Source organism: Pseudomonas sp. EA_35y_Pfl2_R5, assembly GCF_963970805.1.
Classification (GTDB): Bacteria; Pseudomonadota; Gammaproteobacteria; order Pseudomonadales; family Pseudomonadaceae; genus Aquipseudomonas.
On the sequence record NZ_CAXAOW010000009.1, the window covers coordinates 1 to 109,384 of the forward strand.

General features: G+C 61.3%; 117 protein-coding genes and 2 riboswitches (1 of these 119 cut by a window edge). Of the genes, 71 read left to right on the top strand and 46 right to left on the bottom strand.

The genetic code is table 11. The features are described from left to right. The 30 genes from AACX99_RS15215 to bfr all read left to right on the top strand — a co-directional run. The coding region (locus AACX99_RS15215; RefSeq protein WP_339413086.1) for an EF-Tu C-terminal domain-related protein at positions 1-558 on the top strand (558 nt) is incomplete at its 5' end. A gap of 141 nt (positions 559-699) precedes the next feature. Next, positions 700-1,011 carry a 30S ribosomal protein S10 gene (rpsJ, locus tag AACX99_RS15220; RefSeq protein WP_010486970.1) on the top strand — a complete coding sequence of 104 codons (312 nt, stop codon included), beginning with the start codon at positions 700-702 and terminating at the stop codon, positions 1,009-1,011. Positions 1,012-1,095: 84 nt separating this feature from the next. Beyond that, positions 1,096-1,731 carry a 50S ribosomal protein L3 gene (gene rplC / locus AACX99_RS15225; protein WP_090255807.1) on the top strand — a complete coding sequence of 212 codons (636 nt, stop codon included), beginning with the start codon at positions 1,096-1,098 and terminating at the stop codon, positions 1,729-1,731. 12 nt (positions 1,732-1,743) lie between these two features. Then, positions 1,744-2,346 carry a 50S ribosomal protein L4 gene (rplD, locus tag AACX99_RS15230; protein ID WP_090255805.1) on the top strand — a complete coding sequence of 201 codons (603 nt, stop codon included), beginning with the start codon at positions 1,744-1,746 and terminating at the stop codon, positions 2,344-2,346. After that, positions 2,343-2,642 carry a 50S ribosomal protein L23 gene (gene rplW / locus AACX99_RS15235; protein ID WP_160089364.1) on the top strand — a complete coding sequence of 100 codons (300 nt, stop codon included), beginning with the start codon at positions 2,343-2,345 and terminating at the stop codon, positions 2,640-2,642. Before rplD ends, rplW begins: the two co-directional genes overlap by 4 nt. Before the next feature lie 14 nt (positions 2,643-2,656). Beyond that, positions 2,657-3,481 (top strand): 50S ribosomal protein L2, encoded by an 825-nt coding sequence (gene rplB / locus AACX99_RS15240; RefSeq protein ID WP_339413094.1) that lies wholly within the window; start codon positions 2,657-2,659, stop codon positions 3,479-3,481. A gap of 16 nt (positions 3,482-3,497) precedes the next feature. Further along, a complete protein-coding gene (gene rpsS / locus AACX99_RS15245; protein ID WP_010486981.1) occupies positions 3,498-3,773 on the top strand; it encodes a 30S ribosomal protein S19 in 276 nt (91 codons plus the stop codon). An 11-nt stretch (positions 3,774-3,784) separates the two neighbouring features. Continuing rightward, the gene (gene rplV / locus AACX99_RS15250; protein ID WP_003210077.1) at positions 3,785-4,117 is read left to right on the top strand and encodes a 50S ribosomal protein L22; all 333 of its coding nucleotides are present in this window, start codon (positions 3,785-3,787) and stop codon (positions 4,115-4,117) included. Between the two features lie 13 nt (positions 4,118-4,130). Beyond that, positions 4,131-4,817, top strand: coding sequence for a 30S ribosomal protein S3 (gene rpsC, locus AACX99_RS15255; protein WP_069519907.1), 687 nt, complete (start codon positions 4,131-4,133; stop codon positions 4,815-4,817). 12 nt (positions 4,818-4,829) lie between these two features. Further along, entirely contained in the window at positions 4,830-5,243 is a 414-nt protein-coding gene (rplP, locus tag AACX99_RS15260; RefSeq protein ID WP_090255798.1) for a 50S ribosomal protein L16, read from the top strand. Continuing rightward, the gene (gene rpmC / locus AACX99_RS15265) at positions 5,243-5,434 is read left to right on the top strand and encodes a 50S ribosomal protein L29 (protein ID WP_002555481.1); all 192 of its coding nucleotides are present in this window, start codon (positions 5,243-5,245) and stop codon (positions 5,432-5,434) included. The genes rplP and rpmC overlap by 1 nt, the downstream gene beginning before the upstream one ends. Before the next feature lie 2 nt (positions 5,435-5,436). Beyond that, positions 5,437-5,703 (top strand): 30S ribosomal protein S17, encoded by a 267-nt coding sequence (gene rpsQ, locus AACX99_RS15270; protein WP_090243097.1) that lies wholly within the window; start codon positions 5,437-5,439, stop codon positions 5,701-5,703. Between the two features lie 23 nt (positions 5,704-5,726). Next, positions 5,727-6,095, top strand: coding sequence for a 50S ribosomal protein L14 (gene rplN / locus AACX99_RS15275; RefSeq protein ID WP_003281831.1), 369 nt, complete (start codon positions 5,727-5,729; stop codon positions 6,093-6,095). Between the two features lie 11 nt (positions 6,096-6,106). Further along, the gene (rplX, locus tag AACX99_RS15280; protein WP_009397501.1) at positions 6,107-6,421 is read left to right on the top strand and encodes a 50S ribosomal protein L24; all 315 of its coding nucleotides are present in this window, start codon (positions 6,107-6,109) and stop codon (positions 6,419-6,421) included. Between the two features lie 20 nt (positions 6,422-6,441). After that, on the top strand, positions 6,442-6,981 hold the full coding sequence (rplE, locus tag AACX99_RS15285) for a 50S ribosomal protein L5 (protein WP_090255796.1): 540 nt from the start codon (positions 6,442-6,444) through the stop codon (positions 6,979-6,981). Between the two features lie 13 nt (positions 6,982-6,994). Further along, positions 6,995-7,300, top strand: coding sequence for a 30S ribosomal protein S14 (gene rpsN, locus AACX99_RS15290; protein ID WP_090243102.1), 306 nt, complete (start codon positions 6,995-6,997; stop codon positions 7,298-7,300). 182 nt (positions 7,301-7,482) lie between these two features. Further along, positions 7,483-7,875, top strand: coding sequence for a 30S ribosomal protein S8 (gene rpsH / locus AACX99_RS15295; RefSeq protein ID WP_069519903.1), 393 nt, complete (start codon positions 7,483-7,485; stop codon positions 7,873-7,875). 12 nt (positions 7,876-7,887) lie between these two features. Next, entirely contained in the window at positions 7,888-8,421 is a 534-nt protein-coding gene (gene rplF, locus AACX99_RS15300) for a 50S ribosomal protein L6 (RefSeq protein WP_339413101.1), read from the top strand. A 10-nt stretch (positions 8,422-8,431) separates the two neighbouring features. Further along, complete coding sequence (gene rplR, locus AACX99_RS15305; protein ID WP_003293038.1) at positions 8,432-8,782, top strand: 50S ribosomal protein L18; 351 nt, start codon at positions 8,432-8,434, stop codon at positions 8,780-8,782. 3 nt (positions 8,783-8,785) lie between these two features. Beyond that, complete coding sequence (rpsE, locus tag AACX99_RS15310; RefSeq protein WP_090255789.1) at positions 8,786-9,286, top strand: 30S ribosomal protein S5; 501 nt, start codon at positions 8,786-8,788, stop codon at positions 9,284-9,286. A gap of 2 nt (positions 9,287-9,288) precedes the next feature. After that, the gene (rpmD, locus tag AACX99_RS15315) at positions 9,289-9,468 is read left to right on the top strand and encodes a 50S ribosomal protein L30 (protein WP_079204534.1); all 180 of its coding nucleotides are present in this window, start codon (positions 9,289-9,291) and stop codon (positions 9,466-9,468) included. 3 nt (positions 9,469-9,471) lie between these two features. Next, entirely contained in the window at positions 9,472-9,906 is a 435-nt protein-coding gene (rplO, locus tag AACX99_RS15320) for a 50S ribosomal protein L15 (protein WP_339413104.1), read from the top strand. Then, positions 9,907-11,235, top strand: a complete 1,329-nt coding sequence (secY, locus tag AACX99_RS15325) for a preprotein translocase subunit SecY (RefSeq protein WP_275962038.1) — start codon at positions 9,907-9,909, stop codon at positions 11,233-11,235. It abuts the gene before it with no gap. A 26-nt stretch (positions 11,236-11,261) separates the two neighbouring features. Continuing rightward, positions 11,262-11,378 carry a 50S ribosomal protein L36 gene (gene rpmJ / locus AACX99_RS15330; RefSeq protein ID WP_002555468.1) on the top strand — a complete coding sequence of 39 codons (117 nt, stop codon included), beginning with the start codon at positions 11,262-11,264 and terminating at the stop codon, positions 11,376-11,378. 131 nt (positions 11,379-11,509) lie between these two features. Next, a complete protein-coding gene (rpsM, locus tag AACX99_RS15335; protein WP_090255786.1) occupies positions 11,510-11,866 on the top strand; it encodes a 30S ribosomal protein S13 in 357 nt (118 codons plus the stop codon). 30 nt (positions 11,867-11,896) lie between these two features. After that, the gene (gene rpsK, locus AACX99_RS15340) at positions 11,897-12,286 is read left to right on the top strand and encodes a 30S ribosomal protein S11 (protein WP_013789773.1); all 390 of its coding nucleotides are present in this window, start codon (positions 11,897-11,899) and stop codon (positions 12,284-12,286) included. Positions 12,287-12,303: 17 nt separating this feature from the next. Continuing rightward, a complete protein-coding gene (rpsD, locus tag AACX99_RS15345; RefSeq protein ID WP_166363229.1) occupies positions 12,304-12,924 on the top strand; it encodes a 30S ribosomal protein S4 in 621 nt (206 codons plus the stop codon). Between the two features lie 22 nt (positions 12,925-12,946). Next, positions 12,947-13,948: a DNA-directed RNA polymerase subunit alpha gene (locus AACX99_RS15350; RefSeq protein ID WP_090255780.1), complete on the top strand. Its 1,002-nt coding sequence runs from the start codon at positions 12,947-12,949 to the stop codon at positions 13,946-13,948. A gap of 42 nt (positions 13,949-13,990) precedes the next feature. Then, entirely contained in the window at positions 13,991-14,377 is a 387-nt protein-coding gene (rplQ, locus tag AACX99_RS15355; protein ID WP_069519894.1) for a 50S ribosomal protein L17, read from the top strand. A gap of 162 nt (positions 14,378-14,539) precedes the next feature. Further along, positions 14,540-15,004, top strand: a complete 465-nt coding sequence (bfr, locus tag AACX99_RS15360) for a bacterioferritin (protein WP_339413109.1) — start codon at positions 14,540-14,542, stop codon at positions 15,002-15,004. Between the two features lie 56 nt (positions 15,005-15,060). On the opposite strand, the gene uvrA is transcribed toward bfr, so the two are convergent. Further along, a complete protein-coding gene (gene uvrA, locus AACX99_RS15365) occupies positions 15,061-17,895 on the bottom strand; it encodes an excinuclease ABC subunit UvrA (RefSeq protein WP_339413111.1) in 2,835 nt (944 codons plus the stop codon). Between the two features lie 135 nt (positions 17,896-18,030). Here uvrA and AACX99_RS15370 point away from each other — a divergent pair, with 135 nt between their 5' ends. Genes AACX99_RS15370 through AACX99_RS15385 form a run of 4 tightly spaced genes read left to right on the top strand, consistent with a single transcriptional unit; the run spans position 18,031 to position 21,766 of the window. Next, positions 18,031-19,419 carry an MFS transporter gene (locus AACX99_RS15370; protein ID WP_339413113.1) on the top strand — a complete coding sequence of 463 codons (1,389 nt, stop codon included), beginning with the start codon at positions 18,031-18,033 and terminating at the stop codon, positions 19,417-19,419. A 17-nt stretch (positions 19,420-19,436) separates the two neighbouring features. Then, complete coding sequence (locus tag AACX99_RS15375) at positions 19,437-19,931, top strand: single-stranded DNA-binding protein (RefSeq protein ID WP_275962031.1); 495 nt, start codon at positions 19,437-19,439, stop codon at positions 19,929-19,931. 22 nt (positions 19,932-19,953) lie between these two features. Then, complete coding sequence (locus tag AACX99_RS15380) at positions 19,954-20,838, top strand: sugar nucleotide-binding protein (protein ID WP_339413116.1); 885 nt, start codon at positions 19,954-19,956, stop codon at positions 20,836-20,838. After that, the gene (locus AACX99_RS15385) at positions 20,831-21,766 is read left to right on the top strand and encodes an NAD-dependent epimerase/dehydratase family protein (protein WP_339413117.1); all 936 of its coding nucleotides are present in this window, start codon (positions 20,831-20,833) and stop codon (positions 21,764-21,766) included. The genes AACX99_RS15380 and AACX99_RS15385 overlap by 8 nt, the downstream gene beginning before the upstream one ends. Before the next feature lie 58 nt (positions 21,767-21,824). Here the strand turns inward: AACX99_RS15385 and AACX99_RS15390 are convergent, their stop codons facing one another. Then, the gene (locus tag AACX99_RS15390) at positions 21,825-22,511 is read right to left on the bottom strand and encodes an OmpW/AlkL family protein (RefSeq protein ID WP_339413119.1); all 687 of its coding nucleotides are present in this window, start codon (positions 22,509-22,511) and stop codon (positions 21,825-21,827) included. A 248-nt stretch (positions 22,512-22,759) separates the two neighbouring features. Between AACX99_RS15390 and AACX99_RS15395 the strand changes: the two genes are divergently transcribed. Genes AACX99_RS15395 through AACX99_RS15420 form a run of 6 tightly spaced genes read left to right on the top strand, consistent with a single transcriptional unit; the run spans position 22,760 to position 27,617 of the window. Further along, complete coding sequence (locus AACX99_RS15395; protein ID WP_339413120.1) at positions 22,760-23,530, top strand: DUF3450 domain-containing protein; 771 nt, start codon at positions 22,760-22,762, stop codon at positions 23,528-23,530. Beyond that, on the top strand, positions 23,527-24,873 hold the full coding sequence (locus AACX99_RS15400) for a MotA/TolQ/ExbB proton channel family protein (RefSeq protein ID WP_339413121.1): 1,347 nt from the start codon (positions 23,527-23,529) through the stop codon (positions 24,871-24,873). Before AACX99_RS15395 ends, AACX99_RS15400 begins: the two co-directional genes overlap by 4 nt. Beyond that, positions 24,866-25,414, top strand: a complete 549-nt coding sequence (locus AACX99_RS15405; RefSeq protein WP_339413122.1) for a MotA/TolQ/ExbB proton channel family protein — start codon at positions 24,866-24,868, stop codon at positions 25,412-25,414. Before AACX99_RS15400 ends, AACX99_RS15405 begins: the two co-directional genes overlap by 8 nt. A gap of 10 nt (positions 25,415-25,424) precedes the next feature. Then, the gene (locus tag AACX99_RS15410; protein ID WP_090255761.1) at positions 25,425-25,835 is read left to right on the top strand and encodes an ExbD/TolR family protein; all 411 of its coding nucleotides are present in this window, start codon (positions 25,425-25,427) and stop codon (positions 25,833-25,835) included. Then, positions 25,835-26,518: an energy transducer TonB gene (locus AACX99_RS15415; RefSeq protein WP_339413124.1), complete on the top strand. Its 684-nt coding sequence runs from the start codon at positions 25,835-25,837 to the stop codon at positions 26,516-26,518. Before AACX99_RS15410 ends, AACX99_RS15415 begins: the two co-directional genes overlap by 1 nt. A 1-nt stretch (position 26,519) precedes the next feature. Continuing rightward, entirely contained in the window at positions 26,520-27,617 is a 1,098-nt protein-coding gene (locus AACX99_RS15420; protein WP_339413125.1) for a tetratricopeptide repeat protein, read from the top strand. A 213-nt stretch (positions 27,618-27,830) separates the two neighbouring features. On the opposite strand, the gene AACX99_RS15425 is transcribed toward AACX99_RS15420, so the two are convergent. From AACX99_RS15425 to AACX99_RS15440, 4 genes are all read right to left on the bottom strand, one after another. Beyond that, positions 27,831-28,364 carry a DUF3299 domain-containing protein gene (locus AACX99_RS15425; RefSeq protein ID WP_339413126.1) on the bottom strand — a complete coding sequence of 178 codons (534 nt, stop codon included), beginning with the start codon at positions 28,362-28,364 and terminating at the stop codon, positions 27,831-27,833. Positions 28,365-28,374: 10 nt separating this feature from the next. Then, a complete protein-coding gene (locus AACX99_RS15430) occupies positions 28,375-29,640 on the bottom strand; it encodes an ABC transporter permease (RefSeq protein WP_339413127.1) in 1,266 nt (421 codons plus the stop codon). 2 nt (positions 29,641-29,642) lie between these two features. Then, complete coding sequence (locus AACX99_RS15435) at positions 29,643-30,353, bottom strand: ABC transporter ATP-binding protein (RefSeq protein WP_339413128.1); 711 nt, start codon at positions 30,351-30,353, stop codon at positions 29,643-29,645. A gap of 134 nt (positions 30,354-30,487) precedes the next feature. Next, positions 30,488-31,084 (bottom strand): DUF2796 domain-containing protein, encoded by a 597-nt coding sequence (locus AACX99_RS15440; RefSeq protein ID WP_339413129.1) that lies wholly within the window; start codon positions 31,082-31,084, stop codon positions 30,488-30,490. Between the two features lie 126 nt (positions 31,085-31,210). On the opposite strand from AACX99_RS15440, the gene AACX99_RS15445 reads away from it, so the two are divergent. Beyond that, entirely contained in the window at positions 31,211-31,549 is a 339-nt protein-coding gene (locus AACX99_RS15445; RefSeq protein ID WP_339413318.1) for a hypothetical protein, read from the top strand. Positions 31,550-31,588: 39 nt separating this feature from the next. Here the strand turns inward: AACX99_RS15445 and trxA are convergent, their stop codons facing one another. From trxA to AACX99_RS15460, 3 genes are all read right to left on the bottom strand, one after another. After that, positions 31,589-32,461, bottom strand: coding sequence for a thioredoxin (gene trxA / locus AACX99_RS15450; protein WP_339413131.1), 873 nt, complete (start codon positions 32,459-32,461; stop codon positions 31,589-31,591). Positions 32,462-32,532: 71 nt separating this feature from the next. Continuing rightward, positions 32,533-33,189 carry a class I SAM-dependent methyltransferase gene (locus tag AACX99_RS15455; RefSeq protein ID WP_339413132.1) on the bottom strand — a complete coding sequence of 219 codons (657 nt, stop codon included), beginning with the start codon at positions 33,187-33,189 and terminating at the stop codon, positions 32,533-32,535. Continuing rightward, on the bottom strand, positions 33,186-33,629 hold the full coding sequence (locus tag AACX99_RS15460) for a YbaY family lipoprotein (protein WP_339413320.1): 444 nt from the start codon (positions 33,627-33,629) through the stop codon (positions 33,186-33,188). The genes AACX99_RS15455 and AACX99_RS15460 overlap by 4 nt, the downstream gene beginning before the upstream one ends. Before the next feature lie 128 nt (positions 33,630-33,757). On the opposite strand from AACX99_RS15460, the gene nrdR reads away from it, so the two are divergent. From nrdR to AACX99_RS15525, 13 genes are all read left to right on the top strand, one after another. Continuing rightward, positions 33,758-34,222, top strand: a complete 465-nt coding sequence (nrdR, locus tag AACX99_RS15465; RefSeq protein WP_304868110.1) for a transcriptional regulator NrdR — start codon at positions 33,758-33,760, stop codon at positions 34,220-34,222. A gap of 2 nt (positions 34,223-34,224) precedes the next feature. Continuing rightward, on the top strand, positions 34,225-35,340 hold the full coding sequence (gene ribD / locus AACX99_RS15470) for a bifunctional diaminohydroxyphosphoribosylaminopyrimidine deaminase/5-amino-6-(5-phosphoribosylamino)uracil reductase RibD (protein ID WP_339413134.1): 1,116 nt from the start codon (positions 34,225-34,227) through the stop codon (positions 35,338-35,340). A gap of 83 nt (positions 35,341-35,423) precedes the next feature. Further along, a riboswitch (FMN riboswitch) is annotated at positions 35,424-35,582 on the top strand. Positions 35,583-35,750: 168 nt separating this feature from the next. After that, positions 35,751-36,413 (top strand): riboflavin synthase, encoded by a 663-nt coding sequence (locus AACX99_RS15475; RefSeq protein WP_339413136.1) that lies wholly within the window; start codon positions 35,751-35,753, stop codon positions 36,411-36,413. 12 nt (positions 36,414-36,425) lie between these two features. Then, entirely contained in the window at positions 36,426-37,520 is a 1,095-nt protein-coding gene (gene ribBA, locus AACX99_RS15480; RefSeq protein WP_339413138.1) for a bifunctional 3,4-dihydroxy-2-butanone-4-phosphate synthase/GTP cyclohydrolase II, read from the top strand. A 51-nt stretch (positions 37,521-37,571) separates the two neighbouring features. Next, entirely contained in the window at positions 37,572-38,048 is a 477-nt protein-coding gene (ribH, locus tag AACX99_RS15485) for a 6,7-dimethyl-8-ribityllumazine synthase (RefSeq protein ID WP_087515564.1), read from the top strand. Then, positions 38,045-38,536, top strand: coding sequence for a transcription antitermination factor NusB (nusB, locus tag AACX99_RS15490; protein ID WP_339413142.1), 492 nt, complete (start codon positions 38,045-38,047; stop codon positions 38,534-38,536). Before ribH ends, nusB begins: the two co-directional genes overlap by 4 nt. A 233-nt stretch (positions 38,537-38,769) precedes the next feature. Next, positions 38,770-39,738 (top strand): thiamine-phosphate kinase, encoded by a 969-nt coding sequence (gene thiL, locus AACX99_RS15495; RefSeq protein ID WP_339413144.1) that lies wholly within the window; start codon positions 38,770-38,772, stop codon positions 39,736-39,738. After that, positions 39,731-40,261: a phosphatidylglycerophosphatase A family protein gene (locus AACX99_RS15500; RefSeq protein WP_339413145.1), complete on the top strand. Its 531-nt coding sequence runs from the start codon at positions 39,731-39,733 to the stop codon at positions 40,259-40,261. Before thiL ends, AACX99_RS15500 begins: the two co-directional genes overlap by 8 nt. Before the next feature lie 16 nt (positions 40,262-40,277). Continuing rightward, positions 40,278-41,006: a substrate-binding periplasmic protein gene (locus AACX99_RS15505; protein ID WP_339413146.1), complete on the top strand. Its 729-nt coding sequence runs from the start codon at positions 40,278-40,280 to the stop codon at positions 41,004-41,006. A 17-nt stretch (positions 41,007-41,023) separates the two neighbouring features. Further along, complete coding sequence (locus AACX99_RS15510; protein ID WP_339413147.1) at positions 41,024-41,671, top strand: retropepsin-like aspartic protease family protein; 648 nt, start codon at positions 41,024-41,026, stop codon at positions 41,669-41,671. A gap of 122 nt (positions 41,672-41,793) precedes the next feature. Next, positions 41,794-42,414: a GTP cyclohydrolase II gene (gene ribA, locus AACX99_RS15515; protein ID WP_339413149.1), complete on the top strand. Its 621-nt coding sequence runs from the start codon at positions 41,794-41,796 to the stop codon at positions 42,412-42,414. Next, positions 42,411-42,824, top strand: a complete 414-nt coding sequence (locus tag AACX99_RS15520; RefSeq protein ID WP_339413151.1) for an MFS transporter — start codon at positions 42,411-42,413, stop codon at positions 42,822-42,824. The genes ribA and AACX99_RS15520 overlap by 4 nt, the downstream gene beginning before the upstream one ends. Then, entirely contained in the window at positions 42,824-43,621 is a 798-nt protein-coding gene (locus tag AACX99_RS15525) for a cobalamin-binding protein (protein ID WP_339413153.1), read from the top strand. The genes AACX99_RS15520 and AACX99_RS15525 overlap by 1 nt, the downstream gene beginning before the upstream one ends. A gap of 53 nt (positions 43,622-43,674) precedes the next feature. Here the strand turns inward: AACX99_RS15525 and AACX99_RS15530 are convergent, their stop codons facing one another. The 8 genes from AACX99_RS15530 to AACX99_RS15565 form a co-directional block, all read right to left on the bottom strand. Beyond that, the gene (locus AACX99_RS15530) at positions 43,675-45,567 is read right to left on the bottom strand and encodes a TonB-dependent receptor domain-containing protein (protein ID WP_339413155.1); all 1,893 of its coding nucleotides are present in this window, start codon (positions 45,565-45,567) and stop codon (positions 43,675-43,677) included. Positions 45,568-45,667: 100 nt separating this feature from the next. Continuing rightward, positions 45,668-45,880: riboswitch (cobalamin riboswitch) on the bottom strand. A gap of 66 nt (positions 45,881-45,946) precedes the next feature. Continuing rightward, positions 45,947-47,848 (bottom strand): 1-deoxy-D-xylulose-5-phosphate synthase, encoded by a 1,902-nt coding sequence (dxs, locus tag AACX99_RS15535; RefSeq protein ID WP_339413157.1) that lies wholly within the window; start codon positions 47,846-47,848, stop codon positions 45,947-45,949. Between the two features lie 100 nt (positions 47,849-47,948). Continuing rightward, on the bottom strand, positions 47,949-51,236 hold the full coding sequence (locus tag AACX99_RS15540; protein WP_339413158.1) for a carboxyl transferase domain-containing protein: 3,288 nt from the start codon (positions 51,234-51,236) through the stop codon (positions 47,949-47,951). A 113-nt stretch (positions 51,237-51,349) separates the two neighbouring features. Beyond that, entirely contained in the window at positions 51,350-52,237 is an 888-nt protein-coding gene (ispA, locus tag AACX99_RS15545; protein ID WP_339413160.1) for a (2E,6E)-farnesyl diphosphate synthase, read from the bottom strand. Beyond that, positions 52,234-52,479, bottom strand: coding sequence for an exodeoxyribonuclease VII small subunit (locus AACX99_RS15550; RefSeq protein WP_160016186.1), 246 nt, complete (start codon positions 52,477-52,479; stop codon positions 52,234-52,236). Before AACX99_RS15550 ends, ispA begins: the two co-directional genes overlap by 4 nt. A 168-nt stretch (positions 52,480-52,647) precedes the next feature. Continuing rightward, positions 52,648-53,103, bottom strand: coding sequence for a DUF2214 family protein (locus AACX99_RS15555; protein WP_339413161.1), 456 nt, complete (start codon positions 53,101-53,103; stop codon positions 52,648-52,650). Between the two features lie 28 nt (positions 53,104-53,131). Beyond that, positions 53,132-54,160 carry a sensor domain-containing diguanylate cyclase gene (locus AACX99_RS15560; RefSeq protein WP_339413163.1) on the bottom strand — a complete coding sequence of 343 codons (1,029 nt, stop codon included), beginning with the start codon at positions 54,158-54,160 and terminating at the stop codon, positions 53,132-53,134. Next, on the bottom strand, positions 54,147-55,517 hold the full coding sequence (locus AACX99_RS15565; RefSeq protein ID WP_339413321.1) for an MATE family efflux transporter: 1,371 nt from the start codon (positions 55,515-55,517) through the stop codon (positions 54,147-54,149). The genes AACX99_RS15560 and AACX99_RS15565 overlap by 14 nt, the downstream gene beginning before the upstream one ends. Positions 55,518-55,704: 187 nt before the next feature. Between AACX99_RS15565 and AACX99_RS15570 the strand changes: the two genes are divergently transcribed. Beyond that, positions 55,705-60,627: an alpha-2-macroglobulin family protein gene (locus tag AACX99_RS15570; protein WP_339413164.1), complete on the top strand. Its 4,923-nt coding sequence runs from the start codon at positions 55,705-55,707 to the stop codon at positions 60,625-60,627. Between the two features lie 105 nt (positions 60,628-60,732). Here the strand turns inward: AACX99_RS15570 and AACX99_RS15575 are convergent, their stop codons facing one another. Then, on the bottom strand, positions 60,733-61,026 hold the full coding sequence (locus tag AACX99_RS15575; protein WP_339413165.1) for a hypothetical protein: 294 nt from the start codon (positions 61,024-61,026) through the stop codon (positions 60,733-60,735). Between the two features lie 154 nt (positions 61,027-61,180). After that, on the bottom strand, positions 61,181-62,668 hold the full coding sequence (locus tag AACX99_RS15580) for a M4 family metallopeptidase (RefSeq protein ID WP_339413167.1): 1,488 nt from the start codon (positions 62,666-62,668) through the stop codon (positions 61,181-61,183). A 374-nt stretch (positions 62,669-63,042) separates the two neighbouring features. Here AACX99_RS15580 and pbpC point away from each other — a divergent pair, with 374 nt between their 5' ends. The 3 genes from pbpC (at position 63,043) to AACX99_RS15595 (ending at position 68,573) form a co-directional block, all read left to right on the top strand. Then, a complete protein-coding gene (gene pbpC / locus AACX99_RS15585) occupies positions 63,043-65,388 on the top strand; it encodes a peptidoglycan glycosyltransferase PbpC (RefSeq protein ID WP_339413322.1) in 2,346 nt (781 codons plus the stop codon). A 207-nt stretch (positions 65,389-65,595) separates the two neighbouring features. After that, positions 65,596-66,510 carry a substrate-binding domain-containing protein gene (locus AACX99_RS15590; RefSeq protein ID WP_339413169.1) on the top strand — a complete coding sequence of 305 codons (915 nt, stop codon included), beginning with the start codon at positions 65,596-65,598 and terminating at the stop codon, positions 66,508-66,510. A 131-nt stretch (positions 66,511-66,641) separates the two neighbouring features. Beyond that, entirely contained in the window at positions 66,642-68,573 is a 1,932-nt protein-coding gene (locus tag AACX99_RS15595; RefSeq protein ID WP_339413171.1) for a methyl-accepting chemotaxis protein, read from the top strand. A 35-nt stretch (positions 68,574-68,608) separates the two neighbouring features. Here AACX99_RS15595 and AACX99_RS15600 read toward each other — a convergent pair whose 3' ends face one another. Continuing rightward, positions 68,609-69,730 carry a GGDEF domain-containing protein gene (locus AACX99_RS15600; protein WP_339413173.1) on the bottom strand — a complete coding sequence of 374 codons (1,122 nt, stop codon included), beginning with the start codon at positions 69,728-69,730 and terminating at the stop codon, positions 68,609-68,611. Positions 69,731-69,920: 190 nt separating this feature from the next. Here AACX99_RS15600 and AACX99_RS15605 point away from each other — a divergent pair, with 190 nt between their 5' ends. From AACX99_RS15605 to AACX99_RS15615, 3 genes are read left to right on the top strand one after another with little or no spacing between them, the layout of a single operon-like run. Then, positions 69,921-70,826, top strand: a complete 906-nt coding sequence (locus tag AACX99_RS15605) for a tripartite tricarboxylate transporter substrate binding protein (protein ID WP_339413174.1) — start codon at positions 69,921-69,923, stop codon at positions 70,824-70,826. 11 nt (positions 70,827-70,837) lie between these two features. Further along, positions 70,838-71,137 carry a hypothetical protein gene (locus tag AACX99_RS15610; RefSeq protein WP_339413175.1) on the top strand — a complete coding sequence of 100 codons (300 nt, stop codon included), beginning with the start codon at positions 70,838-70,840 and terminating at the stop codon, positions 71,135-71,137. A gap of 51 nt (positions 71,138-71,188) precedes the next feature. Next, complete coding sequence (locus tag AACX99_RS15615) at positions 71,189-73,921, top strand: EAL domain-containing protein (RefSeq protein ID WP_339413176.1); 2,733 nt, start codon at positions 71,189-71,191, stop codon at positions 73,919-73,921. Positions 73,922-73,953: 32 nt separating this feature from the next. On the opposite strand, the gene AACX99_RS15620 is transcribed toward AACX99_RS15615, so the two are convergent. From AACX99_RS15620 to AACX99_RS15640, 5 genes are all read right to left on the bottom strand, one after another. Further along, positions 73,954-74,805, bottom strand: coding sequence for a universal stress protein (locus AACX99_RS15620; RefSeq protein ID WP_339413177.1), 852 nt, complete (start codon positions 74,803-74,805; stop codon positions 73,954-73,956). 166 nt (positions 74,806-74,971) lie between these two features. Beyond that, positions 74,972-76,459 carry a SulP family inorganic anion transporter gene (locus tag AACX99_RS15625; protein ID WP_339413179.1) on the bottom strand — a complete coding sequence of 496 codons (1,488 nt, stop codon included), beginning with the start codon at positions 76,457-76,459 and terminating at the stop codon, positions 74,972-74,974. Positions 76,460-76,629: 170 nt separating this feature from the next. Beyond that, positions 76,630-77,079, bottom strand: coding sequence for a DMT family transporter (locus tag AACX99_RS15630; protein WP_339413180.1), 450 nt, complete (start codon positions 77,077-77,079; stop codon positions 76,630-76,632). A gap of 64 nt (positions 77,080-77,143) precedes the next feature. After that, positions 77,144-77,842: an SDR family oxidoreductase gene (locus AACX99_RS15635; RefSeq protein ID WP_339413182.1), complete on the bottom strand. Its 699-nt coding sequence runs from the start codon at positions 77,840-77,842 to the stop codon at positions 77,144-77,146. After that, positions 77,833-78,705, bottom strand: a complete 873-nt coding sequence (locus AACX99_RS15640) for an MBL fold metallo-hydrolase (RefSeq protein ID WP_339413184.1) — start codon at positions 78,703-78,705, stop codon at positions 77,833-77,835. Before AACX99_RS15640 ends, AACX99_RS15635 begins: the two co-directional genes overlap by 10 nt. Before the next feature lie 99 nt (positions 78,706-78,804). Between AACX99_RS15640 and AACX99_RS15645 the strand changes: the two genes are divergently transcribed. Further along, complete coding sequence (locus AACX99_RS15645; protein WP_339413186.1) at positions 78,805-79,704, top strand: LysR family transcriptional regulator; 900 nt, start codon at positions 78,805-78,807, stop codon at positions 79,702-79,704. Between the two features lie 5 nt (positions 79,705-79,709). Here the strand turns inward: AACX99_RS15645 and AACX99_RS15650 are convergent, their stop codons facing one another. The 6 genes from AACX99_RS15650 to AACX99_RS15675 form a co-directional block, all read right to left on the bottom strand. Continuing rightward, complete coding sequence (locus AACX99_RS15650) at positions 79,710-80,198, bottom strand: GNAT family N-acetyltransferase (protein WP_339413187.1); 489 nt, start codon at positions 80,196-80,198, stop codon at positions 79,710-79,712. 65 nt (positions 80,199-80,263) lie between these two features. After that, positions 80,264-80,827 carry a DUF4136 domain-containing protein gene (locus AACX99_RS15655; RefSeq protein WP_339413189.1) on the bottom strand — a complete coding sequence of 188 codons (564 nt, stop codon included), beginning with the start codon at positions 80,825-80,827 and terminating at the stop codon, positions 80,264-80,266. 24 nt (positions 80,828-80,851) lie between these two features. After that, positions 80,852-81,445, bottom strand: coding sequence for a DUF4136 domain-containing protein (locus tag AACX99_RS15660; RefSeq protein ID WP_339413191.1), 594 nt, complete (start codon positions 81,443-81,445; stop codon positions 80,852-80,854). A gap of 29 nt (positions 81,446-81,474) precedes the next feature. Further along, complete coding sequence (locus AACX99_RS15665) at positions 81,475-82,224, bottom strand: methyltransferase (RefSeq protein ID WP_339413192.1); 750 nt, start codon at positions 82,222-82,224, stop codon at positions 81,475-81,477. Further along, positions 82,217-82,537, bottom strand: coding sequence for a nucleotide pyrophosphohydrolase (locus AACX99_RS15670; protein ID WP_339413194.1), 321 nt, complete (start codon positions 82,535-82,537; stop codon positions 82,217-82,219). Before AACX99_RS15670 ends, AACX99_RS15665 begins: the two co-directional genes overlap by 8 nt. A 105-nt stretch (positions 82,538-82,642) precedes the next feature. Then, positions 82,643-83,497 carry a MaoC/PaaZ C-terminal domain-containing protein gene (locus tag AACX99_RS15675; protein WP_339413197.1) on the bottom strand — a complete coding sequence of 285 codons (855 nt, stop codon included), beginning with the start codon at positions 83,495-83,497 and terminating at the stop codon, positions 82,643-82,645. A gap of 179 nt (positions 83,498-83,676) precedes the next feature. Here AACX99_RS15675 and AACX99_RS15680 point away from each other — a divergent pair, with 179 nt between their 5' ends. Further along, the gene (locus AACX99_RS15680) at positions 83,677-84,669 is read left to right on the top strand and encodes an AraC family transcriptional regulator (RefSeq protein ID WP_339413199.1); all 993 of its coding nucleotides are present in this window, start codon (positions 83,677-83,679) and stop codon (positions 84,667-84,669) included. A 6-nt stretch (positions 84,670-84,675) separates the two neighbouring features. Here the strand turns inward: AACX99_RS15680 and AACX99_RS15685 are convergent, their stop codons facing one another. From AACX99_RS15685 to AACX99_RS15695, 3 genes are all read right to left on the bottom strand, one after another. Beyond that, complete coding sequence (locus tag AACX99_RS15685) at positions 84,676-85,446, bottom strand: sulfite exporter TauE/SafE family protein (RefSeq protein WP_339413201.1); 771 nt, start codon at positions 85,444-85,446, stop codon at positions 84,676-84,678. Between the two features lie 142 nt (positions 85,447-85,588). Continuing rightward, positions 85,589-86,116: an inorganic diphosphatase gene (ppa, locus tag AACX99_RS15690; protein WP_305592579.1), complete on the bottom strand. Its 528-nt coding sequence runs from the start codon at positions 86,114-86,116 to the stop codon at positions 85,589-85,591. Between the two features lie 78 nt (positions 86,117-86,194). Beyond that, positions 86,195-87,034, bottom strand: a complete 840-nt coding sequence (locus AACX99_RS15695) for a M90 family metallopeptidase (protein ID WP_339413204.1) — start codon at positions 87,032-87,034, stop codon at positions 86,195-86,197. Between the two features lie 111 nt (positions 87,035-87,145). Between AACX99_RS15695 and AACX99_RS15700 the strand changes: the two genes are divergently transcribed. Continuing rightward, positions 87,146-88,744: a protein kinase gene (locus AACX99_RS15700; RefSeq protein ID WP_339413205.1), complete on the top strand. Its 1,599-nt coding sequence runs from the start codon at positions 87,146-87,148 to the stop codon at positions 88,742-88,744. A 43-nt stretch (positions 88,745-88,787) separates the two neighbouring features. Here AACX99_RS15700 and AACX99_RS15705 read toward each other — a convergent pair whose 3' ends face one another. The 5 genes from AACX99_RS15705 to exaC form a co-directional block, all read right to left on the bottom strand. After that, a complete protein-coding gene (locus AACX99_RS15705) occupies positions 88,788-89,255 on the bottom strand; it encodes a GNAT family N-acetyltransferase (protein WP_339413207.1) in 468 nt (155 codons plus the stop codon). A 134-nt stretch (positions 89,256-89,389) separates the two neighbouring features. Next, positions 89,390-90,202: an ethanolamine ammonia-lyase subunit EutC gene (eutC, locus tag AACX99_RS15710; RefSeq protein WP_339413209.1), complete on the bottom strand. Its 813-nt coding sequence runs from the start codon at positions 90,200-90,202 to the stop codon at positions 89,390-89,392. A gap of 99 nt (positions 90,203-90,301) precedes the next feature. After that, positions 90,302-91,696, bottom strand: a complete 1,395-nt coding sequence (locus AACX99_RS15715; protein WP_339413210.1) for an ethanolamine ammonia-lyase subunit EutB — start codon at positions 91,694-91,696, stop codon at positions 90,302-90,304. Positions 91,697-91,762: 66 nt separating this feature from the next. Continuing rightward, the gene (eat, locus tag AACX99_RS15720; RefSeq protein ID WP_339413212.1) at positions 91,763-93,211 is read right to left on the bottom strand and encodes an ethanolamine permease; all 1,449 of its coding nucleotides are present in this window, start codon (positions 93,209-93,211) and stop codon (positions 91,763-91,765) included. Between the two features lie 368 nt (positions 93,212-93,579). After that, entirely contained in the window at positions 93,580-95,100 is a 1,521-nt protein-coding gene (gene exaC / locus AACX99_RS15725) for an acetaldehyde dehydrogenase ExaC (RefSeq protein WP_339413214.1), read from the bottom strand. A 504-nt stretch (positions 95,101-95,604) separates the two neighbouring features. Here exaC and AACX99_RS15730 point away from each other — a divergent pair. From AACX99_RS15730 to AACX99_RS15745, 4 genes are all read left to right on the top strand, one after another. After that, positions 95,605-97,509 (top strand): sigma-54-dependent Fis family transcriptional regulator, encoded by a 1,905-nt coding sequence (locus AACX99_RS15730; protein WP_339413216.1) that lies wholly within the window; start codon positions 95,605-95,607, stop codon positions 97,507-97,509. Between the two features lie 129 nt (positions 97,510-97,638). Then, positions 97,639-98,991: a UDP-N-acetylmuramate:L-alanyl-gamma-D-glutamyl-meso-diaminopimelate ligase gene (gene mpl, locus AACX99_RS15735; protein ID WP_339413218.1), complete on the top strand. Its 1,353-nt coding sequence runs from the start codon at positions 97,639-97,641 to the stop codon at positions 98,989-98,991. Then, complete coding sequence (gene ubiX / locus AACX99_RS15740) at positions 98,992-99,624, top strand: flavin prenyltransferase UbiX (RefSeq protein ID WP_339413220.1); 633 nt, start codon at positions 98,992-98,994, stop codon at positions 99,622-99,624. Further along, entirely contained in the window at positions 99,617-99,916 is a 300-nt protein-coding gene (locus AACX99_RS15745) for a YceK/YidQ family lipoprotein (protein WP_339413222.1), read from the top strand. The genes ubiX and AACX99_RS15745 overlap by 8 nt, the downstream gene beginning before the upstream one ends. A 6-nt stretch (positions 99,917-99,922) precedes the next feature. Here AACX99_RS15745 and AACX99_RS15750 read toward each other — a convergent pair whose 3' ends face one another. The 6 genes from AACX99_RS15750 to AACX99_RS15775 form a co-directional block, all read right to left on the bottom strand. Next, positions 99,923-102,529, bottom strand: a complete 2,607-nt coding sequence (locus tag AACX99_RS15750; protein WP_339413225.1) for an EAL domain-containing protein — start codon at positions 102,527-102,529, stop codon at positions 99,923-99,925. 95 nt (positions 102,530-102,624) lie between these two features. Continuing rightward, positions 102,625-103,236, bottom strand: coding sequence for a class I SAM-dependent methyltransferase (locus AACX99_RS15755; protein ID WP_339413227.1), 612 nt, complete (start codon positions 103,234-103,236; stop codon positions 102,625-102,627). A 14-nt stretch (positions 103,237-103,250) separates the two neighbouring features. Beyond that, positions 103,251-103,586, bottom strand: coding sequence for a DUF5629 family protein (locus AACX99_RS15760; protein ID WP_339413230.1), 336 nt, complete (start codon positions 103,584-103,586; stop codon positions 103,251-103,253). 28 nt (positions 103,587-103,614) lie between these two features. Beyond that, a complete protein-coding gene (locus tag AACX99_RS15765) occupies positions 103,615-104,256 on the bottom strand; it encodes an oxidoreductase (protein ID WP_339413232.1) in 642 nt (213 codons plus the stop codon). Between the two features lie 61 nt (positions 104,257-104,317). Next, complete coding sequence (locus tag AACX99_RS15770; RefSeq protein WP_339413234.1) at positions 104,318-106,045, bottom strand: C13 family peptidase; 1,728 nt, start codon at positions 106,043-106,045, stop codon at positions 104,318-104,320. 207 nt (positions 106,046-106,252) lie between these two features. Beyond that, positions 106,253-106,708 carry a MaoC family dehydratase gene (locus tag AACX99_RS15775; RefSeq protein WP_339413235.1) on the bottom strand — a complete coding sequence of 152 codons (456 nt, stop codon included), beginning with the start codon at positions 106,706-106,708 and terminating at the stop codon, positions 106,253-106,255. A 218-nt stretch (positions 106,709-106,926) separates the two neighbouring features. Between AACX99_RS15775 and AACX99_RS15780 the strand changes: the two genes are divergently transcribed. The 3 genes from AACX99_RS15780 to AACX99_RS15790 are packed head-to-tail and all read left to right on the top strand — an operon-like array spanning position 106,927 to position 108,597. Then, positions 106,927-107,286, top strand: coding sequence for a CidA/LrgA family protein (locus AACX99_RS15780; RefSeq protein WP_339413236.1), 360 nt, complete (start codon positions 106,927-106,929; stop codon positions 107,284-107,286). Positions 107,287-107,288: 2 nt separating this feature from the next. After that, entirely contained in the window at positions 107,289-107,999 is a 711-nt protein-coding gene (locus AACX99_RS15785) for an LrgB family protein (protein ID WP_339413323.1), read from the top strand. A gap of 10 nt (positions 108,000-108,009) precedes the next feature. Next, a complete protein-coding gene (locus AACX99_RS15790) occupies positions 108,010-108,597 on the top strand; it encodes an LON peptidase substrate-binding domain-containing protein (RefSeq protein ID WP_339413237.1) in 588 nt (195 codons plus the stop codon). On the opposite strand, the gene AACX99_RS15795 is transcribed toward AACX99_RS15790, so the two are convergent. Beyond that, positions 108,591-109,384: the 3' portion of a bifunctional DedA family/phosphatase PAP2 family protein gene (locus AACX99_RS15795; RefSeq protein ID WP_339413238.1), read on the bottom strand. It continues 523 nt past the right edge of the window; 794 of the gene's 1,317 nt are visible here — the last part of the coding sequence; its start codon lies off the right edge, out of view; the stop codon is at positions 108,591-108,593. The genes AACX99_RS15790 and AACX99_RS15795 overlap by 7 nt on opposite strands.

Consider the following 109,384-nt stretch of genomic DNA (forward strand, 5'->3'; position numbering starts at 1 on the left):
CCGTTCCTGATGCCAATCGAAGACGTATTCTCGATCTCCGGTCGTGGCACCGTGGTAACTGGCCGTATCGAGCGCGGTATCGTCAAGATTCAGGAAGAAATCGAAATCGTTGGTCTGCGTGATACCACCAAGACCACCTGTACCGGTGTTGAAATGTTCCGCAAGCTGCTCGATGAAGGTCGTGCTGGCGAGAACTGCGGCGTTCTGCTGCGCGGCACCAAGCGTGACGACGTTGAGCGTGGCCAGGTTCTGGTCAAGCCAGGTTCGGTTAAGCCGCACACCACCTTTACCGCAGAAGTGTATGTGTTGAGCAAAGAAGAAGGCGGTCGTCACACTCCGTTCTTCAAAGGCTACCGTCCTCAGTTCTACTTCCGTACTACTGACGTAACTGGTAACTGCGAACTGCCGGAAGGCGTTGAGATGGTAATGCCAGGTGACAACATTCAGATGACTGTCACTCTGATCAAGACCATCGCAATGGAAGAAGGTCTGCGTTTCGCCATTCGTGAAGGCGGTCGTACCGTCGGCGCCGGCGTCGTAGCCAAAATCATTGCGTAAGTGATGGTTTAAGAAAAGGCCCCCGCTTGCGGGGGCTTTTTTATTGGGTTGACACCTGCTAGGGGCGTCTATAGAATCACGCCTCCTTTTAACGGGCGTATTGCGTCCGTTGGGAATAGCAGCTTGGAATCTGAGGTCAAAATGCAAAATCAACAAATCCGTATTCGGTTGAAGGCTTTTGACCATCGCCTGATCGATCAATCAACCCAGGAAATCGTGGAAACCGCGAAACGTACTGGTGCTCAGGTGCGTGGTCCTATTCCTCTGCCTACCCGCAAAGAGCGGTTCACCGTACTGACCTCGCCACACGTCAACAAAGACGCGCGTGATCAGTTCGAGATCCGTACTCATAAGCGTGTTCTGGACATCGTCCAGCCAACGGATAAAACCGTTGACGCGCTGATGAAGCTTGATCTTGCGGCTGGTGTGGAAGTGCAGATCAGCCTCGGCTAAGACCGCTTTAGGTTTTAGTCGTGTAACGCTCTGAAATGGGCGGCCATAGCGGGTGAAAGCCCCGTACACTCATGAGGTTACAACATGACTATTGGTGTAGTCGGTCGAAAGGCGGGTATGACCCGTATTTTCACCGAAGAAGGTGTCTCCATTCCGGTTACGGTCATTGAGATCGAGCCGAATCGCGTCACTCAGTTCAAAACTGAAGAGTCCGATGGCTATCGTGCAGTGCAAGTCACTGTCGGCGAGCGTCGTGCTTCACGTGTCAGCAAGGCGCAAGCCGGTCATTTCGCTAAGGCGAACGTCGCGGCAGGTCGCACTGTTATGGAATTCCGTCTTGAAGAAGGCGAGTACCAGGCAGGTGATCTGATCAACGCTGAAATATTCCAAGCTGGTCAACTGGTGGATGTCACCGGTCAGTCCAAAGGTAAAGGCTTTGCCGGTACCATCAAGCGTTGGAACTTCCGCGGCCAAGACAACACTCACGGTAACTCCGTGTCCCACCGTGTTCCGGGTTCTATCGGCCAGTGCCAGACTCCGGGTCGCGTATTCAAGGGCAAAAAAATGTCCGGTCATATGGGCGCTGAGCGCGTGACCGTGCAGTCCCTGGAAGTAGTGCGGGTTGACGCTGAACGCAATCTGTTGCTGGTCAAGGGTGCTGTTCCTGGCGCTACTGGCGGCAACCTGGTTGTACGTCCAGCGGCCAAGGCTCGCGGTTAAGGGGAAGCTGACATGCAATTAAATGTAAATGGCGCTCAAGCAATCGAAGTATCCGAAGCCACTTTTGGCGGCGCATACAACGAGACCCTGGTTCACCAAGCAGTTGTGGCCTACATGGCCGGCGGCCGTCAGGGCAGCAAGCAGCAGAAGACCCGTTCCGACGTATCCGGTGGCGGTAAGCGCCCTTGGCGTCAGAAGGGTACCGGTCGTGCTCGTGCAGGTACCACTCGTGGTCCGATCTGGCGTGGCGGTGGTGTGACCTTCGCGGCTCGTCCGCAGAATCACGATCAAAAGCTGAACAAGAAGATGTATCGCGCTGCATTGCGTTCGATTCTTGCCGAGCTGGTTCGTACTGATCGTTTGATCGTCGTCGAAGACTTCAGCGTTGAAGCTCCGAAGACCAAAGAACTGTTGGGCAAGTTGAATGGCATGGGTCTGACCGATGTGCTGATCGTGTCCGATGCTATTGATGAGAATCTGTACCTGGCTGCTCGCAACCTGCCACACGTTGATGTTCGTGACGTGCAGGGTTCCGATCCAGTTAGTCTGATCGCGTATGAAAAGGTGCTGGTCACCGTTTCTGCCGTGAAGAAATTCGAGGAGCTGCTGGGATGAACCAGGAACGCGTATTTAAAGTGCTGCTTGGCCCGCACATCTCCGAGAAGGCCACGGTTCTCGCTGACAAGAAAAGTCAGTTCGTTTTCAAGGTTGCAACCGATGCAACCAAGCTGGAAATCAAGAAGGCCGTCGAAAGCCTGTTCAGCGTGAATGTTGCTGCTGTTAATACCGTGAATGTTCTCGGTAAGACCAAGCGCAATGCTCGCGGCCTGGGCAAGCGTAACGACTGGAAGAAAGCGATCATCTCGCTTCAGCCAGGCCAAGATCTCGATTTCGCCAGCAGTGCTGAGTAAGGAAGGGGTGCATCATGGCAATCGTTAAATGCAAACCGACTTCCCCTGGCCGCCGTTTTGTGGTCAAGGTGGTCAATCAGGAGCTGCATAAAGGCGCTCCTTACGCTCCGCTGCTTGAGAAGAAGTCGAAGACTGGCGGTCGTAACAACAATGGTCGTATCACCACCCGTCATATCGGTGGTGGCCACAAACAGCATTACCGTCTGGTTGATTTTCGTCGCAACGACAAAGATGGCATTCCAGCCACTGTTGAGCGTATTGAATACGATCCGAACCGTACCGCACACATCGCTCTGCTGATGTATGCAGACGGCGAGCGTCGCTACATCATCGCCCCTAAAGGCGTGAGTGCTGGCGATCAGCTGGTAGCTGGCATCATGGCTCCGATCAAGCCGGGCAACAGTCTGCAACTGCGCAACATTCCAGTTGGTAGCACTGTTCACGGTATCGAAATGAAGCCGGGTAAAGGTGCTCAGATCGCTCGTTCCGCTGGTGCTTCGGCTCAGCTGATTGCGCGTGAAGGCGTCTACGTGACCCTGCGTCTGCGTTCCGGTGAAATGCGTAAAGTTCTGGCTGAATGCCGTGCGACCCTGGGTGAAGTCTCGAACTCCGAGCACAGCCTGCGTTCGCTGGGTAAAGCTGGTGCCAAACGCTGGCGTGGCGTTCGCCCAACCGTTCGTGGTGTTGCCATGAACCCGGTTGACCACCCACACGGTGGTGGTGAAGGTCGTACCTCTGGTGGTCGTCATCCGGTGTCTCCATGGGGCTTCCCGACGAAGGGCGCGAAGACTCGTGGTAACAAACGCACCGACAACATGATCGTCCGTCGTCGCAAGTAAATAGAGGGATACGACAGTGCCACGTTCTCTGAAAAAAGGTCCTTTTATTGATCTTCACCTACTGAAGAAGATCGAAGTGGCGGTGGAAAAGAATGATCGCAAGCCGGTGAAAACCTGGTCGCGTCGTTCGATGATCCTGCCACAAATGGTCGGTCTGACCATCGCTGTACACAACGGTCGTCAACATGTCCCAGTTCTCGTGAACGAAGACATGGTCGGTCACAAACTGGGCGAATTTGCCGGCACTCGTACCTATCGTGGGCACGTGGCTGACAAGAAAGCCAAGCGTTAAGGGGTTAGGAAATGGAAGTAGCCGCTAAGTTGTCGGGCGCTCGCATCTCCGCCCAGAAAGCCCGCTTGGTCGCCGACCAGATCCGCGGGAAGAAGGTGGGCGAAGCGCTCAACCTCCTGGCTTTCAGCAGTAAGAAAGCCGCCGAGATCATTAAGAAAGTGCTGGAGTCGGCTGTAGCCAACGCCGAGCACAACGAAGGCGCAGACGTTGATGACTTGAAGGTCAGCACCGTTTTCGTCAACGAAGGGCGTTCGCTGAAGCGCATCATGCCGCGTGCCAAAGGCCGCGCTGATCGCATCGTCAAGCGGTCTTGCCATATCACTGTCAAGGTTGCGGACAAGTAACGGAGTCGATCAGATGGGTCAGAAAGTACATCCCATTGGCATTCGCCTGGGAATCGTCAAGGAGCACACCTCCGTCTGGTACGCCAGCGGTCGGACTTATGCGGACTATTTGTTCGCTGATCTGAAGGTGCGCGAGTATCTCCAAGACAAACTAAAAAGCGCGTCCGTAAGCCGTATCGACATTGCTCGTCCGGCTCAAACTGCACGTATCACCATCCACACTGCTCGTCCCGGTATCGTTATCGGTAAGAAAGGTGAAGATGTTGAGAAACTGCGTCAGGACCTGACCAAGCAAATGGGTGTGCCTGTGCACATCAATATCGAAGAGATCCGCAAGCCGGAACTCGACGGTATGCTGGTTGCGCAGAGCGTAGCTCAGCAGCTGGAGCGTCGTGTGATGTTCCGTCGCGCTATGAAGCGCGCTGTACAGAACGCCATGCGTATTGGTGCCAAGGGCATCAAAATCCAAGTGAGCGGTCGTCTCGGCGGTGCTGAAATCGCACGTACCGAATGGTATCGCGAAGGTCGTGTGCCGTTGCACACCCTGCGTGCCGATATCGACTATGCCACGTACGAAGCGCACACCACTTATGGTGTGATCGGTGTCAAGGTTTGGATCTTCAAAGGCGAAGTAATTGGTGGCCTTAAAGAAGAGCTAAAACCCCAAGCGCCTGCGCCTCGTAAAAAAGCTGCTAAGTAAGGAGTACGCAAAATGTTGCAACCAAAGCGTACGAAGTTCCGTAAGCAGATGACCGGCCACAACCGTGGTCTGGCTCAGCGCGGCAGCAAAGTTAGCTTCGGCGAATTTGCGCTGAAGTCTGTTGCTCGCGGTCGTCTCACCGCCCGTCAGATTGAGTCCGCTCGTCGTGCTCTGACTCGTCACGTTAAGCGTGGCGGGAAAATCTGGATTCGCGTTTTCCCGGACAAGCCGATCTCCAAGAAGCCTCTTGAAGTGCGGATGGGTAAAGGGAAGGGTAGCGTTGAATATTGGGTAGCCCAGATCCAGCCAGGCAAAGTCCTGTATGAGATCGAAGGCGTTTCCGAAGAGTTGGCGCGTGAGGCTTTTGCCCTGGCTGCTGCAAAGCTGCCGCTCGCCACCACTTTTGTTAAGCGGACGGTGATGTGATGAAGGCGAATGAACTTCGTGAAAAATCAGCACAGCAGCTGAACGAGCAACTGCTCGGCCTGCTGCGCGACCAGTTCAATCTGCGTATGCAGAAAGCAACTGGCCAGTTGGGGCAGTCTCACCTGCTCTCGCAAGTTAAGCGCGACATCGCTCGTGTGAAAACTGTGCTCAACCAGCAGGCAGGTAAGTGATCATGGCTGAAGCCGAAAAAACAGTCCGTACGCTGACCGGCCGTGTCGTCAGCGACAAGATGGACAAGACCATCACCGTATTGATCGAGCGTCGCGTTAAGCACCCGATCTACGGCAAATATGTCAAGCGTTCGACCAAGCTGCACGCTCACGACGAAACCAACCAGAGCAAGATCGGTGACAAAGTTTCCATTCGCGAAACTCGTCCCGTTGCCAAGACCAAGTCTTGGGCGCTGGTTGAGATCCTCGAACGCGCAGTGGAAGTCTAAGGGCTAAGGGTCGGAGAAATTATATGATTCAGACTCAATCCATGCTCGACGTCGCTGACAACAGCGGTGCTCGTCGCGTTATGTGTATCAAGGTGCTGGGCGGTTCGCACCGCCGTTATGCTGGCATCGGCGACATCATCAAAGTTACCGTTAAGGAAGCAATTCCACGCGGTAAAGTGAAGAAGGGCCAAGTGATGACTGCTGTGGTAGTCCGCACTCGTCACGGCGTTCGTCGCCCTGACGGCTCGATCATTCGCTTTGATGGCAACGCTGCTGTTCTGCTGAACAACAAGCAAGAGCCAATCGGCACTCGTATTTTTGGGCCAGTGACTCGTGAACTTCGTACTGAGAAGTTCATGAAGATCGTCTCGCTCGCCCCTGAAGTGCTCTAAGGAGATCCGACATGCAAAAGATTCGTCGTGACGACGAGATCATCGTGATCGCCGGCAAAGACAAAGGTAAGCGTGGCAAGGTGCTCAAGGTTCTCGCTGACGACCGTTTGGTCGTTGGTGGGATCAACTTGGTTAAGCGCCATACCAAGCCGAACCCGATGTCGGGCGTTCAGGGCGGTATCGTCGAGAAAGAAGCGCCATTGCACGCTTCTAACGTGGCCATCTTCAATGGCGAAACCAACAAGGCTGATCGCGTTGGTTTCAAAGTAGAAGACGGTAAAAAAATTCGTGTCTTCAAGTCGACCCAAAAAGCGGTTGATGCTTGAACACTGCTAGGTAGAAGACCATGGCACGACTAAAAGAGATTTACCGGAAAGAAATCGCTCCCAAGCTTAAGGAAGAACTTAAGCTGGCGAACGTGATGGAAGTTCCGCGCATCACCAAGATCACCCTTAACATGGGCCTGGGCGAAGCAATCGGTGATAAGAAAATCATCGAGCACGCTGTTGCCGACCTGGAAAAGATTACCGGTCAGAAAGTCGTTGTGACTCATGCCCGTAAGTCGATTGCAGGCTTCAAGGTTCGTGAGGGCTGGCCGATTGGCGTCAAAGTAACTCTGCGCCGCGAGCGTATGTACGAGTTCCTGGATCGTCTGCTGTCCATCTCCCTGCCGCGCGTGCGTGACTTCCGCGGCCTGAATGCCAAGTCCTTCGATGGTCGTGGCAACTACAGCATGGGCGTGAAAGAGCAGATCATCTTCCCGGAAATCGACTACGACAAGATCGATGCCCTGCGTGGTCTGGACATTACCCTGACCACCACTGCCCGTACGGATGATGAAGGTCGCGCCTTGCTGCGTGCTTTCAAATTCCCGTTCCGCAACTGATTGGAGTTGGATCATGGCCAAAACCAGCATGAAAAACCGCGAGCTGAAGCGTCAGCAAACGGTAGCCAAGTACGCTAAAAAGCGTGCCGAGCTGAAAGCTACCATCGCCGATCTGAACGCCAGTCCGGAAGCGCGTTGGGAAGCACAAGTAGCGCTGCAGAAGCAGCCGCGTGACGCCAGCGCCTCGCGCCTGCGTAATCGCTGCCGCATTACCGGTCGTCCGCACGGCGTTTATCGCAAGTTCGGTCTGTCGCGTATCAAGCTGCGTGAAGCTGCAATGCGTGGTGATGTACCAGGTCTGGTTAAAGCCAGCTGGTAAAAACAAAGCCGGCCTAGCGCCGGCTTTGTCTTATCTGTGAATCAGGCCCCTTTGGGGCTTGATTCATTTTTGATCAGTCTCTAGAATGCTCGGCTCGCCTGAGCCTGGGTTTAATTTTTCTCAGAATTCTCAGCGACTGTAGCCGCAAGGCTAATTCTTTTTGTATCAGGAGCGTCTAGCCCATGAGTATGCAGGACCCGTTAGCGGACATGCTAACTCGTATCCGTAATGCCCAGATGGCTGAAAAGTCCGTCGTAAGCATGCCGTCTTCCACGTTGAAGGTGGCTGTAGCCAAAGTTTTGAAAGACGAAGGTTATATTGCGGGTTATCAGATCAGCGGTGAAGTTAAGCCGCAGCTGTCCATCGAGCTGAAATACTTCGAAGGCCGTCCGGTTATCGAAGAAGTTAAGCGCGTGAGCCGTCCAGGCCTTCGCCAATACAAATCCGTCGATGACCTGCCGAAAGTTCGTGGCGGTCTCGGTGTTTCCATCGTCTCCACCAACAAGGGTGTGATGACGGACCGCGCTGCGCGCGCTGCCGGTGTCGGCGGCGAAGTGCTTTGCACAGTGTTCTAAGGGGGGATAAGCATGTCTCGCGTTGCTAAGAACCCCGTTGTGTTGCCAGCTGGTGTTGAGGTCAAACTCGCCGGTCAGCAACTCTCGGTAAAGGGTGCCAAGGGTACTCTAGAACTGAACGTTCACTCGTCCGTTGAAGTTCTGCAAGAAGCTGGTGAGCTGCGTTTCGCTGCTCGCAATGGCGATCAGCAGACTCGTGCAATGGCCGGTACCACTCGCGCCCTGGTCAACAATATGGTGATCGGTGTTAGCGCTGGCTTCGAGCGTAAGCTGCAGCTGGTTGGTGTTGGTTACAAAGCGCAAGCCAAAGGTCAGGTGCTGAACCTCGCTCTCGGCTTCTCCCATCCGATCGACTATGAGTTGCCGGACGGTGTAGTTGCTGAAACCCCGAACCAGACCGAGATCCTGATCAAGGGTGTCGACAAACAACTGGTTGGTCAGGTCGCTGCGGAGATTCGTGACTTCCGTCGTCCTGAACCTTACAAGGGCAAAGGTGTTCGTTACGCTGACGAAGTCGTCCGCCGTAAAGAAGCCAAGAAGAAGTAGGGCATAGCAAATGACCGACAAAAAAGTTACTCGACTGCGTCGCGCTCGCAAAGCACGCCTGAAAATGCACGAGCTCGAAGCCGTGCGTCTCTGCGTGTATCGCTCTTCGCAGCACATCTATGCCCAGGTCATTTCGGCCGACGGCAGCAAGGTTCTGGCCAGCGCCTCTACCTTGGACAAAGCACTGCGTGACGGCGCCACTGGCAACGTCGACGCGGCCAAGAAAGTTGGTGAGCTGGTTGCCGAGCGTGCGAAAGCCGCTGGTGTAACTCAGGTTGCATTCGACCGTTCTGGCTTCAAGTACCACGGCCGCGTCAAGGCGCTGGCTGATGCTGCTCGTGAAGGCGGGCTGGAGTTTTAAGTTATGGCAAATAACGACCAAAAGCGCGACGAAGGCTATATCGAGAAGCTGGTACAGGTTAACCGCGTTGCCAAGACCGTTAAGGGTGGCCGTATCTTCACTTTCACCGCGTTGACCGTGGTTGGTGATGGTAAGGGTCGCGTCGGTTTCGGCCGTGGCAAGTCCCGTGAAGTGCCTGCTGCCATCCAAAAAGCGATGGAAGCTGCTCGTCGCAACATGATCCAAGTTGATCTGAATGGCACCACTCTGCAGTACGCAATGAAGTCTGCCCATGGCGCCTCCAAGGTGTACATGCAGCCTGCTTCTGAAGGTACCGGCATCATCGCCGGCGGCGCTATGCGTGCCGTTCTGGAAGTGGCTGGCGTACAGAACGTTCTGGCTAAGTGCTACGGCTCGACTAACCCTGTGAACGTGGTGTACGCCACTTTCAAAGGTTTGAAAGCTATGCAGTCGCCAGGTTCTGTTGCGGCTAAGCGTGGCAAGAGCGTCGAGGAGATTCTCTAATCATGGCTAATACCGTAAAAGTCACGCTGATCAAAAGCATGACCGGCCGTATCCCCAACCATAAGCTCTGCGTTAAGGGTCTGGGTCTGCGTCGCATCGGTCACACCGTAGAAGTGCTGGATACTCCCGAGAATCGCGGGATGATCAACAAGGCTTACTACATGCTGCGAGTCGAGGGTTAATTCATGTACCTGAACGATTTGAGTCCTGCGCCGGGTTCCCGTCGCGAGAAGCACCGTCCGGGCCGTGGTATCGGTAGCGGTTTGGGTAAGACTGGTGGCCGCGGCCACAAAGGTCAGACCTCCCGCTCCGGTGGCACCATTGCTCCGGGTTTCGAAGGCGGCCAGCAGCCTCTGCACCGCCGTCTGCCTAAGTTCGGTTTCGTTTCTTTGAAGGCTATGGATCGCGCAGAAGTGCGTACTTCCGAGCTGAATAAAATCGAAGGCGGCATTGTTACTCTGCAGTCGCTGAAGGATGCCAATCTGATTAACCAAAGCGTACAGCGTGTGAAAGTCATGCTGTCCGGTGAGGTTACTCAGGCAGTCACCCTTAAAGGTATCGCCGCCACCAAAGGTGCGCGCGCGGCTATCGAAGCAGCTGGCGGTAAGTTCGAGGAATAAATGGCTAAGCAAGGTGCTCTCTCAGCGCTCAGCAATGGCGGGTTATCCGAGCTCTGGGCTCGTCTGCGCTTTCTGTTCATGGCGATCATCGTCTATCGGATAGGTGCACACATCCCGGTTCCTGGTATCAACCCTGATCGGCTGGCGGACCTGTTTCGACAGAATGAGGGGACCATTCTTAGCTTGTTCAACATGTTTTCCGGCGGCGCGCTGGAGCGTATGAGCATTTTTGCACTGGGGATCATGCCGTACATTTCGGCGTCGATCATCATGCAGCTCATGACCGCTGTTAGCCCGCAGCTGGAGCAGTTGAAGAAGGAAGGTGAAGCTGGCCGTCGTAAGATTAGCCAGTACACCCGCTACGGCACCCTCGTCCTGGCATTTGTCCAAGCCATCGGTATGTCCGTTGGTCTGGCCAGTCAGGGCGTAGCGTTTACAGTTGATTTCGGCTTCCACTTCGTTGCAGTCACCACGTTTGTGGCGGGTGCAATGTTCATGATGTGGCTGGGCGAGCAGATCACTGAGCGTGGTGTTGGCAACGGTATTTCGATGCTGATCTTTGCAGGCATCGTAGCCGGTCTGCCGTCGGCGATTGGGCAGTCTTTCGAGTCTGCTCGCCAGGGTGATATCAATATCTTTGCCCTGATCGCCATCGGTTTGCTGGCAGTAGCGATTATCGGTTTCGTGGTGTTCATTGAGCGTGGTCAGCGTCGCATAGCGGTGCACTACGCCAAGCGTCAGCAGGGCCGTAAGGTCTTCGCTGCGCAGACTAGCCACTTGCCGTTGAAGGTGAACATGGCGGGGGTTATCCCGGCTATTTTCGCCAGCAGCCTTCTGTTATTCCCGGCTTCGCTGGGTGCCTGGTTTGGTCAGTCTGAAGGTATGGGCTGGCTGCAGGATATTTCACAGGCTATCGCTCCTGGTCAGCCGTTGAATATTTTGCTGTTTAGTGCAGGGATCGTTTTCTTCTGCTTCTTCTATACAGCGCTGATGTTCAACCCGAAAGACGTAGCGGAGAACCTGAAGAAGTCCGGTGCCTTTATTCCGGGTATCCGTCCCGGTGAGCAATCGGCGCGCTATATCGATGGCGTGTTGACTCGCTTGACCATGTTCGGTGCTCTGTACATGACGGCCGTATGCTTGTTGCCCCAGTTCCTGGTGGTGGCTGCCAACGTACCGTTCTATCTTGGCGGGACCTCGTTGCTGATCGTGGTAGTGGTTGTGATGGACTTTATGTCGCAAGTACAATCGCACCTCGTTTCGCACCAGTACGAATCCCTGATGAAGAAAGCCAACCTGAAGGGCTACGGCAGCGGCATGCTGCGCTGAAGTCCATAAGGTTCGAGGAGTTGGTGATGAAAGTTCGTGCATCGGTGAAAAAGCTGTGCCGCAACTGCAAAATTATCCGTCGCGAAGGTGTTGTTCGCGTCATTTGCAGTGCGGAGCCGCGTCACAAGCAGCGCCAAGGCTGAGTGTGAGTGAAGTGACAAGCCCGGCAGCTAGTGCGCTGCCGGGTTGATTATTTGTTTTTACAGCGTTAATATCTCGCGCCCTATTTCTTGGCTTCCGGGGCGTAGGTAGCTGTCAATTGGAGTTCCACTGAATGGCCCGTATTGCAGGCGTTAACATTCCGGATAACAAGCACACTGTTATCTCGTTGACCTACATCTATGGTGTTGGTCGCACAACTGCACAGAAAGTCTGTGCTGCCGCCGGCGTTAATCCGGCTGCAAAGATCAAAGATCTCTCTGACGAGCAGATCGAGCAGCTGCGTGGCGAAGTAGCCAAGGTGAATACCGAAGGCGACCTGCGTCGTGAAGTGAACATGAAAATCAAGCGCTTGATGGACCTGGGTTGCTACCGCGGCCTGCGTCATCGTCGTGGTCTGCCGGCTCGCGGTCAGCGTACCAAGACCAACGCGCGTACCCGTAAGGGCCCGCGTAAGCCGATCCGCAAGTAATCGCATTCGCGCATCGACAGGAATCTAGTCATGGCAAAACCTGCTGCTCGTACTCGTAAGAAAGTCAAAAAGACGGTGGTTGATGGCATCGCCCACATCCACGCCTCTTTCAACAACACAATCGTGACCATTACTGACCGTCAGGGCAACGCCCTGTCTTGGGCTACCTCTGGTGGTTCGGGTTTCCGCGGCTCGCGTAAAAGCACCCCGTTCGCCGCCCAGGTGGCTGCAGAACGTGCTGGTCAAGCTGCGCTGGAATACGGCCTGAAGAACCTCGACGTTAACGTCAAGGGTCCCGGTCCGGGTCGTGAGTCCGCTGTCCGTGCTTTGAACGGTTGCGGCTATAAGATCGCCAGCATCACCGATGTGACGCCAATCCCGCATAACGGGTGCCGTCCTTCGAAGAAGCGTCGCGTGTAATCAGGAGACAGTGAGAAATGGCTCGTTACATTGGTCCCAAATGCAAACTGTCTCGTCGTGAAGGCACAGATCTTTTCCTGAAAAGCGGTGTTCGCGCCCTGGAATCGAAGTGCAACATCGAAGCAGCCCCAGGTATTCACGGTCAGCGCCGTGGCCGTCAGTCCGACTACGGCACCCAGCTGCGTGAGAAGCAAAAAGTTCGCCGTATCTATGGCGTACTTGAGCGTCAATTCAGCGGTTATTACAAAGAAGCAGCCGGCAAGAAAGGCGCTACTGGTGAGAACCTGCTGCAACTGCTCGAGTGCCGTCTGGATAACGTGGTTTATCGCATGGGCTACGGCGCTACCCGCGCTGAATCCCGTCAGCTGGTATCGCACAAGGCGATCAGCGTAAACGGTAAAACTGTCAACGTACCGTCCTACCAGGTTCGTGCTGGTGACGTGGTTGCAGTCCGCGAGAAGTCGAAGAATCAGCTGCGCATTGTTCAAGCTCTCGAGCTGTGTGCCCAGCGTGGCCGCGTTGAATGGGTAGAAGTAGACACTGAGAAGAAGTCTGGCGTGTTCAAAAGCGTCCCGGCTCGCAGTGACCTCTCCGCTGACATCAACGAAAGCCTGATTGTCGAGCTCTACTCCAAGTAAGGGCTAGAAAATAGGTGCATCCATGCAGATTTCGGTAAATGAGTTCCTGACCCCCCGTCACATTGATGTGCAGGTGGTCAGTTCGACCCGCGCCAAGATCACTCTCGAGCCTCTCGAGCGTGGCTTTGGCCATACCCTGGGCAACGCGCTGCGCCGCATCCTGTTGTCCTCCATGCCTGGCTGTGCAGTAGTCGAGGCCGAGATTGACGGTGTGCTCCATGAGTACAGCGCCATCGAAGGTGTTCAGGAAGACGTCATTGAAATCCTGCTCAACCTGAAAGGTCTGGCTGTCAAGCTGCACGGTCGTGACGAAGTGACACTGACTCTGGCGAAGAAGGGCTCGGGCGTAGTTACCGCTGCCGATATTCAGCTGGATCACGATGTCGAAATCGTCAATGGCGACCACGTAATCGCCAACCTGGCTTCCACTGGCGCGCTGAACATGAAGCTCACCATAGCTCGTGGTCGCGGCTATGAGCCGGCTGACGCGCGTCAGAGCGATGAAGATGAAAGCCGCAGCATTGGTCGCTTGCAGCTGGATGCTTCGTTCAGCCCGGTACGTCGTGTGTCGTACGTGGTGGAAAACGCTCGTGTTGAGCAGCGTACTAACCTAGACAAACTGGTTATCGACCTGGAGACCAACGGTACTCTGGACCCTGAAGAGGCTATCCGCCGCGCTGCAACTATTCTGCAACAGCAGTTGGCTGCGTTCGTCGACCTCAAAGGTGACAGTGAGCCTGTTGTTATCGAGCAGGAAGATGAGATCGATCCGATCCTCCTCCGTCCGGTTGATGACCTGGAACTGACTGTACGTTCGGCTAACTGCCTCAAGGCAGAGAACATTTACTACATCGGCGATCTGATTCAGCGCACCGAAGTAGAACTGTTGAAAACGCCGAACCTGGGCAAGAAATCCCTGACCGAAATCAAGGATGTTCTGGCTTCTCGCGGTCTGTCCCTCGGTATGCGCCTCGACAACTGGCCGCCGGCAAGTCTGAAGAAAGACGATAAGGCGACTGCCTGATCGTCATCATCACCGAACGTGAGTTTGGTAAGGAATTGAACCATGCGTCATCGTAAAAGTGGCCGTCACCTCAGCCGCACCAGCGCACACCGCAAGGCCATGTTCCAGAACATGGCGGTATCGCTGTTCGAGCATGAGCTGATCAAAACTACTCTGCCGAAAGCCAAAGAGCTGCGTCGCGTTGCCGAGCCGCTGATTACTCTGGCAAAAGAAGACAGCGTTGCTAACCGTCGTTTGGCCTTCGATCGTACTCGTTCGAAAGCCATCGTCGGCAAGCTGTTCAACGACCTGGGCAAGCGCTACGCCACCCGTCAGGGCGGTTACCTGCGTATCCTCAAGTGCGGCTTCCGCACTGGCGACAATGCTCCAATGGCTTATGTTGAGCTGGTTGACCGTCCGGTCGCTGGTGCAGCTGTAGACGCTGAGTAAGTCGTAGGTTGTATAAGAAACCGGGCCTTGGCCCGGTTTTTTTATGGCTGGAATAAGCCCTGCAATGACGTTTGTCATACGCCGCTATATGCGGTGTGCTTGACCCGCCGCCTGTGGGCGGCCAGCATTAGCCCATATTTGCCGCGTGCTAGGAAAATATCCATGAAAGGCCATATAGAAGTCATCGATTACCTGAAGGTGCTGCTCAAGGGCGAGCTGGCGGCTCGTGATCAGTACTTTGTGCATTCGCGGCTGTATGAGGATTGGGGTTTCAGCAAGCTGTACGAGCGGATCAACCATGAAATGGAAGAGGAGACTCAGCACGCTGATGCCATCCTCAAGCGCATTCTATTTTTGGAAGGCACGCCGGATATGGTTCCCGACAGCTTCCGTTTTGGCCAGAGCGTGCCGGAGATGCTCAAGCTCGATCTGACGCTGGAATATCAGGTGCGCGCGGCGTTGAGCAAGGGCATCGCCCTGTGCGAGCAGCATCAGGACTACCAGACCCGCGACATCCTGCTGGTGCAGCTAAAGGATACCGAAGAGGATCACGCTTATTGGCTTGAGGTTCAGTTAGGGCTGATCGACCGACTCGGTTTGGAGAACTACCTGCAGGCGCAGATGTAAACGTTCAATCGTGCAAAAAAAGCCCCGCATCTGCGGGGCTTTTTCTTTGGTTGGGCTTAATCCCGGTCTCGCTCCAGCAGCGGCTTGAGGAAATAGCCGGTGTGCGACTGCGGCATTTCGGCGACTTCTTCCGGGGTGCCGACAGAGATGATCTGCCCGCCTTTGGAACCGCCTTCCGGGCCGAGATCCACCAGCCAGTCGGCAGTCTTAATCACGTCCAGGTTGTGCTCGATCACCACCACAGTGTTGCCGTGGTCGCGTAGGCGGTGCAATACATCAAGCAGTTGTTGGATATCGGCGAAGTGCAGGCCGGTGGTCGGCTCATCAAGGATATACAGGGTTTTGCCTGTGTCGCGTTTGCTCAGCTCGCGCGACAGTTTGACTCGCTGAGCCTCGCCGCCGGACAGGGTGGTCGCGCTCTGGCCCAGTTTGATATAGGACAGGCCAACGTCCATCAGCGTCTGCAGCTTGCGCGCCAGCGCCGGCACGGCATCGAAGAATACCCGCGCCTCCTCGATGGTCATGTCGAGCACTTCGGTAATGCTCTTGCCCTTGTATTTGATCTCCAAGGTCTCACGGTTGTAGCGCTTGCTCTTGCATACGTCGCAGGGCACGTAGATGTCCGGCAAAAAGTGCATTTCTACCTTGATCAAACCGTCGCCCTGGCAGGCCTCGCAGCGACCGCCCTTGACGTTGAAGCTGAAGCGCCCTGGGCCGTAACCGCGCGAGCGTGATTCAGGCACGCCGGCGAACAGTTCGCGGATCGGGGTGAACAGCCCGGTGTAGGTTGCCGGGTTGGAGCGCGGTGTGCGGCCAATCGGGCTCTGGTCGATATCGACCACCTTGTCCAGATGCTGCAGGCCGTCGATGCTGTCGTGGGCGGCGGCTTCGAGGGTGGTGGCGCCGTTCAGTGCGGTGGCGCTGAGCGGAAACAGGGTGTTGTTGATCAGCGTCGATTTGCCCGAGCCGGACACTCCGGTGACGCAGGTGAGCAGGCCGATCGGGATTTCCAGGTCAACATTGCGCAGGTTGTTGCCGCGCGCACCCTTGATCTTCAGCGAGAGTTTCTTGTCCCGTGGCGTGCGCTTGGCCGGTACTTTGATCTTCACGCGCCCCGAGAGGTATTTGCCGGTCAGCGAATCCGGGTGGGCCATGACTTCGGCTGCCGTGCCCTGGGCGACGATCTGCCCGCCGTGCACACCTGCACCCGGGCCGATATCGACCACGTAGTCGGCCATGCGGATGGCGTCTTCGTCGTGCTCGACCACGATCACCGTGTTGCCGATATCACGCAGGTGGCGCAGGGTGCCGAGCAGGCGCTCGTTGTCGCGTTGATGCAGGCCGATGCTTGGCTCATCGAGGATATACATCACCCCGACCAGGCCGGCACCGATCTGGCTGGCCAGACGAATACGTTGCGCCTCACCGCCGGACAGGGTGTCGGCGCTGCGGTCGAGTGTCAGGTAGTCGAGGCCGACGTTGACCAGAAACTGCAGGCGCTCGCGGATCTCTTTGAGGATCTTCTCGGCGATTTCGCCGCGTCGCCCGGGCAAAGCCAGGCTGCCGAAATACTCGGTGGCATCGCCAATCGGCATACCGCTGACGGCTGGCAAAGTTTTCTCGCCAACCCAGACGTGGCGCGCTTCGCGGCGCAGGCGGGTGCCGCGGCAATCCTGGCAGGCCTGGGTGCTGAGAAACTTGGCCAGTTCTTCGCGCACGCTGGTGGATTCGGTCTCGCGGTAGCGCCGTTCTAGGTTGGGCACGATGCCTTCGAAGGGGTGTGAGCGCTTGACGATATCGCCGCGGTCATTCAGGTATTTGAAGTCGACGTTCTGCGTGCCGCTGCCGAACAGGATGCATTTCTGGTGTTCGGCGCTGAGCTCGTCGAACGGCACTTCCAGGCTGAAGCCGTAATGCGCGGCGAGGGAGCCGAGCATCTGGAAGTAATAGACGTTGCGTCGGTCCCAGCCACGGATCGCGCCTTCGGCCAGGGTCAGCTCGCCGTTGACCAGGCGCTTGGTGTCGAAGAACTGTTTGACCCCCAGGCCGTCACAGGTCGGGCAGGCGCCAGCTGGGTTGTTGAAGGAGAACAGCTTGGGTTCCAGTTCGCTGATCGAGTGGCCGCACACTGGGCAGGCAAAGCGGGCGGAGAAGATGATTTCTTCGCCTTCCTCACCTTCCATTGGTGCGATCAGGGCCAGGCCGTCGGCCAGTTTCAGCGCGGTTTCGAAGGATTCGGCCAGGCGCTGCTGCAGATCGCCACGGGCTTTGAAGCGATCCACCACGGCATCGATGCTGTGCTTCTTCTGTTTGTCGAGTTTCGGCAGTTCGTCCAGCTCGTAAATCTTGCCGTTGACCCGCACGCGGACGAAGCCCTGGGCGCGCAGCTCGTCGAAGATCGCCAGGTGCTCGCCCTTACGCTCGCGAATCACCGGGGCCAGCAGCATCAGCTTGCTGCCTTCGGGCAAGGCCAGCACCTGGTCGACCATCTGGCTGACGGTCTGCGCTTCCAGCGGTAGATCGTGGTCCGGGCAGCGCGGAATACCGGCGCGGGCGTAGAGCAGGCGCAGGTAGTCATAGATCTCGGTGATGGTGCCGACGGTGGAGCGCGGGTTGTGCGACGTGGATTTCTGCTCGATGGAGATCGCTGGCGACAAGCCTTCGATGGTGTCGACATCGGGCTTTTCCATCATCGACAGAAACTGCCGGGCGTAGGCCGACAGCGACTCGACGTAGCGGCGCTGGCCCTCGGCGTAGAGGGTATCGAAGGCCAGTGACGACTTGCCGGAACCGGACAGGCCGGTGATCACGATCAACTTGTCGCGTGGCAGGGTCAGGTCGATGTTTTTCAGGTTATGGGTGCGCGCACCCCGAATCAGAATCTTGTCCACAAACAACAGCCTCGCATGGCGGGCGGAAAACCACCGAGTATAGGGCCTTGGACAGCGGCGCGGCAAAGCGTCACTGCTGTGCCGCATGGTTTGAGTGCTGCTAGAATCGCCGCCTATTTTCACAGAGCGTTTTCCATGCACGATCCACACAACGAGCGCATGAGCGGCAATGAAACCCGCGCGGCCGGTGGTCTGGCGCTGGTGTTTGCGTTCCGTATGCTCGGCATGTTTATGGTGCTGCCGGTGCTGGCGACCTATGGCATGGAGTTACAGGGCAGCACGCCGGCGCTGATCGGTCTGGCGATAGGCGCTTACGGTTTGACTCAGGCATTTCTGCAAATTCCATTTGGCATGCTCAGTGATCGCATCGGCCGACGGCCGGTGATCTATGTCGGTCTGTTGATTTTTGCCGCCGGTAGCCTGCTGGCGGCCAATGCCGACTCGATCTATGGGGTGATTACCGGGCGTATTCTGCAAGGCGCCGGGGCGATCTCGGCGGCAGTGATGGCGCTGCTGTCTGATCTGACTCGTGAGCAGCATCGGACCAAGGCCATGGCCATGGTAGGCATGAGCATCGGCCTGTCGTTTGCCGTGGCGATGGTGGTCGGCCCGCTGCTGACCCGCGCCTTTGGTCTATCCGGTCTGTTTCTCGCCACCGCGGCCATGGCGCTGCTCGGTATCGTTATCGTCGCTGGTCTGGTGCCCAGTTCTGCTGGGCCGTTGCAGCATCGCGAGTCTGGGGTAAGCAAGCAGGCGTTGCTACCGACGCTCAAGCACGCGGATCTGCTGCGTTTGGATTTCGGCATTCTGGTGCTGCACGCGATTCTGATGGCCAGCTTTATCGCCTTGCCGCTGGCGCTGGTGGAGCAGGGCGGCCTGGCCAAGGAAGAGCACTGGTGGGTCTATCTCACCGCGCTTCTGGTGGGCTTCTTCGGCATGGTGCCGTTCATTATTTACGGCGAGAAAAAACGCCGGATGAAGCATGTGCTGCTCGGCGCGGTGACGGTGCTGCTACTGTGTGAGCTGTTCTTCTGGTGGTTTGGCACTAGCCTGCGCGCGCTGGTGCTCGGTACGGTGGTGTTCTTTACCGCGTTCAACCTGCTTGAAGCGTCCTTGCCGTCGCTGATCAGCAAGGTTGCGCCGGCGGGCGGCAAAGGCACTGCGATGGGGGTGTATTCCACCAGCCAGTTCCTCGGCGCGGCCATCGGCGGCATTCTGGGGGGCTGGCTTTATCAGCACTACAGCCTGTCGGGCGTGTTTGCAGGCTGCGCAGTGCTGGCTCTTTTTTGGCTGGCCTTTGCTGTTACTATGCGCGAACCGCCGTATGTCACCAGCCTGCGCCTGCCGCTATCAGCTGCGGCTTTGCAAGAGGTTGGGTTGGCCGAGCGTTTACAGGCTGTGCCCGGAGTGGCGGATGCCGTAGTGGTGCGCGATGAAGCGGCCATCTATATCAAAGTGGATACCCAACAATTGGACCGCACGTCCCTTGAGCGCCTCATAGAGCCGGCGCCGGTGGCGTGCTGAAAGCCTAGGAGAACGTTATGGCCCGTGGGGTTAACAAAGTCATTCTGGTCGGTACCTGCGGACAGGACCCGGAAACCCGCTACCTGCCGAGCGGCAACGCGGTCACCAACCTGAGCCTGGCGACCAGCGAGCAGTGGACCGACAAGCAGACCGGTCAGAAGGTCGAGAAAACCGAGTGGCACCGTGTGTCGCTGTTCGGCAAGGTTGCCGAGATTGCCGGCGAGTACCTGCGCAAAGGTTCGCAGGTGTATATCGAAGGCAAGCTGCAAACCCGCGAGTGGGAAAAAGACGGCGTCAAGCGCTACACCACCGAAATCATCGTCGACATGCAGGGCACGATGCAGTTGCTGGGCGGTCGTCCGGACAACGCCGGTGGCGGTGACTCCGCGCCACGTCAGCAGCGCCCTGCGCCGCAGCGTGAACCACAACAGTCGGCACCACGTCCGGCTCCGCAGCAGGCGCCTCAGCCAGCCGCGGATTTCGACAGTTTTGATGACGATATCCCGTTCTGATCAGCTGAGTTAGCGCTCGATCATGCGTATGCGGCTGATGCTGCTGGGCGGCGGTAATGCGCTGGGGCAGGCTCTGATCCGTCTCGGCGCCGAGGAAGACATTGGTTTTCTCGCACCAAGGCCGCCGGAATCAGGCTGGGATCCTGCCAGCCTGACCCAGTTGCTCGACGACACCCGTCCCGATGCCCTGGTCAACCTTGCTTACTACTTCGACTGGTTCCAGGCCGAAGTGGTCAGCGAGGCGCATTTTGCTGCTCAGGAGCGCTCCGTCGAACGCCTGGCCGAGCTCTGCCAGCATCACCAAATTCGCTTGTTGCAACCCTCCAGTTATCGGGTCTTTGATGGCTCGCGGGTAACTGCCTACAGCGAGAAAGAAGAGCCAGTGCCGCTGGGTGTGCGGGGGCAGGCGCTCTGGCGCTTCGAGCAGCGTGTGCGCTCGATCTGCCCGCGGCATGTGTTGCTGCGTTTCGGCTGGTTGCTGGACGACAGCGCCAATGGTTTGCTCGGGCGCTTTCTTACCCGCGCCGCGCATGATGAGCCGCTGCTGCTGGCCGATGATCGGCGCGGCAATCCGACTCCGGTCGATGATGCTGCGCGGGTGATTCTCGCCGTACTCAAACAGCTGGATTGTCAGACGCCGCTGTGGGGCACCTACCACTACGGCGGGCATGAGGCGGCCACCTCGCTGGCGCTAGGGCAGGCCGTGCTCAGCGAAGCGCGCAATTTTCGCAGCAACCTGGTCGATGAAGTAAGCCCGCAGGCGCACAGTGCGCGCCCGGATGCCGCTGAAGAGCCGCAGCATGCGGTGCTGTCCTGCAAGAAAATTCTGCACACCTTCGGCATCAAGCCGCGTGCCTGGCGCTCGGGGCTGCCGAGCCTACTGGATCGTTATTACCGCCATGTCTGATTCTCGCCCTGTTCTGGTTACCGGCGGTGCCGGCTTTATCGGCTCGCACCTGGTCGATGCGCTGTTGGCGCAGGGCTATAGCGTGCGCGTGCTGGACAACCTGTCGATGGGCAAGTTGGCCAATTTGCCGCTGGATAATCCGCAGTTGCAGTTTATCCAGGGCGATGTGGCCGACTCGGCCGTGGTGGCGCAGGCGGTTGCCGGTTGCGCGGCTGTGGCGCACCTGGCGGCAGTGGCCTCGGTGCAGGCCTCGGTGGATGATCCAGTGGCTACCCATCAGAGCAACTTCGTCGGCACCCTGAATGTGTGCGAGGCGATGCGTTTGCATGGTGTCAAGCGTGTGCTGTTCGCCTCCAGTGCAGCGGTGTATGGCAATAACGGCGAAGGTCTAGCGATTGACGAGGACACGACCAAGGCGCCGCTGACGCCCTATGCGGCGGACAAGCTGGCCAGTGAGCACTACCTGGATTTCTATCGCCGTCAGCATGGCCTGGAGCCTGCGATCTTCCGTTTCTTCAATATTTTTGGGCCGCGTCAGGACCCGTCCTCGCCGTACTCCGGGGTGATCAGTATCTTCACCCAGCGCGTCCAGCAGGGCTTGCCGATCAGCGTATTCGGCGATGGTGAGCAGACCCGCGATTTCTTCTATATCGAGGATCTGCTCGCGCTACTGACCCAAGCGCTGACTGCGCCGCAGGTCGTAGATGGTGCGGTGAATGTGGGCTGGAACCAGGCTGTCAGCCTGAATCAACTGCTGGCGCAGATTGGTGAGCTGTGTGGTGGTCTGCCTGCGGTCAATTACCAGGCTGCGCGTACCGGCGATATTCGCCATTCGCGGGCGGATAACCAGCGTTTGCAGGCGCATTATCAGCTGCCGGCGGCAACGCCGGTGCGCGAAGGCTTGCGGCGCTTGCTGGCGCAGTCTTGAGTGTTCTCTAGACGACAAGAAAACCGGCCATTTAGGCCGGTTTTTTATTGCTGGGTGCTTAGAACTTGTAACCCAGGCCGACCATATAGACGAATGGGTCTACGTCCACATCGACTTTGACCTTGTCACCCAGGATGTGGGTAGTGCCGGTGGTTTCGATGTCGATATAGCGCACCTGGGCGTTGAGCATGATGTTGTCAGTCAGCATGTAGTCCATGCCGACCTGCGCCGCCAGGCCCCAGGAGTCCTTCATGTCCAGGCCGCTAAAGCCTTTGTCTTCCGCGTCGCTGCTCAGCTTGGTGTCGAAGAACCAAGTGTAGTTGATGCCTGCGCCGACATAAGGTTGGAAGGCCGAGCTGGCGTCCAGCGGGTAATACACCACGCTCAGGGTCGGCGGCAGGTGCTTGAGCTCGCCGAGTTTGCCGTTCAGGCCGGCAAAGCCGCCGGGCATGCCTTTGACGCCGACGTCATGGCTGAACGGGGTGGCGGCCAGCAGCTCGATGCCGATGTTGTTGGTCAGCATATAAGCGAAGTTCAGGCCCAGTTGGGTATCGCTGTCCAGGGTCGCCTGGGTGCCGGCCACATCGGTGCCGAGTGCGCCAACCCAGATGTCGCTGCTGCTTTCCTGCGGGTCAACGGTGATCGCCCCAGCACGCACGATGATGTCGCCAGCCTGGTGTGCATGTGCCAGTGGCGCGGCAATAGCCAGGGCCAACAGTGAGGCGGTAAACAGTGAAGTACGCATGATGTGCTCCCATAAAGCATCGGTTCGTAATGGCTGAGTGCGATGTTAGGGCGCTTGCGCGAAGGGTCTGTTGATCCAGCTCAATAAAAGTAGCTAGCTAAGTATTGGGTCGGTTCGTGCGGTATAATGTTATATTGTTTCTTTTTCTTTCGGGCGACTGCGAACATCAAGGCCACAGGTTGCTTGTAAGATGTAATGCAGTTGATAATAGTTCTCTTTATGCGCCCAATCAGTTCAAGGAATGCCCCATGATCCCTCTGCCGAAGCGCCTGCTGGCAGCCGCTCTGGTTCTGGCCAGTGCGCCGCTCGCAGCGACCCCACTGGATGCCGCGCTGGATGAAAGTCAGCAACTGGCCGCCGATGCCAAGGCCTCCCAGGCGCGCGTCGAACAGCTCGATGACGCCAGCCGGGAAATGCTCACCGAGTACCGTAACGCCTTGCAGCAGGCCGAAGCTTTGCAAGGTTATAACGCTCAGTTACGCGAACTGGTGGCGGCGCAGCGCAAAGAGCTGACCGGCTATCAGCAGCAGCTCGATGGCATCGAGCGCACCCAGGAGGCGGTAACGCCACTGATGCGCCGCATGGTCGAGGTGCTGGGTGAATTTATCGCCGCCGATTTGCCGTTCCTGCCGGATGAGCGCGGTGATCGTCTGGCCCAGCTGCAGGACTTGCTGCCGCGTGCGGATGTCAGCCTGGCCGAGAAGTACCGACGCATTCTTGAGGCCTATCAGGTGGAGAGCGACTACGGCCGCACCCTGGAAGCCTGGCGCGGTGAGCTGCCGAGTGACGGCACTTCTCGCAGTGTTGAATTTCTTCGCCTGGGCCGGGTGATGCTGTATTTCCAGACCCTTGATGGTCACGAAAGCGGCTGGTGGAACCCGCAAACGCGCAGCTGGCAGATCCTCGACGGCAGCGCCCGTCGTCCGTTGCGCCAGGCGATTGCGATTGCCCGCCAGGAACAGGCCCCGGCCGTGCTTGACCTGCCCGTGAAGACCCTGGCGCTGGAGGCCAAGCCATGAATCGTCGTGTTCTCGCCTTTACCCTGGCCCTGCTGCCCGCCCTGGCTGGCGCGGCCGAACCGCTGAGCCCGGATCAACTGCTGCAACGTATTCGCAGTGAGCGTGAGGCTGAAGTCAGCGCCATGCAAAGCCGCGAGCAGGCCTTTATTGCCGAACGTGGCGAGCGTGCCCAACTGCTGGCCACTGCGCGCAGCGCCCTTGCCACGCAAAAGGCCGAAGCTGAACGACTGAAGGCTGAGTTTGACCGCCAGGAAGCCGAGTTGGCCGAGCAGGAAAAACTCCTTAGCCAACGTGCCGGTCACCTAGGCGAATTGTTTGGCGTGGTCCGCCAGAGCGCCGGCGATGTCGCCGGTCAGTGGCAGGACAGCCTGCTCAACGCCCAATACCCCGAACGCCTGGTGCGCCTCAAGGCGCTGGCCGAAAGCCGCACGCTGCCGTCTGCCGCCGACCTCGATGGTTACTGGATGCTGCTGCTTGAAGACCTGACCGCCAGCGGCCGGGTTGAGCAACTGCAATTGCCGGTAGTGGCTGCCGACGGCACACGTGAGTCGCAGAATGTGCTGCGTGTCGGTGCGTTCTCCGCCTATGGCGCGGATGCCTTCCTGCGTTACGACGCCGATGCAGGCGAGCTGCTGGCGCCGCCGCGTCAGCCTTCCGGGCTGGGCCAGGTCGCAGATTATCTGGACAGCAGCGAGGCCGTCGCCAGTCTGCCGGTTGACCCAAGCCGCGGCACCTTGCTGGCGCAGTTGCAGCGCGAGCCTGGCTTGTGGGATCGCGTACAGCAGGGTGGCCTGGTCGGCTGGGTGATTCTGCTGCTCGGTGCGTTCGGTCTGCTTTTGGCTGTTTGGCGCATGGTCTACCTGACCCGCGTAGGCCGTGGCGTCAGTGCGCAGATGCATGACCTGAGTGCGCCGCGTGCCGACAACCCGCTGGGTCGGATCATTGGTGTGCTGGGGCCGAAACCGCAGCTGGCGGATCTGGAAACCCTAGAGCTGAAACTCGACGAGGCGATCCTGCAGGAAACCCCGCCGCTGGAAAAAGGCCAGGGCCTGCTCAAGCTGCTCAGCGCCGTGGCGCCGCTGCTCGGTCTGCTCGGCACCGTAACCGGGATGATCGTCACCTTCCAGGCGATTACCCAGGGCGGTGGCGGCGATTCGCGACTGATGGCCGACGGTATCTCGCAAGCGCTGGTGACGACGGTGCTGGGCCTGGTGGTGGCGATTCCACTGCTATTCCTGCACACCCTGCTGGCTAGCCGCAGCAAAGGGCTGATTCAGCTGCTCGAGCAGCAAAGCGCCGGGCTGATTGCCTTGCACCTATCCGGGGCGCCGCGCCGTGACTGATTGGCTGGCGCTATGGTTGCGCCTGGTCGACAGCGGCCATGCCTTGCTCGACTTCATGAGCGCCGGTGGCGTGGTGATGTGGGCGTTGGCCGGGCTGTGCGTGGTGTTCTGGACCCTGGTGTTCGAGCGCTTCTGGTATATGCGCCGGGTGTTCCCAGAGTGGGTCACCGAGCGCCGTCAGGCCTGGCAGCAGGTGCTGAGTGACGACACCGGTAACTGGCAGCGCGCGGTGCGCAGCGCCTGGCTGGCCCAGGCGCAGCAACACCTGCTTGGCCCGCTGCGCCTGAGCAAGACCCTGGTGGCGATGTACCCGCTGCTGGGCTTGCTCGGCACGGTCAGTGGCATGGTCGCGGTGTTTGACGTATTGGCCATCAACGGCACCGGTAACCCGCGCGGAATGGCCGCTGGGGTCTGGCAGGCGACTCTGCCGACCATGGCCGGCATGGTATTGGCGATTAGTGGATTGTTCAGCCTGGCGCGCCTCGAACGCGACGCCCGCCGGGCCCTAGAGCGGCTGGCTGACCAGCTGCGTCACGACTGAGACTCAACACATGAGAATGCGCCGTCACCACCAGCAAGACGAAGACACCGGCATCGACCTGACGCCGATGCTCGACGTGGTCTTTATCATGCTGATCTTCTTTATCGTCACCAGCTCCTTTATCAAGGAAGCCGGCGTCGAAGTGCAGCGGCCCCAGGCGGAAACCGCCAGCCCGCAGGACAAAGGCAATATCCTTATCGCTATCACTGCCGATGGGCAGGTGTGGATGGACAAGAAAGTCGTCGACGTGCGCAGCGTGCGTGCCCATGTCGAGCGCATGCGCGTCGACCAGCCGGACGGCGCCGTGGTGGTTCAGGCGGATCAGGACGCGCGTACCGGCCTGGTGGTGCAGGTGATGGATCAGGCGCGCCTGGCCGGTGTGCATGACGTGGCTCTGGCCGCTACGGCGGGAGCGCTTTGATGCGTTTGACACTGTCCTTTGTCGCGGCCTGTGTGATGGCGCTGGCGCTGTTCGGCCTGATGCTTTACATGGTCGCGCCGCCCAGCAGCAAACCGAGTGAGGAACCGCTGACGGTGGCCAATTTCGTCCGTCTCGACGGCGACTCCAGCGACACCGCGACGCGCACCCGCCAGCAGGCACCGCAACCTCCGCAAGCACAAACGCCGCAAACCCCGACACCTCCGACGCCGATGACGGCCACCCCGAGCGCCAACCTGCCGGCCCTGGACCTGCCGGTGCCGAGCCTGAGCACGGGGATTGCCGTGAATAGCGCGCCGACGCCGAGTTTGACTGGTCTGGCTGCGGGCGCTTCGGCGCCAAGCGCACCGGCCCCGAGCGATGCCGGTGGTCAGCCCGGCGGCCCGGAAAGTGAAGTGATGCCGCTCAACGATGTCAGCCCGGACTACCCGCGCTACGCCTTGCAGCGCGGCATCGAGGGCCACGTGAAACTTGCATTCACCATCAACCGCGCAGGTGCCGTAGAAAACCTGCGCGTTATCGAGGCCAGCCCGCAGAACGTATTTGAACGCGAAGCCCGCCGCGCTGCAGTGCGCTGGCGTTTTGCGCCGCGCACCGAGGGCGGTCTGGCGGTCGCCCGCGAAGCGGTGAAAACCCTGTACTTCCGTCTGGAAGGAGGTCGTTGATATGTATCGTCTACTGTTGCTGATCGCGCTGTGTAGCGCTGGTGCCGCGCAGGCGGCTGGGCAGAGTGTTGATCCGGGCGTGTTTCGCGCGCTGGATACGGCGCAGACCGCACAGAAGAAAGGCGACTACGCGGCCGCGCGCCGCGCTCTGGATGCCGCCAGCGGTGCTCCTGGCAGCCTGGAAGAAGTGCTGCTGTGGCGCAGTCGGGGTTATCTGGCCTGGGCCGAAGGGCAGAATGCCCAGGCTATCGAACTGCTGGAAAAGGTACTGAAAAGCGGCAAGCTGGATGCCGAGCTGCAAGCCGCCGAAGAGCTGAACCTGGCCCGCCTGAACCTGGTCGAGCGCCGCTACGCCAGCGTCGTGACCCTGCTCGCGCCAGATCAGGCCAGCGCCAATGAAGAAGTACTGCAGATGCTGGTGCAGGCCTATCAGGGCCTCGGTCAGCCGGCCAAGGCGCTGCCGTTGGCCGAGCGTTATGTGCAGGCCAATCCGCAGGCCGCCGATAGCTGGCTGCAGTTTCTCGTGGCAATAAATGCGGACGCTAAACGCTACCCAGCTGCCGAGCGCTGGCAGCGGCAACTGCTGGCGCGCCAGCCGAATAACACCCAAGGCTGGCGTCAGCTGGCAGCCCTGCAGCAGTTGAGCGGCAATCACGACAAGTCGCTGGCGACCTTGCGCGCGGCGTACCAGAAGGGTCTGCGCTTCAATGAAAGCGAACTGGACAACCTGGTGCTGCTGGCCGGGGCTGCCGATCAACCTTGGCAGGGCGCCAAGCTGCTCGCCGGGATGCTCGATCAGGGCCTCTTGTCGCGCACCACGGCCCGTGAGGAGCGTCTGGGGCTGCTCTGGTGGCAGGCGCGTGAACGCAGCAAGTCGGCGCAGATCTTTCGCGAACTGGCGCAGCGCTCGGGCAGTGCCAAGCACTGGCTGCACCTGGCCCAGCTGGAGCTGGAACAGGCGCGCTGGCAGGCCGGGCTCGACGCCCTGGCCAACGCCGAACGTGCCGGTGCCGAGCGCAGCAAAGTGCGCGCCTGGCGCCAGTGGGCGGAAAGCGAGTTGAGCTACCAGCGGGAAAAACACGTGGCCAGCGCCGGCTAGTCGATGGCTGGTTTGTAGCGCCCAATAAAAAAGCCAGACCTCGGTCTGGCTTTTTTGTCTCCGGGGCTGCCTAGAATCTGTCCACGATCTCGCGAGCTAGAGCCATGCAAGGCAAAAACAGGTGAGGAAGCGGAGTGTACGAGTTGTACATGAGCATTCCGAACCTGTTTTTAACGCAGCAGGGCCGACGCGCAGCAGGTCGTGGATAGGTTCTTAGCTATCTGGCAGCTCATAGGCATAGATCTTTTCCGCCTCCATCTGATAACCGGCTTCGGCAAGCTCGCTGCTGGTCTGTTCGACCTTGAGCGGGCCCTCAATCCAGAACGGCTGATACAGCGCATCCAGCAGCACACCCAGCTCGCTGGTGACGTGGACGATCTGATTCGACGGCGGTGGCGGCACGTGGATGCACGCGCCGAAGTACGGCACTAACAGGAATTCAGTCACCCGGCCTTCATCGGTGACATCCAGCGGCACGATATAGCCCGGCAGTTTTACCGCTTGGCCATCCAGTGCCTGCACCACTGGGGCGGCCGGCGATTGCTGCATGGCCGCTGGGCCTGCTTCATCCTGTGAGCCGGCCAGGGCGTCTGCCAGCTGCGACAGGTCATGGATTGGCGCAGGTTCAGTGACTTGCGGCGGTGCATCAGCGGGGACCATTTCCGACCAAGTCAGCTCGCGCACCTCGGCAGCCGCCAGCGGCAGGGCCAGGGTGAACAGCAGAGTGGCGAGCAGGGAGCGGTGCATGCAGAAAGCCTCATAAGCGGATCGATAAGCCATCGGCCAGGGATTGGCGATACGCACGCCAGGCCGGTACACAGCCCATCAACAGGGCGGCGCTCAGGATAGCGCCGAGCAGCGTCCACTCATAGCGGGTCGGCAGATTCAGTGGCAGGTACAGGCCGTAATTCGCCTGCACATAGCCCTGCGCCCCGGCGATGCCCAGGTACAGCAACAGCAGGCCGAGCAGCACGCCGGCCAAGGCCAGGGCAAAGGCCTCGACGATCAGCAGGCTGGCGATATGCCAAGGCCGGGCGCCGACCGAACGCAGAATCGCCATCTCCCGGCGGCGCTCGTTGAGGCTGGTGAGAATCGCCGTAAGCATACCGATAAGCCCGGTCAGCACGACGAACAGTGAGACCACGAAAAGCGCTTTCTCGGCGGTGCCCATCAGGCTCCACAGCTCCTGCAAGGCCACACCGGGCAGGATCGCCAGCAGCGGCTCGCCGCGAAACTCGTTAATCTCGCGTTGCAAGCTGAAAGTGGCGATCTTGCTTTTCAAACCGAGCAAGACGGCCGTGATCTGCTTGGGCTGTAGGTCCATGGCCCGCGCTTGTTCGGCGCTGACCTTAGCCGCGCCGCGTGCCGGCATGCCGTTTTGCCAGTCAACATGCAGGGCTTCCATGCCGGCAAGCGAGATATGCAGGGTGCGGTCCACCGGGGTGCCGGTACGGGCGAGGATGCCGACTACTTTAAATGGCTTGTCATCATGTTTGACCAGGCTGATGGTGGCCACGCCATGGGCTAGTACCAGTTCCTGGTCGAGCTGGTAATTGAGCGCTTGAGCCACTTCCGCGCCGAGCACCACCTCGAACGGGTCATCGGCAAAGGCGCGCCCGCCGTTGAGTTGCAACGGCTGGCTGCGGGCATAGCGGTAGTGTTCGAAGTACGCCGGGTTGGTGCCCATCACCCGGTAGCCGCGGTGTGAGTCGCCCAACGAGATCGGAATCGCCCATTTGACCTGACGATGCTCGGCAAACTGCTCGAAGCTGTCCCAGCGGATATTGTTGGTCGCGTTGCCGATGCGGAACACCGAATACAGCAGCAGGTTCACGCTGCCGGACCGTGCGCCGACGATCAGGTCGGTGCCGCTGATGGTGTTGGCAAAGCTGGCGCGGGCCTCGGTGCGCACCCGTTCGACCGCGAGCAACAAGCACACAGAGAGTGCGATGGCGAATACGGTGAGCAGAGCGGTAAAGCGGCGGTTGCCCAGGCTGGCCAGGGCGAGACGCAGTAGATACATCGTTAAATCTCCGCGAGGCGAGTAGCTTTGTTCAGCTCGGCGAGCGACAGGCTGCGGTCGAATAAGCGCGCCAGGCTCTGGTCGTGGCTGACAAATAGCAGGCTGGAACCGGCCTCGCGGCATTCGGCGAACAGCAGTTCGAGGAAGGCTTCGCGGGCGTCGGCATCCAGTGCCGAGGTGGGCTCGTCGGCGATTACCAGCTCCGGCTGGCCGATCAGTGCGCGGGCGGCGGCGACGCGTTGTTGCTGGCCGATCGACAAGTCTCCGGCGCGGCGCTCAAGCAGGCTGGCCTCATTCAGTCCCAGGTGGGCGAGTAGGGCGGCGGCGGCGTTATCCACGCTGCCATGGCGCTGTACCGCGCGGCTGGCGCGCAGTTTGGAGAAGTGGCAGGGCAGTTCGACGTTTTCGCGAACCGAGAGAAACGGCAGTAGGTTGAACTGCTGGAAGATATAGCCGGTGTGATCGACGCGGAAGCGGTCGCGGGCGCCGGCGGATAGTGTGCTCAGGTCTTGGTCGAGCAGCTGGATGCTGCCACGGTTGGGCTTCTGTACGCCGCCAAGCAGGCCGAGCAGGGTGGTCTTGCCGCTGCCGCTGGGGCCTTTGAGAAATAGGCTTTCGCCGCGCTGCAGGGTGAAACTATCGATATCCAGCAGCTCGGGTTGGCCGGGCCAGGCAAAGCCGAGGTTGGACAGGTGGATCAGGGCTGGACTCATGGGAGAACTCGTTTGGCGCGTAGGATGGATCGGGGCGCGTAGCTGACGCTCTTTTCATCCCCCACAAAATTGCAATGGTGGATGGGTGAAGCGTCGGCTGCGCGCCCCGATCCACCCTACGTTAAATCGGTAAATCAGAAACTCAGGGTCGGCTGCGCGGGCGTCAGCTCCAGGCCCTGCTGGCCGTTCGGGGCGATCAGTTGTACCTGAATTTTCTCGGTGGCGGGGAAGCGCTTGAACAGTTCGCCCAGATCAAGCTGTTTCAAGTCTTCAGGCTTCTGACAGTCGAGGCTGTAGTGCGCATGGACATCGCTGTGCCCGCTGTCTTTGGCGTGCTCGTGGTGTTCTTCATGTTCATGCTCTTCGTGCTTATGCTCAGCGAATAGCGGGCTTTCCAGCTCCTGCTTGCTGATCTGGCAATCGCCCGCGCTCAGGCCGAACAGCGCCTGCGGTTGTTCCAGCTGGCTGCGTGCAGCAGCAACCTTGGCCTTGTCGGCGGCGCTCTTGGCGGCATGTTCGAAGCCCACTATGTTCATCGCCGGGCTGTCCAGTTGCAGCTCCAGCATCTTGCCGTCGAGCACCACATTGAGCTGCGCCGCGCCATGCTCGTGGGCATCCAGGCTGCCGTGCTCGGCGTGATCATGCTCGTGGTCGTGTTCATGGCTGTGTTCAGCAGCAATGGCAGCAAAGGGCAATAGGGCGAAAGGTAGGGCAAGTAGCAGGCGGCGCATGGCGGTCTCCGGTCGGAAATAATTACTTGTTACGTTATAACAACTTTATGGTGTGTATGACCAGTCTTCCTTGGCGACATGCTGCGGACGTGGGAGCATGACGGCTGATTAGTTGAGGGCAGAATGATGGTGCGAATTCGTGGGCAGATCGGCGCCTGGCCGGTGGACCTGACGGTTGAGCTGGATGCGCAGGATTGGGCGCAGCTAGCCCAGCACATTCCCCTTGAGGGGGTACCGGCGCCGGTCGCAGCTGCCGCGCCTGTGGCTAACGATGCCTTGTGGCAAACCACCCTCGAGCTGTTGCGCCAGGCCGGGCAGATCGAAGGGCCGCAATTGCTCGGGCAACTGGCCGGGCTGGCGGGCGGGGAGGCGGCGGGCAAGCGCCTGCTGGTACGCCTGCGCCATTGCGCGCAGGTACGCATGGAAACCGGCGTCGATGCGCCGATCTATCACTGGATTGGCTAAACCGCGTCGATGGGGATTACCCATCGACGGTTGTGGCAATCAGTAAATCGCTTGGTACAGCTTGCGCCGGTAGGCGGTGACCAGCGGGTGGTCATTGCCGAGCAGGTCGAAGACTTGCAGCAGGGTCTTGTGCGGCAGGCCATCGGCGTAGCTGCGGTTGCGGATAAACAACTTGAGCAGGGCGTCGAGCGCCGGCTCGTAGTGCTGGCGCGCCAGTTGCTGGATAGCCAGCTGGTAGCTCGCTTCATCGTCTTCGGCGTTCTGCGCCAGGCGGGTCTTCAGGCTGGCAACATCTGGCAGTTCGGCTGCCTGGCGTAGAAAGGTTAGCTGCGCGCGGGCACCCGCCAGGGCCTGTTTATGTTCATCGCCTTTTACCGCGCCCAGCACTGCTTCGGCTTCGCCCAGCTCGCCACGTTCGGCCAGGCAGCGCGCATAGAGAATCAGCGCGGCAGCGTGTTCATTGTTTTCTGTCAGCAGCACCTTGAGCACGGCTTCAGCATCGGCAAAGCGGCCTTCACTGAATAGTGCCTGCGCCGCTTCCATTGGGTCGGCGGCTGCCGGTGCCGGCTCGGCCACATGCGGCTTGAGCATTTCGCGAATCGCCGACTCGGGCTGGGCACCGGCAAAACCGTCGACTGGCTGGCCATTCTTGAACAGCACCACGGTGGGCAGGCTGCGAATGCCGAAGCGAGCGACGATGTCCTGCTCGATATCGCAATTGACCTTGGCTAGCAGCAGCTCGCCGTTGTATTCCTCGGTGATCTTCGCCAGCAGCGGCATCAGCGCCTTGCACGGTGCGCACCACTCGGCCCAGAAATCCACCAGCACCGGCTTCTGGAAAGAATTCTCGATCACCAGCTGTTCGAAGCTGGCGCTGCCTGCGATATCAAAGATGTAAGGGGAGTCGCTCATGGTCGGTCTCGGCGGTGCGAAAAATGGGATGGACTATAAATGCGGCCTTGGTCTGGCGGATACAAGGGCGGCTAACTGCGTTCGGCGTGGTACAGGCTGACATGGCGAAACTCCGCCGGCTCAGCCAGATCCGGCCAGGTACAGGCTTCCAGTACACCTAGACGCTGATACAGCGGATGCTGAAAGTCGCGCACCCGCGAATCTGCCACCAGCGCTTCACGTCCGCGGCTGAGGAATTGGTCAAGCAGTGGCAGATTGGCGCGGTCGTAGAGCACGTCGGCGACGATGATCAGGTCGAAGCGATCCGTCTCGGCGAAAAAGTCTGTGGAATAACTCAGCTCTATATCGTTTAACTCGGCGTTGGCCTGGCAGGAGGCTATCGCCAATGGATCAAGATCGCAGGCCACCACTTCTAGCGCGCCGGCTTTGGCTGCAGCAATCGCTGCGACGCCGGAGCCCGCACCGAAGTCCAGCACGCGCTTGCCGCGCACCCACTCGGGGTGCTCGGCCAGCCAGCGCGCCAGCACCAGGCCGCTGGCCCAGCAGAAGCTCCAATAGGGAGGATCTTCAAGGATCAGGCGGGTTTCTTCCGGGCTGAAGCAGCGGTCCATGTTGGCTGGGTCGATCAGCCATAGCTTGATCGCGGTGCCGGGCAGGGTCTGCGCGCTGAGCTGGGCGTCACCCAGCAGCTCGCTGAGCGCGGCCTGCAGCTCAGCCGGAGCTGTCATGGCGCCGGCACCAGACGCAGCTCGCCGAGAGCCTGGGTTTCGCCACGGGCAATCGGTTGCTCGGGCAGGCGCAGAATCAGCCGGCCGGCTTGGTTGGCACGGCCATGCAGTTCGATGCGCAAATGCTTGTTGAAGGTTTCCGGGTTGAATGGCAGGCGAAACGCCAGCGGGTTGCCGGTGCCGCGCAGCTGGATATTGCCCAGCAGCGCCTGCGGCCGGCCGCGCTCGTCGACCGCCAGCAGGGCCAGCTCGACATCCGCCTCATTGGGCACATTCAACAGGCTGCCGCTCAGCTCACGCTGATAGGCCGGCAGTGGCGCTGCTTCGGCTGGGGCTTGAATCGATGCGGGCGGAATGGGTTTGGCGAGCGGCGGGCTGTCGCTGGCGCAGGCGGTCAGCAGAGCGATCAGGCTCAGTAAAATCAGCGGTTGTAACGGCATAGTGGCTTTCATCGTGGGTATCAGCTCCGCTGGTTTGCATGGGCGCCTGTATACCGCAAAGCCCTCGGCTTGTCTTGCCTGCGGGATGCGCTACCATGGCTACCTTCGTTCTAAAGCCGACCTTATTTATGCACTGTCCCTTCTGCGCTGCCAATGACACCAAAGTGATCGACTCGCGCCTGGTTGCTGAGGGTGAGCAGGTGCGTCGTCGGCGTGAATGCCTGGCCTGTGAAGAACGTTTCACCACCTTCGAGACCGCCGAGCTGGTGATGCCGCGCCTGATCAAACAGGACGGCAGCCGTCAGCCCTTCGATGAGGACAAGCTGCGCGCGGGGATGCAGCGTGCGCTGGAAAAACGCCCGGTGAGCATCGAGCGCCTGGAAGCGGCCATCGCCCATATCAAACACAAGCTGCGCGCCACTGGCGAGCGCGAGATCAAATCGCTGGTGCTCGGTGAGCTGGTGATGGGCGAGCTGCAGAAGCTCGATGAGGTGGCCTATATCCGCTTTGCCTCGGTATACAAGCGCTTTCAAGACCTCAACGAGTTCCGCGAGGAAATCGACCGCCTGTCCCGCGAACCTGTCAAAGGTTGACGATGAATTCCGATCACGCCTTTATGGCTCGCGCGTTGGAGCTGGCCCGTAAAGGCCTGTACTCGACTCACCCCAATCCGCGCGTTGGCTGCGTGATCGTTCGTGATGGGCGCATCATCGGCGAAGGCTGGCATGCCCGCGCAGGCGAGCCCCACGCTGAAGTACACGCGCTGCGCCAGGCCGGCGATAAGGCACGTGGTGCGACGGCCTACGTCACTTTGGAGCCCTGCAGCCACCATGGGCGCACGCCGCCCTGTGCCGATGCGTTAATCAATGCCGGTGTCAGCCGTGTGGTCGCCGCCATGCAGGACCCTAATCCGCAGGTCGCTGGTGATGGCCTGCTGCGTTTGATGCGCGCCGGTATTGCGGTGCAGAGCGGGGTTCTGGAGGCTGAAGCGCGCGCGCTGAATGCCGGCTTTATCAAGCGTATGGAGAAGGGCCTGCCGTTTGTGCGGGTCAAGCTGGCGATGAGCCTGGATGGGCGTACTGCCATGGCCAGCGGCGAAAGCCAGTGGATTACCGGCCCGGCCGCGCGCGCCGCTGTGCAGCGCCTGCGGGCGCGTTCCAGCGTGGTGCTGACTGGTGCTGATACGGTGCTGGCCGATGATGCGCGCCTGACCGTGCGCGCAGACGAACTGGGCCTGGGAGCCGAACTGAGTGCCCTGGCGCAGGCTCGGCCACCGCTGCGGGTGTTGGTGGATGGACGTTTGCGCGTGCCGCTCAATGTACCGTTCTTCCAGGCCGGTGCTGCCATGGTGGCGACCTGTGCGGCAGCTTCAGCGCGGGATCGCTATCTGGACGATGGGCACGAACTATTGGCCGTGCCCGGCAGTAACGGGCATGTTGACCTGCGCCGGCTGCTGGTCGAGCTGGGCAGCCGTGGCGCCAATGAGGTGTTGGTTGAAGCCGGGCCGCGTCTGGCCGGGGCGTTCGCCCGTCTGGGCCTGGTAGATGAGTATCAGCTGTTCGTCGCGCCCAAGCTGCTTGGTTCCAGCGCACGGCCGCTGCTTGATCTGCCGTTGGCACGAATGGCCGATGCGCCCGCGCTGAAAATCGTCGAGATGCGCGCAGTTGGTGATGATTGGCGGATTATCGCGGTGCCACAGCCGGCTGTTTGATCGGTCGCTATTCATGTGGTCGCTTGGCCATGCAGAGCGCAGGCAATTTGTGGTAAAACGCGTCTCGGCTGCGCAAGTAGCCGTAACGTTCTCAGGGCGGGGTGTAATTCCCCACCGGCGGTAATGGCTGCAAAGCCTAGCCCGCGAGCGCTTGTCAGGTGGTGTAAACCTCCAAGCAAGGTCAGCAGACCCGGTGTGATTCCGGGGCCGACGGTTAAAGTCCGGATAAAGAGAGAGCGGGATTGCCTATCAGGGCGCGCGTAGGCGTGCCTCGCTAAATCCCTATCGATCAAGTACGCCCTGTTTTTTATAAAACAGGAGTTGGTCTAGATGTCTGATTTTTATTCCGTGCCCCAGGTTTGTGGCGTTGTTCGCCATTGCTTTGCCGTGGGCGTTAAGAAGGGGGTGGCATGTTTACCGGCATAATTGAAGCCATTGGCAGCATCCGCGCACTGACGCCTAAGGGCGGTGACGTACGGGTGTATGTGGAGACTGGCAAGCTCGATCTCGCTGACGTCAAGCTGGGTGACAGCATTGCGGTCAACGGTGTGTGCCTGACGGCCGTTGAGCTGCCGGGCGATGGTTTCTGGGCCGATGTCAGCCGTGAAACCCTGGCGCATACCGCCTTCATCAGTTTGAAGGCCGGTAACAAGGTCAATCTGGAGAAGGCACTGACGCCTAGCAGTCGCCTTGGTGGTCACTTGGTCAGCGGCCATGTCGATGGCGTCGGTGAAGTCGTCGCCCGCGCCGATAACGCCCGCGCCGTGCAGTTCACCATTCGCGCGCCGCGCGAACTGGCCAAGTACATCGCCCACAAGGGCTCGATCACCGTCGATGGCACCAGCCTGACTGTCAATGCGGTCAACGGCGCCGAATTCGAGCTGACCATCGTGCCGCATACCCTGGCCGAGACCATCATGGTCGACTATCGCCCTGGCAGTCGGGTCAACCTCGAAGTCGACCTGTTGGCCCGTTACCTGGAGCGTCTGCTGCTCGGTGACAAGGCCGCCGAGCCGCAAGCCTCGGGCATGACCGCAAGTTTTCTCGCCGAACACGGCTACCTGAACAAATAAGGAATCGCCAGCATGGCTCTTAACAGTATCGAAGAACTGGTCGAAGACATCCGCGCCGGCAAGATGGTCATCCTGATGGATGACGAGGACCGCGAGAACGAAGGTGATCTGATCATCGCTTCCGAGTGTGTAACCGCCGAGCACATCAACTTCATGGCGCGCTTCGCCCGTGGCCTGATCTGCATGCCGATGACCCGCGAGCGCTGCGAAGTCCTCAAACTGCCGTTGATGGCTCCGCGTAACGGTTCCGGTTTCGGCACCAAGTTCACCGTTTCGATCGAGGCGGCAGAAGGGGTGACCACCGGTATCTCGGCCGCCGACCGCGCGCGTACCGTGCAGGCCGCTGCGGCCAAGCACGCGAAGGCCGATGATATCGTCAGCCCCGGGCATATCTTTCCGTTGATGGCTCAGCCTGGCGGCGTTTTGGCACGGGCCGGCCACACCGAAGCGGCCTGCGACCTGGCACGCATGGGCGGTTTCGAGCCGAGTGGAGTGATCTGCGAAATCATGAACGACGACGGCACTATGTCGCGTCGCCCTGAACTGGAAGTCTTCGCCGCCGAGCACGGCATCAAGATCGGCACCATTGCTGACCTGATCCACTACCGTCTGATTCACGAACGTACCGTTGAGCGCGTCAGCGAGCAGGTACTCGACAGCGAGCTGGGCCAGTTCAATCTGGTGACCTATCGTGACTCGGTGGAGAGCGACGTGCACATGGCCCTGACCCTGGGCGAAATCTGCGCGGAAGAGCCAACGCTGGTACGGGTGCACAACATGGACCCGCTGCGCGACCTGTTTATGGTCAACCAACCGGGCCGCTGGAGTTTGCGCGCAGCCATGGCCGAAGTGGCCAAGGATGGTAGTGGCGTGGTGCTGTTGTTGGGCAACCCGCTGACCGGCCCGGACCTGCTGGCGCACCTGGAGCGCCAGCTGGGCGGTGAGGCGAAAGTCGCCAATCCGACCACCTACAGCACCGTCGGTGCCGGTTCGCAGATTCTGCGCGACCTCGGCGTGCGCAAGATGCGCCTGATGAGTTCGCCGATGAAGTTCAATGCAATATCCGGTTTCGATCTGGAAGTTGTAGAATACCTGCCCTCCAAATAATCCCAAGGGTCGCCACTGGCGGCCCGGCTCTTTAAATAGACGAGACGCGTTATGACCCTGAAGACCATCGAAGGTACTTTTATCGCCCCTAAGGGCCGCTTTGCACTGGTCGTCGGCCGCTTTAACAGCTTCGTTGTCGAAAGCCTGGTAAGCGGCGCCGTTGACGCTCTGGTTCGCCACGGCGTGAGCGAAAGCGACATCACCATCATCCGCGCGCCGGGTGCCTTCGAAATCCCTCTGGTCGCGCAGAAAGTCGCCCAGCGTGGTGATTTCGACGCCATCATTGCCCTCGGTGCGGTAATCCGTGGCGGCACTCCGCACTTCGAGTACGTTGCTGGCGAATGCACCAAAGGCCTGGCCCAGGTGTCCATGGAGTTCGGTGTACCGGTTGCCTTTGGCGTACTGACTGTCGATTCCATCGAGCAAGCCATTGAGCGTTCCGGCACCAAGGCCGGCAACAAGGGCGCGGAAGCTGCATTGTCCGCCCTGGAAATGGTCAGCCTGCTGGCGCAGTTGGAGGCCAAGTGAGCCAGAACGACGGTACCGGGCAGCAGCCACAAGCGCCGAAAAAAGGCCCCAGCAGCAAGACCCTCGCGCGCCGTCAGGCACGCACCCTGGCCATGCAGGCCTTGTACTCCTGGCACATGGCTGGGCAGTCGCTGAACGAGATCGAAGCGCAATTCCGCGTCGATAACGATTTTACTGCGGTGGATGGTGCTTACTTTCACGAGATTTTGCACGGCGTGCCGCGGCAGAAAACCGAGATCGATGGCGCGTTCGAGTCGCTGCTCGACCGCCCGCTGGATGAGATCGACCCGGTTGAATTGTCGATCCTGCGTCTATCGACCTTCGAGCTGAAAAACCGCATCGATATTCCTTATCGGGTGGTGATCAACGAAGGCATCGAACTGGCCAAGGTGTTTGGCGCTACCGACGGGCACAAGTTCGTCAACGGCGTGCTGGACAAGCTGGCACCGCGTTTACGCGCGGATGAAGTTCGCGCTAACAAGCGTTAAGGTTTTTTGGATGCTTGATTTACGATCTTGCGAGCTAGAGTCCTGCAAGGCGCTACGTAGTAACAGCCTCCGGCTGGTCAAAGCAGGCGAGGAGGCGGAGTGTGCTGTAGCACATGAGCATTCCGAGTCTGCTTTGACTCGCTTCGCTCGCCCTTCGGGCCAGCCTTCGGCTGTTACTCCCGTTGGTCGTTGCAACGCAGTAGGACCGACGCGCAGCAGATCGTTGCCATCTCATGGGTGAGTTCGAACTGATCCGTCAGTTCTTCGCCGCTGCGTCCTGTGCGCAGGCTGGCGAAGGCGTGGCATTGGGTATTGGTGACGACTGCGCCCTGTTGCAATTGCCGGCTGGCGAACAGCTGGCGATTTCTACCGACACCCTGGTCGCTGGGGTGCATTTTCCTGAATCGCCCGATCCGTTTCTGCTGGCGCAACGTGCGCTCGGCGTTTCGGTCAGTGATTTGGCCGCCATGGGCGCGGCGCCTCTCGGTTTTACCCTCGCCTTGACCCTGCCCAGTGCCGAGCCGGATTGGCTGCAGGCATTTGCCTCGGGTCTGGATAAGATGGCGCAGCACTGTGCGATTCGCTTGATCGGCGGCGACACCACCCGTGGCCCCTTGAGTCTCACCTTGACCGTGTTCGGCCGCGTGCCGATTGGCATGGCGCTGACTCGTAAGGGCGCGCAAATCGGTGATCTGCTCTGCGTCGGTGGTGAGTTGGGCGATGCTGCTGGTGCCTTGCCGCTGGTGCTCGGGCAGCGCCAAGCCGAGCCCGCAGTGGCCGAAGCGCTGCTTGCGCGTTACTGGTCGCCTATGCCGCAGCTTGAATTGGGCCTGGCGCTGCGTGGCAAGGCCACGGCCGCGCTGGATATCTCCGATGGCTTACTGGCCGACTGCGGGCATATTGCTGCGGCATCCGGCGTAGAGTTGCGGATTGAGCAGGCGCAGGTGCCGATATCCTCGGCTTTGCTGGCGTTTGTCGGCGAGTCGGCGGCGCGTCAATGCGCATTAAGTGGTGGCGATGATTACCGCCTGGCCTTTACCCTGCCTGCTCAGTATCTGGCTGATTTGCAGCTGGCGGGCTGGCCCATACGGGTTATTGGCCGTGTCGCGGCGGGTCAAGGCGTTACTCTGTTGGACTCGCAAGGCCAGCCCGTACAACTGCCACGCAGCGGCTATCAACATTTTGGAAGCGCCAGTGACTGATCATCCCAAGCAAGTCCCCGCCGAGTTCGTACCGCCTTCTGTTTGGCGCAACCCTTGGCATTTCTTGGCCTTTGGCTTCGGCTCTGGCACGTTGCCGAAAGCTCCGGGTACCTGGGGCTCGCTGGTGGCGCTGCCGTTTATTCCGTTGTTTCAGATGTTGCCGGACTGGGGCTACTGGCTGATGCTCGGCATCACCATGCTGTTTGGCTTCTGGCTGTGTGGCAAGGTGGCCGATGATCTACGGGTGCATGACCATGAAGGCATCGTCTGGGACGAAATGGTCGGCATGTGGATTACCCTCTGGCTGGTGCCGGACGGCTGGGGCTGGCTGCTGCTAGGCTTTCTATTGTTCCGCCTGTTCGACATCCTCAAGCCTTGGCCGATTCGCTGGATCGATCGGCACGTGCACGGCGGTGTCGGCATCATGCTCGATGACGTGCTTGCCGGCGTATTTGCTTGGATGGCCCTGCAGCTGATTGTCTGGGGCTGGGCCAATGGGCTGGCTGCGGCGCTGGGTTGGTAATCAAAAAGGATCGCTAATGGGCCGCTGCTGTCGGTGGTTGCTGTGGTTGGTGATAAGCATTGGCAGCGGGCCGCTGTGCGCCGCTGAGTCTACGCTGATCCGTATTGCCAGCGAAACCTGGGAAGGGCATACCCATGCCGATGGCACTGGCATGGCGTGGGAGATTTTCCGCACGGTATTCGAGCCTGCCGGTGTGCAGCTGGACATCCAGAGTGTGCCTTACACCCGCTCCATCGGCCTGGTGCAGCGCGGCGCTGCAGATGCCTGGGCCGGCTCTTACCTGAATGAAGTCGAGCAGGGTGTGTTCTATCCACGCTGGAACTACGACGCCGACCAGATTGCCGCGCTGGGCCTGCGGGATAAGCCCATCCCTACCCAAGAGTCGCTTGGCGAGTACCGCCTAGTCTGGATGCGTGGTTATGAGTACCAACGTTATCTGCCAAATTTGCACCAGTACCGCGAAGTGTTACGCCGTAACGGTATCCTCGGTATGCTTGATCTGGGCCATGCGGATCTCTATCTCGATGCCCTGACCGAGGTGGAGGACGTGCTGAGCACCTCCAGCCAGCCTGATCGCTACCGTGTTACCCAACTGACCAAGCTGCCGGTCTATCTTGGCTTTGCCGATACACCGCGTGGCCGAACCCTGGCAGAACTGTTCGATAAACGCATGGATAAGCTGGTAGCCGGCGGTAGTCTACGGCCGATCTTCGAGCGTTGGCAGCAACCTTATCCGTTTGACTAACCTGTACGAGACGCCCCATGTACGCCTTGAAAGTTCTGTTATTGAGCCTGCCATTGCTGCTTAGCAGTGGTGTGATGGCGGCCAACCAAGTGCGGGTTGTCGGTCTGTTTCCTGGCGCGGCGGTGTTGAATGTTGACGGTCAGCGTAAGCTGGTCAAAGTCGGTCAGGTTGGCCCTGGCGGTGTGGTCGTCGTCAGTGCTGACAGCCGTGGTGCAGTGTTGCGTGTTGACGGAGTGGAGCGCAGTTACAGCCTCAGCCGCGAGTACAGCAACGGCTTTGCCGAAGCGCAGAAGAAGCAACTCAGCATAGCCAAAGGCATTGGCGGCCATTACTGGGTAGCAGGCTCGGTCAATGGTCAGTCCATCCAGTTTTTGGTGGATACCGGTGCGACTTCGGTGGCCCTGAATGACGAACATGCGCGCCGCCTGGGTATTGATTACCGGGTGATTGGCTCGCCCTTGCAAGTCAGCACTGCCAGCGGTACTGCGCGCGGTTGGCGCGTGACGCTGGACCGGGTCAAGATCGGTGAACTGGAAGTGCTGGGTGTCGAGGCCGTAGTGCTGGAAGGCAGTTCGCCACGTGAAGCCTTGCTTGGCATGAGCTTTCTTAGCCGCGTTGGCTGGAAGGTCGAGCAGGATATGCTGGTGCTGGAGTCCAAGTACTAGGGGCCCTGGCAACCTCGCGTTGGCTCGATCCTTATCATCAGTAATTCAGGCTAAGCGGCTACCGGGGCCTGCTGTTACAATGCCGGCTGATTTCCCCTGCCCATTTTCTTTAGGAGCATCCGGTGTCCGTTGTATTTGTCGCCGCCTCCCAGCTGCCTACGCCCTTCGGCGTATTCACCATGCATGGCTTCCTTGAAGAGGCCACTGGCAAGGAACATGTAGCCCTGACCTTTGGTGATGTGGCCGATGACGCGCCTGTGCTGGGCCGTTTGCATTCCGAATGCCTGACCGGCGATGCGCTGTTCAGCTTGCGTTGTGATTGCGGTTTTCAGCTTGAAGCGGCGCTACGTGCGATTGCCAATGAAGGCCGTGGCGTCCTGCTCTATCTGCGTCAGGAAGGCCGTGGCATTGGTCTGCTGAACAAGATCCGCGCCTACGAGCTGCAGGATGGCGGTGCCGATACCGTGGAAGCCAATGAACGCCTGGGCTTCGGGGCTGATCAGCGTGACTACGCGATCTGCCTGCCGATGCTCGATCACCTGGGTATCCGCCAGCTCAAACTGATGACCAACAACCCGCGCAAGGTCAAGGCGTTGGGCGATATGGGTATTAATGTGGCGACCCGCGTGCCGCTGCAGATCGACCACAACCCGCACAACAAAAAATACCTGGCGACCAAGGCCGGCAAGCTCGGGCATATGCTCGGCAGCCTGCACCAGGGCGAGGTTGAGGAAAGCCTGTGACGCGCGGCGAAGTGCGCCAGCGGCTGGCGCTGGAGTGGTGGCGGCAACTGGCCGTGACCCTCGCACCGCTATTTTTGCTCAACCTGCTGTATGGCTCGGGCCAACCAGGCCTGCTGACCATGCCACTGTTTATCGGCGGGTTGGCCTCAATGTTTGTCAGCCTGCCGCTGTTCAGTGGCTACAAACGCGCGTTGATCGCCACAGAAAAAGCCTTGGGTACCGCCGATGAGCATGACGCCTGGATTGAGCTGGCGCGGGTACGCCGTCTGGGCTTTCTCGGTGCGGCCCTGCCGGCCTGGATTGCCGCCATTGCAGTGTTCGCGGGCTTGGAAGCGATTCCGCTGATCCTGCTGGCGATTTCCAGCATCGTAATGCTCTACCTCTACCGCATTCCTCGCCAACTCGGCTGATGCGTCCTCTCATTCTCGGTGTGCTGTTGTCGCTGGCTTTGCCGGCGGCGGCGGTTGAGCGAGTGGTCACGCTGGCCCCGTCGCTGACCGAAATCATGCTGGAGCTGAGGGCGGGCGATCTGCTGGTCGGCGTGCTGGATGGTGGTGAGCGCCCTGCAGCGCTGGCGCAGCTACCTTCGGTTGGAAAGTATGGTCAGCTGGAGCTGGAAAGCCTGCTCGAACTGCAGCCCGATCTGGTGCTGCTCTGGCCCGACAGCATCAGCAGCGCGCAACGCCAGCAGCTGCAACGTATGGGGATTCCCCTGCTGATCGTCGAGCCGCGCAAGCTGGCTGACCTAGCAGAAAACTTCGTCGACATCGGCACGCGTATCGGCCGCGCCGAGCAGGGTCAGCAACTGCAGCAGCAATTCAATCGCGGCCTGGCTGCGTTGCGTCAGCGCTTTCAGCGTGTACAGCCGTTGCGTCTGTTCTATCAGGTCTGGGATACGCCGTTGTACACCATCGGCGGGCAGCAGATTATCAGCGACGCCCTGCGTGTCTGCGGCGCCGAGAATATCTTTGCCGAGCTCACCTTGCCTGCGCCGCAGGTCAGTGTGGAAGCGGTGCTGCAAGCGAACCCTGAGGTGATTCTGGCCGGCGTGCAAGGGCAGCTGGACGCCTGGCGTATCTGGCCGGGCGTGGCGGCGGTTCAGCGTAAGCAGCTATGGCTAGTGCCGGATGCCGGACTGGAACGGCCGAGCTTTCAGATGCTGGCAGCCACCGAGCGGCTGTGTCAGGCCCTGAGCCGCGCACACTAAAAAGCCCCGCGTTCTGCGGGGCTCAGTCGATTGCCTGGTTGACGGTTAGCGCCTCAGAGCTGAGGCGCCCAGGTCACGGCAAACAGCGCGGTGCGGCCTTCGTTGTTGTAGCCGAAGCGGCCGTTGCTGGTGCTGTAAGTCGCCTCGGCATAATCCTTATCGAAGAGGTTGTTCAGTTTCAGGTCGAAGGCCACTTCCTGGCTGGCTTGCCATTTGCCGCGCAGGTTGAGCAGGCCGTATCCACTGAGCTCACGGGTGTTATCGGCATCGTCATAGCGACCGCTGACCGCGCGCCAGCTGGCACCCAGCGCAAACTCGCCGAACGTACGGTCCAAATCGAGGCTCAGCGTGCGCTTGGCGCGGCGGGTGAGCGTATGGCCAGTGTCGCGATCACGTGGATCGATCAAGGCGAGTGCCAGGTTGCCCTGCCAACCGAACAGCTCCTGCTTTAGCGCTGCTTCGAAGCCGTTTATACGGGCGGTCTGTACGTTCTGTGGAATGAAGTTCTGGTCGAGAACAATCGCGTCCTGCAGGTCGATGCGGTATAGCGACAGCTCCAGTGCGCCGGTTTTGCTGTAACGGCTACGCCATTGCGCTTCGTAGCTTCTGGAGGTTTCCGGCTTTAGGTCGGGGTTGGCACTGGCGGAGCAAAAACCGCCGAAGCAGAAGTCTGGGTAGTACAGGTCGTTGAAGGTCGGTGCGCGGAAGCCTTCGCTATAGGACAGGATCAGGTCGTTGTTGTGATTGAACGGCACGGTTAGCGCGGCATTCCAGGTGTTCTCACTGCCGAATTGCTGGTTCTTGTCGTGGCGCAGACCTAGTTCGGTGGAGAAATAGTCGGCGTTGTAGCGGTGTTGGATAAAGGCCGCCTGGTTCCAGCGCGAGTCCTCAGTGAAGTCCTCGCTTCCATTTACACGATCCTCATACCAATCGGCGCCCAGCAGCACTTGGTGGCGCTCGTTGAGGGCCAGTGTGTTCACCCAGTTGACTGAGTCGCGGTAGGTATTAAAGCTGTAGAACGAGAATGCGCTGGCGTTTGGCTGATCGTTGCCGGTGTCGCGCTTGTCCTCGCTGTGGCCGATTTCCAGGCGACTATTCCAGACGTCGCTGATATTGCCATCAATGTAGCTGGAGAGGCTGCTCAGCTGGAAGTCCGTGGTGGGCAGTGAGGTGCTGAAGAGGTCTTCGAACTCGCTCTGGCCGCGCTGGTCGAGGGCGCTGAAGCCGATCTTTAAGTCGTCATTGAAACGGTGTGAGAGATTCAGACTCAGTGATTTATTGCGGTAGGCATCGTCATCGCCGTTGGCGCCGAAATTATCGCGGGTGGCGTCGATCCCTTGAGTTTCATCGAGTGCCGCGCCCAGGTTGAAGCGGGTTTGCTCGTCGCCGCCGGATACCCCGAGGCTGCGTTCGAAGGTCTGGTTGCTGCCGGCAGCAACACGCATGTAGGGCTTCAGGCCGTCGCCGCTGCCTTGGCGGGTGAAAATCTGCACGACGCCACCAATGGCATCTGAGCCATAGAGCGCCGAACGCGCGCCGCGCACGACTTCAACGCGTTCGATCTGCTCCGGGCTGAGAAACTCCAGGCTGCTGGTGCCGCTGGACGCGGCGGCAATACGTTGGCCGTCGACCAGAACCAAAGTTTGCGCGGTCGAAGTGCCGCGCACGAACAGGCCGGTTTGGCTGCCTGCTCCGCCGGTGCGGCTGACGCTGACGCCGGGTACGCGCTCAAGCAGCTCTGCCACGCTGCGCGCTTGCAGGCGTTCGATGTCCTGGCGGGTAAATACTGTAGTGGCAGCGGTTGCCTGCTGGATCGGTTCGGCATGTCGCCCGGAGGTCACAACCAGCGGCGGCAACTCCAGCGAGTCTGCGCTGTTGCTGATTTGGTCAGCATGAACAGTCAACGGCAGCAGCGCCACAGCCAGGGCAAGACGGGACAATTTCACGTAGAGAATCCTCAAAAGGTCGGAAGACTTTTGAGGAGGGCAGGGGCAAGAACGGGCGCGCTGAGGCAGCCTGAACTTGACGGTGATGCCCTCCGCAACACCAGTCACATCCAGCAAGGCCGGTCTCCGGGCTCTCGACGTGCGCCGCCTCGCCTTCCCGGGATAACCCAGTGGCGTTGAAGTGGCGTGCAGAATGGCTCTGCGGTCGATTACCGTTGCGGGGGCAGCGCCGGGATGGTTCGTCAGAACGCACCGGCTTCCCGTTTAACGCCGCTTCACTGTGGAAGGGCGCACCTTGGCGGAAGCAAAACGCCGCGCACATTAATGCGCGAGTGGATGAATTACAAGCAAGCCTGGCTCAGCTCTGGATGAGCGGTGCTCATGCAGAAAGGCTGGCGAGACGCGTGCGGATGGCGGCTTCGATACCTGCGGCATCAAGTCCGCATTCGGCGAGCATTTGCGCCGGTTTGGCGTGTTCGACGTAGTAGTCGGGCAGGCCCAGATGAAGCATTGGCTTGAGGATGCCTGCGTGGGCGAGGAACTCGCTGACTGCACTGCCGGCGCCGCCCATCACGCTGTTCTCTTCGACGGTCACCAGCAGCTCATGGCTGGCTGCCAGCTGGCGTACCAGGGCCTCATCCAGCGGTTTGACAAAGCGCATGTCTACCACCGTGGCGTCGAGTGCGTCGCCAACCTTGAGCGCTTCGCTCAGCTGCACGCCGAATACCAGCAGGGCCACCTTGCTACCCTGGCGGCGAACCATACCCTTGCCGATTTCCAGTGGTTCAAGACCTGGCTCGATGGTGGCATTCGGGCCGCTGCCGCGCGGATAACGCACCGCCGCCGGGCCATTGAACAGGTGGCCGGTGCTGAGCATGCGGCGCAGTTCGTTTTCATCGCTCGGCGTCATCACCAGCATGCCTGGGATGCAGCGCAGATAGGCGAGGTCGAAGCTGCCGGCGTGGGTCGGGCCGTCTTCGCCGACCAGGCCGGCGCGGTCGATGGCGAACAGTACGTCGAGGTGTTGCACGGCCACATCGTGGATCAGTTGGTCGTAGGCGCGTTGCAAAAAGGTCGAGTAGATGGCCACGACCGGCTTGGCACCGTCGCAGGCCATACCGGCGGCCAGGGTCACCGCGTGCTGCTCGGCGATGGCCACGTCGAAATAGCGCTCGGGATAGCGTTCACTGAACGCCACCAGATCGGAACCTTCCTTCATCGCCGGGGTGATGCCGACCAGACGCGGGTCCGTCGCGGCCATATCGCACAGCCACTGGCCAAATACGCTGGAGTATTTCGGCCCCGCGGGCGGCTTCGGCTCGGCACTGGCGGCCGGTTTGATCGGGTCCAGCTTGGTAATCGCGTGATAGCCAATCGGGTCGACTTCGGCTGGAGCAAAGCCCTTGCCCTTCTTGGTCACCACATGCAGAAACTGCGGGCCGTCGAGGTCGCGCATATTGCGCAGGGTGGCGAGCAGGGTCGGCAGATCGTGGCCGTCGATCGGGCCGATATAGTTCCAGCCCAACTCCTCGAAGAGGGTGCCGGGCACGAGCATGCCCTTGGCGTGCTCTTCGGTCTTACGGGCGATCTCCCAGGCACCCGGCAGGCGCGAGAGGATTTTCTTGCTGCCCTCGCGCATGCTGGCGTAGGTGCGGCTGGAGAGGATCTTGGCCAGGTAGTTGGACAGGCCGCCAACGTTCTTGGAGATCGACATGTCGTTGTCGTTGAGGATCACCAGCATATTGGCGCTGACGTCGCTGGCGTGGTTCAGGGCCTCGAAGGCCATGCCGGCGGTCAGTGCGCCGTCGCCGATTACCGCTACGGCTTTGCGCTTGCTGCCTTGGATGCGCGCGGCGATCGCCATGCCCAGGGCTGCGCTGATGCTGGTGCTGGAGTGGCCGACGCCGAAGGTGTCGTACTCGCTCTCACTGCGGCGCGGGAAGGCGGCGATGCCGTCCTTCTGCCGTAGGCTGCCCATCTGCTCGCGGCGGCCGGTAAGAATCTTGTGCGGGTAGGCCTGATGGCCGACATCCCACACCAGCCGATCATCCGGGGTGTCGAAGACGTAATGCAACGCCACGGTTAGCTCGATCACGCCAAGGCCCGCGCCGAAGTGCCCGCCGGTCTGCCCGACCGTATACAGCAAGTACTGGCGTAGCTCATCGGCCAGGACTTCCAGCTCGGCTTCGCCCAGACGGCGTAGCTCGTCCGGCGTGTTGGCGCGGTCTAGAAGGGGCGTCAGCGGGCGTTCACGGGGAATCTCGTGGAAGGTCGTCGGCATCAGGCAGATCGTTATAGGTGCAAAAGATGCGGCAGTTTACCCGAAGCGCCGGAAACTGCCCAAACAAGCTGTCGCAAGATGCCCGCCCTGGGCTGAACGCTTACCAGCTATCGACGCTGCGCTTCTTGCCTTCACGCGGTGCAGGCTTGGGCGTGGCGTTGAGGCCGCGCAGCAGCCAGGCGCGAGTTTCCACGGGGTCGATCACCGCATCGATCTCGAGGAAACTGGCCATATTGATGCCCTTGCCGTTCTGGTAGGCCTTGGCCACCAGCTTGTCGAACAGCTGTTGGCGCGCGGCGGGCTCTTCGATGGCCGCCAGTTCCTTGGCAAAACCTAGGCGCACCGCACCCTCCAGGCCCATAGCACCAAACTCGGCGCTGGGCCAGGCGATGGTAAACAGCGGCGAATGGAAGCTGCCGGCGGCCATGGCCTGGGCACCAAGGCCGTAACCCTTGCGCAACACTACGGTAAAGAACGGCACCGTCAGGCTGGCGGCTGCAACAAACATGCGCGAGACATGGCGCACCGTGGCCTGCTTCTCTGCCTGCGGGCCGACCATAAATCCAGGTGTGTCGCACAGCGACAGCAATGGGATATCGAAGGCGTCGCACAGCTGCATAAAGCGCGCGGCCTTGTCGCCAGCGACCGCGTCGATGGCGCCACCGAGGTGCGCGGGGTTATTCGCCAGCAGGCCGAATGGCTTACCTTCAATGCGGATAAATGCGGTGATTAGTCCCGGCGCAAACTGGCGGCGCAGTTCCAGCACCGAATCGCGGTCGGCCAGGGTGGCGATGACCTGGCGGATGTCGTACACGCGCAGGCGGTTTTGCGGAATCAAGTGGCGCAGTTCGCGTTGATCGGCGCAGTCCCAGTCCTTTAGTGCGCCCTGGAAGTAGCTCAGATACTGCTTGGCCACCCGCACCGCTTCGGCTTCGTCGGCCACGCGCACGTCGATCACCCCGTTGGGGCCTTGCACGCTGACCGGGCCGACTTCCTCTGGCTTGAAGCTGCCCAGGCCGCCGCCTTCGATCATTGCCGGGCCGGCCATGCCGATGGTGGCGTTGTCGGTGGCGATAATCACATCGCAGCACCCTAGTAGGGCGGCGTTACCGGCAAAGCAGCGGCCAGACACCACGCCCACCAGCGGCACCAGCCCGGAGAGCTTGGCCATGGCGACAAAGGTATGGCAGTCCAGCCCGGCCACGCCGACAAAATCGGTATCGCCCGGTCGGCCGCCGCCGCCCTCGGCAAACAGCACCAGGGGCAAGCGCCACTGCGCCGCGAGGCCGAGCATGCGGTCGGTCTTCTTGTGATTCATCACGCCCTGGGTGCCGGCGAACACCGTGTAGTCGTAGGCGATGGCCATGCAGCGCGCCGCCTGGTTGCCGAACGCCTCGGCGTTGACCGTTCCGGTACCGGCCACCAAGCCATCGGCCGGACTCTGCTCGATCAGCTCTTCCAGCGAACGTCGGCGGCGTTGCGCGGCAATCGCCAGGGCGCCGTATTCGTTAAAGCTGCCGTCATCCAGCAAGTCCGCAAGGTTTTCGCGCACCGTGCGTTGGCCAGTTTTGCGCCGTTTTGCCACGGCTAGCGGGCGGCGCTCGTCGCGGGTCACCGCATGGCGCTCAAGCACTTCAGCCAGGTCCGCACGGATATGCTCAAGGTTCAGGCTTTGTTCGCTCTGGCTGGCGGCGGCGTCGACTTCGGCGGGTTCGATAAACAGCAGCGGCTGGCCTTCATTGAGTGCGCTACCGACCTGCGCGGCCAGTTGGCGGACGATGCCGCTGTGGCTGGCGGTGACGACAAACTCCATCTTCATCGCCTCCAGCACGGCAATGTTCTGGCCGACGGCCACCGCATCGCCTTCGGCCACGTCCAGGCTGACCACCACGCCGGTGCTGTGGGCTAGCAGCGGCAGGCAGCCGGGTGGTGCGTCTACTACCGGTTTGGTGGTTTGGTCCGTGGGCTGTATGGCTGCAAAGAAGTGGTGCGGATGAGCCTGGGTTTGCGCGGCCAGCAGCTCGTCTAGGTGGTTTTCGACAAAGCGTGTGGTCAGCTGATAGCTCGCCACCTGCGGCAGGCGCAGCAGGTTTTGCAACAGATGCAGATTGCTCGTTACGCCTTCCAAGCGGAATTCGCACAGCGCGCGATAGGCGCGGCGCAGGGCGCTGGGGTAGCTCGGCGCATGGGCGATCAGCTTGGCCAGCAGTGAGTCATAGCTGGGGCTGACCGGGTAGCCGGCGTAACCGTAGCCATCCACGCGCAGGCCGGGGCCGCTGGGCGGCTGGTAGGCGGTTAGAGTGCCAGCGGCCGGGCGGGTGCTGCCATCGGCACTCATGCTTTCCAGGTTGATGCGCAGCTGTACGGCGCAGCCATTCAGCGGCGGCGGTTGCAATAGGCCGAGCTCAGTCAGGGTCTGGCCGGCGGCCAGCTTGAGCTGGGTGTGCAGCAGATCGACGCCAGTGACCTGCTCGGTCACGGTGTGTTCGACCTGGATGCGCGGGTTGGCCTCCATAAAATAGAAGCGCTCGGGCTGCTCGGCATCCAGCAGAAATTCGAAGGTGCCCAGGCCCTGGTAGCGGGCGGCGCGGGCCAGTTGCAGCGCAGCCTCGATCATTAGTGCGCGGGTGGCAGGGGGCAGGTCCGGGCTGGGGGTGATTTCCACCAGCTTCTGCTGGCGGCGTTGCAGGCTGCAATCACGCTCCCACAGATGGCTCACCGCGCCTGTACTGTCGCCCAGCACCTGAATCTCGATATGCCGAGCACTACGCACCAGTTGCTCGATATACAGCGCGTCATTACCGAACGCGGCGCGGGCTTCGGACTGGCAGCGGGCAAAGGCTTCGTCCAGTTCGGCGGCGCTAAATACCGGGCGCATGCCACGGCCACCGCCACCGGCCAAGGCCTTGAGCATGACCGCGCCATGTTCGGCGAGAAAGCCATGGGCTTCATCCAGGCTGATCGGTCGATTGATCCCCGCCACCAGTGGCACCGCGCAGCGTTCGGCTAATGCCCGTGCCGCGGCCTTATCGCCAAACAGCTTTAGCACCTCGCTGCTGGGGCCGACAAAGCACAGCCCTGCGGCCTGACAGCGGCGGGCGAATTCGGCGTTTTCCGCGAGAAAACCATAGCCGGGATGCACGGCATCGCAGCCCTGAGCCTGGGCGATGGCGATTATCTGATCCATATCCAGATAGGCCGCGACGCCACGTCCCTTGAGGGCTACAGCGGTATCGGCCTGGCGTACATGCAGGGAGGCGGCATCGTCCTCGGCGTAGATGGCAACCGAGCGGATGCCCAGTTCACTGGCGGCGCGGGCGATACGGATGGCGATTTCGCCACGGTTGGCAATCAGCAGGGCGGCGAAGGGCGCGGCGGTAGCGGGCATGGTGGCTCCAGATTTTTATTCTGCAGCCATCTTAGGCGCTCTGCGGCTCAGGTAAACCAAGCCTTAGCGGGTGTGGGTTGGGCTATTGATGTGGGTGATAAGGCGCCGCTGCGTTAGCTGCGCCGTTCGACGATATAGCGCGCCAGGTCACGCAACGGCTCGGCGGCCTGGTCGAATGGGCGCAGGGCATGCAGGGCCTGGTCGCGCAGTTCCAGGGCGTAATCTTTGGCGGCCTCAAGGCCGAGCAGGGCCGGGTAGGTGGGTTTGTCGTGGGCCTGGTCCTTGCCCTGGGTCTTGCCCAGGGTGGCTGTGTCGCTTTCCACGTCGAGGATATCGTCCTGCACCTGGAACGCCAGGCCGATGGCGCGGGCATAGCTGTACAGGGCTTTTAGGGCGTGGTCGTCGGCCTGGCCGCTAGCGAGGGCTCCGAGCTGAACGCTGGCTTCGATCAATGCGCCGGTCTTGTGTCGGTGCATGATTTCCAAGGCGTTTTGATCGAGTGTCTGGCCGACTGAGCCGAGGTCGATGGCCTGGCCGCCAACCATGCCGGCCGGGCCGGCGGCGCGGGCCAGGGTGCTGAGCATGGCCAGGCGTAGCTCGGCGTCATGCGGGTTGTGCGTGGCATCGGCGAGTACTTCGAAGGCCAGGCTCTGCAGGCCGTCGCCAGCGAGAATCGCGCAGGCTTCATCGAAGGCTTTATGGGTGGTCGGCTGGCCACGGCGCAGGTCGTCATCGTCCATCGCCGGCAGGTCGTCGTGGACCAGGGAGTAGGCGTGAATCAGCTCCACCGCGCAGGCGGCGGCATTGGCGCGCTCTGGTTCGCCGCCGAGGGCTTCGCAGGCGGCATAGGCGAGCAGCGGGCGTACGCGCTTGCCGCCATTGAACAGGCTGTAGCGCATGGCGGCGTAAAGACGTTCCAGTTCCGGACGTGGGCTGCTCAGGAGGGTTTCCAGGGCGGTATCGACGCGGCTTTGGCAGCTGCTCTGGTAGGCCGCAATCATGCCTGCTGGTCCGCGTCGAAGGGGGCTTCCTCCAGCTCGCCGTCGCGTTCCATAAGAATTTGCACTTTCTGTTCGGCCTGAGCCAGGGCGGTCTGGCAGTCGCGGGTCAGGCGCACGCCTTGCTCGAAGGCAGTCAACGAGTCTTCCAGCGACAGCTCGCCGTTTTCCAGACGCTCGACCAAGTTCTGCAGATCGGTCAGGGATTGCTCGAAGTCGAGCGCGGCTTTTTTGCGGGCGGCCATGGCGGATATCTCGGGGCAGATCGGGGAATTGGAACCGGCGCGACACTAGCAGAGCCATGCCGCGCGGGCAAATCAGCAGGCGCTTTCTGGGCTTGTGGGAGGGGCTTTAGCCGCGACATCCGTTCGCCGCTAAAGCGCCTCCCACAGGCTTGCTGGTCTGTTCAGGCGTCAGCCGATCACGCCATAGCCGCGCGCCATCAGCACCGCTAGTAATGGGATGACCAGTAGCAGCAACAGTTCCAGGCGAATCACCATGATCACCAGGCGCGCCTTGGCTGGGCTGACCTGCGGCACTTCGCCGGTCTTGAGGCTGTTGCGCCAGTTGAGGAAGACAAAGGTCGGCACCACGGAAATCAGCCCGACCAGGATAAAGAGGCCGACTTTGGCGTGAAACAGGCTGTTGCCTAGGTAGTAGTCGAGGCCCTTGCCGTACCAGAGTACGCGCGCCAGGCCGGTGAACAGCACCACGCCGGCGCAGATGCCGTAGGCGATGTCGGTGATGATCAGGCTGCGTGCGCGGCGCAGGTCCAGCGGCAGTTTGAATTGCACATGCTCGATGCTCAGCAGGGCGAATAGCAGGAAGATCGACAGGTAATGCAGGTAGGCGGCAAGCGCTTGGCCCATGGTGGCGTCCTTTCGCGTGGTTGGATGATCAGTTGGCGAGTTCGACCCGATTACGGCCGTTGCCCTTGGCTTGATAGAGCGCCTGGTCGGCGCGGTTCATGGTGGCTGTGGCTGGTTCCTGCGGGCTGCGCAGGGCTGCGCCGATGCTGATGGTGAGATTGAGTTGCAGCTCGTCGATGGCCACCGGCTCCTTGTTCAGGGCGCTGCGAATGCGCTCGGCAATTTGCAGCAGCTCCTGTTCATCATGCACCTGCAGCAACACCACGAATTCTTCGCCACCGCTGCGCGTCACCACATCCTGCGGGCGCACGGCGGCGCTGATACGCCGTGCGGTTTCCCACAGCACCTGATCGCCAGCGGCATGGCCGTGGCTGTCGTTGACCTTCTTGAAGTAATCCAGATCGCAGAACAGCACGCCAAGCTGCAGGCCCAGATCGTCGGCCTGTTCCTGCTGCCGGGGTAGAAAGTGGTTAAGGCCGGCGCGGTTCCACAGCTGGGTCAGCGGGTCGAGCATGGTCTTGCGCTGCTCACGGCTCAGCGCCGCGCGCAGCTGCGCGGTCTGCTCGCTGACGTGGCGCAGCTTCAGGTAGCCCTCGACCAGGGTCGCCATGTCGATAAACAGGCGCAGTTGCTTATCCGTTAGCTGCCGTGGAGCCGGGTCGATCAGGCACAGGGTGCCCAGCGGCTGGCCCTCCTGGGAGAACAGCGGTTGCCCTGCATAGAAGCGGATCTGCGGGTTGTTGGTGACGACCGGGTTGTCGTGAAAACGCAGATCTTTATGGGTGTCGTCGACGATCAAGGGGCGGGTGCCGAGAATCGCGTGGGCGCAGAAGGAGATGGTCCGTGGGGTTTCGGTGATCTCCAGGCCGATGCGTGACTTGAACCACTGGCGATCATGGTCGATCAGGCTGATCAATACGGTCTTGACCGCAAAGACCTCACGAACCACCCGCACCAGGGTATCCAAATAAGGATCGGCGGGCGTGTCGAGCAGCTCGTTGTCATCAAGAATCTGCTGGCGTAGCACTTCATCGCAGGGTATTTCAGGGCTGAGCATGGTGTGCACCTGGTGATTTGGGGGCGAACCATTGATCGGTACGGGTCAGGTGGTAAGCATAGCCACCCAGGCACAGGCTGCGCAGGCCCATAAAACTCAAGAATGCCAGCCATAAGCCCTGGTTGCCCAACGGTTGTAGGGCCCAGGCCAGCGGCAGGCTGAGCAGCAGTGCCAGCAGCATGGCGTCGCGCATCTCGCGGGCGCGGGTGGCGCCGATAAACAGGCCGTCGAGCAGGTAGCTCCAGACTGCGATCAGTGGCAGCAGGGCCAGGTAGGGCAGATAAGCGAATGCTGCCTCGCGTACCACCGCGATATTGGTTTGCAGGCTGATAAACCAGTGCCCAGCCAGCAGAAAGAACAGCGCAAAGCCCAGGCTGGCGAGCAGTGACCAGCCGCCGGCGACGATTAGCGTACGCTTTAGCGCACTGCGATCTCGCGCGCCCAATGCATGCCCGCACAGCGCTTCCAGCGCATGGGCCAGCCCGTCGAGGGCATGGGCGGCGAGCAGCAGACCATTGAGCAGCAGGGCGTTGGCCGCCACGGTGGCATCGCCCAGGCGTGTGCCCTGCATGGTGATCAGAAAAAACACCGCCTGTAGTGCGAGGGTGCGGATAAAAATGTCGCGATTTACCGCCAGCAGCGGCCGCCAGTTCAGCCAGCGGCGTAGCACCGCCCAGTCCAGCGTGCCGGCATAGGCGCGTAGGGCGCGTCGGGCCAGGTACAGGCCTAGCAAGGCGCCGCTCCATTCGGCAATCACCGAGGCCCAGGCCGCGCCGGCCACGCCCCAGTGCAGGCCGAGGACAAACAACAGATCGAGGGCGACATTCAGCAGGTTGGTGGTCAGCAGAATGGCCAGCGGCCCGCGGGCGTTCTGCGTGCCCAGCAGCCAGCCAACCAGGGCATAGGTGGCCAGCGCCGCGGGCAGACCGAACAGGCGGATATACAGATAGCTGCGTGCCAACTCATCGAGCTGCGCCGAGGGCTGCATCAAGCTCAGTGCGATGCTGCTCAAGGGGATGGCCAGGCTGATCAGCACCACCGCCAGCAGCACACCGAGTAGCAAACCCTGCAGCAACACCTGACGCAGCGCGCCGCCATCATCACGCCCTGCCGCCTGAGCGCTGAAACCGGTGGTGCCCATGCGCAGAAAGCCCACCGCCCAGGTCAGCAAGGTGTACAGGCTGCCACCGACGGCCACTGCAGCCAATTGATGGGCATGCGGCAGATGGCCGATCACCGCGCTGTCGACCAGCGCCACCAGCGGCACCGAGAGGTTACAGAGGATCATCGGCGCAGCCAGCGCCCAGACCCGTTGATGGGTCGGCCTGTGTTGCCAGGCATCGCGTAGGGCGTTTATCAAATGGGCTCTCAACTTGATTGGCGGAGGCTGCAACGAAATGCGCGGGCGCGTGTCACAGGCGGGCTATTAAACACTGATCGACTGGCGTGCGCTGCTGAGCAATTTTGTGCATGTCCCTTAGTTGTATATAGACGGCTCGACTATAGTGTCAGGCTTCTGCACCTACCCTTGTTGGAGCCCCGCAATGCCGAAGAATGGACTGCTTCTGGCACTTGTCCTGAGCCTGCTCAGCGCCTGTGATTCATCCACCCCTGGGCCCGCCGAAGTGACGGCGACCCAAGCGACCCCCGTGAGCAGCGAGGCTGCCAAGCCGGCGGTCGACCGCAAGGCGCTGGCCGAGCGTTACGCCGGCCGCGAACTGACCGTGGTGGATGTCTCGGAAGTGCAGCTCGAAGGCGCCAGTACGCTGTCGATCAGCTTCTCGGTGCCGCTCGATCCCGAGCAGAAGCTCGCCGAGCGCCTGCACCTGGTCGATAGCAAAGATGGCAAGGTCGATGGCGCCTGGGAGCTGAGCGACAACCTGATGGAGGTACGCCTGCGCCATCTGGAGCCGCAGCGCAAACTGGTACTGACTGTGGATGCCGGTCTGCTTGGGCTGAATGGCAAGAGCCTCGCCGCCGAGCAGGTCACCCGCCTGGAAACCCGCGACCTGCAAGCCAGTGTCGGCTTCGCCAGTCGTGGCTCCTTGCTGCCCACGCGCCTCGCTGAAGGCCTGCCGGTGATTGCGCTGAACGTCGACAAGATCAATGTCGAGTTCTTCCGCATCAAGCCTGAATCTCTGCCGGCCTTCCTTAACCGCTGGGGCCGTTCGAGCAATCTGGATAACTGGGAAGCCCGCAGTCTGCTACCGATGGCTGATCTGGTTTACGGCGGCCGCTTTGACCTGAACCCTGCACGTAACACCCGCGAAACCCTGCTGCTGCCGATTGCCGGCCTGGAGCCGTTCAAACAGCCCGGGGTGTACCTGGCGGTGATGCGTGAAGCCGGCAGCTACAACTACGCGCAGCCGGCCACGCTATTCACCCTGAGTGATATCGGCCTGTCCGTACGACGCTACCAGAACCGTATCGATGTGTTCACCCAGGCCTTGGCCGGTGGTGATGCCCTGGGCGATGTACGCCTGGAAATCCTCGATGCCGAAGGCCAAGTGCTGGCCGAAGGCAAGACCGATGGCGCCGGCCATGGCGAACTGCCGCTGCCGCCCAAGGCTGAAGTGCTGTTGGCCCATCAGGGCGAGCAGACCAGCCTGTTGCGCCTGAACACCGCCGCGCTTGACCTGGCCGAGTTTGATATCGCCGGTCCCGTCGCCCACCCGTTGCAGTTCTTCGTATTTGGCCCGCGTGATCTTTATCGTCCCGGCGAAACTGTTCTGCTCAACGGCCTGCTGCGCGATGCCGATGGCCGCGCGGTAAAAGCCCAGCCGGTGAATGTGGAAGTGCGCCGGCCGGATGAGCAGGTCAGCCGCAAATTTGTCTGGCAGGCCGATGACGCCGGTTTGTATCAGTACCAGCTGCAACTGGCCGACGAAGCGCCGACCGGGCGCTGGCAGCTGCTGTTCGACCTCGGCGATGGTCGCCAGCAGCTGTACGAGTTCTCTGTGGAAGACTTCCTGCCGGAACGTATGGCGCTGGAACTCAAGGGCAGTGAAGAGCCCTATACACCTGCGGAGAACGCCCAGTTCGAGGTCACCGGACGCTATCTGTATGGCGCCCCGGCAGCCGGCAATCGCCTCAGCGGGCAACTCTATGTCCGTCCGCTGCGTGAGGCGGTGGCCAGCCTGCCGGGCTATCAGTTCGGTTCGGTTACCGAAGAAGAGCTGAGCGAGGACATCGAGCTGGATGAAACCAGCCTGGACGAGCAGGGCAAGGCCAGCCTGGATATCGAGAGCCGCTGGGCCGATGCCAAATCGCCGCTGCGTCTGATTCTGCAAGCCAGCCTGCAGGAGTCCGGTGGTCGGGCGATTACCCGGCGGGTTGTTCAGCCGGTGTGGCCGGCCGAGCGTCTGCCAGGTGTGCGCGGGCTGTTTGACGGCGAAGAAGTGGACGCCGACAGCCTGGCCGAGTTCGAAGTGCTGGTGGCCGATGCCGAGGGCAACAAGCTGGCAGCCGATCAGCTCAGCGTGCGTCTGATTCGTGAGCGCCGTGACTACTTCTGGAACTTCTCCGAAAGCGATGGCTGGAGCCATAACTACACCGAGAAATTCCTCACCCTTAACGAAGAAAACCTCAAGGTCGCTGCCGGCGGTACTGCCAAGATCAGTTTCCCGGTGGAGTGGGGCCCGTATCGCATCGAGGTAATCGACGGCCAGACCGGCCTGCTCAGCAGCATGCGCTTCTGGGCCGGCTACCGCTGGCAGGACAACGCTGACGGCGGCGCCGTGCGCCCGGATCAGGTCAAACTGGCGCTGGATAAACCGGCTTATATCGATGGCGACACCGCCCAGGTCACCGTTACCCCGCCTTCTGCGGGCAAGGGCTACCTGATGGTGGAATCCAGCGAGGGACCGCTGTGGTGGCAGGAAATCGAAGTGCCGGCCGAGGGCAAGACCTTCGACATCCCGATTGCCAAGGATTGGGCGCGGCATGACCTGTATGTCAGCGCCCTGGTGATCCGTCCGGGCGAACGCAAGAGCAATGCCACGCCTAAACGTGCGGTCGGCCTGCTGCATCTGCCGCTGGAACGTGCGCCGCGCAAACTGGCGCTGACCCTCACCGCTGCGGAAAAGATGCGCCCCAATCAGCCTCTGAAGGTCAAGGTGCAGGCGCGCAACGCCGACGGCAGCATCCCGAAACAGGCGCAGGTGCTGGTGGCCGCCGTGGATGTCGGCATTCTCAATATCACCGAGTACGCCACGCCCGATCCATTCGCCAACTTCTTTGGCCGTAAGGCCTACGGCGCGGATCAGCTGGATATCTACGGGCAACTGATCGAGGCAGGGCAAGGTCGGGTGGCCAAACTGGCCTTCGGTGGTGACGCGGCGCTGGCCGGTGGCGGCAAGCGCCCGGATACCAGCGTGCTGATCGTCGCCCTGCAGAGTGAGCCGCTGAAGCTGAATGAGCAGGGTGAAGGTGAAGTCAGCCTGGCGATCCCTGACTTCAACGGCGAACTACGGCTGATGGCACAAGCCTGGACCGACGAGCATTACGGCATGGGCGAAGGCAAGACGGTGGTCGCTGCACCGCTGATTGCCGAGCTGTCCGCGCCACGCTTCCTCGCCGGGGGCGATGAAACCACTCTGGCCCTGGACCTGAGCAACCTGTCCGGGCGTGAACAGAAACTCGATGTGCAAATGAGTGCCGAAGGCCAGCTGCGTCTGGCGCAGAACCCCGGTGCAGCGGTAGCACCAATTACCCTGGCCGATGGTCAGCGCACCATCCTGCGCATTCCGGTCACCGCCTTGGGCGGTTACGGCCAAGGGCGTGTCAAGGTCAGTGTCAACGGCCTGGCCCTGCCCGGTGAGGATCTGCCGCCGTTCAGCCGAGAGTGGAGCCTGGGCATTCGTCCGGCCTACCCGGCGCAGTTGCAGCACTTTCGCGCGGTGCTCAAGGATGACGCCTGGCTGTTGCCGGCCGCCGCCCTGAGCCGCTTTGAAGCGGCTGGCCTGGAAGCGCGGCTGGCGATTTCCAGCCGGCCGCCGCTGAATCTTGGCGAGCAGATTCGTGCGCTTAAAGCCTATCCCTATGGCTGCCTGGAGCAGACCACCAGTGGTCTGTATCCGTCGCTGTACGCCGATGCGGCCACGCTCAAGCGCCTGGGCGTGGAAGCCGAGCCGGATGAGCAACGCAAGCGCTCCATCGAACTGGGCATCGAGCGCCTGCTGAGCATGCAGCGCTACAACGGCAGCTTCGGTCTGTGGGGCGCGGACAGCGATGAGGAATACTGGCTGACTGCCTACGTCAGCGACTTCCTCCTGCGCGCCCGCGAGCAGGGCTTCGGCGTGCCGGAAGAGGCGCTGAAAAAAGCCAACGAACGCCTGCTGCGCTACCTGCAGGAGCGTCACCTGATCGAGGTCAATTACAGCGACAACGCCAACCACAGCCGCTTTGCCGTGCAGGCTTACGCCGGTTATGTGCTGGCGCGTAGCCAACAGGCGCCGCTGGGAGCCTTGCGCAGCCTGTATGAGCGGCGCAGCGATGCCCTGTCCGGCTTGCCGTTGGTGCACCTGGCCGTGGCTCTGCAGAAAATGGGCGACCAGCCGCGTGCCGATGAGCTGCTGACAGCCGGCCTGGCCCGTGGCCGTGAGAGCAATAACTGGCTGGCCGACTATGGCAGCCCGCTGCGCGATCAGGCGCTGATTCTGGCGCTGCTGGAGGAGCATGACCTGGCGAAAAATCGTCGTGAAGAGCGCCTGTTCAACCTCGCCGATGAAGTGGCCGGGCAGCAGTGGCTGTCGACCCAGGAACGCAATTCGCTGTACCTGGCCGGGCGCAACCTGCTGAGCAAGCCGGAGCCGAACTGGAACGCGGCCCTGCAAAGCGGCAGCCTGGCCTTCGACCTGAGTAATGCCCAGCCGGGCCTCAAGCTCGATGGCAGTGATCTGGCGGCGCCGCTGAGCATCCGCAATGCGGCAAGCAAACCGGGTGATACGCCGCTGTATCAGCAGCTGACCTTGTCCGGCTACCCAAGCCAGGCCCCGGCGGCGGGTGGTGAGAACCTCAGCATCTACCGCGAGTACCTGGGCATGGACGGGCGCAAGCTGGATTTGAACAACCTGCAAAGCGGCGAGCTGGTGCTGGTGCACCTGGCCGTGGCGGCCAAACAGCGGGTGCCGGATGCCCTGGTGGTTGATTTGCTGCCGGCGGGCCTGGAGCTGGAAAACCAGAACCTGGCGCAAAGCTCGGCCAGCCTGGATGACGCCAGCAGCGCGGTGAAGGAGTGGCGTGAGTCGATGCAGAATGCGGCGATCAAGCACCAAGAGTTCCGGGGTGATCGCTATGTCGCGGCGCTGGATGTAAACCGCTACGACACCACCCACCTGTTGTATCTGGCTCGCGCCGTTACCCCTGGCAGCTACCGCGTGCCGCCACCGCAAGTGGAGTCGATGTACCGGCCGAACTGGCAGGCGCTGGGCGAAACGCCGGGGCGTTTGGTGGTCAAAGAGCGCTAGAACCTGTCTCGGATCTGCTGCGCGTAGCTCGCGAGACCCGAAACAGGTTCTTCGAACGCACAAGGCCCGCCAAATTGGCGGGCCTTGTTGTTTAGCCAGAGTGACTTAGCTGATCAGACCGCTGAGTAACCATAAACCCAGCACCAGCCAGATCACCCCGGCAATCATCGAGCGGCGGATAAAGGCGCGTACCGCGAGGTACAGCAGCCACAGACCCGCCAGCAGAACCACGATGCTGAGCAATGACGGTGTCACCCCCAAGGCCTTGGACATGCCCGTGATAAAGCTGCTGACCGCGCCGCCGAGCATGCCGAAAAAGCCGCTCAAACCCTCGACGATAAAGCGGATCACCGAGCCAACCGCCTCGCCCAGGGATTCAAAAAAACCTTCTACACCCATAGTTCTCGTTCCACTCGACTCTGCGTTGATTGCTGCTGCGCGCCAGTGTGCCAGTCATTTGGCTAAATGGCAGCGCTACAGAGCATGACCCGTCAGCACCGGAAATAGAAAAGCCCCTGCCTCAGCGAGACAGGGGCTTGTGGTGTAGCCCGTTTCAGTTCAGCAGGGTTGGACAGCTGACACCCACTGCAGCAAAGGCGGCAATGGCATCGGCAGAGCCATAGCTGCGGTTCTGTGCCGACTGGATCACGCCGCAGGCGCCGCGGTTGAAGTCGCTGGTTTCCGTCCAATAGAAACGGTTTGCGTCGACAAACACTTCAAACGCTTTGCGGGTATTCCAGCCGATTTTCTGGCTTAGCAGGTAGAACGCGCGGTTATACACCCCGCTTGAGTGGTGGACATCCATACCGGCACGGTACTTGTCGGCGTGGTCAATGGAGCGGCCATCACGGCTGGGTTGGTCCATATAGCGCAAGGCGCCGTCACCTTTGAAGATGTCGTAGCCGACCTTCCAGTCATTCTTGCCTTTCATAAAGTATTCGGCTGCTTCGCCAGCCATATCGGAGAACGCTTCATTGATGCCGCCGGACTGGTTGCTGTAGACCAATCCCGAATGCAGCTCGGTAAAGCCATGGCTGACTTCGTGGGCGGAAACGTCCAGCGATACCAGTGGATAGAAGCGATTGCGACCATCGCCGAAGGTCATCGCTTGACCGTCCCAGAAGGCATTTTCATAGCCGTTGCCGTAATGCACTTTCATATACAGCTTGCGGTTGAGCAGCGGGCGCAGGCCGCCAAACCAGTTGCCATACATCTGGAACACCACGTTGCCGAAATAGTGCGCGTCGTTCAGCGGCGAGAACGCGCCGTTGATGCTCTTGAAGTCGTTGAACGAACAGGCGAACTGGAAGGGCGTGGTGCTGCTGTTGTTCAGGCTGTGGTTGAGGTTGACGGTGATGACATTGCCGCTGTCCATCTGGCATTTTTTGTTGACCAACAGATGTCCGTAGTCCGTGCCATACAGGTAGCGGCCACTTTTCAGGTTGCCGCCTGGGCCGGTTGCCTGCGCGTGGTTGAGGCCTTCCCATTGATCAAGCAGCTCGCCGCTGTTGGCTTCGATCATAAAGAACGGGCGTGAGGGTTTGGCCCCAGGGACAAAGAACGACACCACGTATGCCAGCTGTGCGCGCTGCTGCGCATCGAGCCGCACAACCAGTTCGCTCTGTTCGTTCTCACTTGGCAGGCCGCTGGCTTTCAGGCTTTTGGCCATTTCCAGGGCTTGTTTGGCGCTGAGCGTTGGCGTTGCATCGCGTACCAGATCGCTGCTGATGTCACTCACCAGGCGGCCGCTGCGCAGGGGCTGGCTACCGTCAGTAAACTCGGTGATGGCTTCGCCCCACACCCGGATGCCCTTATAGAACTGTTGGTAGCGCACGACCTGGGCACCACCAGGCAGTTGCGTACTCAGGGTGGCGTTCAGCTCATCCGGCTGCAGCCCAAGGTCATCATGGATGTCGCCGGCGCCGGCTATACCGGGGCGGGTTGGCAGGGTTGAGAGGTCAATCAGTTCTGCGGCGAAGGTACCGGCGGGGGAAACCAGTGCGGCGAGTAACAAGGTTTTCGGGAAGATCTTCCTGTGCATTGATGTAGCTCCATTGGGTAAGCGGAGGATGGCTCCGTGAATAGCCCGTTGCCTGATGGCGATAACGGTTTTTCACTGTTGTCGGCGCGGCGGGTAGCCAGGCGTTAACAGCGAACCCAAGGTATAGGCGTCAAAAATACGAATATCAAAAAAATGACGCAAAAAGATAACAATGGGCGCAAACAGCTCTAGCACGGTACTTTTGCTCGTATGTTCTGGCGGGTATGGCCTGTTCTTCCCGGGTGTTGCGCATCTGCACGCTAGGCCGCGAGTTGCCAGCGGTGGCCAGAAATATTGGGCCGTGCCGCGTATAGTGCGGCGCTTCAGGGATGTGTGTTGAGAGAGGCGCTATGCGTTCTGGGCTGGGTTGGTTGATGGCAGCGCGCGCTGTTGTTCTGAGGTGTTTGCGCCGTCCCTGGCTGGTTGTTCCGCTGTGCCTGCTGCTGACTCTGCTAGTGGCCGACCGGCTGTTTCCACTGCCTTTGCCAGGCGATGATCTGGCCCGCGTGGTGCTGGCCGAGGACGGTGCGCCGCTGTGGCGCTTTGCCGACCATGAAGGCGTGTGGCGCTATCCGGTGCGCCCGGAGGAAGTATCACCCTTTTACCTGGAAGCGCTGCTGACCTACGAAGACCGCTGGTTTTATCAACATCCTGGAGTTAACCCGTTGGCGCTGGGTCGCGCGGCCTGGCAGAACCTCAGCGGCGGGCGCGTGTTGTCGGGAGGTAGCACGCTGTCGATGCAGGTGGCTCGGCTGCTCGATCCACATGCGCGCAGCTACAGCGGCAAGCTCAAGCAGCTGTGGCGCACGCTGCAGTTGGAGTGGCACCTGTCCAAGGATGAAATCCTCACCCTGTACCTCAACCGCGCGCCGTTTGGCGGCACCTTGCAGGGTGTGGCGGCCGCCAGTTGGGCTTATCTGGGCAAATCGCCGAGTCAGCTGACCCGCGCCGAGGCCGCACTGCTTGCGGTGTTGCCGCAAGCGCCCAGCCGTTTGCGCCCGGATCGCCATTCCGAACGGGCTCAGGCGGCACGGGATAAGGTGCTGCAGCGTTTGGCCAGTTTCGAGGTGTGGCCGCAGTCTGCGATCAATGATGCGCTGGAAGAGCCGGTGCTGCTGGCTCCACGTCAGGAACCTCGCTTGGCACCACTGCTGGCGCGGCGGCTGAACACCCGCGGCAGCCCGCCGCTGATTCGCACGACGATCGACGCCGCCTTGCAGCGCCGCCTGGAAGATCTGCTGCTGGGTTGGCGGGCGCGCCTGCCGGAGCGCACCTCGGCAGCGATTCTGGTGGTCGAGCAGCCGAGCATGGCGGTGCGTGCCTACCTGGGGTCGGTGGATATTGGCGATGCCAAGCGCTTCGGCCATGTCGACATGATCAACGCGGTGCGCTCGCCGGGTTCGACGCTAAAACCCTTTCTCTATGGCATGGCCCTGGATGAGGGACTGATCCATTCCGAATCGCTGCTGCAGGATGTACCCCGACGTTACGGCGATTACCGCCCGGGCAATTTCGCCGCCGGCTTTAGTGGTGCGGTATCCGCCAGCGAGGCGCTGGCCACCTCACTCAACTTACCCGCCGTGCAACTGCTGGAAGCTTACGGACCGAAGCGCTTTGCTGGCGAACTGCGCAGCGCCGGGGTGCCCTTGCTGTTGCCACCGCTGGCCGAACCCAATCTGGCGCTGATTCTTGGCGGGGCTGGCAGCCGGCTGGAGGAACTGGTCAGCGGATACAGCGCCTTTGCCCGCGGCGGTATGGCCGCACGCCTGCGTTTTCAGCCGCAGGATGGCTTGCATGAGCGGCGCTTGCTGTCGCCCGGCTCGGCGTGGATCGTGCGGCGCATTCTCAGCGGTCAGGCGCGCCCGGATCGCGACCCGCGTGCGCAGCTGGTGCAACGTCCGAGCCTCGCCTGGAAGACCGGCACCAGTTACGGCTTTCGCGATGCCTGGGCGATAGGCGTGGCGCCGCGCTATTTGATTGGTATTTGGATCGGTCGCCCCGATGGCACCCCGGTGTCCGGGCAGTTCGGCCTGGCGTCGGCGGCACCACTGCTGCTGCAGGTGCATGATCTGTTGGTCAACCGCGACAGTCAGCGCGGCATCGCCCAGCCGATTGACCCGCAGCCGGCCTCGGTCGGTGTGGCGGCGATCTGCTGGCCGCTGGGGCAGCAGATCGATAATCGTGACCCCAACTGCCGGCGCCAGCGCTTTGCCTGGACCCTGGACGGCACCACGCCGCCGACCTTGCCGGCGCAGGATCAGCCGCTGGGTTTGGGGCTGCAGGAGAGCATCTGGGTGAATGCCGCTGGGCTGCGCGTCGATGCCAGTTGCCCTGGCGCGACGGCGCAGCACCTGGCGTTGTGGCCAGCGCCGCTGGAACCCTGGCTGCCACGCCGCGAACGGCGCAGTGCGCGTCTGCCGGCGGTTGATCCGCAGTGCCCGCCGCGGCATGTACCAGTCGCCGCGCCGCTGTCGATTGTCGGGGTGCGCGAAGGCGACCGATTACGCCGTCCGGCTGGCAGTCGCGAAGCGCTGCGTTTGCGCCTCTCGGCGCTGGGCGGTAGCGGCCGGCGCTGGTGGTTTATCGATGGCCAGCCGATTGCCGAAACCAGTGCCGATGCGCTGTTCAATCACGTTTTTGCGCGCAACGCTCAGTACCAGCTCAGCGTGCTGGATGAAAGCGGGCAGACCGCGCGGGTTGAGTTCAGCCTGTCGGACTAAGGAACTTGGTCGAAAGCATCTAGGTCGATGAGTGACTACGCTGTGAGGTGAAGGTCGGTGTGTCGTCTGCCGATCAGAACGCAGGGATATGCGATGTCGAGATCTTGCTACATAACCGCCGTTTGCCTATGTGGGCTGCTATTCAGCGCGTTCCTTGCTGCGCAACAGTGGACCGGGCCTAAGCAGTCTCCGCCCGCTCGTAGCGGTATGCAGGTGAGCTTTATCGCGGCGGATTTTCGTAACGGCGGGGTGGTTGGGGTGTACCGCAGTTTTGAGCGTGCGGCCAAACTTTTGGGCTGGCAGGTGCATGCCGTGGACGGCCGCGGCGACCCCGCTGAGATCAAACGACTGGCGGCGCAGGTGCTGGAACGTAACCCAGACGGCGTGGTGCTCGGCGGCTTCGGAGCGGATTATCTGGGCGCGCTGCATGATGTTTTTCAGGCGCGCAAGATTGCCTTGGTCGGCTGGCACGCGGGGGATCGGCCCGGCCCGACGGACAAGCTGTTTAGCAATGTCACCAGCGACCCGATGCAGGTGGCTGACCTGGCTGTTGAATACGCTATGCGTGACGGCAAGATCGGCGTGGTGCTGTTTACCGATAGCCAGTTTGCCATTGCCACTGCCAAGACCCAGCGCATGGCGCAGCGCCTGGAAGAGTGCGCGCAGTGCAAGGTGCTGAGTATTGAGGACCTGCCAATTGCCAGTGCCGGCAAGAGTATGGATGAACGCGTGCGCTCATTGCAGCGGCGCTTTGGCGCCGAGTGGAGTCATACGCTGGCGATCAATGATGTGTATTTCGATCATATCAACGTGCCACTCAGTGCTCTCGAACGTAAGGATATTCGCAATATTTCCGCTGGCGATGGTTCGGCCAAGGCACTGGGGCGTATCCATTCGGGATTGTCCCAGCAGGTCGCGACCGTCGCCGAGCCGCTGGGTATGCAGGGTTGGCAACTGGTCGATGAGTTGAACCGCGCCTTTGCCGGTCAACCGCCGAGCCTGTTTGTTACACCGCCGCTGCTGATCACCCCGCAGGTACTGCGAGACACGGACGAACTCAGCATCGAACTGGATTTCAGCCATGAAGATGCCTATCTGCGGCTGTGGCGGCAGATGGACTGATGCATTTGCTGTGCGAGTTAAAGTCGGCAGGCGGGGCGGCCGATAGTTGTTATACGTCGGCGAGCAATTGAGTTTGTATACAAAATTGTATTCAATCTCTGTGTTCAAATAATAATTAGAAGGTAACCTCCATGGGTTTGTGGAAACGCAGCATTCAGTGGCAGCTGATTCTCAGCATGGGCGCAGCCCTGCTCGCCAGTATTCTGATCGTAGTGGGCGTCTACTCGGCGGTGGTCAATCGCCTGACCGAACGCTTTCTGGTTGAAGAGGCTTTGCCGGCCAGGGCACTGGCGATTAGCAACGATCTGGAACGGGTGCTGACTGCACCGATCACCGCCAACGCCGGGATTGCCGCCAATACCTTTATTCAGGACTGGTTGGCCGCCGGCGAAGATGAAGGCCAGCGCGACGCCGTGGCGCGTTACCTAGAGGGCGTGCGTGCACAACAGAACGCCATGACCACCTCGATTGCCGTACTGGACAGTGGCAACTACTTCACCGGTGCGGGCCTGGCTCGGGTGATCAGCCGTGATCAGCCGGAAAACCAGTGGTTCTACAAACTGGTCGACAGCAGCCGCGATCAGGTGCTGGAAATCGATATCGACAAGGGCACGCGCCTGCCCACTTTGTTTATCAACCAGCGCATCAAGCAGGGCGGCAAAACCCTCGGCGTTTCCGGTCTGGGTTTCAGCCTGAAAGCCATGTCGGAGATGATTCGCGATTTTCGTTTTGGCGAGCGCGGTCAGGTGTTTCTGATCGATGCCCAGGGTGATATCAAAGTGCACCCGCAAGCTGAATTGAGCGGCAGTGGTCGTCTTGCTGAGCAGTTTGGCAAGGCTCCGGCTGATGAGTTACTCAGCAGCGGTGGCAAGGCGGTACGTTTCGAGCGTGATGGTGAAACCTATCTGGCGGTGGCACAGAAGCTCTCCAGTCTGGACTGGCTGTTGGTCAGCGAGGTGCCAGAGGCGGAAATCTATGCCGAGGCTCGCCAGGCGCTGCTGATGACCAGCGCTATCGGAGTTGGCGTGGCCTTGCTGTTCCTCGGTTTGGTGGTGCTGCTGGCGCGTGGCCTGGTTCGGCCGATCCGTCAGGTGACCGCTGCACTGGTAGAAATCGGTGGTGGCGGTGGTGATTTGACCCGTCGTCTGGATGAGTCTCGCGAAGATGAGTTGGGTGATCTGGCCCGCGGCTTCAACCGTTTTATTGGCGGTCAGCGCAACCTGATCAGTGATGTACTGGCGACCAGCGAACGCTTGCGTGCCTCAGTCAGCCAGGTGGCGCAGGTCGTCGACAATACCGCCGGGCGCTCTAGCCAGCAGCAGGATATGACCGATATGGTCGCCACTGCGGTGCACGAGATGGGCCTGACCGTGCAGGAAATCGCGCGTAACGCCAGCAGCGCTGCGCAATCATCGCAAAGTGCACGAGACGAGGCGCAAGGCGCGCGCAATGAGGTACGCCAATCCATCGGGCATATCGAGAGCATGTCCACTGATATTGGTAATGCCGCTACAGCAGTGAGTGAGCTGGCCGAGCAGGTGGCATCGATCGATCAGGTGCTGGCGGTGATCCGCGGTATATCCGAGCAGACCAACCTGCTGGCGCTGAACGCGGCCATCGAAGCGGCGCGCGCTGGCGAGATGGGTCGTGGCTTTGCCGTGGTGGCCGACGAAGTGCGTACCCTGGCCAGTCGCACGCAAAGCTCGACCGATGAAATCCAGCAGATGATTCAGCGCCTTAAACAGGGCGCGGAAACGGCCGTAAGCTCTATGCATGCCGGCCAACGGGCCACGGGCACTGGCGTCGAGGCCAGTCAGCGTACGGGGCAGTCGCTTAGCGCGATTACCGAGCAGATTGAGCGCATCAGCGATATGAATACTCAGGTGGCCACCGCCACCGAGGAGCAGTCCTCGGTGACGGAGGAGATCAACCGCAATGTGCAAGGCATTGCCGACCTGGCCCATGCCACCGCCGGTGAGGTACAGGTGTGTAAAGAGGATTGTCAGGCCCTACGCGGCCTGGCCGATGATCTGGCTAAACAGATGGGCAACTTCCGTTTGTAAACCCAGCCGGGCGACAGCCCCTGCTGTCGCCTGCGTCAGGCCAGTTCGATGCGATTACGCCCGGCGCTTTTGGCCTGGTAGAGGGCATTGTCAACCCGTTTGAAGAAGGCATCGGCACTGCCGTCGCGCAGCATGTCGTAACAGCCTACGCCCAGGCTTGCGGTCAGTGGCAAGGTCGCCCCAGGCACATGGAAACCTTCACGTTCCAGCTCCAGGCGAAACTGCTCGGCTAGCAGGCGCGCCTGAGCCAGTGGGGTATTGGGCATCAGAACGCCGAACTCCTCGCCACCCAGGCGCAGTAGAGCGTCGCTGTCGCGGCGGAAGTTCTGGCGCATGCGTTCGGCAAAATCGCTCAGGCAATGATCACCGCAGCTATGCCCATATTGGTCATTGATCCGCTTGAAAAAATCGATATCCAGCAGCACCAGGGATAAGGGTTGGCTCTGTCGCTGAGCGTTGGCCACCATCACCGGGAACAGGCTGTTGAACTGATAACGGTTACCCAGCTGGGTCAGGCTATCGGTACGGCTGAGGTGTTCGAGGCGTTCCTGCTGATCGAGCAATTGCAGCTCCAGTGCCAGGGTGTTGTGGTACTCGCGGTGGCTGCGGTTGAGCGCCAGCAAGAGGTAGCTCAGGTAGAAGCTCAAGGTGATCAGGATGGCGTACTGCTCGCGCCAGTCAACGGCTAGGCTGACCAAACCTGGCAGGTAGATCAGCAACAGGGCAAGTATTGCCCGCTTCTTGCGCATGGCGAAATTGAAGGTCAGGGCGGTGCTGAAGGCGATGGTGCTGAGTGTGGCAATAATCGCCGAACTGCTGAACAGCGGACTCTTTTGTGCCAGAGCATGGGCCAAACCCCAGCTCAGTGCGGTCACCAGAATCAGGCCCCAGTGCAGGTTTAACCAGCGGTTCAGCGACGCACTGGTCTGCTCTTGCGGCAAATGGTGCAGCACGCGCAAGGCCAGCAGCAGAGCAAAAATGGCAATGCCGAGTACACCAGGCAGCACCAGTGCGCTTGGGTCATTGCTGAATATCCAGGTGAGTAGCCAAGCCAGCAGATAATAAATACCCCCCAGCGGTGAGCGGATTCGCGTGTCCTGTGCTTCGCGCCAGAGGGCGAAGGCGTGTGGCTGGCGGGGTACTTGGGCTTCAGTCATAGCCTGTGATCACAAATAATGACTTTTTTGCAGCATAACCCTTTGCTTTTGAAAAAGCTGTCAGATTGCTATCGCGCCCCTGTGGGCTAAAACCATAGGACGGGTTTACAGCTTTTGCGACCTGCATGCGGTATTGCCAGGTGTGGAGGTGGTGGTGATGAATAGATGCAGTTGTTGGGCGGTGTTGTATATGTTTTTGGCTTTGAACAGCCAGGCATCGACCTTCCCTGAGCGGCCGCTGACTATGATCATTGGCTATGGCGCTGGTGGCAGCACCGATATCCAGGGGCGGGTGCTGGCCGACGTGCTGGCGGAGCAATTGGGGCAGCCAGTCAGGGTGAACAACCTGCCTGGTGCCGGTGGGGCGGTGGCGGCAGCCATGCTGGCCAGTAGCGCCGAGCAGGGCTACGTCTTCCAATACGGTATTTCTTCGACCATCAGCTTTTCCCCATTGCTAGCGCCGACCTCATACGACCTCGACAGCTTCACCTATGTAGCCGGCCTGTCACTGGATCAATCAGCCTATGTCACGGGCGGGCAGAGCGGTTTTACCGACTGGCCGAGCCTGCTCCAGCACCTGCGTGATAACCCTGGCCAGGTGTATGTCACGCAAACCGCCGAGGACCGCTTGCTGACCCGTGCCATTGCCAAACGCGAGGGGTTGCAACTGCGCATTGTGCCCACCTCTGGCGGTGCGGGCATGGCCCCGCTGGTGATTTCCGGCGAGGTGTTCTTTGCCTACAGCGGTGGCACCCATACCGGCTATACCGAGTCGGGACAGATGCGAGTGCTGGCCAGTCTGGCCGAAGAGCGTCTGCTGGGCTATCCCGATGCACCAACCCTGCGCGAACTGGGCTATGACCTGGCCTTGCATGCGGTGCGAATTGTCACTGTGCCGGCCGACACGCCGGCGGAACAGGTGAGCATCCTGTTCAATGCTCTGGCGGCGGCGGTACGTGATCCGCGCTTTATCGAGGTGACCGAAACACGCATACGCCAGCCTATTCGCTTTATGCCGGGCGGTGAGGTCAAGGCCATGCTGAATCAACAGATGCAGGCTTATCGGCAATTGATCGAGGAGGTCGGTGCTCAGTAAGCGCCTGGCTGATGGGCGCGCAAGTTGCATCGCCTGGCGTACTGATCGCGCACCGACGGGCCTGCGGGTTGTTGACCGATGTAAGGGCTGCGGGGTGCGCCAAAAAGGTGCCGGCCAATACCCCGGCCGAGCAGGTTGAGATACTGGCCGACGCCCTGGCGGTCGCGGCCAAGGACCCGCGCTTTATCGAAGTCACCGAGCAACGTATTCGCCAACCAGTGCTGTTTATGCGCGGCGATGAGATCAAGCCTATGCTGGTTAGGCAGATGCACGAGTACCGAACACTGATCGATGACATCGGATTGCAGTAAGCACCGACAGGGATTAGCTGACTGTGTTGTGACCCTGAGGCGCGGATGCAGATGAGTAGTCGCAAGAATCACATGCCGAAAGCGGCACGTTGGGAGCTGAAGTTCTCGACGCGGATTGCCTTGCTGTTTGGCATGCTCGGCATGGTGGCGATCACGGTGGTGATGGTTTATGCGCTGCGCACGGCCGAGGCCAACCTGCAAAGTGAAATCCGCAATAGCCTGGCGCAATACCAGCGCACCACCGTCAGCCTGATCAATAACCGTCTGCAGCTGCTTGAGGTGTATCTGCACAGCGCCTCGGCGCGGCGCACCGTCAGCGCCTTGTCTGAGCAGGTTATGCCGGTTGAGAAAATCGCCGAAGACGTGGCCTTTATGTTTCAGGACGCCAATATCGATGCGCGCCTGGAGGTGTTCTTCCTGCTTGATCCGACCGGCAGGCTGGTGATGGATGCCGGCCTGCCGCTGCATGACATCAAGCCGCTGGTGGCGTCGTTGCGCTCGCCGATTCACTACGCCCACGGCTGGACGCTGGTGCAGTCCGGGGCGCAGAGCGCCTTGATCAAGGCCACGCCGATCTTCGATCCGGCCACCGTGCAGTTGCGTGGCTATCTGTTCGTCGGCCTGGCCCTGGGCCAGAATCGGGCGTTTATCGGCGAGCTGAGTGCCAGTACCAAGCTCGACTTGCTAGTGCTCGGACACGCCCAGCAGCCGCTGGTCTGGCAGGGCGACAGCGAGCTTGCTCTCACTGGTGATATAGCCCTGGATGATCTGGCGCGCGATGGCCAGGGGCTCTATGTGCAGCGGTTTCCTATCAGCCTGGCGGGTGTCGAAGAGCCGTTCTGGCTGGTGCTGGGGGTTTCCGACAGCCGCTTTGCTTCGATCTACGACAGCTACCTGCAATCGTTTCTAATCCTCAGTGGCGGCTTTCTACTGCTGTTGCTGGCGGCAGCCTGGCTGCTGCGCATCAGCCATGATCGGGCGATCAACCAGTTGCTCGGCTTTATCGAAGCCACTCAGGCCGGCAGCCGGGGGCTGCGCTTTCAACCGACCGGCATCTATGAATACAACCGCGTTGGCGTGGCGATGCAGCACATGGTGGAGGATTTGCACGTCGCTGCCACGGTGTTCGAATCGGCCGAAGGCATGGTGGTCACCGATGCCGAGCATGTGGTGCTGCGCGCCAACCCGGCGTTCACCCGCATGACCGGCTACAGCGAACGTGAGGTGGTCGGCAGCACCCTGGATTACATGCTGGCGCAGGGCAGTTTCGACATCGTGCGTGATGCCATGCTCGCCGCGTTGGCGCATGACGGCGCCTGGCAGGGGGAAATGCCCGGGCGGCGCAAGAATGGCCAGGAATACCCGCAGTGGGTGAGCATTGCCGCGGTGCGCTGCGGCGTCGATGGGCAGCTGATCAACTACGTGATCACCCTGACCGATACCACCCAGCGCAAAGCCGCCGAGCAGCGCATCGAACAGTTGGCCTATTACGATCCGCTGACCCATCTACCCAACCGCCGTTTGCAACGCGAGCGCCTGGAGTACGCCTTGCTGGCCAGCCAGGACAGCGAGCAGCGCGGGGCGGTGCTGTTTATCGACCTGGACGATTTCAAGACGCTGAACGATGCCCGTGGCCACGATATTGGCGACCAGCTGTTGCAGCAGGTCGCCGAGCGCCTGACCAGCTGCGTGCGGCAAAGCGACAGCGTAGCGCGCATCGGCGGTGATGAGTTTGTCATCCTGCTGGAAAACCTCGGGCAGGAGCCGGTGCATGCGGCGCAGCAGGCCGAGGCGATTGCCAGCAAGATTCTGCTGGCCTTGCGGCAGCCGTTTCGCATGGGCGAGATTGAGCATTTCAGTACCCTGAGTATCGGCATCGCCATGTTCAACGGCACCGGCGAACCCTTGGATGACCTGCTGAAACAGGCTGACCTGGCCATGTACCAGGCCAAGGCGCAGGGGCGTAACACCTGCTGTTTCTTTGAACCACAGATGCAGCTGCGGGTGGTGCAGCGCGCCAGCCTGGAAAGTGACCTGCGCCAGGGGCTGCTGAAAAGCGAGTTTGTGCTCTATTACCAGGCGCAGATCGATCAGCGTGAGGGGTTGCAGGGCGCGGAAGTGCTGCTGCGTTGGCAGCACCCGGAGCGCGGCCTATTGGCACCGGGGGAAATCATTCCGGTGGCCGAGGGCAGCGGTCTGATTCTGCCGTTGGGCGAATGGGTGCTGGAAACTGCCTGCGCGACTCTGGCGCAGTGGGGGCGACGGGCGCAAACCCGGCACCTCAGTCTGTCGGTGAATGTCAGTACCAAGCAGCTGCAACAGGCTGATTTTGTCGAGCAGGTGTTGCATATCGTGCAGCGCAGCGGCTGCGACCCGAGCCGGCTAAAGCTGGAAATTACCGAGAGCATGCTGCTCGATGGTCGCGCGGCGGTGATCGCCAAAATGGCCCGACTCAAGGCTCACGGTGTGCGCTTTTCCCTGGACGACTTCGGTACCGGCTACTCGTCGCTGTCCTACCTCAAGACCCTGCCGCTGGATCAGCTGAAGATCGACCGTTCGTTTGTCTGCGACCTGTTGAGCGACCCGCTGGATGCCGATATTGCCCGCACCATCGTCTCGCTGGCCCACGCGCTGAAACTTGACGTGATTGCCGAAGGGGTGGAAACCCTGGAGCAGTCCGAGCGCCTGAGCAGCTTTGGCTGCACGCGCTTTCAGGGTTATTACTTTGGCCGGCCGGTGCCGCTGGAGCAGTTGTTTGCAGGGCAGCCGGTCAACGCCAGCTAGGCGATTGGAAGCGGCCGCCCATTGCGCAATACCTAGCGCAGAATCAGCAGCGCGCTGTTGCTGGTGCGCAGTAGGGTACTGGTGGTGCTGCCGACCAGGAACTGGCGAATCCGCGAGTGGCCATAGGCGCCCATGGCCAATAGATCAATGCCTTGTTCGAGCTGGTAGGCGTGCAGGGTGGGTTCCACCTCTCCGGCGCGAATCGCCAGATACACTGCGCTGGCCGAACCTTGCACGACACGTTCAGCGGCCTTGAGTTGTTCCCAGGCATCGCTGGACTCCGCGCCGATCATCACCAGATGGCACGGCAGGCCTTTAAGCAGTGGGCTGGCGGCGATCATTTCCAGGCTCTTGCGCGCCGTGGCGCTGCCGTCATAGGCCAGCATGTAGCTCTGCGGGGCCTTGAACTCGCCGCAGCTGACCAGAATCGGCCGGTGCAGGGTGCGGATAACGTTTTCCAGATGGCTGCCCAGCAACTGGCTAAGGTTGTCGCTGGTCTTGCCCTGACGGCCGATCACCAGCAGGCGGATATCGGCTTCCAGCTCGTGCAGGCAGTCCACTAGATCACCATGGCGCTGACGCAGCTGCGCCGGCTCCACGGCATCGGCCTGCACCCGCTCGCGGGCCGCTTCGAGCATCAGCCGGCCTTGTTCCATGGCCAGTTTGTGCCGCTGCTGATCAAGATTGGCCAGCTCTTCGAGCAGGTGCTCGCGGCTGCCCAAACCAATAGCGCCAGACAGGTTCGCTTGGGCGGGGTACTGAACCTCATCCAGCACATGCAGCAGGGTCAGCGGCGCGCTCAGGCGCTGGCTGGCCCAGGCGGCGTAGTCGCACACTGCGCGGGTGGATTGCGAGCCATCAATGCATGCCATTACTTGGGTCATTGTTGTTCTCCTTGATTAGAGAGGATTTAGAAACGTAGCGAGCGATGGTCAGGCGAAATCAGCCGTAAAAGCGGAGTGTACGAGTCGTACATGAGCATTTTGAGACGCCGTGTCTCGGGCTGATTTCAACGCGGTATGGCCGAGCGCAGTCGTTTGTAAACCCCTCTTAGTGGCCGGACAGCAGGTCAGTGGCGTTCTCTTTATCGTGTACCCCGAAGCGGTCGACGATGGTGGCGCTGGCCTGATTCAGGCCCAGCACTTCGACCTCTGTGCCCTCACGGCGCAGTTTGATCACCACCTTGTCCAGAGCGGCCACGGCGGTGATATCCCAGAAGTGCGCGCGCGACAGGTCAATGGTGACCTTGCTCACGGCTTCTTTGAAATCAAAGGCGGCGATGAACTTGTCGGCGGAGCTGAAGAACAGCTGGCCGATGACTGTGTAGGTGCGCTGCTTACCCTCGCTGTCCGCTTCGGAGTTGATATAGAGGAAGTGGCCGATCTTGTTGGCGAAGAACATCGCTGCCAATAGCACGCCGACGAATACACCGTAAGCCAGGTTGTGGGTATAGACGGTGACCGCCACGGTGGCGAGCATGACGATATTGGTGGAAAGCGGGTATTTCTTCAGGTTGCGCAGCGAATCCCAGCTGAAGGTGCCGATCGATACCATGATCATCACTGCCACCAGCGCGGCCATGGGGATCTGGCTAACCCAGTCGGACAAGAACACCACCATCAGCAGCAACACCACGCCGGCCACCAGGCACGACAGGCGACCTCGACCGCCGGATTTCACGTTGATCACCGACTGGCCGATCATCGCGCAGCCGGCCATGCCGCCGAGCAGGCCGGAGGCGATATTGGCCACGCCCTGGCCTTTGCATTCGCGGTTCTTGTCGCTGTTGGTGTCGGTCAGGTCATCGATGATGGTCGCGGTCATCATCGATTCCAGCAGGCCAACCAAGGCCAGCGCGGCGGCGTAGGGGAAGATGATGCCCAGGGTTTCCAGGTTCAGCGGCACATCCGGCCAGAGGAAGATCGGCAGGGTGTCCGGCAACTCGCCCATGTCGCCGACGGTGCGGATATCCAGGCCGAAATACATGGCTACTGCGGTCATCGACAGGATGCACACCAGCGGCGAGGGGATCACCTGGCCCAGCTTCGGCACATAGGGGAACAGGTAGATGATGCCCAGGCCGGCGGCGCACATGGCGTAGACCTGCCAGGTGACGTTGGTCAGCTCCGGTAGCTGCGCCATAAAGATCAGGATCGCCAGGGCGTTGACGAAACCGGTGACCACCGAGCGCGAGACGAAACGCATCAGCGAGCCCAGCTTCAGGTAGCCGGCGCCGATCTGCAGCACACCGGTCAACAGCGTCGCTGCCAGCAGGTATTCCAGGCCGTGGTTTTTCACCAGGGTGACCATGACCAGAGCCATGGCCCCGGTGGCCGCGCTGATCATGCCTGGGCGGCCGCCGACAAAGGCGATCACTACGGCGATACAGAAGGAGGCATACAGACCGACCTTGGGATCGACGCCGGCGATGATCGAGAAGGCAATGGCTTCCGGGATCAGCGCTAGCGCGACCACCAGACCGGCGAGCACATCGCCGCGTATGTTAAAGAACCAAGTGTTTTTCAGACGTTGCAGCATGGTCAATTCCAAAAGCTAAGGCGCGGCGGCAGCCTAATAAGCACAGCAGCCCCGGACGATGAGTCGGGCACAAGGCGGATGGCTATAGGCAGGGTAGGCAAGGCGCAGGGTAAAAACGCCGCGCACTTTAGCACAGCAGGCCCGCGCCCATGGCGCTGGGCGCTAGGCGGCTAGCCGCGGCGGATCAGCCAGATACCAGCGGCGATCAGCAGCAGGCCACCGATCTTGCCGGCCGTGATCGGCGCTTCACGAAAGCCGGCCCAGCCGAAATGATCCAGGGTCAAGGCCATGCTCAGCTGTCCGGCGATCACTAGGACCATAAACAGCACGGCGCCGACGCGCGGTCCGGCAAAGGCAGCGGTGGCGATAAACATCACCCCGAGCAAGCCGCCACTCCAGTGCCACCAGGTCAGGCCTTTCAATGCGCCGAGGCTGGGGAACTCGCGTTGTGCCAATACCAGAATCAGCAGTGCCAGGGTGCCGACGGTAAAGGACACCAGAGCGGCGGCCAGCACGCTGGACACCTGCTTGGCCAGTTGCCCGTTGATCCCTGCCTGCAACGGCAGGCAGGCGCCAGCAACGAAGGGCAGAGCCATCAACCACCAGATCGGGGCAGGCATGGGCGGTATCTCCAGGCGGGCAGGGCGGGCGATTATGCCGCAAATGCGCAGCGCGCCGTCAGCCTTACCAGGGCAAGGTCTGGCCCTGGTAATCGAGAAATGCGCAGGTGCGGCGGTCCAGCTGAGCGGAGATCACCTGATACAGACCGGCTGCACTGTCGAGCACGCTCAGCTGCGCATCCGGGCCGCCCATGGCCGTGCGCACCCAACCCGGATGCAGGGCCAGCAGGCTCCAAGGCAGCTCGGCATAGTGGCTGCTCCAGCTCAGCAGCAGGCTGTTCAGCGCAGCCTTGCTGGCACCGTACAGCGGCATGTCGAGGGCGTGGTTAAGCTGCAGGCTGGCCATCTGCGAGCTGATAAAGGCAATCACGCCACCCGTTTCGATACGTCCTGCCAACTGTTGGGCCAGGCTGATAGGGGCAATTGCATTGGCGAGAAACAGCTGGCCGATTTCCGCACTGCTGGCCTGGCGCGGGTCCTGGTGCTGCGGGCCATAGACGCCGGCATTGAACAGGGCGCAGGTCAGGTGTTGATCGCCCAGGGCCTGGTCAATCAACTGGCCGGCCTCGCGCTGCTCCAGGTCGCACTCAATCAGCTGCAGGCTTTGGCCATGCTGCGTGGCCAAAGCCTGTAGTTCGTTGCTGCCCGTCAGGTTGCGGCTGACCGCGTGCACCTGCCAGCCCGTCTGCACAAAGGCCTGGGTAAGACCCAGGCCAATGCCGCGTGAGGCGCCGGTGATCAGGATGCTGCGGCTTACGGCCACTGCATCTCACCCTTGAGTACCTTGGCGCTCAGCTCCAGGCTGCTGGCGTCGAGCAGGTCCGGGTACTTGGCCTGCATGGCATCAATAAGTGCCTGGCTGTCCTTGGCCTTGGGCAGGGCCGCTTCCAGGTCATTGAGGTAGTTGCGGGTAAAGCGCAGGTCATCCAGGTTGAGCTTGGGCTGGCCCATAAAGTGCCCAGGTACCAGGGTTTTCGGTTGCAACGCTTCCAGCTGATCCAGGGACTTGAGCCAGGCCTGACGCGCTTGCGGCGTTTGCGCATCGGCAATCCAGGGGTGGATGTTGGCGTAGGTGAGTACGCCGCCGACTACCGCCTTGATACTCGGAATCCACAGGCTGGTGTGCTTGGGATCATGGCCGATCAACTCGATGCGCTGACCTTCCAGGCTCAGGTGGTCACCTTGCAGGGCTTGCGGCACCAGGGTACGGGCTGGCGCGCTGTCCTTGAGGATCGGGCCCCAGTAAGCCAGCTTCGGTTCGCGGCTTTTTTCGATATAAGCGATGGTCTGTGGCGTGGCCAGGATCTTGGCTTTGGGGAAGGCACGGGTCAGGGTGTCCAGGCCGAAGTAGAAGTCCGGGTCGCCGTGGCTGATAAAGATGGTGGTCAGGTTTTTGCCGCTGGCTTGAATGCGCTCGACCAGCTCCTGCGCTTCTCGGGTGGAGAACTGCGCATCAACCAGAATGACATCGCGTTCGCCGCTGATCAGCGTCGAGGTCACGGGGAAGATCGCCTTGTCGCCTGGGTTATAGACATCCAGGGTCAGTGGCTGGGCAATCGCGGTGGTGGCAAGGGTAAGCAGGCTGGCGCTGGTGAGCAGGCTGCGCAAGTGGTTGAGGATCGACATGCTGATCTCCTGTTGAGTAAGTGAGGCGATCTTAGTTGCTTTAAATCGATCAAAAAGCCCCATAATCTGCGCAAGTTTGTTGCTTTAAATGGACTAATCATGGATCGCCTGACGGCTACGCGGGTATTTGTCGAAGTGGTGGAGCGCGGCAGCCAGACTGCCGCCGCCGAAGCGCTGGAAATGTCGCGGGCGATGGTCTCGCGCTACCTTGGCGAGCTGGAGACCTGGGTCGGTGCGCGTCTGCTGCATCGCACCACGCGCAAGCTGAGCCTGACCGGTGCCGGCGAGCAGCTGCTGGGGCAATGCCGCGAGATGTTGGCCATGGCTGACGCCATGCAGAGCGTTAGCCGTACGGATGAGGCTGCGCCGCGCGGCACCTTGCGCATCGCCTGCAGCCAGTCGCTGGCTCAGACTTGGCTGGTGCATGCGCTGGATGACTTTATCCGTCTGTATCCGCAGGTCAGCGTCGATCTGCTGGTGGGCAGTCAGACGGTTAATCTGGTGGAGGCACGTATTGACCTGGCCTTACGTATCACCAATCAGCTCGACCCCAATCTGATCGCCCGGCAGTTGGCGGTGTGCCGTTCGGTGGTGTGCGCGACACCGGCGTATCTGGCCAAGCACGGTACGCCGCAGCAGCCCGAGGAGTTGGCGCAGCACAACTGCCTGAGTTATGCCTATTTTGGCCGCAGCATCTGGGAGTTCAGCCGCGCTGGTGAGCCACATGCTGTGGCAGTCAGTGGCAACCTCAGCGCCAATGAATCCATGGTGCTGCTGGAGGCCGTATTGGCCGATATCGGCATCAGCCTGCAGCCACGCTATTCGGTCAGCGCGCATCTGCGCTCCGGGGCGCTGGTGCAGTTGTTGCCCGATTACGAGCCGCAACAGTTAGGTATCCACGCCCTTTATGGCTCGCGTCGACAGATGCCGCCGGCGCTGCGGGTGCTGCTTGATTTTCTGATCGAGCGACTGGCCGATCGGCCAGATTGGGATTTGTAAGCCGGCTACAGGGTTTTACTGAACTGGATCAGCGCCACACGTTGGCCCTTTGGATCGCGGCGTTCGACCACGTCACTGAGCGCATAGCCCAGTTTTGGGTAGAGCAACAGACCGGCGCTGTTGGCGTTAAAGCACGATACCTGCATGCGCTTGGCGTGGTAATGCTCGCGCGCCAGCTGTTCCATCACGGCCACCAGATAATGCGCTACGCCGTGGCCACGGGCCCAGGGTGCGACCATCAGGTTGCCGAGGGCACAGTGGTCGTCGTAATGCCACTGGTAGAAGTTGGCAAAGCCGGCCACCCGGCCATCGAACAGCACCACGGTGCTGTCGCGGCGTTCGGCCATGGCGGCGGCCAGTTGACCGATGCTTAGCGGCCAGTTGGCCTTGGGGTAGCAGAAAAACAGCTCGTCAGTGCTCTGTGGAAAATCGACGATTTCGGCCAGGTCAGCCGCCGCAGCCGGACGATGACTGAGGTGTGGGGGCGGGGTCATGCAACATCCTTATCGGGCGGTCGCGGGTCGGTATCGGTGTGCCGCAGCGGAGCGTAAACCGATACTTAGCGCGGCGGATACTGGCTTAGCACCTCGGCCACAGTACTGCGTATTGCTGCCTCGCGCTCGCTGGGGCTGGGTTGGCGGCTGCGCAGCACCTGTTCGGCACTGCCGCGCCAGACCAGCTTGCCGTCTTTGCCGTCGAGCAGGTCGATTTGCAGGGTGGAGACCTGATAGTCCAGGGTGCGGGTTTCCACAAAACTCGGGCCGCCCCAGAAACCGCCGCGCCATGGGTCGCCCCAGGCGCCGCCAACCTGGGTGCTGACCTGCTGCTGGCGGTTGTCGACGATCATCCACACCTGCACCTTGAGATCGCCTGTGCTGTTCGCTGGCGCGGGGCGCAAGCCGCGCTGGTCGAGCTGCTCGCTGACCGCGCTGCGAATGCGCTGGCCGGTGAGGTCGCTGTTGAGGCGCGGGTCATCGGGTTTGTATTGCACGGCCGGCTCCTGCCAGCTCCAACTGCGGTAGGCGGCAAAGTCCCGATTGGGGTCGAAGTCGCGTTCCAGCAGCGGCGTCTGGCAGGCGCTGAGGACCAGCAGCAGAGGCAGTAATAGCAGTGATGCACGCATGGGTGCTCTCCTCGGGTTCAGCAATCAGTGTGGCGGGTACGCCGCCAGGGCCTGTTGTACCGCGTTGCGCAGCGCTGCGGCGCGCTCACTCTGGCTACCGCTGCTAAGGGCCTCGGCGTGGCCGCTCCAGATCGGTTGGCCATCCTGGCCGTCGAACAGTTCGATGCGCACCACCATGACTTCTTCGGTATAGCTGCGCACCAGCGGCGCGCTGCCCCACATCCCGTAGTTATCGCCATAACGACTATGACCGTAATGGCTGCCATAGCGTTCGGTGACCTGGCGCAGGCGTTGCTCCAGGCTCAGCTCGGCGCTGACCTTGAGGTCGCTGGTTTTGCCGGCGCGATGCGGGCGCAGGCCGCGTTGGTCGAGGGCATTGCTCAAGGCTTCCTGCACCTGTTCGGAACTGGCCCAGGCGCTGCCAGTCGGTAGCTGCTGCCAGCTCCAGGTGCGGTAGCTGCCATAGTCGCGCGGCGCGGCGGGGTAGGCGCTGCGATCCAGTTGCTGGGGCGAGTGAGCAGGTGCCGGCGGCAGCGGTTTGCTGTCGGCGACATAGGGGTTCTGACTCTGACAGGCCGCGAGGGTGGCCAGTAGCAGTAAGGCGCCAAGTCGTTTCATCGCGTTGCATGCCTCCAGTGCGATGGTTGTCAGCGTGGTCGGCAAATCCAGTGCAGATAACGGCCCAGCCCGGCAAAGCTGGGGTGGCGACGGTAAGCCAGTTCCATTTCCAGTAGATCAAGCAGCTCGGCCTTGGCCTGGAAGGGTTGCGGCATATAGTCGTGAAACACCCGCACGCCACTCTGGCTTTCGACCTGCCAATTAGCCTCAAGTTGCGCCGCCAGCTCGCGCGGATCAAGCGGCATCTGTGGGGTCAGGCTCTGTTTTTCCCCGGCGAACTCGGCCTTGCGCAGCTTACGGAAGTGGCCCTTGAGCAGGTTGCGGTAGATCAGCGCGTCCTTGTTGTAGAACGCCAGCGACAGCCAGCCGCCGGGCGCGCACAGCTGGTGCAGCACCGGCAGGATGCTATGCGGCTCGGCCAGCCATTCCAGCACCGCGTGACAGATCACCAGATCAAAGGGTTGCTCGAGCTGGCCGAGCAGGTCCTGCCAGGGCGCCTGGATAAAGGTGGCCTGCTGGCCGGCGGCAGCAAAGCGCTCGCGAGCGCCATTTAGCATCGGTTCGGCGGGCTCGGTCAGCGTCACCTGATGGCCGCGCTCGGCCAGCCACAGCGACATATGGCCCAGCCCCGCGCCAATATCCAGCACCCGCAGCGGGCGCTCAGGCAGGGCTTCGGCCAGGTCGGCCTGGAGCACGGCCAGGCGAATCGCGCCCTTGGCGCCGCCATAGATCTTCTCGGCAAAGCGCGTGGCCAACTCGTCGAAGTGCCGATCACTCATTGGCTGCGCTCCCGAGAAAGCGCCGTTCGTTGTCGGCCAGCTTGGCGCGCACCACCTGTTCCATATCCAGGCCCAGCTCACCACACAGCAACACCAGATAAAGCACGATATCGCCGATTTCCTGGCCGGCATGGGTGAGCTGTTCGGCCGGCAGTTGGTGTGACTGCGCCTCGGTCAGCCATTGGAAGATTTCCACCAGCTCGGCCATTTCCACGCTGGCGGCCATGGCCAGGTTCTTCGGGCTGTGGAATTGCCGCCAGTCGTTATGGTCACGAATGGCATGCATGCGGGTGGTCAGTTCGGCGAGGTTCATCGGGCGCTCCAGCAAAGAGGCGCATAGCTTCGGGGGTTAATCTGCACTGTGCAAGCGGCTGCCGGGCGGTTACCGGCAGCCGCTTGCTTTATTTCAAGCGAGATTTCACTCGAGCGGTTGCCAGCTGCCGCTCATATGCACCAGCTCATCCTGGCCGAGCAGGCTGAACTGGCCGCTGCTGGCAGGCTCACTGGCCAGCAAGCGCACCTCGGCCGGCAACAGCACCGGTTTCTGGAAGCGCACACTCACTGCATAACCGGCAGCGGGCAGGCGCGGGCCCAGTTCGGCCAGGGCGCGGCCCTTGTTCCACAGGCCATGGGCAATGGCGCGGGGAAAGCCGAACAGCTTGGCCGTGGCGGCAAACAGATGGATCGGGTTGTAGTCCCCAGCGATGCGCGCATAACGGCGGCCGATATCCGCCGGTGCTTGCCAGTGGGCCAGGGTGGTTTGCGCCAGTTCAGTTTCGGCTTCGCGTTCGGCCTGTTTGCCGTCCAGGCGCAGGGCGCGGCAGAGGATGCGGCTATCGCCTTCCCAAAGCAGACCGAGCTGATCGTGCAGCTGGGTGATCAGGCTGAAGGTCGCGCCTTTGTCATGGGGCTGCAGGTCCTGCACCTGCACGCTGACGGTGAACGGCCCCAGGCCGCCGAGCGGGCGCAGCACGCGAATATGGTTTTCCAGGTGCACCAGGCCGAGTAGCGGGAAGGGGAAGCGCTTATCGGTGAGCAACTGCATTTGCAGGGCGAACGCCAGAATATGCGGATAGGGTGCGGGCAGCAGATGATCATCGGCAAAGCCGCAGATCTGCCGGTAGCGCGCCAGATGCTTGGGGTCGACCGTGACCTGACAGCGCACGCCCAGCTCGGGCAGGCTACGGCCGGTCACGCGCCGGCGCAGGGCCGCGCGCAGAAACAGGGCAGGAAGGGCAGGTGGTGCGGGCAGTTCGAGCCAGTCGATGGCCATGGGCAAACTCCTCAGAACGGTGGCAGCAGCTTAGTCGGCCAGCGCCGCCGTGCATTGGCCGCATCGCCTGGCGCTGCGGCAGGCCAGTCAATCGTTTAACAGCATAATTCACGCCTTGAGCGCATGACCTAAAGCTGCCTAAGATGGCCGCGCCTCGCAAACAATAAGAATTTCTCAACATGCGTGACCTGACTGACGATGTGGCGTTGATGCGCCCGGTGATCGACGCCTTGCGTGCCAGTGGTACCGACCCCGATCGCGTGCTGGCTCGCGTTGGCCTTCCGCCGGGTGGCTTGCCTGCCGGGCGTTTCCCCCATGCGGCCCAGGCATTATTCTGGAAAGCCGCCATCGATGAATGCGGCGAAGAGCATGTCGGCCTCTACCTGGCCCAGCATCTGCCGGCATTCCACGGCCTGCTGCTGGAATACCTGTTCCTTTCCAGTGAAACCTTCGGCGAAGGCCTGCGTCATGCCCTGCGCTATGTGCGCCTGCTCTCCGATACCCTGAATGCCAAGCTGGAGGTGCAAGGCGAGCGCGCGGTTCTGGTGCTCGGGCTGATTCCAGGTACGCCACGGCACTTCCCGGAGATGCTCGCTGGCGCGGTGATTCGCCTGTTTGATGCGTTGACCGAAGGCGATTTCACCCCCCATGAAGTGCAGTTTATGCATGCGGAGGGTGCGCCTGCCGAGCGCTATCAGCAGGTCTACGGCTGCCCGGCGCAACTGGGCGGCGAGCGCTACGCACTGGTGTTCAATGCCTCGGTGCTGGACAAGACCTCACGGCATGCCGCGCCAGAACTGCTGCGCATGCATGAATCGCTGGCGCGCCGCCAGTTGGCTGAGGTTGAGCGACTGGATCTGGTGCGCAAGGTGCGCGAATTGATCGGCGAGTTGCTGGTCGACAGCGGTGCCACCCTGGAACAGGTGGCGGCACGGCTGAATATGCCGGCGCGGCGGCTGCGCGAGCGGCTGGCCATGGCCGGGGTGCGCTTCAATGATCTGGTCACTGACTACCGCTGCCGTTTGGCCAAGGACCTGCTGCTCAACACCGACGAGCGCATCGAGGTGATTGTCGAACGCACCGGCTTCTCCGAGCCGAGCACCTTCTACCGCGCCTTTAAACGCTGGGTCGGCGAAACGCCGGTTGAATTTCGCAAGCGCGGGAAAAGTTAAGGGTGGCTACTGGGCGAAATAGGTCGCCCAGAAGTAATAAAGCGTCATCCCGCTGCCCACACTAATCACCAGCAGGCGCAGGAATCTGGCTGGCAAGCGCTGCCCCAGCGCGCCGCCGACATAGCCGCCCAGGGTGGCGCCCACCAACAGAATCGCCAGCTCATACCAACTGACCCGACCTGCGATGATAAAAGTTGCGGTGGCGACGCTGTAGATCACCGCTGAAATCAGGTTCTTCAGGGCGTTGGCGCGGGCCAGCGGATGGCCTTCGATGGAAAACGCAGCCAGTTGCAGAATACCCATGCCGGCGCCGAAGTAACCGCCATAGACCGATACGCCGATATGCGCGGCTAGCGACAGTGGGCTGTGTGGCGGCTGTGCCGCTTCTGCACGGCGCGCGGCCAGCCAGCGGCTGAGCCATGGGCTGGCTGCAAACAAGGCGGTGGCTGCTAGCAGCAGCCAGGGAATCAGCTTGGCGAATACAGCATCGCCGCCAACCAGCAGTAACAGCCCACCCAGCAAACCACCCGCCAGACCGGCCGCCAACAACGGCAGCAGATAACGCCCCAGTGGTCGTAACGAATCCCGCGCCGCCCATGCCCCGGCCAGGCTGGCGGGCCAGAGCGCCACGGCATTGGTGGCGTTGGCCGTCACCGGCGGCAAGCCTGCTGCGAGCAGCGCCGGGAAGGAGAAAAACGTGCCGCCGCCGGCCAGGGCATTCATCCCGCCGGCAGCAAAACCGGCGAGTACCAGCAGCAGAATCTCGGACACAGGCATGGCAACGGCTCGGGCAAAAGGTCAGCAGCTTAACCAGCGTGCGTCGTTGGGCCAAGTCGACCAAGGTCTCTTGCACAGCGCTAGTCAAATAGAAGACATAAAAAAACCGGCTTGTGGCCGGTTTTTAGGGGGTGGGCACTACTTATTTTTGGTAAGCAGCGACCGCCTTGATAATCAGGTTGCGGGCCTCGTCGGCGCCAGCCCAACCTTCAACCTTGACCCATTTGCCTTTTTCGAGATCTTTGTAGTTCTCGAAGAAGTGCTTGATCTGCTCGATAAGCAGCGGGGGCAGGTCGGTGTATTCCTGTACGTCTTTGTACAGCACGCTCAATTTGTCGTGTGGTACGGCAACCAGCTTGGCATCGCCGCCGGCTTCGTCGCTCATCAACAGTACGCCAACTGGACGGGCGCGGATAACTGAGCCAGGAGCCACCGGGTACGGGGTCACGACCAGTACGTCGAGGGGATCACCGTCGTCAGCCAGTGTGTGCGGGATAAAACCGTAGTTGGCCGGGTAGAACATCGGGGTGGCCATGAAGCGGTCGACCATCAGGCAATCGGTGTCGTGGTCGATTTCGTATTTGATCGGCGCGTGGTTGGCCGGGATCTCGATGGCGACGTAGATGTCGTTTGGCAGGTCTTTACCAGCTGGGATCTTGCTGTAGCTCATGGGGCGACTCCCGAGGGGTGGGCCAAAAAAGTGGCGCGATTATAGGCATATTCCCCAGGGGTTGCTACGCCGGGATGCCTAGCCATTGGTCGCGAACTCACTGTCTTCGGTTCTGACCTGATAGTCCGGATTGCTCGCCTGCAACTGCTGCAGGCGAGCCAGCGGGTCCTGCCGATAGAACAGCGCCAGCTGCGCGTACACCGCAGGGAAGGCGCCGGCGAGTAGGTCCGGGGCGCTGAAAAAGTATTCGCTGGTGACGGCGAAGAACTCTGCCGGGTTTTCCGCTGCATAGGGATCGATGGCGGTTTCGGCCTCGGGGTCGGCGTCCAGCTCGGCGTTAAGCTGATCGAAGGCGCTCTGCATGGCTTTGGCCCACTCCTGCACGGCCATAGTGCTGTGCAGCGGCGGCAGGCCGTTGGCGTCGCCGTTAAGCATATCCAGCTTGTGCGCCAGCTCATGGATCACCAGGTTGTAGCCGTCCCAATGGCCGCTGGCCTGCACGCCGGGCCAGGCGAGGATCACCGGGCCTTGCTGCCAAGCTTCGCCGCTGTGCTCGCCATCCCATTCGTGGACCACGCCGCTGGCGTCGCGGTGGCGCTGCGGGCTGACGAAATCATCCGGGTAGAGGACGATTTCATGGAAGCCCTGATACCAGTTGAGGTCGGCCAGGTGCAGCAGCGGTAGCTCGGCTTGCACTGCCAGCAACAGGCGTGCGTGACCATCTAATTCGACGCCGGGCAGGGCGCTGAGGTGTTTGTTATGCAGAAACAGTACGGCGCGTTCGCGCAGGCGCTGCTGTTCGGTGTCATTCAGGCCGTCGAGGATCGGCAGTTGTTGCAGTACGGCCTGCCACTGCGCGCTGCTGACGGGATTACGGGCAAGGATGCGCTGGCGACGCCAGGCGCGGAGCGACCACATGGACTCGGCTCGGACGGTGGAAAGCGCCCACCATAAGCCGGGTGTCAGTGCCGGGCAAGTCGGCACAAAGGCTGCAAAGGCATGCTTATCCGCGACCTGGGAGGGCTGCCAATGTCTATTGAGCGTCTGCATCATCCCACCATAAAACTGCTCTGTGGCCAGGGGCTCGACCTGCCCAGCCAGGCCGCACGGGCCCGCGCGACCTGGCTGCCGGGGCGTGAGGGGCGGCCGCCGGTGTTATTGGTCGCGCTGCTCTGGGCGCGCGAATGCACTGATGTAGTGCGTGCTCTGGATGCGTATCTGGATGGACTGCTGGCCGATTGCTGTTGCACCCCCGGCGGCTGGAGCGAAGCCCAGGCGGCGCGGCAGGTACTGGCGGCGTTCAATCAGCAGCTATTTCATCAGCGCCAGGCCGGGCGCCGCATTGCTCAGCTGAATGCCGGGTTGTTACTGCTGCAGAACGGCGAGGCGCAGTTTCTCCAGGCCGGCGCCATTGGTTTGCGGCGTTATCAAGGCAACACAGCAGCCAGCCTGGCTGGCCGTGATGGCCTGCTGCTGGGCGCGCAGGCTGAGCTGGCGCTGGTGCAACACCGCCTGACCCTGACCCCGGGCGAGCTATTGCTGTTAGCGCCGCAGCCGCTGCTGGATGTGGCGGACCTACGAGGCTTTTCTGGCGCAGGCGGTACCCTGCAGGATGACCCGCTGCCAGAGCTGCTTGCGCCATTGCTGCGGGCACCTGGGGCAGCGGTTCTATTACTGCCGGGCGAGGCTGATAGCGCGCCTGAGCTGGCCCCGCGCAAGCCCTGGCGGATGGTCGTCGATGCGCAGCCGGGCTTGCAGCTGGATGGCTGGGTGCTGCTCTCGGCCTGTCCTTTTGGTCCGCCTGGGCGGGTATTTCGCGCCACTGATCCACGGGGGCGCGAGGCCATGCTGTGGCTGGCCGAACAGGATGCGGATGAAGCCTTCTGGCAACGCGAGTGGGCGTTGCGGCGCAGTCCGGTGGCCAGCCTGGCGCAGGTGATGTCTTCGCATCAGCCGCGCGAGCATGCCTTCTGGTTGTTCGAGCCTGCGGGCAAGGGCATGCGCAGCCTGAACGACTGGGTGGCGGCTCATGGACCGGTCGACGCTTTGACTGTGTTGACCGTGCTTGAGCAATTGATCGCCGCCGTGCGTGGCATGCAGCGGCGTGGCATTCAGGGGCTGTGGCTGGACCCGCGCAATATCCTGCTGGATGACGGCGGCCGGCTACTGTTGCTGCCCGAATATGCCGCGCTGCTGCCTGGCGTGCCACAGCAGACATTGCCTGAACAGGCGGTGCCGCTAGCGCCCGAGGTGCGCGCCGGGCGTACGTTGGATGGCCGCGCCGACCAGTTTGCCCTGGCGGCGCTGGCTTACTGGCTGTTCTGCGGGCGCTGGCCTGAGGTGGCGCAGGTAGATGCCGACGGCAATAGCCGTTATATGCCGCTGGCGCAGTTCAGTGTGCAGGTGCCATTGGGCTGGGACGGTGTGCTGGCGCGGGCTTTGGCGCCCAGGCCGGAGGCGCGCTTTGAGGCGCTGTCGGAGTTTCAGCATGCCTTGCAGCAGCCGTTACTGCATCAGCCGGTATCGGCGCGCCGCACACGGCACTATCGGCAGCGCTGGCACCTGGCGGCGCTGGCTCTGCTGGTGCTGCAACTGGGCGTGGGTTTGTGGCTTAGCCTGGAAGGCTGAGGGGCTGAGCCAGCGGCGCATTGTACGTCGCTGGCTAGGCAGGCTACGGCGCGGTGAAGTCTTCGGTGATCGGCAGGACAAAGCTCTTGAACTCGGTGTCTTCCTTGAAACCGATGGACTCGTAGAGCTTGTGGGCCACCTCGTTATCAACGCTGGAGGCCACGCGTAGGCGCACGGCGTTGGTCTCTTTGGCCATCTGCTTGGCTGTCTGGATCAGGCGGTCGGCCACCAGCTGGCGGCGTGCGTCCTGGCAGACGTAGATGTCGTTGAGAATCCACACGCGCTTGAGCGACAGCGAGGAGAAGCTCGAATAGAGCTGGCAGAAGCCGAGAATCTTCTCTTCATCATCGGCCATGGCCAGGTAGATCACCGATTCCTTGCGGCTGATGCGCTTTTCCAGAAACGCGCGCGAGGAGTCGGGGTAGGGCAGCTGGCCGAAGTGTTCGCGGTAATTGACGAACAGTGGCGTGAGTTGATCCAGATGCTCCAGGGTCGCTTGGACAATGCGCATGGTGAGCCTCTACTTAAAGTCATGTGGATGGCTTCGGCAACACGGCGGCGCTGCCTGCGAACGATCCCGATGCTGCCTAAAGCTTTTGGAAAGTGCAATCCAAACAAGCGTTTGCCCGTAATGCCGCGCTGCACTTAGCCCAGCAGGAAGTTTTCGCGCTGCGCGCCACCTGTTAGCAGCGGCACTTCGGCTTCATCCTTGAGATTGACCCCCGACAGCTGGCGGCGGCAGGCCTCGCGCATCAGGTACAGCAGGCGGTGGCTGGCCATGGCGTAGCTCAGGCCTTCCTGACGCACATTGGAGATGCAGTTGCGGTAGGCGTCGGTCAGGCCGACTTTGGGCGCGTAGGTGAAGTACAGCCCCAGGCTGTCCGGTGAACTCAGGCCCGGGCGTTCGCCGATCAGGATCACCACCATACGTGCGCCGAGCAATTCGGCCACTTCATCGGCCACCGCCACGCGGCCCTGGCTGACCAGTGCGACGGGTGCCACGCTCCAGCCTTCGGCAGCGGCCTGATCCTCGATATGCGCCACCATGGGCAGGGCATTGCGGTGCACGGCCAGGGCGGAGAGGCCGTCGGCGATGACGATGGCCAGGTCATAGCCATCCGGATTGTTCTCGCGGTGCTGGCCTAGCAGCTCGGTGGATTCGTGACTTAACCGCCGGCCCAGGTCCGGGCGTTGCAGATAGGTGTCGCGGTCCTTGGCGGCGCTGTGCAGCAGCAGGCTTTGCCGATGCTGGTGGGCCAGGCCGGCAGCCAGTGCGCCGTGATCAAACGGCAGGTGCACGGCATCACGGGCCTGGGCGTGGGCGAATTGGAAATCCAGCTGGGCGCGGGTCGGCATGCTGGTGCCGGCGCGGCCCAGAGCGATACGCGCCGGAGTGAGGTTGCGCAGTTGCTGCCAGGGGTTTTCGCTGGCGCCGCTGAGTGGGCTGTCGTCGTACATAAGCAATCTCCGCGAAGGTTTTGTAGGAGCGGGCCATGCCCGCGAAGCCGCTATCGCGGGCATGGGTTAGGCACCCCCGCCGCTCCTACGGATTCGATATCAGCTCAGCTGCGCCAGCGCCTGACGAAACGCTGGCGGCAGGCTGTTGCCCATACGCGGGCGGCCATCGTCCTGGGTGAAGATACCCATGCGCTGCAGCCAGGCTTCGAACTCGGGGGCCGGTTTCAGCCCCAGGCTCTGCCGGGCATACAGCGCGTCGTGGAAGGAGGTGGTCTGGTAGTTGAGCATCACGTCGTCGGAGCCGGGGATGCCCATGATGAAGTTGATCCCGGCCACCCCGAGCAACGTCAGCAGCACGTCCATGTCGTCCTGATCGGCTTCGGCGTGGTTGGTGTAGCAGATGTCGCAGCCCATCGGCAGGCCCAGCAACTTGCCGCAGAAGTGGTCTTCCAGGCCGGCGCGGATGATCTGTTTGCCGTTGTACAGGTATTCGGGGCCGATAAAACCGACCACGGTATTCACCAGAAACGGCTTGAAATGCCGCGCCACCGCATAGGCGCGGGTCTCGCAGGTCTGTTGGTCGAGGCCATGGTGGGCGCCGGCGGACAGCGCGCTGCCCTGGCCGGTTTCGAAATACATCAGGTTGTCGCCGAGGGTGCCGCGTTTTAGGGACAGACCGGCGTCATAGCCTTCCTGGAGAATCTTCAGGCTGACGCCAAAGCTGGCGTTGGCCGCCTCGGTGCCGGCAATCGACTGGAACACCAGGTCCAGCGGCACGCCACGGTTGATCGCCTCGATCGAGGTGGTGACGTGGGTCAGCACGCAGGCCTGGGTGGGGATTTCATAACGCTGAATGATGCCGTCGAGCATCTTCAGCATGTCGCAGATCGAACTGATGCTGTCGGTGGCCGGGTTGATGCCGATCATGGCGTCGCCGTTGCCGTACAGCAGGCCGTCGAGAATGCTCGCGGCGATGCCGGCCGGTTCATCGGTCGGGTGATTGGGCTGCAGGCGCGTGGACATGCGCCCGCGCAGGCCGACGGTGTTGCGAAAACGGCTGGCCACGCGAATTTTCTGCGCCACCAGCACCAGGTCCTGTACGCGCATGATCTTCGATACCGCCGCGGCCATTTCCGGCGTCAGGCCGGGGGCGAGGGCGCGCAGGCTGGCTTCATCGGCGTTGTCGCCGAGCAGCCAGTCGCGAAAGCCACCGACGGTGAGGTGGCTGACCGGGGCGAAGGCCGCCGCATCATGGCTATCGATGATCAGTCGGGTGACTTCATCCGCCTCGTAGGGAATCAGCGCCTCGGTGAGGAAGTGCTTAAGCGGAATATCGGCCAGGGCCATCTGCGCCGCCACCCGTTCGCCGGCATTGCTCGCCGCCACACCGGCAAGAAAGTCGCCGGAGCGCGCCGGGCTGGCCTTGGCCATCACCTCGGCAAGGCTATCGAAACGGTAGATTTCACCACCTACCGTATGCTGAAAACTGGACATCGCGTGTCTCCCAAACGCCGCGCTAGCGCAGTTGCGCCAGCGCGGCGGTGTTACTTGGTTACTTGGCTACTTGAGCGCGGCCTCGGCTTTACCGATGGCGACGAATTCTTCTTCCGGCGTACCGGCCACCAGGTGATGGCGACTGTACAGGGCGAAGTAGGCTATCAGTACGGCGTAGATAATCGCGGCGCCAATCACCACCCGTGGGTCGACCAGAAAGCCGGCAACCACGGCCACGCAGGCCAGCACCAGGGCGATGCCCGAGGTAACAATGCCGCCTGGGGTGCGATACGGGCGATGCATTTCCGGGCGACGCACGCGCAGGGTGATATGTGCGGCCATCATCAGCACGTAGGAGATGGTGGCGCCGAACACCGCCACCAGAATCAGCAGGTCACCCTGGCCCGTCAGCGACAGGGCAAAGCCAATCAGGCCAGGCACGATCAGCGCCAGCACCGGGGCCTTGTTCTTGTTGGTCAGCGACAGCGAGCGCGGCAGGTAGCCGGCACGTGACAGGGCAAAGATCTGCCGGGAGTAGGCGTAGATGATCGAGAAGAAGCTGGCGATCAGACCGGCCAGGCCAATCAGGTTGACGAAGCTGCTCATCCAGGTGGATTCGCCGTAAGCAATGGTCAGGGCTTCCACCAGCGGGTTGCCCGATGCCATCAGCGCCTTGGCACTGGCGCCGCCTGGACCAATCAGCAGAATCAGCAGGGCAAAGGCCAGCAGTACCAGCATGGCGCCGATCAGCCCGCGTGGCATATCGCGCTGCGGGTTGCGGGTTTCTTCAGCGGCCAGCGGCACGCCTTCGACCGCGAGGAAGAACCAGATCGCATAGGGGATCGCCGCCCACACACCGACATAGCCAAACGGCAGGAAACTGCTGGCGCCTGCGGCTTCGGTCACCGGAATATCGAGCAGGTTGGCCACCGAGAAGTGCGGCACCATCGCGACGATAAATACGCCCAGAGCAATCGCCGCCACGGCGGTGATGATAAACATCAGCTTCAGCGCCTCACCGACCCCGAAGATATGGATGCCGATAAACAGCACATAGAAGGCCAGGTAAATCGCCCAGCCGCCAATGCCGAACAGCGACTCGCAGTAAGCGCCGATAAACACTGCAATCGCGGCCGGAGCAATGGCGTACTCGATAAGGATCGCCGTACCGGTAAGAAAACCGCCTAAGGGTCCGAAGGCGCTGCGGGCAAAGCCATAACCGCCACCTGCGGTGGGGATCATTGAGGACAGTTCTGCCAGGGAGAAGCACATGCACAGGTACATCAGCGCCATCAGCAGGGTGGCGAGAAACATGCCGCCCCAGCCGCCCTGGGCTAGACCGAAGTTCCAGCCGGCGTAGTCGCCGGAAATCACGTAGGCCACGCCCAGGCCGACCAGCAATACCCAGCCTGCTGCGCCCTTCTTCAATTGTCTACTTTGGAAGTAATCGGCATCGACCTGCTCTAAATCGGTGCCTTGCGGTAGACCTACCGCACTGATTTGTTCTGCTGCCATGGGGATTCCTTATCAACACGCTGGCCGCGGCGTAGGCCCGGCCAGGCGTGTCGCTATTTGAGGGAAGAGTGTTACCCAGTGGATCAGCAACCGCTGTGCCAACTGCGCCGCTGGTCTAGACCTGGGCGCGGACTGGCAGGCCGATGTCGTTTCCGAGCATCGGCTGCGGTTGCGCAGCTTCTCGTAGGGTGGGTTAGGCGCATGACCACGGGCTATCTGTCGATGCCTAATCAGTTGCGCCGTAACCCACCAGCGGTGCTAAACCGATTACCGTTTGGTGGGTTACGTGGCGCACAGGTTCTGCAGTGCTTCGCTAACCCAACTCCGCGCCACTAACCCACCCTACAATTGCTGCTTGCACGGCATGCCTAGAAAAAGCCGAGTGGGTTGGTGTCGTAGCTCACCAGCAGGTTCTTGGTCTGCTGATAGTGCTCAAGCGCCACCTTGTGGGTTTCACGGCCGACGCCGGACTTCTTGTAGCCACCGAAGGCGGCATGCGCCGGGTAGAGGTGGTAGCAGTTAGTCCACACGCGACCGGCCTTGATCGCCCGGCCCATGCGGTAGGCGCGGTTGATGTCGCGGGTCCACAGGCCGGCGCCGAGGCCGAACTCGGTGTCATTGGCAATCGCCAGGGCTTCGGCTTCGTCCTTGAAGGTGGTTACGCCGACCACCGGGCCGAAGATCTCTTCCTGGAACACGCGCATCTTGTTGTGACCCTTGAGCAGGGTCGGCTGGATGTAATAGCCGCCGTCGAGGGTGCCGCTGAGTTTTTCCACCGCGCCGCCGGTGAGTAGTTCGGCACCTTCCTGCTTGGCGATTTCCAGGTAGCTCAAGATCTTGTCGAATTGCTGCTCGGAGGCTTGCGCGCCGACCATGGTGTCGGTGTCCAGTGGGTCGCCGCGTTTGATCTGCTCGACCTTCTTCATCACTTCCTTCATGAATGCCGGGTAGATCGACTCCTGCACGAGGGCGCGGGATGGGCAGGTGCACACCTCGCCTTGGTTGAAGAAGGCCAGTACCAGACCTTCGGCGGCTTTTTCGATAAAGCTTTGTTCGGCCTGCATGATGTCTTCGAAGAAGATGTTCGGCGATTTACCGCCCAGCTCCACGGTGCTCGGAATGATGTTCTCCGCCGCGCACTTGAGGATGTGCGAGCCAACCGGGGTGGAGCCGGTAAAGGCGATCTTGGCGATGCGTTTGCTGGTGGCCAGGGCTTCGCCGGCCTCTTTGCCGAAACCTTGCACTACGTTGAGCACGCCGGCCGGCAGCAGGTCGCCAATCAGCTCCATCAGCACGCTGATGCCCAGCGGCGTTTGTTCGGCTGGTTTGAGCACCACACAGTTGCCGGCTGCCAACGCTGGGGCCAGTTTCCACGCGGCCATCAGCAGCGGGAAGTTCCACGGGATGATCTGCCCGACCACGCCCAGCGGCTCGTGGATGTGATAGGCCACGGTGTTGCCGTCGATCTCGGCAGCCGAGCCTTCCTGAGCGCGCAGGCAGCCGGCGAAGTAGCGGAAGTGGTCGGCGGCCAGGGGAATATCGGCGTTCAGGGTTTCCCGCACCGCCTTGCCGTTGTCCCAGGTCTCGGTGATCGCGAGCATTTCCAGATTGGCTTCGATGCGGTCGGCGATCTTCAGCAGGGTCAGCGAGCGCTCCTGCACCGAGGTCTGGCCCCAGGCATCAGCGGCGGCATGGGCGGCGTCGAGGGCCTTGTCGATATCCTCGGCCGTGGAGCGCGGGAACTCGGCAATCGGCAGGCCGTTCACCGGCGAGGTATTGGTGAAGTACTGGCCTTTGACCGGCGCGACAAACTCGCCGCCGATGTAGTTGCCGTAACGGGATTTGAAGGAAACGAGGGCACCTTCGGTACCGGGATGGGCGTAACGCATGCTGAATATCTCCTGGTTCTTATGCTTGTTCTGGTGATGCAGCGAACGGCGCGCTGTGGCGCTTGTGCAGAGACAGAGCAAGGGCTGGGCCAGGCGCGTGTGGTTCCCGATCTAGAGCGGTTGAGTAGGTTGCGGTTGAAGGTTGTGGCGCGCGGCCTGTATCGGCCTTGATACAGCCCGCGTGACACTCTGTACCAGGGGCGATACAGCACGGTGACTCGCCGGTCAGCGCGTCTTGCAATGGCCGGAAAGCTGGTGGATGCTCGGCCATCACGTGCAACTCCTAGCAGGCCGTTGAAAACGTAGGCGAGGCCGGCAAGACAAGGCAAAAACAGGCGAGGAAGCGGAGTTTACTGGTGTAAATGAGCATTACTCGCTTCGCTCGCCCCTTCGGGGTCGCACTAAGGTGCGTTAGCCGCAAGCGGCTTTCCGAGCCTGTTTTTAACGAAGTATTGCCAACGCAGGTAGTTTTTCAACGGCCTGCTACAGCGGAGAACAATAACAATGCATAACCCAGCAAGCCGCCACGCCCAGCAGGTGCTGACCGTGGCCCAAGGGCGCGGCCAACTCGCCGGCCCCGCTGCTGATTCCTCGGTGGCGCGCTCCTGGCTGCGCTGCCTGCAGCAGCATCACCTCGACCCGGCGCAGAGCATGCCGCCGGCGGTGATCGAGCACGCGCACATGCTGGAACGGCGCGAGCAGCTGCAGCAGGTGCTGGAGATTTCCAGTAACGAGATGAATAGCCTGCACCGCCAGCTGGCCGGCAGTGGTCACGCGGTACTACTCACCGATGCGCGTGGGGTGATCCTCAACTGCGTCACCGAGCAGGCGGAAAAACGCACCTTCGAGCAAGCCGGCCTGTGGCTTGGCGCGGACTGGAGCGAGGCCTGCGAAGGCACCAACGGCATCGGCACCTGCCTGGTCGAACGCCAGCCGCTGACCATTCACCAGAACGAACATTTCCGCAGCCGGCATACCGGGCTGACCTGTTCGGCCAGCCCGGTGTTTGACCCGCATGGTGAGTTGCTCGCGGTGCTGGATGTGTCCTCGGCGCGGCATGACGTATCGCGGCAGAGCCAGTTCCACACCATGGCCTTGGTCAACCTGTCGGCCAAGGCCATCGAGGGCTGCCACTTTCTGCGCAGCTATGAAGGCGAGTGGCTGCTGCGCTTCCACGCCCAGGCCGAATATATCGGCCAGTTCAGCGAGGGCCTGCTGGCCTTCGATGGCGATGGCCGGGTCAGCGCGGTCAATCAGAGCGCGATCAACTTGCTCGGCTTGTCGCGACGGCAACTGCTCGGGCGCACCTTGATCGAGGTATTTGATTGCCGCCTGGATGACCTGCTCGGCCGTGCTTCGGCGCAGCCCAGCGCCAGTTGGCCGCTGTATACCCAACGTGGTCAGCTGCTGTTTGCCATGCTGCGCGGCCAGCCGCGGCGCAGTGCTCAGGCGCTGTCTACTGCGAATATGGCAACGCCGGGGCTGTGCCTGGCTGATTCCGGTTTGCAGAGTGATTTCCGCCGCGCCCTGCGGGTTTATGAGCGCGATGTGCCGCTGCTGATTGGTGGCGAATCCGGCACGGGCAAAGAAGCCTTCGCCAAGGCCCTGCATCAGGTCAGCTCGCGTGGCGGCAAGCCGTTTGTTGCGCTGAACTGCGCGGCGATTCCCGAGAGCCTGATCGAGAGCGAGCTGTTCGGCTATCGCGGCGGCAGCTTTACCGGCGCGCGCAAGGAAGGCATGCGCGGCAAGTTGCAGCAGGCCGATGGCGGCACGCTGTTCCTTGATGAAATCGGCGATATGCCGCTGGCGCTGCAAACCCGTTTGCTGCGCGTGCTGGAAGAGCGCCGGGTCGAGCCGATTGGCGGCGAAGCACAGACCATTGATGTGCGGGTGATCAGCGCGAGCCACCGCGACCTCACCCAGCGGGTGGCCAGCGGTGAGTTTCGCCAGGACCTGCTCTATCGCCTTAATGGCCTGGTGATCGATCTGCCGCCGCTGCGTGAGCGCAGCGACAAGTTGGCGCTGCTGGATTTCCTGCTGGCCGAAGAAGCGCGCGGACAATCTGTGCGACTTGATGATTCTGCCCGCGAGGCGCTGCTCGCCTACCCCTGGCCTGGCAATGTGCGGCAGCTGCGCAATACGCTGCGTACGCTCTGCGCGCTGTGTGAACACGGCATGATCAGCCACGCCGAGCTGCCCGCCGAGATTCGCCATGCGCGTCCTGCGCAGGCCCGGCTGCCGGCGGCCAAGCCCGACCAGTTGGGTGATGCCGAACGTCAGACGCTGCTCGCGGTCCTAGAGGCGCAGCACTGGCAGATGAGCCGCAGCGCCGAGCAACTTGGCATCAGCCGCAATACCCTGTACCGCAAGTTGCGTAAACACGGCATCAAGCTGCGTTCGACCCTTTGAGCCACGCTTGTTGAACCACGCCCCGCAGCGCGCCGCCAGGCCTCTGCGGGGCGGCGACGCTGTGCTAATCTGCGGCCAGTTTTTATCCCGCCTTATTCACCGGCTCTGACGACGCCTGCAAGGTACATCATGCATATCCATATTCTCGGCATCTGCGGCACTTTTATGGGCTCGCTGGCCGTGCTGGCCAAGGAACTCGGTCACCGCGTGACCGGCTCCGACGCCAATGTTTACCCGCCCATGAGCACCCAGCTGGAAGCCCAGGGCATCGAACTGACCCAGGGCTATGACGCCGCCCAGCTCGACCCCGCGCCGGATCTGGTGGTGGTCGGCAATGCCCTGTCGCGCGGCAACCCGGCGGTGGAATATGTGCTGAACAAGGGCCTGCCCTATGTCAGCGGCCCGCAGTGGCTGGCCGACCATGTATTGCAGGGCCGTTGGGTCATGGCGGTGGCCGGCACCCACGGCAAAACCAGTAGCAGCAGTATGCTGGCCTGGGTGCTGGAGCATGCCGGCATGAGCCCGGGCTTTTTGATTGGCGGCGTGCCACAGAACTTTGGTATTTCCGCCCGCCTGGGTGGCACGCCGTTCTTTGTGGTGGAGGCCGACGAGTACGACAGCGCCTTCTTCGACAAGCGCAGCAAGTTCGTCCACTACCGCCCGCGCACCGCGATTCTGAATAACCTAGAGTTCGATCACGCGGATATCTTCCCGGATCTGGCGGCCATCGAGCGGCAATTCCACCATCTGGTGCGCACCATTCCGGGCGACGGCCTGATTATTCATCCGACCACTGAACCGGCGCTTAAGCGGGTGATTCAGATGGGCTGTTGGACCCCGGTGCAAACCACTGGCGAGGGCGGCCAATGGCAGGCGCGGCTGCTTAGCGCTGACGGCTCGCGCTTCGAGGTGAGTTTCGAGGGTAAAACCGCAGGTGTGGTGGATTGGCAGCTGACCGGCCAGCACAACGTGGCCAATGCCCTGGCGGTGCTGGCGGCGGCGCGGCATGTCGGCGTGGTGCCGGAGCTGGGTATCGCCGCGCTGTGCGGCTTTATCAACGCCAAGCGGCGTATGGAAAAGGTTGCCGAAGTGAATGGCGTAACCATCTTCGATGACTTCGCCCACCACCCGACGGCGATTGCCACCACCCTCGACGGGCTGCGCAAGCGCATTGGCGATGCCAAATTGATCGCCATCGTCGAGCCACGCTCCAACTCGATGAAACTCGGCGCGCACCGCGATGGCTTGCCCGAATCCGTGGTGCAGGCTGACTCGGTGTACTGGTACGCGCCGCCGAACCTGGGTTGGGACTTGGCTGGCACTGTGGCCACCTCGACCGTACCGACCCAGGTCTGCGATTCGCTGGAGGCGATCATTGCCGGGGTCAAGGCCGAAGCCGCGCCTGGCACCCAGGTGGTGGTGATGAGCAACGGCGGCTTTGGCGGCCTGCATGGCAAGCTGGCTATCGCCCTGGAGGCATAAATGTCCGGTCCTGAACGTATTACCTTGGCCATGACCGGCGCCTCCGGCGCTCAGTACGGCCTGCGCCTGCTCGACTGCTTAGTGCAGGAAGAGCGTGAGGTGCACTTTCTGATTTCCAAGGCCGCGCAGCTGGTGATGGCCACCGAAACCGATGTCAGCCTGCCGAACAAACCTCAGGCCATGCAGGCGTTCCTCAGCGAATACACCGGCGCCGCGCCGGGGCAGATTCGCGTATACGGCAAGGAAGATTGGATGGCTCCGGTGGCCTCTGGTTCGGGGGCACCCTCGGCGATGGTGGTGGTGCCGTGCAGTACCGGCACGCTGTCGGCGATTGCCACCGGGGCCTGCAACAACCTGATTGAGCGCGCGGCCGATGTGGCGCTGAAGGAACGTCGCCCGCTGATTCTGGTACCGCGCGAGGCGCCGTTTTCCAGCATCCATCTGGAAAACATGCTCAAACTGTCGAACCTGGGCGCGACCATCCTGCCGGCCGCGCCGGGCTTCTATCACCAGCCGCAGACCATTGATGACCTGATCGACTTCGTTGTGGCGCGCATCCTCAACTGCCTGAATATCCCTCAGGACATGTTGCCACGCTGGGGCGAGCACCATCAGATCACCCCGGATGAATAAACCTCTGGCCCGCGCTGCTGGCCTGTTGCTGCTAAGCCTGACCTTCAGCGGCTGCGCCACCGTACGCACCCTGGATGCCGCCAAGCCAGGCGCGCCGGTGGTGTACGCCGGCACGCGGCTGAACCTGTATGCATTGCAGGGCGGTTGTTGCTCCACTGACCGCTTCGGGGCTGAAGCCCCGGCTTATCCGGCCGCCGATCTGCCGGTCAGCGCGTTGCTCGATACTCTGTTACTGCCACTGTCCCTGGCTACTGCCATCGGCCTCAATCTGGGAATCAGCGGCGGTTTGTAGCGGCTGTCAGGCATCCGGAATGCTGGCGGCGTTGTCCTGCCATGTGGTCGCCAATGGCCAATCCTCAAGGTTCTGCGCCGGCCCCGGCTTGTCGAACAGGTAGCCCTGAAAGCGCCGGCAGCCCATGCGCTGTAGGGCCTCGTATTGCTCCTGGGTTTCTACCCCTTCGGCGGTCACGGCCAGGTTGAGGTTGGCGCCCAGCGCGAGGATGGTGCGCACGATGGCGGCGTCGCTGGGGTGTTCGAGCAGGTCGCGGACGAAGGATTGGTCAATCTTCAACTGGTCCAGCGGCAGGCGCTTGAGGTAGTTGAGCGAGGAGTAGCCAGTGCCGAAGTCGTCCAGCGCCAGGTGCACGCCGCGCGCTTTCAGCTGGCTCATCTTGCTGATAAGAATTTCCACATCTTCCACCAACTGGCTTTCAGTCAGCTCCAGTTCCAGGCGTTGTGGGTTGGCGCCGCTTTCCGCGAGAGCTGCAAAAACGTCTTCGACAAAATCGGGGTGGTGAAACTGCCTGGCACTGACGTTCACCGCTAGGGTCAGCTGCGCCAGTTGCGGGTGCGCGGCCCAGGCCACCAGTTGCTGGCAAGCGCTGTGTAGGATCAGGCGACCCAGGGGCAGAATCAGCCCGGTGCTTTCTGCCAGTGAAATAAATTCGCCCGGCGGCACCAGTCCGCGTGTGGGGTGTTGCCAGCGCACCAGCGCTTCGGCGCCGATCAGTTGTCCTTGCGCATCCACCTGAGGCTGGTAGTGCAGGATAAAGTCGCGCTGGCCGAGGCTGTAGCGCAGGTCGCTTTCCAGGCTGGCGCGGGCGCTGACGTCGGCCTGCATCATCGGATCGAAAAAACGCATGGCGTTGCGGCCGGCGGCCTTGGCCTGGTACATGGCCATGTCGGCACGCTTGAGCGCTTCATCGACCGTGCTGCGTTCGTTGGGAAATAGCGCGATGCCGATGCTGGCCGTGCTGATATGACTGTGGCCTTGCAGAGCGTAGGGCGCGGCCAGCGCCTTGACGATCTTCTTGCCGACGTTTTCGACCTGTTGCCCGGCCTGCACAGGTTCCAGGCTGAGGCCTTCGAGCATCAGCACAAACTCATCGCCACCGAGGCGGGCTAGGGTGTCCTGGGCGCGCACATGGCTGTTCAGGCGTTCGGCGACCTGCTGCAGCAACTGGTCGCCCATGTCATGGCCGAGGGTGTCGTTGAGGTCCTTGAAGTTATCCAGGTCGATAAACAGCAGCGCGCCCTGTTGCAGGCCGCGCGCATGCTTGGCCAGGGCCTGGTGCAGACGGTCGAGCAGCAGGCGGCGGTTGGGCAGGCCGGTGAGTGGATCGTAGAAGGCCAGCTGGTTGATCTTTTCCAGGTTCTTCTTGTGTTCGGTGATGTCGGTGGAGATGCCGCACAGCGCGTAGATCTTGCCGTGGCCGTCGCGCAGCGGCAGCTTGACCGAGAGGAAGGCATGCTGGGTGCTGCCATCCAGGCTGCGGTTGATCTCCTCGGTCTGTACTCGTTCACCGAGTTTGAGCACGCGACGGTCGTTATCGTGCAGGTTGGTGGCGGTGTCGATATCGAAAAACTGTTCATCGGTCTTGCCGATCACCTGCTCAAGTTTCTGGCCGAACAGCTCGCAGACCTTGCGGTTGGCGTACTGGTAACGCAGCTGTGCGTCCTTGATATAGATATAGGCTTCGACGCTGTCGAGGATGGTGTTCAGGCGCTCTTCGCTGGCCAGCAGATGACGGGTTTTCTCGCGTACCTGACTGCGCAGTAGCAACGCGCCACCGAGGGCGGCGATCAGCAGTAGGGCGAGGATGCTAAGGCCCCACCAGACGCTAGTGGGAATTAGCAGGCGTGGCCGCTCACCGCCCCAGCGTTGCAGGCTCTGGTAGTAGATCGAGGAAGGCGAGTCCTGCCAGTTCGCCAGGTGCTGGTCGATGGCGGCTAACAGGTCGGCGTTCTGCCCTTTGCGCGTGGCGTAGAACAGGTGCGCAGGTTGGAACATGATCGAGGAGCTTTGCAGCTGATAGCTCGGCGCATGGAAGTCGCCAAAGCGTTGGTTGGCCACCACCGCGTCAGCCTGCCCGGCAGCCACCTGCTCAAAGCCCTGCGGCAGGCTGGGTACGCCGATCAGCTGGGCTTTCAGACCAAAACTTGTGAGCAGCCCGCGTAGGTATTCTTCCTGCACCGAGCCCCGCAAAACGGCAATGCGCAGTCCTTTGAGGTCGAGTATCGATCTGAGTTGGAGGTCTTCGCTGCTGTACACCTGCGACCAACTGACCAGTGACGGCACCTTGTGGAAGTCGAGTACTTGGGCGCGGCTGTCGTTGTAGGCCACGTCCGGCATCAGGTCGATTTCACCGTTCTGCGCCAACGCCAGGCACTCCTGCCATTCGCAGGGCCTGGGGCGTAGTTGCCAGTCTTCCTGGCGAGCGATTTCATTGAGCAGCTCGCCGAGGATGCCGGAGAGTTTGCCGTCTTGGCCGAGAAGGATTTTTGGCTCGTTGGCATACACCCCGACACTGACTTGGCGCGATTGTGCGTTGCTCAGCGTGGCGACCGTGAGGGCGGTAGTGGCGAGTAGAACGGTGGCGAGATGGCGAAATGACAGGCGCTTCATGCGTGGCCAGCTTCCATACGAGAGTCCATGAACTAACGATAGTCAGAATATGGAGACGGCGTCGGCTGGTAATGGCAATTGGCTATTTCTGAACGCTAGTCAGCCCAGCCCTGGTAGGTATAGGTCATAGGCCGAGGTCCCTTGAGGTAGCGATTGCTTAGCTCGCCGATCTGAAAGCCACCCGCGGTGATCAGTGCCTTGATATCGCGGTTGAGGTGACAGCCGCCGGCAAGCGGCTTCCACAGCGGGGTTAGACGGTTTTGCCAGCGCAGCACGGGTAGTTCCGGAGCCAGGCCGTGCTCGCAGAACAGCAGGCGGCCGCCGGGTTTGAGTACACGGCGCATCTCTTTCAGCGCGGCCACGGCATCGGGGATGGTGCACAGGGTAAAGGTGCAGACGATGCTGTCGAAGCTGGCGTCGTCGGCCTGGATCTGCCCCAGTTCCAGGGCAATCATCTCCACCGGAATACTGATCGTGGCGGCGCGTTGCTTGGCCAGTTTCTGCATATCGGCGCTGGGGTCGACGCCGATAATCACGCTGACTTTCTCGGCGTCGTAGAAGGCTAGATTAAGGCCGCTGCCAATGCCAATCTCCAACACCCGGCCATGGGCCTGGGGCACTAGCTGCGAGCGGGCTTTCATCACTGCGCCCATGCCGCAGGCGAAATCGATCAGATGCGGCAGCAGGTAGCGGTCATACAGGCCCAAGAGTTTTCCTCACGCTACTCGGCGTCGTCTGGCAGGTCGCTGTTGTCACCACTGGTGGCGGCAAAGCATTTGATCAGATGAGTGTCGGCCGTGCCGCTGATAGTCCAGGCGTCGGCCTCACCGTCAAAGCGTGCGGCGATTACCTGGGCCAGGCTGAAGTGCCATTTGCGCAGGGCGCGGCCGTCCATGCATTCGATGCTTAACAGCGGCGCGTCGTCAGCGGGCGGGTTGCCGGCTTGGTGCTGGGCCAGTTGTTCCGCATTCAGGCTGAACTGCCAGGCATGCAGCTCGTCGATTTCCAGCATATCGGCGCCGCTCAGGGCGTTGATCAGGTCGTGCGGGGTGCTCATAGGTCAAAGACTTCTGTATTGGCGATTATTAGCGACCGAGGCGGCGCAGTTGGTCTGATTCGATTACCCGGGTGCCGGCGTCTTCTTCCAGCGCCAGACGCCAAAGTGCGCGGGCCAGCACGGTGGCTTCGATGCCGCGATATTTACCCGGCAGCCAGCGCATAAAAGGCGCGGCCAGGCGCTCGCCAAGGCGGAACTCCTGACGCGGGCCGAGCAGTAGCGAAGGGCGGACGATGGTCAGCTGTGGCCAGCCTTGCGCACGCAGGGTCTGTTCCATTTCACCCTTGACCTTGTTGTAAAACACCGTGGAGCTGGCATCCGCACCGAGTGCGCTGATGACCAGCAAGTGGCGTGCACCAAGGGCGCGGGCGCGTTCGGCGAACGCGATTACCAGATCATGGTCGACTGCGCGGAAGGCTTCCTGGGAGCCGGCCTGTTTGATCGTACTGCCCAGGCAGCAGAAGGCGGTATCGATTGTGCCGCTCAGTTGCGGCAGCAGGGGCAGCAGCTCGCCCTGCGGGTTTTCCAGATGCGGGTGCGCGGCCAGTGGGCGGCGGCTGGGCGCCAGTACGCGGCTGACCGTGGGTTCGTTCAGCAAACGGTCCAGCAGATGCTCGCCAGTCAAGCCGGTGGCGCCTGCAAGAAGGATGTGCTGTGGCGTCAAATACATAGTGTGGTGTTCTCCGCTGATATCAATCAGCTTATCAGGCCGTTGGTGGCGCGCATGGCTGTTATGGGTTGACCGCAGATTGCGCCTCAAGTGCATTGTTTAGGGCGCGCTCGGCCTGCTGTTCGCGCAGCTTGCGCCACTGTGCGAGCACTGCTTTGGCGGGCCAGATCTGCGGTTCTGAGGGTTCGAAACCGTCGGCTTTTTCGCGTTCGGCAACGCTGGCCTGGGCCAGCTTAAAGGCGCGCTGCAGGTCGTCGGTCTGCTGCAGGGCCTCGGCAAACAGTGCACGGCCGAAGTAGGTGAAGTCGTTTTCCTCCGAGCAACCGAAGGACACCCGGTCGGCCCGTGCGGCGGTGATTATCAGGGTCTTGTCATCCTGCAACTTAGGGATAAAGCCGCCGGAGTAGCAGGCTGAGATCACCAGCACCTTGTGCCGATCTTTTAGCGGTTCGAGCAGGGCTGCCAGTTCGCTTGCGGGCAGGTCATTGAGTTGCAGGCGCGGCTGGTCGAGGTTCAGTTCATGTTGGGCCGAACCGTGACTGGTCAGGTAGATAAAGATCAGGTCTTCCTCGCCGCTGCGCTCGGCCAGCGCTTGCACGCTGCGGCCCAGGCTGGCGCTGGTGGCCAGCGGGCGATCCGCCAGGTGGTCACGGTGGTTGACCAGGGTGATCAGGCCGTGGGCGGCGAAGCGCTCCTGCAGCAGGTTGCCGACATAATCGGCCTCGCGCATAAACACGCTTTGTTTGCCGTCGCCGGCCAGAGCCAGGGCGTACAGCTCGATGGCCGGGGTAGAGGCGGGCAATTTGGCGATGGCAGCATCGAGCAGGCGGCCTTGTTCCAGCAGGCCGGTGGCCAGGGCGTCAGGTATGGCCTTGCCCTGGGCGTCACGCGTCAGCCGGCCGTTCTGCCAGGTGCCGCTTTGCTGGCTGCCATCGACCAAGGTCAGGCTACCGGTGCCCTGGTATTGGCCGTAGGCAAAGTTGCCTTGATAAACACTGCCGTCGGCAAGATTCAGGCGACCCTCGCCGTGGTAGCTCCAGTCGCGGAATTGGCCGGCGTAATGGCTGCCGTCGCTGCCTTTGAATTCGCCTTTGCCGGTTAGGCTGCCATGGGCAAAGCGGCCGCTCCAAACTTCGCCATCGGCGCTCTGATAACGGCCTTTGCCGTGAAACTGGTTGTCACGGAACTGGCCGCTGTAGAGGTCGCCGTCGGCATTTTTGAAACTGCCCTGACCATTGAGTTGGCTGTTATCGAAGGTGCCGGTGTAGGCATTGCCTTCAGCGTCGGTCAGCACGCCTTGGCCGTCGGGTTCGCCCTTCTTGAACTGGCCCTGAAAGCTGGCGCCGTTGCTCCACTGCAGTTTGCCCAGGCCATTGTATTGGCCCTTGCTGAATTCGCCGCGGTATTCCATCTGGCTGCCTTTCAGGTGGCCTTCGCCACTCGGCATACCGTTGGTAAAGCCGCCCTCGTAACGGCTGCCGTCGCTGTAGGTGAGGCTGCCCTGGCCGTGGAAGTCGCCGCTCTGAAATTCGCCGCTATAGAGCTCGCCGTGTTTGCTGCGCCATTCCCCCGGGCCGTTGAACTGGCCGTCCTTGAACAATCCCTGGTAGTAGCTGCCGTCGCTGTAATCCAGGCGACCTGGGCCTTGCAGCAGGCCGTCGACAACCTCGCCGCGGTAGCGCCCGCCATCCGGCAGTACGGCATCCGGTGGCAGCAAAGGTTCGCCATCGCCGCAGGCGACAAGCAGCAGGGCAAGGCTCAGTGGAGCCAGAAGGGAGAGAGGGCGCATGCAGAAAATCCGGGGCTGTAAGGTCGTTGCCGAGTATGCCTCAAAGCGCTCAGAGTGCCGTGATTGAGCGCACCGGCAGGCATATAAAAGTTTTCAGCGGCCGTGTTCAACATCGCGCAACGACGGCCCAAGGATCGTCGTTGCGAAACGCAAGCCATAAAAAAGGCGCACCGGCGGATGCCTATGCGCCTTTTCCGGCGGCTGTGATCAGACGAAGCAGAGCGTCAGCGGTTCGGCGATATAGGCGGGTTTTTCCGAGCCTTCAATCTCCAGTACGACTTTGGCCTTGAGCAGCCATTGGCCGGGGTTCTTCTCGTGGGCGTCGGTCAGGCTGACCACCAGGCGGACGTTGGAGTTGACCTTCACTGGCTGGATAAAACGCACGCTATCCAGGCCATAGTTGACGGCCATCTTCAGCCCTTTTGGCATGATCATGATGCCTTCCATCAGCTTGGGCACCAGTGACAGCGAGAGGAAACCGTGAGCGATGGTGGTGCCAAATGGGGTTAGCTTGGCTTTTTCCGGATCGACGTGGATGAACTGGTGATCGCCTGTGCATTCGGCGAATTGATTGATGCGTTCCTGGTCGATGGTCAGCCATTCGGAACGGCCGAGTTCTTTACCGATATAGCTGGGCAATTCGGCGGCGGGTACTGATGTCATGGTTTCTCCTTGAAGACGCAAGTGTTGTTTTTTTTGGGGCGTTAATCCTTCTGCCCTAAGATCATCATGGGTTTGCCATTAGGGTCAAGTGCCTCGTGTACGCGGCGTAAACGTTGCGCCATTGCCACGCAACCGCTGTAAACCGGCCCTTGCCGGGCACTTCTGCTTATAATGCGCGGCACTGCGTCTGGGATCATACGATTCGGAGATTACCCATCATGCTGCTACGCGGCCTTTCCTGGCTGGTGCTGTGCCAGTTGCTTGGCACTGCGCTGAATGTCCTGCTGATCCCGATTCTGCCGGGGCCGATCATTGGCATGCTGCTGTTGTTCGGCTTTCTGCTGCTGCGCGGCGAGGTGGGCGAGCCGCTGCACCTGGCCTCCACTAGCCTGCTGAAATACCTGCCGTTGCTGCTGGTGCCGCCGGCGGTTGGGGTGATGGCCTATGCCGAGGATATCTTTGCCGACTTCTGGGCGATTGCCGGTGCACTGTTGCTGTCGCTGCTGATCTCCATCGTCTTCGCCGGCTGGCTGATGCAGACGCTGATCGACCGTCAGCAACGCCGGGAGGACGCATGAGTCTGGAATGGCACGCAGCCTGGCAGGCACTGATCCATCATCCTTTGTTTGGCGTAGGCATCACCCTCGGTGCTTACCAAGTGGCGATTGCCGCCTATGAGAAAACCCGCTGGGTGTTTCTGCAGCCGGTGTTGCTGTCGATGCTCACGGTGATCGGTATTCTTCTGGCCTGCGGCCTGACCTTTGCCGAATACAAGGACAGCGCGGCGGCGCTGACGCTCTTTCTCGGGCCGACCACGGTAGCGTTGGCGGTGCCACTGTTTCTTAATCTGCGGCGCATTCGCCAGCTGCTCTGGCCGACGTTGATCACCCTGCTGGTGGCCGGCGTGGTCGCCACCTTGTTGGGCATTACCCTGGCCTGGGTCTTCGGTGCCGAGCAGATCATGCTGATGAGCATGGCGCCCAAGTCGGTAACCTCGCCGATTGCCATGCTGGTGGCCAACCAGATTGGCGGGATTGCCGCCTTGGCGGCGGTGTTCGTGATGATCACCGGGATCATCGGCGCCATCGTTGGCCCGGCACTGCTCAAGCGTTTTGGCGTGCATCATCCTGCGGCGTTGGGCATGGCCCTGGGCCTGACGGCACACGCGGTCGGCACCGCGCGGGCGCTACAGGAGGGCGAGGAGTGCGGCGCGTTTTCCGCCCTGGCAATGAGCCTTATGGGCGTATTCACCGCCGTGTTGCTGCCGCTGGCTATTCTGTTGTGGCTATAAGGAGGCACCTGTGACCTTACCGCTATTTCCACTGAATACCGTGCTGTTCCCCGGCTGCATGCTCGATCTGAAGATATTCGAGGCGCGTTATCTGGACATGATCAGCCGCTGCATGAAGCAGGGCGAGGGCTTTGGCGTGGTCTGCATCATCGATGGCGCTGAAGTGGGCGAGGCGGCCGGGCAGTTCTCGGCAATAGGCTGCGAGGCGCTGGTCCGCGATTTTCAGCAACTGCCCAATGGCCTGTTGGGGATTCGCGTTGAGGGTGGTCGACGTTTTCGCGTGCAACGCGCCCAGGTGTTGCCCGATCAACTGACCCTGGCCGAAGTCGAATGGCTGGACGAGCAGCCGGAGCAGGCGCTGGAGGCTGAACATGCGGATCTGCTGGCGTTGCTCGGTGCACTAAACGCCCACCCGCTGGTGGAGTCGCTGGGTATGGGGAGCGAGCCGGCGGGACAGGAGGCATTGGCCAATCAGTTGGCCTACCTGTTGCCGCTGGACGCCGAGCAGAAGCTGCAATTGCTCGAAATGCCCGAGGTGCAGCTGCGTTTGGAGCTGCTGCAACAGCTGCTGGAACTGTTGCAGGGCGAACGTCAGTAGCGGTACAGCAGCTGCCCTGCGGAAAACTGCCAGGTGGCGATGCCGCCGAGCAGCGCCATAATCGCCGGTAGCAGCAACCACCAGATCCTTGCAGACATCGCTGGCAATGGCCTGCGCCATTGCACTAGGCCCAGGCTCAGCGCGCAGAAACAGGCGGCCAGTAGCGCTCCAGCGATGATGTCGCTGGGCCAGTGCACCCCCAGGTAAATCCGCGAGCCGGCAATTGCAGCCGCCGGCAGGCTGGCCAGCAGCAGCCAGGTCAGGCGCATACGGGGCGGTTGTCCGCGACCGGCCAGCACCCCAAGCAGCAGAAAGAAGGCGAAGGCCGCCGAGCTGTGTCCGCTGGGAAAGCTGAAACTGTTCAGCGGCTCCAGCAGCACATCGGGGCGGCTGCGGGCGAAAAACGCTTTCAACGTAGTGTTGGCCAACGCAGTGCCGAGCAGGGTGCCAATCGCCAAGCTGAGCGTGCGCCATTGCCGGGTTGCTAGCAGGATCACGCACATCAGCACGGCGGCGGCCAGTTGCGTGTGCATGTCACCGAGGCGAGTGATCAGCACCATCAGCGTGTCCAGCGCCGGGCCTCGATGCTCCTGGGCCAGCGTGAGCAGGCCTCGATCGAGCTGACTCAGATGCGGCCAGCTGAGCATCAGGCCGATCAGCAGGGCTAGGCTCGCTGCGGCAGTCAATAAGCTGGTGTGGCGTTGCCCGCGCAGGCTGCCTTGCACGCTGATGCCCACCACCAGCGCCACGCCGGCAGCAATGGCCCCAGCCTGCGGCCAGAAGCCTT

What these genes read in the sequence shown, in the direction of transcription:
- AACX99_RS15675 (WP_339413197.1), bottom strand. Translation starts at nt 83,497, where the DNA reads ATGGCCATCGACTGGCTCGAACTGCCCGCACCACCTGCCCTTCCTGCC.
- AACX99_RS15760 (WP_339413230.1), bottom strand. Translation starts at nt 103,586, where the DNA reads ATGAGCACCCCGCACGACCTGATCAACGCCCTGAGCGGCGCCGATATG.
- AACX99_RS15370 (WP_339413113.1), top strand. Translation starts at nt 18,031, where the DNA reads ATGCACGATCCACACAACGAGCGCATGAGCGGCAATGAAACCCGCGCG.
- AACX99_RS15415 (WP_339413124.1), top strand. Translation starts at nt 25,835, where the DNA reads ATGCGTTTGACACTGTCCTTTGTCGCGGCCTGTGTGATGGCGCTGGCG.
- trxA (WP_339413131.1), bottom strand. Translation starts at nt 32,461, where the DNA reads ATGAGCGACTCCCCTTACATCTTTGATATCGCAGGCAGCGCCAGCTTC.
- secY (WP_275962038.1), top strand. Translation starts at nt 9,907, where the DNA reads ATGGCTAAGCAAGGTGCTCTCTCAGCGCTCAGCAATGGCGGGTTATCC.
- AACX99_RS15455 (WP_339413132.1), bottom strand. Translation starts at nt 33,189, where the DNA reads ATGACAGCTCCGGCTGAGCTGCAGGCCGCGCTCAGCGAGCTGCTGGGT.
- rplE (WP_090255796.1), top strand. Translation starts at nt 6,442, where the DNA reads ATGGCACGACTAAAAGAGATTTACCGGAAAGAAATCGCTCCCAAGCTT.
- AACX99_RS15630 (WP_339413180.1), bottom strand. Translation starts at nt 77,079, where the DNA reads ATGCCTGCCCCGATCTGGTGGTTGATGGCTCTGCCCTTCGTTGCTGGC.
- eat (WP_339413212.1), bottom strand. Translation starts at nt 93,211, where the DNA reads ATGGCAGCAGAACAAATCAGTGCGGTAGGTCTACCGCAAGGCACCGAT.
- AACX99_RS15460 (WP_339413320.1), bottom strand. Translation starts at nt 33,629, where the DNA reads ATGCCGTTACAACCGCTGATTTTACTGAGCCTGATCGCTCTGCTGACC.
- rpmJ (WP_002555468.1), top strand. Translation starts at nt 11,262, where the DNA reads ATGAAAGTTCGTGCATCGGTGAAAAAGCTGTGCCGCAACTGCAAAATT.
- AACX99_RS15540 (WP_339413158.1), bottom strand. Translation starts at nt 51,236, where the DNA reads ATGCCCGCTACCGCCGCGCCCTTCGCCGCCCTGCTGATTGCCAACCGT.
- AACX99_RS15600 (WP_339413173.1), bottom strand. Translation starts at nt 69,730, where the DNA reads ATGACTGAAGCCCAAGTACCCCGCCAGCCACACGCCTTCGCCCTCTGG.
- eutC (WP_339413209.1), bottom strand. Translation starts at nt 90,202, where the DNA reads ATGTACGACGACAGCCCACTCAGCGGCGCCAGCGAAAACCCCTGGCAG.
- rplF (WP_339413101.1), top strand. Translation starts at nt 7,888, where the DNA reads ATGTCTCGCGTTGCTAAGAACCCCGTTGTGTTGCCAGCTGGTGTTGAG.
- AACX99_RS15730 (WP_339413216.1), top strand. Translation starts at nt 95,605, where the DNA reads ATGCATAACCCAGCAAGCCGCCACGCCCAGCAGGTGCTGACCGTGGCC.
- rplN (WP_003281831.1), top strand. Translation starts at nt 5,727, where the DNA reads ATGATTCAGACTCAATCCATGCTCGACGTCGCTGACAACAGCGGTGCT.
- ppa (WP_305592579.1), bottom strand. Translation starts at nt 86,116, where the DNA reads ATGAGCTACAGCAAGATCCCAGCTGGTAAAGACCTGCCAAACGACATC.
- AACX99_RS15765 (WP_339413232.1), bottom strand. Translation starts at nt 104,256, where the DNA reads ATGTATTTGACGCCACAGCACATCCTTCTTGCAGGCGCCACCGGCTTG.
- AACX99_RS15665 (WP_339413192.1), bottom strand. Translation starts at nt 82,224, where the DNA reads ATGAGTGATCGGCACTTCGACGAGTTGGCCACGCGCTTTGCCGAGAAG.
- AACX99_RS15780 (WP_339413236.1), top strand. Translation starts at nt 106,927, where the DNA reads ATGCTGCTACGCGGCCTTTCCTGGCTGGTGCTGTGCCAGTTGCTTGGC.
- rpsD (WP_166363229.1), top strand. Translation starts at nt 12,304, where the DNA reads ATGGCTCGTTACATTGGTCCCAAATGCAAACTGTCTCGTCGTGAAGGC.
- AACX99_RS15775 (WP_339413235.1), bottom strand. Translation starts at nt 106,708, where the DNA reads ATGACATCAGTACCCGCCGCCGAATTGCCCAGCTATATCGGTAAAGAA.
- rplO (WP_339413104.1), top strand. Translation starts at nt 9,472, where the DNA reads ATGTACCTGAACGATTTGAGTCCTGCGCCGGGTTCCCGTCGCGAGAAG.
- AACX99_RS15645 (WP_339413186.1), top strand. Translation starts at nt 78,805, where the DNA reads ATGGATCGCCTGACGGCTACGCGGGTATTTGTCGAAGTGGTGGAGCGC.
- nrdR (WP_304868110.1), top strand. Translation starts at nt 33,758, where the DNA reads ATGCACTGTCCCTTCTGCGCTGCCAATGACACCAAAGTGATCGACTCG.
- rplB (WP_339413094.1), top strand. Translation starts at nt 2,657, where the DNA reads ATGGCAATCGTTAAATGCAAACCGACTTCCCCTGGCCGCCGTTTTGTG.
- AACX99_RS15380 (WP_339413116.1), top strand. Translation starts at nt 19,954, where the DNA reads ATGCGTATGCGGCTGATGCTGCTGGGCGGCGGTAATGCGCTGGGGCAG.
- AACX99_RS15590 (WP_339413169.1), top strand. Translation starts at nt 65,596, where the DNA reads ATGCAGGTGAGCTTTATCGCGGCGGATTTTCGTAACGGCGGGGTGGTT.
- bfr (WP_339413109.1), top strand. Translation starts at nt 14,540, where the DNA reads ATGAAAGGCCATATAGAAGTCATCGATTACCTGAAGGTGCTGCTCAAG.
- AACX99_RS15640 (WP_339413184.1), bottom strand. Translation starts at nt 78,705, where the DNA reads ATGTCGATCCTCAACCACTTGCGCAGCCTGCTCACCAGCGCCAGCCTG.
- exaC (WP_339413214.1), bottom strand. Translation starts at nt 95,100, where the DNA reads ATGCGTTACGCCCATCCCGGTACCGAAGGTGCCCTCGTTTCCTTCAAA.
- AACX99_RS15750 (WP_339413225.1), bottom strand. Translation starts at nt 102,529, where the DNA reads ATGAAGCGCCTGTCATTTCGCCATCTCGCCACCGTTCTACTCGCCACT.
- AACX99_RS15400 (WP_339413121.1), top strand. Translation starts at nt 23,527, where the DNA reads ATGAATCGTCGTGTTCTCGCCTTTACCCTGGCCCTGCTGCCCGCCCTG.
- ribH (WP_087515564.1), top strand. Translation starts at nt 37,572, where the DNA reads ATGACCCTGAAGACCATCGAAGGTACTTTTATCGCCCCTAAGGGCCGC.
- rpsQ (WP_090243097.1), top strand. Translation starts at nt 5,437, where the DNA reads ATGGCTGAAGCCGAAAAAACAGTCCGTACGCTGACCGGCCGTGTCGTC.
- AACX99_RS15605 (WP_339413174.1), top strand. Translation starts at nt 69,921, where the DNA reads ATGTTTTTGGCTTTGAACAGCCAGGCATCGACCTTCCCTGAGCGGCCG.
- rpsH (WP_069519903.1), top strand. Translation starts at nt 7,483, where the DNA reads ATGAGTATGCAGGACCCGTTAGCGGACATGCTAACTCGTATCCGTAAT.
- AACX99_RS15445 (WP_339413318.1), top strand. Translation starts at nt 31,211, where the DNA reads ATGGTGCGAATTCGTGGGCAGATCGGCGCCTGGCCGGTGGACCTGACG.
- AACX99_RS15475 (WP_339413136.1), top strand. Translation starts at nt 35,751, where the DNA reads ATGTTTACCGGCATAATTGAAGCCATTGGCAGCATCCGCGCACTGACG.
- AACX99_RS15375 (WP_275962031.1), top strand. Translation starts at nt 19,437, where the DNA reads ATGGCCCGTGGGGTTAACAAAGTCATTCTGGTCGGTACCTGCGGACAG.
- AACX99_RS15395 (WP_339413120.1), top strand. Translation starts at nt 22,760, where the DNA reads ATGATCCCTCTGCCGAAGCGCCTGCTGGCAGCCGCTCTGGTTCTGGCC.
- AACX99_RS15655 (WP_339413189.1), bottom strand. Translation starts at nt 80,827, where the DNA reads ATGCGTGCATCACTGCTATTACTGCCTCTGCTGCTGGTCCTCAGCGCC.
- rpsK (WP_013789773.1), top strand. Translation starts at nt 11,897, where the DNA reads ATGGCAAAACCTGCTGCTCGTACTCGTAAGAAAGTCAAAAAGACGGTG.
- AACX99_RS15570 (WP_339413164.1), top strand. Translation starts at nt 55,705, where the DNA reads ATGCCGAAGAATGGACTGCTTCTGGCACTTGTCCTGAGCCTGCTCAGC.
- dxs (WP_339413157.1), bottom strand. Translation starts at nt 47,848, where the DNA reads ATGCCGACGACCTTCCACGAGATTCCCCGTGAACGCCCGCTGACGCCC.
- AACX99_RS15560 (WP_339413163.1), bottom strand. Translation starts at nt 54,160, where the DNA reads ATGCTCAGCCCTGAAATACCCTGCGATGAAGTGCTACGCCAGCAGATT.
- AACX99_RS15435 (WP_339413128.1), bottom strand. Translation starts at nt 30,353, where the DNA reads ATGAGTCCAGCCCTGATCCACCTGTCCAACCTCGGCTTTGCCTGGCCC.
- rpsM (WP_090255786.1), top strand. Translation starts at nt 11,510, where the DNA reads ATGGCCCGTATTGCAGGCGTTAACATTCCGGATAACAAGCACACTGTT.
- rplV (WP_003210077.1), top strand. Translation starts at nt 3,785, where the DNA reads ATGGAAGTAGCCGCTAAGTTGTCGGGCGCTCGCATCTCCGCCCAGAAA.
- AACX99_RS15580 (WP_339413167.1), bottom strand. Translation starts at nt 62,668, where the DNA reads ATGCACAGGAAGATCTTCCCGAAAACCTTGTTACTCGCCGCACTGGTT.
- AACX99_RS15410 (WP_090255761.1), top strand. Translation starts at nt 25,425, where the DNA reads ATGAGAATGCGCCGTCACCACCAGCAAGACGAAGACACCGGCATCGAC.
- rplQ (WP_069519894.1), top strand. Translation starts at nt 13,991, where the DNA reads ATGCGTCATCGTAAAAGTGGCCGTCACCTCAGCCGCACCAGCGCACAC.
- mpl (WP_339413218.1), top strand. Translation starts at nt 97,639, where the DNA reads ATGCATATCCATATTCTCGGCATCTGCGGCACTTTTATGGGCTCGCTG.
- AACX99_RS15575 (WP_339413165.1), bottom strand. Translation starts at nt 61,026, where the DNA reads ATGGGTGTAGAAGGTTTTTTTGAATCCCTGGGCGAGGCGGTTGGCTCG.
- rpmC (WP_002555481.1), top strand. Translation starts at nt 5,243, where the DNA reads ATGAAGGCGAATGAACTTCGTGAAAAATCAGCACAGCAGCTGAACGAG.
- rpsE (WP_090255789.1), top strand. Translation starts at nt 8,786, where the DNA reads ATGGCAAATAACGACCAAAAGCGCGACGAAGGCTATATCGAGAAGCTG.
- AACX99_RS15420 (WP_339413125.1), top strand. Translation starts at nt 26,520, where the DNA reads ATGTATCGTCTACTGTTGCTGATCGCGCTGTGTAGCGCTGGTGCCGCG.
- AACX99_RS15705 (WP_339413207.1), bottom strand. Translation starts at nt 89,255, where the DNA reads ATGCGCATTGTCCAAGCGACCCTGGAGCATCTGGATCAACTCACGCCA.
- rplD (WP_090255805.1), top strand. Translation starts at nt 1,744, where the DNA reads ATGCAATTAAATGTAAATGGCGCTCAAGCAATCGAAGTATCCGAAGCC.
- ribBA (WP_339413138.1), top strand. Translation starts at nt 36,426, where the DNA reads ATGGCTCTTAACAGTATCGAAGAACTGGTCGAAGACATCCGCGCCGGC.
- AACX99_RS15745 (WP_339413222.1), top strand. Translation starts at nt 99,617, where the DNA reads ATGAATAAACCTCTGGCCCGCGCTGCTGGCCTGTTGCTGCTAAGCCTG.
- AACX99_RS15555 (WP_339413161.1), bottom strand. Translation starts at nt 53,103, where the DNA reads ATGGGCCAAGCGCTTGCCGCCTACCTGCATTACCTGTCGATCTTCCTG.
- AACX99_RS15385 (WP_339413117.1), top strand. Translation starts at nt 20,831, where the DNA reads ATGTCTGATTCTCGCCCTGTTCTGGTTACCGGCGGTGCCGGCTTTATC.
- rpsJ (WP_010486970.1), top strand. Translation starts at nt 700, where the DNA reads ATGCAAAATCAACAAATCCGTATTCGGTTGAAGGCTTTTGACCATCGC.
- rplX (WP_009397501.1), top strand. Translation starts at nt 6,107, where the DNA reads ATGCAAAAGATTCGTCGTGACGACGAGATCATCGTGATCGCCGGCAAA.
- AACX99_RS15620 (WP_339413177.1), bottom strand. Translation starts at nt 74,805, where the DNA reads ATGACCCAAGTAATGGCATGCATTGATGGCTCGCAATCCACCCGCGCA.
- AACX99_RS15525 (WP_339413153.1), top strand. Translation starts at nt 42,824, where the DNA reads ATGCGTCCTCTCATTCTCGGTGTGCTGTTGTCGCTGGCTTTGCCGGCG.
- AACX99_RS15700 (WP_339413205.1), top strand. Translation starts at nt 87,146, where the DNA reads ATGTCTATTGAGCGTCTGCATCATCCCACCATAAAACTGCTCTGTGGC.
- AACX99_RS15430 (WP_339413127.1), bottom strand. Translation starts at nt 29,640, where the DNA reads ATGTATCTACTGCGTCTCGCCCTGGCCAGCCTGGGCAACCGCCGCTTT.
- rpsC (WP_069519907.1), top strand. Translation starts at nt 4,131, where the DNA reads ATGGGTCAGAAAGTACATCCCATTGGCATTCGCCTGGGAATCGTCAAG.
- AACX99_RS15715 (WP_339413210.1), bottom strand. Translation starts at nt 91,696, where the DNA reads ATGTCCAGTTTTCAGCATACGGTAGGTGGTGAAATCTACCGTTTCGAT.
- AACX99_RS15425 (WP_339413126.1), bottom strand. Translation starts at nt 28,364, where the DNA reads ATGCACCGCTCCCTGCTCGCCACTCTGCTGTTCACCCTGGCCCTGCCG.
- thiL (WP_339413144.1), top strand. Translation starts at nt 38,770, where the DNA reads ATGGGTGAGTTCGAACTGATCCGTCAGTTCTTCGCCGCTGCGTCCTGT.
- AACX99_RS15650 (WP_339413187.1), bottom strand. Translation starts at nt 80,198, where the DNA reads ATGACCCCGCCCCCACACCTCAGTCATCGTCCGGCTGCGGCGGCTGAC.
- AACX99_RS15595 (WP_339413171.1), top strand. Translation starts at nt 66,642, where the DNA reads ATGGGTTTGTGGAAACGCAGCATTCAGTGGCAGCTGATTCTCAGCATG.
- AACX99_RS15770 (WP_339413234.1), bottom strand. Translation starts at nt 106,045, where the DNA reads ATGCGCCCTCTCTCCCTTCTGGCTCCACTGAGCCTTGCCCTGCTGCTT.
- rplC (WP_090255807.1), top strand. Translation starts at nt 1,096, where the DNA reads ATGACTATTGGTGTAGTCGGTCGAAAGGCGGGTATGACCCGTATTTTC.
- AACX99_RS15625 (WP_339413179.1), bottom strand. Translation starts at nt 76,459, where the DNA reads ATGCTGCAACGTCTGAAAAACACTTGGTTCTTTAACATACGCGGCGAT.
- AACX99_RS15510 (WP_339413147.1), top strand. Translation starts at nt 41,024, where the DNA reads ATGTACGCCTTGAAAGTTCTGTTATTGAGCCTGCCATTGCTGCTTAGC.
- AACX99_RS15440 (WP_339413129.1), bottom strand. Translation starts at nt 31,084, where the DNA reads ATGCGCCGCCTGCTACTTGCCCTACCTTTCGCCCTATTGCCCTTTGCT.
- AACX99_RS15660 (WP_339413191.1), bottom strand. Translation starts at nt 81,445, where the DNA reads ATGAAACGACTTGGCGCCTTACTGCTACTGGCCACCCTCGCGGCCTGT.
- ubiX (WP_339413220.1), top strand. Translation starts at nt 98,992, where the DNA reads ATGTCCGGTCCTGAACGTATTACCTTGGCCATGACCGGCGCCTCCGGC.
- rplR (WP_003293038.1), top strand. Translation starts at nt 8,432, where the DNA reads ATGACCGACAAAAAAGTTACTCGACTGCGTCGCGCTCGCAAAGCACGC.
- AACX99_RS15610 (WP_339413175.1), top strand. Translation starts at nt 70,838, where the DNA reads ATGGGCGCGCAAGTTGCATCGCCTGGCGTACTGATCGCGCACCGACGG.
- pbpC (WP_339413322.1), top strand. Translation starts at nt 63,043, where the DNA reads ATGGCAGCGCGCGCTGTTGTTCTGAGGTGTTTGCGCCGTCCCTGGCTG.
- rpmD (WP_079204534.1), top strand. Translation starts at nt 9,289, where the DNA reads ATGGCTAATACCGTAAAAGTCACGCTGATCAAAAGCATGACCGGCCGT.
- AACX99_RS15670 (WP_339413194.1), bottom strand. Translation starts at nt 82,537, where the DNA reads ATGAACCTCGCCGAACTGACCACCCGCATGCATGCCATTCGTGACCAT.
- ribD (WP_339413134.1), top strand. Translation starts at nt 34,225, where the DNA reads ATGAATTCCGATCACGCCTTTATGGCTCGCGCGTTGGAGCTGGCCCGT.
- rplP (WP_090255798.1), top strand. Translation starts at nt 4,830, where the DNA reads ATGTTGCAACCAAAGCGTACGAAGTTCCGTAAGCAGATGACCGGCCAC.
- AACX99_RS15550 (WP_160016186.1), bottom strand. Translation starts at nt 52,479, where the DNA reads ATGGCCGCCCGCAAAAAAGCCGCGCTCGACTTCGAGCAATCCCTGACC.
- rplW (WP_160089364.1), top strand. Translation starts at nt 2,343, where the DNA reads ATGAACCAGGAACGCGTATTTAAAGTGCTGCTTGGCCCGCACATCTCC.
- AACX99_RS15685 (WP_339413201.1), bottom strand. Translation starts at nt 85,446, where the DNA reads ATGCCTGTGTCCGAGATTCTGCTGCTGGTACTCGCCGGTTTTGCTGCC.
- AACX99_RS15615 (WP_339413176.1), top strand. Translation starts at nt 71,189, where the DNA reads ATGAGTAGTCGCAAGAATCACATGCCGAAAGCGGCACGTTGGGAGCTG.
- ispA (WP_339413160.1), bottom strand. Translation starts at nt 52,237, where the DNA reads ATGATTGCGGCCTACCAGAGCAGCTGCCAAAGCCGCGTCGATACCGCC.
- rpsN (WP_090243102.1), top strand. Translation starts at nt 6,995, where the DNA reads ATGGCCAAAACCAGCATGAAAAACCGCGAGCTGAAGCGTCAGCAAACG.
- AACX99_RS15350 (WP_090255780.1), top strand. Translation starts at nt 12,947, where the DNA reads ATGCAGATTTCGGTAAATGAGTTCCTGACCCCCCGTCACATTGATGTG.
- AACX99_RS15695 (WP_339413204.1), bottom strand. Translation starts at nt 87,034, where the DNA reads ATGTGGTCGCTCCGCGCCTGGCGTCGCCAGCGCATCCTTGCCCGTAAT.
- AACX99_RS15505 (WP_339413146.1), top strand. Translation starts at nt 40,278, where the DNA reads ATGGGCCGCTGCTGTCGGTGGTTGCTGTGGTTGGTGATAAGCATTGGC.
- AACX99_RS15680 (WP_339413199.1), top strand. Translation starts at nt 83,677, where the DNA reads ATGCGTGACCTGACTGACGATGTGGCGTTGATGCGCCCGGTGATCGAC.
- AACX99_RS15390 (WP_339413119.1), bottom strand. Translation starts at nt 22,511, where the DNA reads ATGCGTACTTCACTGTTTACCGCCTCACTGTTGGCCCTGGCTATTGCC.